The organism is Kitasatospora sp. NBC_01560, from assembly GCF_045208415.1.
Lineage (GTDB): Bacteria > Actinomycetota > Actinomycetes > Streptomycetales > Streptomycetaceae > Kitasatospora.
This window is the reverse complement of the sequence record NZ_CP109364.1, coordinates 3,716,716-3,830,739: the sequence shown is the minus strand read 5'-3', so window position 1 is coordinate 3,830,739 and position 114,024 is coordinate 3,716,716. Positions and strand designations below refer to the sequence as shown.

93 protein-coding genes, 3 rRNA genes and 2 pseudogenes (2 of these 98 cut by a window edge) are annotated in these 114,024 nt (G+C 72.9%); 58 read left to right on the top strand and 40 right to left on the bottom strand.

The genetic code is table 11. The features are described 5' to 3' along the window. On the bottom strand, positions 1 to 87 hold the beginning of the coding sequence (locus OH807_RS16430) for a gamma-glutamylcyclotransferase (protein ID WP_406199220.1). The gene continues 351 nt to the left of window position 1, outside the view; 87 of the gene's 438 nt are visible here — the first part of the coding sequence; the start codon lies at positions 85 to 87; its stop codon lies off the left edge, out of view. 77 nt (positions 88 to 164) lie between these two features. Between OH807_RS16430 and OH807_RS16425 the strand changes: the two genes are divergently transcribed. Next, a complete protein-coding gene (locus OH807_RS16425) occupies positions 165 to 1,619 on the top strand; it encodes an NAD(P)H-quinone dehydrogenase (RefSeq protein WP_406199218.1) in 1,455 nt (484 codons plus the stop codon). 236 nt (positions 1,620 to 1,855) lie between these two features. Continuing rightward, positions 1,856 to 2,818 (top strand): DeoR/GlpR family DNA-binding transcription regulator, encoded by a 963-nt coding sequence (locus OH807_RS16420; protein WP_406211019.1) that lies wholly within the window; start codon positions 1,856 to 1,858, stop codon positions 2,816 to 2,818. Positions 2,819 to 2,918: 100 nt separating this feature from the next. Here OH807_RS16420 and OH807_RS16415 read toward each other — a convergent pair whose 3' ends face one another. The 6 genes from OH807_RS16415 to OH807_RS16390 form a co-directional block, all read right to left on the bottom strand. Beyond that, on the bottom strand, positions 2,919 to 4,694 hold the full coding sequence (locus OH807_RS16415; protein ID WP_406199216.1) for an acetyl/propionyl/methylcrotonyl-CoA carboxylase subunit alpha: 1,776 nt from the start codon (positions 4,692 to 4,694) through the stop codon (positions 2,919 to 2,921). 220 nt (positions 4,695 to 4,914) lie between these two features. Then, on the bottom strand, positions 4,915 to 5,652 hold the full coding sequence (locus tag OH807_RS16410; RefSeq protein ID WP_406199214.1) for a hypothetical protein: 738 nt from the start codon (positions 5,650 to 5,652) through the stop codon (positions 4,915 to 4,917). A 223-nt stretch (positions 5,653 to 5,875) separates the two neighbouring features. Further along, positions 5,876 to 6,475, bottom strand: a complete 600-nt coding sequence (locus tag OH807_RS16405) for a nucleoside triphosphate pyrophosphatase (protein WP_406199212.1) — start codon at positions 6,473 to 6,475, stop codon at positions 5,876 to 5,878. A gap of 43 nt (positions 6,476 to 6,518) precedes the next feature. Continuing rightward, a complete protein-coding gene (mmpB, locus tag OH807_RS16400) occupies positions 6,519 to 6,644 on the bottom strand; it encodes a morphogenic membrane protein MmpB (protein WP_406199210.1) in 126 nt (41 codons plus the stop codon). 152 nt (positions 6,645 to 6,796) lie between these two features. Next, positions 6,797 to 7,015 carry an acyl-CoA carboxylase epsilon subunit gene (locus tag OH807_RS16395; protein WP_406199207.1) on the bottom strand — a complete coding sequence of 73 codons (219 nt, stop codon included), beginning with the start codon at positions 7,013 to 7,015 and terminating at the stop codon, positions 6,797 to 6,799. Between the two features lie 41 nt (positions 7,016 to 7,056). Continuing rightward, positions 7,057 to 8,649, bottom strand: coding sequence for an acyl-CoA carboxylase subunit beta (locus tag OH807_RS16390; protein ID WP_406199205.1), 1,593 nt, complete (start codon positions 8,647 to 8,649; stop codon positions 7,057 to 7,059). Positions 8,650 to 8,903: 254 nt separating this feature from the next. Between OH807_RS16390 and OH807_RS16385 the strand changes: the two genes are divergently transcribed. From OH807_RS16385 to OH807_RS16370, 4 genes and pseudogenes are all read left to right on the top strand, one after another. Beyond that, positions 8,904 to 9,794, top strand: coding sequence for a biotin--[acetyl-CoA-carboxylase] ligase (locus OH807_RS16385; protein ID WP_406199203.1), 891 nt, complete (start codon positions 8,904 to 8,906; stop codon positions 9,792 to 9,794). 169 nt (positions 9,795 to 9,963) lie between these two features. Beyond that, positions 9,964 to 11,082, top strand: coding sequence for an adenylate/guanylate cyclase domain-containing protein (locus OH807_RS16380; protein WP_406199200.1), 1,119 nt, complete (start codon positions 9,964 to 9,966; stop codon positions 11,080 to 11,082). A gap of 379 nt (positions 11,083 to 11,461) precedes the next feature. Beyond that, a pseudogene (locus OH807_RS16375) lies at positions 11,462 to 12,598 on the top strand (diguanylate cyclase domain-containing protein); the annotation flags it as partial. Positions 12,599 to 13,403: 805 nt separating this feature from the next. Continuing rightward, the gene (locus OH807_RS16370; RefSeq protein WP_406199198.1) at positions 13,404 to 13,748 is read left to right on the top strand and encodes a hypothetical protein; all 345 of its coding nucleotides are present in this window, start codon (positions 13,404 to 13,406) and stop codon (positions 13,746 to 13,748) included. A 110-nt stretch (positions 13,749 to 13,858) separates the two neighbouring features. Here the strand turns inward: OH807_RS16370 and OH807_RS16365 are convergent, their stop codons facing one another. Together OH807_RS16365 and OH807_RS16360 are read right to left on the bottom strand one after the other, a co-directional pair. Then, a complete protein-coding gene (locus tag OH807_RS16365; RefSeq protein ID WP_406199196.1) occupies positions 13,859 to 14,473 on the bottom strand; it encodes a TetR/AcrR family transcriptional regulator in 615 nt (204 codons plus the stop codon). A gap of 92 nt (positions 14,474 to 14,565) precedes the next feature. Beyond that, on the bottom strand, positions 14,566 to 15,411 hold the full coding sequence (locus OH807_RS16360) for an alpha/beta fold hydrolase (protein WP_406199194.1): 846 nt from the start codon (positions 15,409 to 15,411) through the stop codon (positions 14,566 to 14,568). 136 nt (positions 15,412 to 15,547) lie between these two features. Here OH807_RS16360 and OH807_RS16355 point away from each other — a divergent pair, with 136 nt between their 5' ends. After that, entirely contained in the window at positions 15,548 to 16,030 is a 483-nt protein-coding gene (locus OH807_RS16355) for a MarR family transcriptional regulator (RefSeq protein WP_406199192.1), read from the top strand. A 111-nt stretch (positions 16,031 to 16,141) separates the two neighbouring features. Here the strand turns inward: OH807_RS16355 and fdhD are convergent, their stop codons facing one another. Then, positions 16,142 to 16,972, bottom strand: a complete 831-nt coding sequence (gene fdhD / locus OH807_RS16350; protein ID WP_406199190.1) for a formate dehydrogenase accessory sulfurtransferase FdhD — start codon at positions 16,970 to 16,972, stop codon at positions 16,142 to 16,144. Between the two features lie 157 nt (positions 16,973 to 17,129). Between fdhD and hutH the strand changes: the two genes are divergently transcribed. Further along, positions 17,130 to 18,707, top strand: coding sequence for a histidine ammonia-lyase (gene hutH / locus OH807_RS16345; RefSeq protein ID WP_406211017.1), 1,578 nt, complete (start codon positions 17,130 to 17,132; stop codon positions 18,705 to 18,707). 46 nt (positions 18,708 to 18,753) lie between these two features. Here the strand turns inward: hutH and OH807_RS16340 are convergent, their stop codons facing one another. Then, entirely contained in the window at positions 18,754 to 19,176 is a 423-nt protein-coding gene (locus tag OH807_RS16340) for a hypothetical protein (protein ID WP_406199188.1), read from the bottom strand. Between the two features lie 220 nt (positions 19,177 to 19,396). On the opposite strand from OH807_RS16340, the gene OH807_RS16335 reads away from it, so the two are divergent. After that, positions 19,397 to 20,266, top strand: a complete 870-nt coding sequence (locus OH807_RS16335; protein ID WP_406199186.1) for a MurR/RpiR family transcriptional regulator — start codon at positions 19,397 to 19,399, stop codon at positions 20,264 to 20,266. A 90-nt stretch (positions 20,267 to 20,356) separates the two neighbouring features. Next, positions 20,357 to 20,677, top strand: a complete 321-nt coding sequence (locus OH807_RS16330; protein WP_406199184.1) for a hypothetical protein — start codon at positions 20,357 to 20,359, stop codon at positions 20,675 to 20,677. A gap of 7 nt (positions 20,678 to 20,684) precedes the next feature. Here OH807_RS16330 and OH807_RS16325 read toward each other — a convergent pair whose 3' ends face one another. Continuing rightward, positions 20,685 to 21,257 (bottom strand): Uma2 family endonuclease, encoded by a 573-nt coding sequence (locus tag OH807_RS16325; RefSeq protein WP_406199182.1) that lies wholly within the window; start codon positions 21,255 to 21,257, stop codon positions 20,685 to 20,687. Positions 21,258 to 21,438: 181 nt separating this feature from the next. Between OH807_RS16325 and hutU the strand changes: the two genes are divergently transcribed. From hutU to hutI, 4 genes are all read left to right on the top strand, one after another. Next, positions 21,439 to 23,106, top strand: a complete 1,668-nt coding sequence (hutU, locus tag OH807_RS16320) for a urocanate hydratase (RefSeq protein ID WP_406199179.1) — start codon at positions 21,439 to 21,441, stop codon at positions 23,104 to 23,106. A gap of 17 nt (positions 23,107 to 23,123) precedes the next feature. Then, on the top strand, positions 23,124 to 24,326 hold the full coding sequence (locus OH807_RS16315) for an allantoate amidohydrolase (protein WP_406211015.1): 1,203 nt from the start codon (positions 23,124 to 23,126) through the stop codon (positions 24,324 to 24,326). Further along, the gene (locus tag OH807_RS16310) at positions 24,317 to 25,693 is read left to right on the top strand and encodes a formimidoylglutamate deiminase (RefSeq protein ID WP_406199177.1); all 1,377 of its coding nucleotides are present in this window, start codon (positions 24,317 to 24,319) and stop codon (positions 25,691 to 25,693) included. Before OH807_RS16315 ends, OH807_RS16310 begins: the two co-directional genes overlap by 10 nt. A gap of 147 nt (positions 25,694 to 25,840) precedes the next feature. Next, the gene (hutI, locus tag OH807_RS16305) at positions 25,841 to 27,034 is read left to right on the top strand and encodes an imidazolonepropionase (protein ID WP_406199174.1); all 1,194 of its coding nucleotides are present in this window, start codon (positions 25,841 to 25,843) and stop codon (positions 27,032 to 27,034) included. 99 nt (positions 27,035 to 27,133) lie between these two features. Here hutI and OH807_RS16300 read toward each other — a convergent pair whose 3' ends face one another. Both OH807_RS16300 and OH807_RS16295 read right to left on the bottom strand, forming a co-directional pair. Further along, positions 27,134 to 29,236 (bottom strand): prolyl oligopeptidase family serine peptidase, encoded by a 2,103-nt coding sequence (locus OH807_RS16300; RefSeq protein ID WP_406199171.1) that lies wholly within the window; start codon positions 29,234 to 29,236, stop codon positions 27,134 to 27,136. 176 nt (positions 29,237 to 29,412) lie between these two features. Beyond that, the gene (locus OH807_RS16295) at positions 29,413 to 30,921 is read right to left on the bottom strand and encodes a peptide MFS transporter (RefSeq protein WP_406199169.1); all 1,509 of its coding nucleotides are present in this window, start codon (positions 30,919 to 30,921) and stop codon (positions 29,413 to 29,415) included. 329 nt (positions 30,922 to 31,250) lie between these two features. Between OH807_RS16295 and OH807_RS16290 the strand changes: the two genes are divergently transcribed. Both OH807_RS16290 and OH807_RS16285 read left to right on the top strand, forming a co-directional pair. Next, positions 31,251 to 31,925 carry a response regulator transcription factor gene (locus tag OH807_RS16290; RefSeq protein ID WP_030290974.1) on the top strand — a complete coding sequence of 225 codons (675 nt, stop codon included), beginning with the start codon at positions 31,251 to 31,253 and terminating at the stop codon, positions 31,923 to 31,925. 57 nt (positions 31,926 to 31,982) lie between these two features. Next, positions 31,983 to 33,230 carry an ATP-binding protein gene (locus OH807_RS16285; protein WP_406199166.1) on the top strand — a complete coding sequence of 416 codons (1,248 nt, stop codon included), beginning with the start codon at positions 31,983 to 31,985 and terminating at the stop codon, positions 33,228 to 33,230. A gap of 106 nt (positions 33,231 to 33,336) precedes the next feature. On the opposite strand, the gene OH807_RS16280 is transcribed toward OH807_RS16285, so the two are convergent. Together OH807_RS16280 and OH807_RS16275 are read right to left on the bottom strand one after the other, a co-directional pair. Beyond that, positions 33,337 to 34,032 carry an ester cyclase gene (locus tag OH807_RS16280; RefSeq protein WP_406199164.1) on the bottom strand — a complete coding sequence of 232 codons (696 nt, stop codon included), beginning with the start codon at positions 34,030 to 34,032 and terminating at the stop codon, positions 33,337 to 33,339. Positions 34,033 to 34,136: 104 nt separating this feature from the next. Beyond that, the gene (locus OH807_RS16275) at positions 34,137 to 34,730 is read right to left on the bottom strand and encodes a GtrA family protein (protein ID WP_406199162.1); all 594 of its coding nucleotides are present in this window, start codon (positions 34,728 to 34,730) and stop codon (positions 34,137 to 34,139) included. Between the two features lie 268 nt (positions 34,731 to 34,998). Here OH807_RS16275 and OH807_RS16270 point away from each other — a divergent pair, with 268 nt between their 5' ends. The 5 genes from OH807_RS16270 to OH807_RS16250 all read left to right on the top strand — a co-directional run bounded on the left by OH807_RS16270 (position 34,999) and on the right by OH807_RS16250 (position 40,111). Then, positions 34,999 to 36,117, top strand: a complete 1,119-nt coding sequence (locus OH807_RS16270; RefSeq protein WP_406211013.1) for a 5-(carboxyamino)imidazole ribonucleotide synthase — start codon at positions 34,999 to 35,001, stop codon at positions 36,115 to 36,117. Next, entirely contained in the window at positions 36,114 to 36,650 is a 537-nt protein-coding gene (purE, locus tag OH807_RS16265; RefSeq protein ID WP_406199159.1) for a 5-(carboxyamino)imidazole ribonucleotide mutase, read from the top strand. The genes OH807_RS16270 and purE overlap by 4 nt, the downstream gene beginning before the upstream one ends. A gap of 23 nt (positions 36,651 to 36,673) precedes the next feature. Next, on the top strand, positions 36,674 to 37,894 hold the full coding sequence (locus tag OH807_RS16260) for a dipeptidase (protein ID WP_406199157.1): 1,221 nt from the start codon (positions 36,674 to 36,676) through the stop codon (positions 37,892 to 37,894). A 104-nt stretch (positions 37,895 to 37,998) separates the two neighbouring features. Next, positions 37,999 to 38,418, top strand: coding sequence for a CoA-binding protein (locus OH807_RS16255; protein WP_406199154.1), 420 nt, complete (start codon positions 37,999 to 38,001; stop codon positions 38,416 to 38,418). A gap of 202 nt (positions 38,419 to 38,620) precedes the next feature. Then, a complete protein-coding gene (locus OH807_RS16250) occupies positions 38,621 to 40,111 on the top strand; it encodes a glycoside hydrolase (RefSeq protein WP_406199152.1) in 1,491 nt (496 codons plus the stop codon). 45 nt (positions 40,112 to 40,156) lie between these two features. Here the strand turns inward: OH807_RS16250 and OH807_RS16245 are convergent, their stop codons facing one another. Further along, positions 40,157 to 41,494, bottom strand: coding sequence for a UDP-glucose dehydrogenase family protein (locus tag OH807_RS16245; RefSeq protein WP_406199150.1), 1,338 nt, complete (start codon positions 41,492 to 41,494; stop codon positions 40,157 to 40,159). Positions 41,495 to 41,728: 234 nt separating this feature from the next. Between OH807_RS16245 and OH807_RS16240 the strand changes: the two genes are divergently transcribed. Both OH807_RS16240 and OH807_RS16235 read left to right on the top strand, forming a co-directional pair. Next, positions 41,729 to 42,997 carry an LCP family protein gene (locus tag OH807_RS16240; protein ID WP_406199147.1) on the top strand — a complete coding sequence of 423 codons (1,269 nt, stop codon included), beginning with the start codon at positions 41,729 to 41,731 and terminating at the stop codon, positions 42,995 to 42,997. Positions 42,998 to 43,085: 88 nt separating this feature from the next. Beyond that, the gene (locus OH807_RS16235) at positions 43,086 to 44,252 is read left to right on the top strand and encodes an acyl-CoA dehydrogenase family protein (RefSeq protein ID WP_406199145.1); all 1,167 of its coding nucleotides are present in this window, start codon (positions 43,086 to 43,088) and stop codon (positions 44,250 to 44,252) included. 135 nt (positions 44,253 to 44,387) lie between these two features. Here the strand turns inward: OH807_RS16235 and OH807_RS16230 are convergent, their stop codons facing one another. Continuing rightward, positions 44,388 to 44,939: a LysR family transcriptional regulator gene (locus OH807_RS16230; RefSeq protein ID WP_406199143.1), complete on the bottom strand. Its 552-nt coding sequence runs from the start codon at positions 44,937 to 44,939 to the stop codon at positions 44,388 to 44,390. A 108-nt stretch (positions 44,940 to 45,047) separates the two neighbouring features. Here OH807_RS16230 and OH807_RS16225 point away from each other — a divergent pair, with 108 nt between their 5' ends. From OH807_RS16225 to OH807_RS16215, 3 genes are all read left to right on the top strand, one after another. Beyond that, positions 45,048 to 45,179 carry a hypothetical protein gene (locus OH807_RS16225; protein ID WP_406199141.1) on the top strand — a complete coding sequence of 44 codons (132 nt, stop codon included), beginning with the start codon at positions 45,048 to 45,050 and terminating at the stop codon, positions 45,177 to 45,179. A gap of 198 nt (positions 45,180 to 45,377) precedes the next feature. Further along, entirely contained in the window at positions 45,378 to 46,601 is a 1,224-nt protein-coding gene (locus tag OH807_RS16220; protein WP_406199139.1) for a beta-ketoacyl-[acyl-carrier-protein] synthase family protein, read from the top strand. Between the two features lie 63 nt (positions 46,602 to 46,664). Then, a complete protein-coding gene (locus OH807_RS16215; RefSeq protein WP_406199136.1) occupies positions 46,665 to 47,150 on the top strand; it encodes a GNAT family N-acetyltransferase in 486 nt (161 codons plus the stop codon). Positions 47,151 to 47,315: 165 nt separating this feature from the next. Here the strand turns inward: OH807_RS16215 and OH807_RS16210 are convergent, their stop codons facing one another. Then, positions 47,316 to 47,918 carry an NAD(P)H-dependent oxidoreductase gene (locus OH807_RS16210; protein ID WP_406199134.1) on the bottom strand — a complete coding sequence of 201 codons (603 nt, stop codon included), beginning with the start codon at positions 47,916 to 47,918 and terminating at the stop codon, positions 47,316 to 47,318. A 94-nt stretch (positions 47,919 to 48,012) separates the two neighbouring features. Here OH807_RS16210 and OH807_RS16205 point away from each other — a divergent pair, with 94 nt between their 5' ends. From OH807_RS16205 to OH807_RS16195, 3 genes are all read left to right on the top strand, one after another. Continuing rightward, positions 48,013 to 48,660, top strand: a complete 648-nt coding sequence (locus tag OH807_RS16205; protein ID WP_406199132.1) for a class I SAM-dependent DNA methyltransferase — start codon at positions 48,013 to 48,015, stop codon at positions 48,658 to 48,660. A 186-nt stretch (positions 48,661 to 48,846) separates the two neighbouring features. Beyond that, complete coding sequence (locus tag OH807_RS16200; protein WP_406199130.1) at positions 48,847 to 49,341, top strand: peptidylprolyl isomerase; 495 nt, start codon at positions 48,847 to 48,849, stop codon at positions 49,339 to 49,341. A gap of 253 nt (positions 49,342 to 49,594) precedes the next feature. Beyond that, positions 49,595 to 50,296, top strand: coding sequence for a hypothetical protein (locus OH807_RS16195; protein ID WP_406199128.1), 702 nt, complete (start codon positions 49,595 to 49,597; stop codon positions 50,294 to 50,296). A gap of 190 nt (positions 50,297 to 50,486) precedes the next feature. On the opposite strand, the gene OH807_RS16190 is transcribed toward OH807_RS16195, so the two are convergent. Next, the gene (locus OH807_RS16190) at positions 50,487 to 51,599 is read right to left on the bottom strand and encodes an LCP family protein (protein ID WP_406199126.1); all 1,113 of its coding nucleotides are present in this window, start codon (positions 51,597 to 51,599) and stop codon (positions 50,487 to 50,489) included. A gap of 546 nt (positions 51,600 to 52,145) precedes the next feature. On the opposite strand from OH807_RS16190, the gene OH807_RS16185 reads away from it, so the two are divergent. From OH807_RS16185 to OH807_RS16170, 4 genes are all read left to right on the top strand, one after another. Further along, a complete protein-coding gene (locus tag OH807_RS16185) occupies positions 52,146 to 52,232 on the top strand; it encodes a putative leader peptide (RefSeq protein ID WP_406211011.1) in 87 nt (28 codons plus the stop codon). A gap of 136 nt (positions 52,233 to 52,368) precedes the next feature. Next, on the top strand, positions 52,369 to 52,923 hold the full coding sequence (ssuE, locus tag OH807_RS16180; protein ID WP_406199123.1) for an NADPH-dependent FMN reductase: 555 nt from the start codon (positions 52,369 to 52,371) through the stop codon (positions 52,921 to 52,923). Between the two features lie 319 nt (positions 52,924 to 53,242). Continuing rightward, the gene (locus OH807_RS16175) at positions 53,243 to 54,031 is read left to right on the top strand and encodes an ABC transporter ATP-binding protein (protein WP_406199121.1); all 789 of its coding nucleotides are present in this window, start codon (positions 53,243 to 53,245) and stop codon (positions 54,029 to 54,031) included. A 19-nt stretch (positions 54,032 to 54,050) separates the two neighbouring features. Beyond that, complete coding sequence (locus OH807_RS16170) at positions 54,051 to 56,624, top strand: ABC transporter permease (protein WP_406199119.1); 2,574 nt, start codon at positions 54,051 to 54,053, stop codon at positions 56,622 to 56,624. 126 nt (positions 56,625 to 56,750) lie between these two features. Here OH807_RS16170 and OH807_RS16165 read toward each other — a convergent pair whose 3' ends face one another. Further along, entirely contained in the window at positions 56,751 to 58,298 is a 1,548-nt protein-coding gene (locus OH807_RS16165) for an LCP family protein (RefSeq protein WP_406199117.1), read from the bottom strand. A 163-nt stretch (positions 58,299 to 58,461) separates the two neighbouring features. On the opposite strand from OH807_RS16165, the gene OH807_RS16160 reads away from it, so the two are divergent. Next, entirely contained in the window at positions 58,462 to 59,502 is a 1,041-nt protein-coding gene (locus OH807_RS16160; protein WP_406199115.1) for a glycosyltransferase family 2 protein, read from the top strand. Positions 59,503 to 59,599: 97 nt separating this feature from the next. Beyond that, complete coding sequence (locus OH807_RS16155) at positions 59,600 to 60,217, top strand: acyltransferase (RefSeq protein ID WP_406199112.1); 618 nt, start codon at positions 59,600 to 59,602, stop codon at positions 60,215 to 60,217. A 47-nt stretch (positions 60,218 to 60,264) separates the two neighbouring features. Here OH807_RS16155 and OH807_RS16150 read toward each other — a convergent pair whose 3' ends face one another. The 3 genes from OH807_RS16150 to OH807_RS16140 all read right to left on the bottom strand — a co-directional run bounded on the left by OH807_RS16150 (position 60,265) and on the right by OH807_RS16140 (position 64,302). Next, on the bottom strand, positions 60,265 to 61,920 hold the full coding sequence (locus OH807_RS16150) for an LCP family protein (RefSeq protein ID WP_406199109.1): 1,656 nt from the start codon (positions 61,918 to 61,920) through the stop codon (positions 60,265 to 60,267). Between the two features lie 213 nt (positions 61,921 to 62,133). Continuing rightward, positions 62,134 to 63,474: an LCP family protein gene (locus OH807_RS16145; RefSeq protein WP_406199106.1), complete on the bottom strand. Its 1,341-nt coding sequence runs from the start codon at positions 63,472 to 63,474 to the stop codon at positions 62,134 to 62,136. A gap of 36 nt (positions 63,475 to 63,510) precedes the next feature. Then, entirely contained in the window at positions 63,511 to 64,302 is a 792-nt protein-coding gene (locus tag OH807_RS16140) for a TIGR03089 family protein (protein WP_406199103.1), read from the bottom strand. 103 nt (positions 64,303 to 64,405) lie between these two features. Here OH807_RS16140 and OH807_RS16135 point away from each other — a divergent pair, with 103 nt between their 5' ends. Next, entirely contained in the window at positions 64,406 to 65,551 is a 1,146-nt protein-coding gene (locus OH807_RS16135) for a peptidoglycan recognition protein (protein ID WP_406199100.1), read from the top strand. Positions 65,552 to 65,587: 36 nt separating this feature from the next. Here OH807_RS16135 and OH807_RS16130 read toward each other — a convergent pair whose 3' ends face one another. Continuing rightward, the gene (locus OH807_RS16130; protein WP_406199097.1) at positions 65,588 to 66,079 is read right to left on the bottom strand and encodes an SgcJ/EcaC family oxidoreductase; all 492 of its coding nucleotides are present in this window, start codon (positions 66,077 to 66,079) and stop codon (positions 65,588 to 65,590) included. A 6-nt stretch (positions 66,080 to 66,085) separates the two neighbouring features. Here OH807_RS16130 and OH807_RS16125 point away from each other — a divergent pair, with 6 nt between their 5' ends. Continuing rightward, complete coding sequence (locus tag OH807_RS16125) at positions 66,086 to 67,069, top strand: DNA-3-methyladenine glycosylase family protein (protein WP_406199095.1); 984 nt, start codon at positions 66,086 to 66,088, stop codon at positions 67,067 to 67,069. A gap of 22 nt (positions 67,070 to 67,091) precedes the next feature. Here the strand turns inward: OH807_RS16125 and OH807_RS16120 are convergent, their stop codons facing one another. From OH807_RS16120 to OH807_RS16110, 3 genes are all read right to left on the bottom strand, one after another. Continuing rightward, positions 67,092 to 68,393: a coenzyme F420-0:L-glutamate ligase gene (locus OH807_RS16120; RefSeq protein WP_406199092.1), complete on the bottom strand. Its 1,302-nt coding sequence runs from the start codon at positions 68,391 to 68,393 to the stop codon at positions 67,092 to 67,094. Further along, a complete protein-coding gene (cofD, locus tag OH807_RS16115; protein ID WP_406199090.1) occupies positions 68,390 to 69,400 on the bottom strand; it encodes a 2-phospho-L-lactate transferase in 1,011 nt (336 codons plus the stop codon). The genes OH807_RS16120 and cofD overlap by 4 nt, the downstream gene beginning before the upstream one ends. Before the next feature lie 69 nt (positions 69,401 to 69,469). Next, positions 69,470 to 70,105: a cysteine dioxygenase gene (locus OH807_RS16110; protein WP_406199088.1), complete on the bottom strand. Its 636-nt coding sequence runs from the start codon at positions 70,103 to 70,105 to the stop codon at positions 69,470 to 69,472. Positions 70,106 to 70,716: 611 nt separating this feature from the next. Between OH807_RS16110 and OH807_RS16105 the strand changes: the two genes are divergently transcribed. The 3 genes from OH807_RS16105 (at position 70,717) to OH807_RS16095 (ending at position 76,822) form a co-directional block, all read left to right on the top strand. After that, positions 70,717 to 70,989, top strand: a complete 273-nt coding sequence (locus OH807_RS16105) for a WhiB family transcriptional regulator (RefSeq protein ID WP_148644569.1) — start codon at positions 70,717 to 70,719, stop codon at positions 70,987 to 70,989. Between the two features lie 238 nt (positions 70,990 to 71,227). Then, entirely contained in the window at positions 71,228 to 75,127 is a 3,900-nt protein-coding gene (locus tag OH807_RS16100) for a glycosyltransferase (protein ID WP_406199085.1), read from the top strand. Between the two features lie 6 nt (positions 75,128 to 75,133). Continuing rightward, entirely contained in the window at positions 75,134 to 76,822 is a 1,689-nt protein-coding gene (locus OH807_RS16095) for a DUF5719 family protein (protein WP_406199083.1), read from the top strand. Positions 76,823 to 76,924: 102 nt separating this feature from the next. On the opposite strand, the gene OH807_RS16090 is transcribed toward OH807_RS16095, so the two are convergent. After that, positions 76,925 to 77,377: a metallopeptidase family protein gene (locus OH807_RS16090; protein WP_406199081.1), complete on the bottom strand. Its 453-nt coding sequence runs from the start codon at positions 77,375 to 77,377 to the stop codon at positions 76,925 to 76,927. Between the two features lie 163 nt (positions 77,378 to 77,540). On the opposite strand from OH807_RS16090, the gene OH807_RS16085 reads away from it, so the two are divergent. From OH807_RS16085 to ahcY, 6 genes are all read left to right on the top strand, one after another. Beyond that, positions 77,541 to 77,906: a DUF3499 domain-containing protein gene (locus OH807_RS16085; RefSeq protein ID WP_360192635.1), complete on the top strand. Its 366-nt coding sequence runs from the start codon at positions 77,541 to 77,543 to the stop codon at positions 77,904 to 77,906. 114 nt (positions 77,907 to 78,020) lie between these two features. Beyond that, positions 78,021 to 79,454, top strand: a complete 1,434-nt coding sequence (locus OH807_RS16080) for a phosphomannomutase/phosphoglucomutase (RefSeq protein ID WP_406199079.1) — start codon at positions 78,021 to 78,023, stop codon at positions 79,452 to 79,454. A gap of 101 nt (positions 79,455 to 79,555) precedes the next feature. Beyond that, positions 79,556 to 79,738, top strand: coding sequence for a Trm112 family protein (locus OH807_RS16075; protein ID WP_406199076.1), 183 nt, complete (start codon positions 79,556 to 79,558; stop codon positions 79,736 to 79,738). A 157-nt stretch (positions 79,739 to 79,895) separates the two neighbouring features. After that, entirely contained in the window at positions 79,896 to 81,179 is a 1,284-nt protein-coding gene (locus tag OH807_RS16070; protein WP_406199074.1) for an SIS domain-containing protein, read from the top strand. Between the two features lie 87 nt (positions 81,180 to 81,266). After that, complete coding sequence (locus tag OH807_RS16065; RefSeq protein WP_406199071.1) at positions 81,267 to 82,241, top strand: cation diffusion facilitator family transporter; 975 nt, start codon at positions 81,267 to 81,269, stop codon at positions 82,239 to 82,241. A gap of 350 nt (positions 82,242 to 82,591) precedes the next feature. Next, positions 82,592 to 84,040, top strand: a complete 1,449-nt coding sequence (gene ahcY / locus OH807_RS16060; RefSeq protein ID WP_406199069.1) for an adenosylhomocysteinase — start codon at positions 82,592 to 82,594, stop codon at positions 84,038 to 84,040. Between the two features lie 61 nt (positions 84,041 to 84,101). Here the strand turns inward: ahcY and OH807_RS16055 are convergent, their stop codons facing one another. Beyond that, entirely contained in the window at positions 84,102 to 85,133 is a 1,032-nt protein-coding gene (locus OH807_RS16055; RefSeq protein WP_406199067.1) for a hypothetical protein, read from the bottom strand. Next, a complete protein-coding gene (locus OH807_RS16050) occupies positions 85,130 to 85,645 on the bottom strand; it encodes a SigE family RNA polymerase sigma factor (protein WP_406199065.1) in 516 nt (171 codons plus the stop codon). Before OH807_RS16050 ends, OH807_RS16055 begins: the two co-directional genes overlap by 4 nt. A 120-nt stretch (positions 85,646 to 85,765) precedes the next feature. Here OH807_RS16050 and OH807_RS16045 point away from each other — a divergent pair, with 120 nt between their 5' ends. Continuing rightward, the gene (locus OH807_RS16045) at positions 85,766 to 86,401 is read left to right on the top strand and encodes a hypothetical protein (RefSeq protein ID WP_406199062.1); all 636 of its coding nucleotides are present in this window, start codon (positions 85,766 to 85,768) and stop codon (positions 86,399 to 86,401) included. Between the two features lie 59 nt (positions 86,402 to 86,460). Here the strand turns inward: OH807_RS16045 and OH807_RS16040 are convergent, their stop codons facing one another. Further along, positions 86,461 to 87,402 carry an RDD family protein gene (locus OH807_RS16040; RefSeq protein WP_406199060.1) on the bottom strand — a complete coding sequence of 314 codons (942 nt, stop codon included), beginning with the start codon at positions 87,400 to 87,402 and terminating at the stop codon, positions 86,461 to 86,463. Positions 87,403 to 87,697: 295 nt separating this feature from the next. Here OH807_RS16040 and OH807_RS16035 point away from each other — a divergent pair, with 295 nt between their 5' ends. The 5 genes and pseudogenes from OH807_RS16035 to OH807_RS16015 all read left to right on the top strand — a co-directional run. Next, positions 87,698 to 88,702: a stage II sporulation protein M gene (locus OH807_RS16035; protein ID WP_406199057.1), complete on the top strand. Its 1,005-nt coding sequence runs from the start codon at positions 87,698 to 87,700 to the stop codon at positions 88,700 to 88,702. A gap of 591 nt (positions 88,703 to 89,293) precedes the next feature. Then, positions 89,294 to 90,816, top strand: a 16S ribosomal RNA gene (locus tag OH807_RS16030). A 284-nt stretch (positions 90,817 to 91,100) separates the two neighbouring features. Then, positions 91,101 to 94,222, top strand: a 23S ribosomal RNA gene (locus OH807_RS16025). 85 nt (positions 94,223 to 94,307) lie between these two features. After that, positions 94,308 to 94,424: ribosomal RNA gene (gene rrf / locus OH807_RS16020) — 5S ribosomal RNA — on the top strand. Together the 16S, 23S and 5S rRNA genes form the textbook arrangement of a ribosomal RNA operon. 251 nt (positions 94,425 to 94,675) lie before the next feature. After that, positions 94,676 to 95,614 (top strand): annotated as a pseudogene (locus OH807_RS16015) (EamA family transporter); the annotation flags it as partial. Between the two features lie 54 nt (positions 95,615 to 95,668). Here the strand turns inward: OH807_RS16015 and OH807_RS16010 are convergent. The 5 genes from OH807_RS16010 to OH807_RS15990 form a co-directional block, all read right to left on the bottom strand. Continuing rightward, positions 95,669 to 96,979 carry a DUF58 domain-containing protein gene (locus OH807_RS16010; protein WP_406199054.1) on the bottom strand — a complete coding sequence of 437 codons (1,311 nt, stop codon included), beginning with the start codon at positions 96,977 to 96,979 and terminating at the stop codon, positions 95,669 to 95,671. 37 nt (positions 96,980 to 97,016) lie between these two features. Continuing rightward, the gene (locus tag OH807_RS16005; protein ID WP_406211009.1) at positions 97,017 to 97,946 is read right to left on the bottom strand and encodes an AAA family ATPase; all 930 of its coding nucleotides are present in this window, start codon (positions 97,944 to 97,946) and stop codon (positions 97,017 to 97,019) included. A gap of 101 nt (positions 97,947 to 98,047) precedes the next feature. After that, positions 98,048 to 99,319 carry a DUF4350 domain-containing protein gene (locus OH807_RS16000; RefSeq protein WP_406199052.1) on the bottom strand — a complete coding sequence of 424 codons (1,272 nt, stop codon included), beginning with the start codon at positions 99,317 to 99,319 and terminating at the stop codon, positions 98,048 to 98,050. Next, positions 99,316 to 99,963, bottom strand: a complete 648-nt coding sequence (locus tag OH807_RS15995; RefSeq protein WP_406199051.1) for a DUF4129 domain-containing protein — start codon at positions 99,961 to 99,963, stop codon at positions 99,316 to 99,318. The genes OH807_RS16000 and OH807_RS15995 overlap by 4 nt, the downstream gene beginning before the upstream one ends. A gap of 29 nt (positions 99,964 to 99,992) precedes the next feature. Then, entirely contained in the window at positions 99,993 to 101,183 is a 1,191-nt protein-coding gene (locus tag OH807_RS15990; protein WP_406199049.1) for a hypothetical protein, read from the bottom strand. 286 nt (positions 101,184 to 101,469) lie between these two features. On the opposite strand from OH807_RS15990, the gene mtrA reads away from it, so the two are divergent. The 3 genes from mtrA to OH807_RS15975 are packed head-to-tail and all read left to right on the top strand — an operon-like array spanning position 101,470 to position 106,160. Then, positions 101,470 to 102,147, top strand: a complete 678-nt coding sequence (gene mtrA, locus OH807_RS15985) for an MtrAB system response regulator MtrA (protein ID WP_030061806.1) — start codon at positions 101,470 to 101,472, stop codon at positions 102,145 to 102,147. 58 nt (positions 102,148 to 102,205) lie between these two features. Next, positions 102,206 to 104,296 carry an MtrAB system histidine kinase MtrB gene (gene mtrB / locus OH807_RS15980; protein WP_406199047.1) on the top strand — a complete coding sequence of 697 codons (2,091 nt, stop codon included), beginning with the start codon at positions 102,206 to 102,208 and terminating at the stop codon, positions 104,294 to 104,296. Further along, on the top strand, positions 104,271 to 106,160 hold the full coding sequence (locus OH807_RS15975; RefSeq protein WP_406199045.1) for an LpqB family beta-propeller domain-containing protein: 1,890 nt from the start codon (positions 104,271 to 104,273) through the stop codon (positions 106,158 to 106,160). Before mtrB ends, OH807_RS15975 begins: the two co-directional genes overlap by 26 nt. On the opposite strand, the gene OH807_RS15970 is transcribed toward OH807_RS15975, so the two are convergent. Further along, complete coding sequence (locus tag OH807_RS15970) at positions 106,148 to 106,906, bottom strand: ComF family protein (RefSeq protein ID WP_406199043.1); 759 nt, start codon at positions 106,904 to 106,906, stop codon at positions 106,148 to 106,150. The two genes, OH807_RS15975 and OH807_RS15970, sit on opposite strands and share 13 nt — an antisense overlap. A gap of 368 nt (positions 106,907 to 107,274) precedes the next feature. On the opposite strand from OH807_RS15970, the gene hpf reads away from it, so the two are divergent. Together hpf and OH807_RS15960 are read left to right on the top strand one after the other, a co-directional pair. After that, on the top strand, positions 107,275 to 107,967 hold the full coding sequence (gene hpf, locus OH807_RS15965) for a ribosome hibernation-promoting factor, HPF/YfiA family (protein WP_406199041.1): 693 nt from the start codon (positions 107,275 to 107,277) through the stop codon (positions 107,965 to 107,967). A gap of 264 nt (positions 107,968 to 108,231) precedes the next feature. Beyond that, complete coding sequence (locus tag OH807_RS15960; protein ID WP_406199039.1) at positions 108,232 to 108,990, top strand: response regulator; 759 nt, start codon at positions 108,232 to 108,234, stop codon at positions 108,988 to 108,990. A gap of 119 nt (positions 108,991 to 109,109) precedes the next feature. Here the strand turns inward: OH807_RS15960 and OH807_RS15955 are convergent, their stop codons facing one another. Both OH807_RS15955 and OH807_RS15950 read right to left on the bottom strand, forming a co-directional pair. Continuing rightward, a complete protein-coding gene (locus tag OH807_RS15955; RefSeq protein WP_406199037.1) occupies positions 109,110 to 110,303 on the bottom strand; it encodes a winged helix-turn-helix domain-containing protein in 1,194 nt (397 codons plus the stop codon). A gap of 180 nt (positions 110,304 to 110,483) precedes the next feature. Then, positions 110,484 to 111,068, bottom strand: coding sequence for a GNAT family N-acetyltransferase (locus OH807_RS15950; protein ID WP_406199034.1), 585 nt, complete (start codon positions 111,066 to 111,068; stop codon positions 110,484 to 110,486). A gap of 251 nt (positions 111,069 to 111,319) precedes the next feature. Between OH807_RS15950 and secA the strand changes: the two genes are divergently transcribed. After that, a protein-coding gene (gene secA / locus OH807_RS15945) for a preprotein translocase subunit SecA (RefSeq protein WP_406199032.1) crosses the window boundary here: on the top strand, positions 111,320 to 114,024 show its 5' portion. It continues 58 nt past the right edge of the window; the window shows 2,705 of its 2,763 coding nt (coding positions 1-2,705); its start codon is at positions 111,320 to 111,322; the stop codon falls past the right edge of the window.

Sequence of the window (114,024 nt, the reverse complement as noted above, 5' to 3'; positions counted from 1 at the left end):
CCCCGTCCCGCGGTGGGGGGAGTGCGGTGCGCGGCGGGTCATCTGCCGGGCATCGAGGTTGGTGGCATACGCGGCGTAAAGGGGCATGGGGGAAGACTACGGCGACTGGGGGATCGCACAGAAGCCCCGACCCCGGCGTGGCAGTGCTCCCGGCGTACGGGACAATGGGGGACGTGACTCGGATCGTGATCATCGGTGGCGGACCCGGCGGCTACGAGGCGGCGCTCGTCGCCGCCCAGCTCGGCGCGGAGGTGACCGTCGTCGACCGCGACGGTCTGGGTGGATCGGCGGTGCTCACGGACTGCGTTCCGTCGAAGACCCTGATCGCGACCGCGGAGGTGATGACCACCTTCGACAGCTCGTACGAGGAGCTGGGCATCATCGTCGCCGACGACACCCCTCCGCTGGAACAGCAGGCCAGAGTGGTCGGTGTGGACCTCGGCAAGGTCAACCGGCGCGTGAAGCGGCTCGCCATCGCGCAGTCCCACGACATCACCCAGTCGGTGACCCGCGCGGGCGTCACCGTGCTCCGCGGCCGGGGCCGGCTCGGCACCGGCGGGCAGGCCGTGGACGGCTCCCGCGAGGTGCTGGTGGACGCGCCGGACGGCAGCGTCCAGTCGCTGCGCGCCGACGCGGTGCTGATCGCCACCGGCGCGCACCCGCGCGAGCTGCCGGACGCCCAGCCGGACGGCGAGCGGATCCTGACCTGGACCCAGGTGTACGACCTGGAGGAGCTGCCGCGCGAACTGGTCGTGGTCGGGTCCGGCGTCACCGGCGCCGAGTTCGCCGGCGCGTACCAGGCGCTCGGCTCCAAGGTCACCCTGGTCTCCAGCCGCGACCGGGTGCTGCCGGGCGAGGATCCGGACGCCGCCGAGGTGCTGGAGGAGGTCTTCCGCCGCCGCGGCATGAACGTGATGGGCCGCAGCCGGGCCGAGACGGTCAAGCGGGCGGGCGACCACGTCGAGGTGACGCTCTCCGACGGCACGGTGGTCAAGGGCACGCACTGCCTGATGGCGGTCGGCTCGATCCCGAACACCGCGGAGATGGGCCTGGAGGAGGCCGGGGTCAAGCTCAACGACTGGGGCCAGATCCAGGTCGACCGGGTCTCCCGCACCAGCGCCCCCGGCGTGTACGCGGCCGGCGACTGCACCGGCGTCTTCATGCTCGCCTCGGTGGCGGCCATGCAGGGCCGGATCGCGATGTACCACGCGCTCGGCGACGCGGTGCAGCCGCTGAACCTCAAGACGGTGGCCTCCAACGTCTTCACCGACCCGGAGATCGCCACCGTCGGCTACACCGCGGCCGACGTGGAGTGCGGCAAGATGGACGCGGTCGAGGTCAAGCTGCCGCTGCGCGGCAACCCGCGGGCGAAGATGCAGGGCATCCGGGACGGCTTCGTGAAGCTGTTCTGCCGCCCGGGCACCGGCATCGTGGTCGGCGGCGTGGTGGTCGCCCCGCGCGCCAGCGAGCTGATCCACCCGATCGCGCTCGCGGTGGACGCCAATCTGACGGTCGAACAGGTGGCCAGCGCCTTCACCGTCTACCCGTCGGTCTCCGGCTCGACCGCCGAGGCCGCCCGCCAGCTGCACATCCGCAAGCGGGCCGAGGGCGAAAACTGAGCACCTGACGCGAAGTTGGGGGCGGCTGCCGATGGGCGGCCGCCCTTCGCGCATCCGGGGGAGTCACCCGGACGGCGGGCGCAGTTCCGGATTGCTGACGGCGCGTATTGTACGGTCACGCGCCGCTCGTGCGTGAGCAATTCCGGCTACCAGCTGCAAACGCCTGAAAGCAGACGGTCACGCGGGTTACCGTCGGTTCTGTGTTTGCAGCAGAACGTCGCCAGTTGATCCTCGAAATGGTGCGCGCCAACGGAGCTGTGTCGCTCCGTGAACTGGCCCGCGTCGTCCAGACCTCCGAAGTGACCGTGCGTCGAGACGTACGGGCGCTGGAGGCAGAAGGGCTCCTCGACCGCCGGCACGGCGGCGCGGTGCTCCCCGGCGGCTTCAGCCGCGAACCCGGCTACCCGCAGAAGACCCACCTCTCCGCGGCCGAGAAGAGCGCCATCGCCGATCTCGCCGCGGGCCTGGTGGAGGAGGGCGACGCCGTCGTGGTCGGCGCCGGTACCACCACCCAGGAGCTGGCCCGCAGACTGGCCCGGGTGCCCGGGCTGACGGTGGTCACCAACTCGCTGCTGGTGGCCCAGGCGCTGGCGCACGCCAACCGGGTGGAGGTGGTGATGACGGGCGGCACCCTGCGCGGCTCCAACTACGCCCTGGTGGGCAGCGGGGCCGAGCAGTCGCTGCACGGGCTGCGGGTCTCCAAGGCGTTCATCTCCGGCAGCGGGCTGACGGCCGAACGCGGCCTGTCGACCACGAACATGCTCTCCGCGAGCGTGGACCGGGCTCTGGTGCAGTCGGCTGCCGAGGTCATCGTCCTCGCCGACCACACCAAGCTCGGCGCGGACACCATGTTCCAGACCGTGCCGACCGAGACCATCACCCGGCTGGTCACCGACGAGCACGCCACCTCCGACGACGCCACCGCGCGCGAGCTCGACGCGCTCGCCGACTGCGGGGTGCAGATCGACCTCGCGCCGCTCGGCGCCGCCCCCGCCGGGGACGCCCCGGTGCACGGCACCGGCAGCGGCCCGGTGCACCAGACCCAGCCCGGCCCGCTGCCGCGCCGCGCCGGCCCGCCGCCCGGCGGCGCCCCGCTGCCCGGTCAGCGCCGCCCGGGGGCGCACGGCGGCCCCGCGGGCCCCGGCGGGCCGCTGCCGGTCCGGCTGGCCGAGCTGGGCGCCGTGCCGCGGACCCGGTAGCCCCCCGGCCGCCCCCGGAAACGGAACCGGTCCGCACACCCCGGAGGGCGTGCGGACCGGTCCGGCGGCGGGATGTGCCCGGGGCCCCTCCCGCGCCGCGTCAGTCCTTGATCTCGCAGAGGGCCGCGCCGCTGGAGACGCTGGCGCCGACCTCGGCCTTGAGGCCGACCACGGTGCCCGCCTTGTGCGCGTTCAGCGGCTGCTCCATCTTCATCGCCTCCAGGACGACGATCAGCTCGCCCTCGGCGACGACCTGGCCCTCCTCGACGGCGACCTTGACGATGGTGCCCTGCATCGGCGAGGCCAGCGTGTCACCGCTGACCGCCGAGCCGGCCTTCTTGGCGCCGACCCGGCGCTTGGCCTTCGCGGCACCGGCCGCGCCCGCCGCCGGAGCGGCCGGGACGCCCAGCGAGGACGGCAGCGAGACCTCGATCCGCTTGCCACCGACCTCGACCACGACGGTCTCCCGGCCCTCGGCCTCCTCGCCCTCACCGGCCGCGCCGGCGAACGGCGGGATGGTGTTGTCGAAGTCGGTCTCGATCCACCGGGTGAAGACCGTGAACGGCCCGTCGCCGCCGTGCACCTCGGGCGCGAACGCCGGGTCGGTGACGACCGCCTGGTGGAACGGGATGGCGGTCGCCATGCCCTCGACCTTGAACTCGGCCAGCGCGCGGCGGGCCCGCTCCAGGGCCTGCTTGCGGCTGGTGCCGCTGACGATCAGCTTGGCCAGCAGGGAGTCCCAGGCCGGGCCGATGACCGAGCCGGTCTCCACGCCCGAGTCCAGCCGGACACCCGGGCCGGACGGCGGGGCGAACAGCGTGACGGTGCCCGGCGCGGGCAGGAAGCCGCGGCCCGGGTCCTCGCCGTTGATGCGGAACTCGAAGGAGTGACCCCGCACCTCCGGGTCGTCGTAGCCCAGCTCCTCGCCGTCGGCGATCCGGAACATCTCGCGGACCAGGTCGATCCCGGTGACCTCCTCGGAGACTGGGTGCTCGACCTGCAGACGGGTGTTGACCTCCAGGAAGGAGATCAGACCGTCCTGGGAGACCAGGAACTCGCACGTCCCGGCGCCGACGTAGCCGGCCTCCTTCAGGATGGCCTTGGACGCGCGGTACAGCTCGGCGTTCTGCTCGGCGGTCAGGAACGGCGCGGGCGCCTCCTCGACCAGCTTCTGGTGCCGGCGCTGCAGCGAGCAGTCACGGGTCGAGACGACCACCACGTTGCCGTGCTGGTCGGCCAGACACTGGGTCTCCACGTGCCGCGGGTTGTCCAGGTACTGCTCGACGAAGCACTCGCCGCGACCGAAGGCGGCGACCGCCTCGCGGACCGCGGACTCGTACAGCTCCGGGATCTCCTCCAGCGTGCGGGCGACCTTCAGGCCGCGTCCGCCGCCGCCGAACGCCGCCTTGATGGCGACCGGCAGGCCGTGTTCCCGTGCGAAGACGACGACCTCGTCGGCGCCCGAGACCGGGTCCGGCGTACCGGCCACCAGCGGGGCACCGGCGCGCTGCGCCACGTGCCGGGCGGTGACCTTGTCACCGAGGTCGCGGATGGCCTGCGGCGGCGGGCCGATCCAGGTCAAGCCGGCGTCGATGACGGCCTGGGCGAACTCCGCGTTCTCCGACAGGAAGCCGTAGCCGGGGTGAACGGCGTCGGCACCCGAGTCGGCTGCGGCCTTCAGCACCTTCGCGATGTCGAGGTAGCTGGTGCCGGGGGTGTCGCCGCCCAGCGCGTAAGCCTCGTCGGCCGCGCGGACGTGCAGCGCATCCCGGTCCGGCTCGGCGTAGACGGCGACGCTGGCAATACCGGCGTCCGAGCAGGCCCGGGCGACGCGGACGGCGATTTCTCCGCGGTTGGCGATGAGCACCTTGCGCACTGTGGCTCCCTTCTTGAACCTGGTCGAGTTTATGGATTTCTGGGCGGTACCGGCGAGTAGCCCCAGGTTGTGAACTATCCCACACGGAGGGTGATGCGTTCGGCGGGTCTTTCCGCGGCCCGGCCGGGGTCTTCCCAGGTGGCGGTGGTCGTCGCCGTCGCGGGCCGCCCTCCCGGGCGGTGACCCGGCGGCCACGAGGACGCGGTGGCTTTGGCCACACTCAAGCGGAGGGGGCCGGGGAGACCGCCCTTTCGAGTGCCTGCGCGGTGACGTCGGCGGCGAGCTCGACCACGTCCGGGCCGTACGCCCCGGGGTTGACGATCTTGAGGATCAGGGCGAAAGTGCCGTCCTCGCCGTACCGGCGGGCGAGCCGGCGGTGGTGGGCGACGAGGTAGCGGACGGCGGCGTGGTTGGCGATCCCGGTCTGGCCGGAGACCAGGAAGACCGGGCGCCCGCCCGCGGGGGTGGCGAGCCGGGCCAGCAGCGCGTACACCTCGGTGTCCCAGTCGACGGTGAACGACCGGTCGCCGGCCACGATGACGTTGCTCGGCCCGTCGGCCCCGCTGGTGACCGTCACCCCGGGCAGCCCCCAGGCCAGGTGGGCGGCCATGCGTTCGTTGCTGCTGGGGCCGCCGAAGCAGAACTCGGTCTTGGCGCCCAGGCCGCGGTGGACGGCGTCGTGCGCGACCAGCTCGGTCTGCGCGCCGCACTCCTTGACCAGCGCGGCCAGCTCCATCAGCGCGTAGGCGTCGCGCCGGGTGACCGTCCGGGCGTGTGAGCCGACCCCGACGCTGCGGTTCACCACGATCAGGCACTCGCTGCCGGCCGGCAGGCCGAAGAACGAGCGGACCCGCTCCAGCCGCCTCCTGCGGCGCAGGTTCTGCGCGAGCCAGCCGAGCGCGGCACTGATCGCGCTCGCCACCAGCCCCAGCAGCACGTTGAGCAGACTGTCGGTCATCCGCCCCGCCTCCTCCCCGTCGGACCGGCGGTCAGCCTAGCCGGGGTGTCCGGCCGCAGCCATGGACGGTCTCCACAGCCGCTCCCGGTGCACATCGGGTGACCTGCACAACGGCCGGACGGCCGGGGGGTGATACGGCGCTGCGGGCGACCGCCCCGACGGGGCGCAGTAGTTCGGGTGCGGAGGGGGTGGGGCCGGCCAGGGGCGACCGGGCCCGGAGCCGTCAGGCCCAGAGGTCGGTGATCCGCACGCCGAGGCCGGCCAGCAGCGAGCGCAGCAGCGGCAGCGAGAGGCCGATGACGTTGCCCGGGTCGCCGTCGATGCCGTCGACGAACGGCGCCGACCGGCCGTCCAGGGTGAACGCCCCGGCCACGTGCAGCGGTTCGCCGGAGGCGATGTAGGCGGCCACCTCGGCGTCGTCCGGGGTGCCGAACCGGACGGTGGTGGAGGCGGTGGCCGAGGCCTGCTCGCCGGTGACGGTGTCGATCACGCAGTGGCCGGTGCGCAGCACGCCCGCGCGGCCGCGCATCGACTGCCAGCGGGCCAGCGCCTCGGCGGCGTCGGCGGGCTTGCCGAGGGCCAGGCCGTCCAGCTCCAGCACCGAGTCGCAGCCGATCACCAGCTCGCCGCCGGTGAGTTCGGCGGCGACGGCCTTGGCCTTGGCCTCGGCCAGGACGAGGGCCAGTTCGGCGGGGGTGGCGGCGGTGATCGCGTCCTCGTCGACGCCACTGACCACCACGCGCGGGTCGAGGCCCGCCTGGCGCAGCAGCCCGAGGCGGGCGGGGGAGGCGGAGGCGAGGACGAGGGTGCGGCGGTCGGTCATGCCCACCAGGGTAGGGCGTCGCGGGGGTGCCCCGGGCGGCCGTTCAGAGCATCAGCAGAACGGCGATCAGCAGGAGCGCGGCGGCGAGCACGTGACCGGCACGGCGCAGCTTCTCCTGCGCCCGCCGGGCCTCGGGGGAGGGCTCGTCGCGAGGGTCTGACCAGAGCACCTCTCCAGGGTGCGCCGGGGCGGCCGGGGACGCCTGAGTATCCGTACTCAGCTTTCGGGGCAATCCGGGCGCACCGCGGCCACCGGGCCGCGGGAGCGCGGAGTGGGAGGCCGGACGAGCCGGCCTCCCACTCCGTCGCGGTCGGGCGAGCCCTAGGCCCAGCCCGAGGTGCGCCAGACGTTGACGCCGGGGCGCGGGGCGCCGCGCAGCCGGCGGGAGCGGTCGTTCCAGGGGGAGTCCGGGCCGGCACCGGCACGGCGCGCCGCCTCGGCGGCGGCCTGTGCGGCGGCGGCCCGGGCCTGGACCACCGCCAGGACGGTGGCCAGCTCCTCGGGGGTGGGCTGCCCGTGCAGCACGTGGATCGGGGCCATGGCTCTATCCTCTCGCGCCGGCCGAGGTGGGGTGAGGGCGCTCACAGCGGGATGTTGCCGTGCTTCTTCGGCGGCAGCACCTCGCGCTTGCCGCGCAGCGCCCGCAGGCCGCGGACGATGTGCCGGCGGGTCTCGCTCGGCGCGATGACGGCGTCCACGTAGCCGCGCTCGGCGGCCAGGTACGGGTTGAGCAGGGTGTCCTCGTACTCGGCGACCAGCTCGGCCCGGCGGGCGTCGACGTCCTGGCCGGCCGCGGCGGCCTCGGCCAGCTCGCGGCGGTAGACGATGTTGGCCGCGCCCTGCGCGCCCATCACCGCGATCTGCGCGGTCGGCCAGGCCAGGTTGAGGTCGGCGCCCAGGTGCTTGGAGCCCATCACGTCGTAGGCGCCGCCGAAGGCCTTTCGGGTGATCACGGTGATCAGCGGGACGGTCGCCTCGGCGTAGGCGTAGATCAGCTTGGCGCCGCGGCGGATGATGCCGTCCCACTCCTGCTCGGTGCCGGGCAGGAAGCCGGGCACGTCCACGAAGGTCAGCACCGGGATGTTGAAGGAGTCGCAGGTCCGGATGAACCGGGCGGCCTTCTCGCTGGCGGCGATGTCCAGGCAGCCGGCCAGGTCCATCGGCTGGCTGCCGACGATGCCGACCGGGTGGCCCTCGACCCGGCCGAAGCCGGTGATGATGTTGCCCGCGTAGAGCGGCTGGGTCTCCAGGAACTCGCCGTCGTCCAGGATGTGCTCGATCACCGTGTGCATGTCGTACGGCTGGTTCGCCGAGTCCGGCACCAGGGTGTCGAGTTCGAGGTCCTCGTCGGTGACGGTGAGGTCCGCCTCCTCCGGGTAGGACGGCGGGTCGGAGAGGTTGTTGGAGGGCAGGTACGAGAGCAGGCTCTTGACGTACTCGACCGCCTCCTTCTCGTCCGTGGCCAGGTAGTGCGCGTTGCCGGACTTGGTGTTGTGGGTGCGCGCGCCGCCCAGCTCCTCCATGCCGACGTCCTCACCGGTGACGGTCTTGATCACGTCGGGCCCGGTGATGAACATGTGCGAGGTCCGGTCGGCCATCACCACGAAGTCGGTGATCGCCGGGGAGTAGACCGCGCCGCCCGCGCAGGGGCCCATGATCAGCGAGATCTGCGGGATCACCCCGGAGGCGTGCACGTTGCGGCGGAAGATCTCGCCGTACAGGCCGAGCGAGACCACGCCCTCCTGGATCCGCGCGCCGCCGGAGTCGTTGATGCCGACGACCGGGCAGCCGGTCTTCAGCGCGAAGTCCATCACCTTGACGATCTTCTCGCCGAACACCTCGCCGAGCGAGCCGCCGAAGACGGTGAAGTCCTGGGCGAAGACGGCCACCTGGCGGCCGTCCACGGTGCCGTAGCCGGTGACCACGCCGTCGCCGTACGGGCGGGTCTTCTCCTGCCCGAAGTTGGTCGAACGGTGCCGGGCGAACTCGTCGAACTCCACGAAGGAGTCCGCGTCCAGCAGCTCGGCCACCCGCTCACGGGCGGTCAGCTTGCCCTTGGCGTGTTGCTTCTCCACGGCCTTGGCGGAGCCGGAGTGCACCGCCTCGTCGATCCTGCGTCGCAGGTCGGCGAGTTTTCCGGCGGTGGTGTGGGGGTCGTGCGAGGCCTCGGTCATCCGGCTGGGTCTCCCTGATCCATGGGCCGCGACCTGTGTCGGTGGTGCGGGGTCGGGATGGGACCCGCGCCTGAGGGCAGGGCGGCACAACGAACTACCGTTGAGTAGCGTATCCAGCGCGGAGGGTTTGCCGTTATGGCCAGCGACACAGTGTGTTAACGCGCGTTCTGCGGGACGATGAGGCGGCCTACGGCCACCCGGGTGCGGCGCGGCCCGGCGGGCGGGAGCCCGCCACCGGACCCTAGGCTCGGCCCATGACATCGGAGACTCCCCGCCGCAGTGGACTTCGCGGCTTCGGCCATGCCGGGCCGTCGCCCTGGACCGATCTGGACCGGCCGCCGCTGGACGCCGCCGGGCTGCGCCGGGACCTGGTGCTGCCGGGCGGGCTCTGGACCTCGCTGGACGTCGTCACCGAGACCGGCTCCACCAACAGCGACCTGGCCGCGCGGGCCCGGGAGGGCGCCGCGCAGGGTGCGGTGCTGGTCGCCGAGGAGCAGAACGCCGGGCGCGGGCGGCTGGAGCGGCGGTGGACGGCGCCGGCCCGCTCGGGGCTGTTCCTCTCGCTCCTGCTTCGCCCGGACGAGGTACCCGTCGAACGGTACGGCTGGTTGCCGATCCTGGTCGGCGTCGCCGCGGCCGGCACCCTGAGCCGGGTCGCCGGGACGGAGGTGGGCCTCAAGTGGCCGAACGACCTCCAGACCGAGATCGACGGTACCGAGCGCAAGCTCGGCGGCATCCTCACCGAGCTGAGCGGCGGCGCGGTGGTGGCCGGACTGGGCATCAACGTGTCGCTCCGGGCGGACGAGCTGCCCGTCCCCGCCGCCGCCTCGCTGGCCCTGGCCGGCGCCACCGTCACCGACCGGGCGACCCTGCTGCGCGCCCTGCTGCGCGACTTCGCCGTGCTCTACACGGAGTGGACGGCCGCCGCCGGCGACCCGCACGCCAGCGGCCTGCTCCCCGCGTACGCGGACCGCTGCACCACCCTCGGCCGGGAGGTCAGGGTCCAGCTGCCCGGCGACCGCGAGCTGCGCGGCGAGGCCGTGGCGATCGACGGCGACGGCCGGCTGGTGGTCCGCACCCCCGACGGAAACCGGCAGCCGGTCGGCGCGGGCGATGTCGTCCACGTACGCCCCGAGCCGCACTGAGCGGCAGTCTTCACCTCCCTTTGACCCGGGCGGATGCCCCGGATCGCGGGATTCCGTGCGAATATTCAACCCGGCAGCAGTGTGAGGCGCGCCACTGCCTGCCGGGTGGCGGGCGCGCCCGGACAGGCGGGACACGAGGCAAGTGCGGCAACCGCACGGGGACGGACCGGTGGCAGAGGACGACAGCAGCGGCGAAACGGCGGGCACCCACGACCAGACGGTCGCGCTCGACCTGGAACGCCTGATCCTGGACGCGCCGCGCCGCTACACCCCGTACCAGGCCGCGCGCGCCGCCGACGTCCCGATGGAACTGGCCACCCGCTTCTGGCGCGCCATGGGGTTCCCGGACATCGGGCAGTCCCGGGCGCTCACCGACGGCGACGTGATCGCGCTGCGCCGGCTGGCCGGCCTGGTGGAGTCGGGGCTGCTCAGCGAGTCGATGGCGATCCAGGTCGCGCGGTCCACCGGGCAGACCACCGCCCGGCTGGCCGGCTGGCAGATGGACACCTTCCTGGAGAACCTCACCCAGTCCGTCGAACCCGGCCTGACCCGTGCCGAGGTGGCCTACCCGCTGGTCGAGCTGCTGCTCCCGGAGCTGGAGCAGTTCCTCGTCTACGTCTGGCGCCGGCAGCTGGCCGCCGTCACCGGCCGGGTGGTCCAGGCCGCCGAGGACACCGAGATCACCAGCGGCCGGCTCGCCGTCGGCTTCGCCGATCTGGTCGGCTTCACCCGGCTCTCCCGCCGACTGGAGGAGGAGGAGCTCGGCGAGCTGGTCGAGACCTTCGAGAACACCTGCTCCGACCTGATCGCGGGCCAGGGCGGCCGGGTGATCAAGACCCTCGGCGACGAGATCCTCTACGTCTCCGAGGACCCGTCGACCGCCGCCGAGATCGCGCTCAGCCTGATCGAGGCACTCGCCGAGGACGACAGCATCCCGGCGCTGCGGGTCGGCATGGCCTTCGGCACCGTCACCTCGCGGATGGGCGACGTCTTCGGCACCACCGTCAATCTGGCGAGCCGGCTCACCTCGATCGCGCCCAAGGACGCGGTGCTGATCGACGGCGAGTTCGCCGCGGCGCTGGAGCAGAACGGCAGCGTCGCCCCGGCCGACGCGGACGGGCCGGGCCTGGCCGAGGCGCTGTCGGCCGCCGCCGGCCTGCCCGCCGCGGGCCCGGCCGGGCCGGATGCCGGCCACCGGTTCAATCTGCAGCCGATGTGGCGCCGCCCGGTGCGCGGGCTCGGACTGGTCGAGCCCTGGCTGCTCTCCCGGCGGCTGCGCACGTCCTAGCGCGGTCGCCGCCGGTCGCTGCGGGTCGCTGCGTGGTCGTGGGCGGGGCGGTCGGTCGGGGGTGCGGGGCTCCGGAGTGGCCGAACGGTTGAAACCCGTACGGTTCCGTTGATCATTCCCGGCAAACGGGGCATAACCGAGCGAAGTCGCCATAGTCTTGGTGCAAGCGGCCGGACGGGTGCAGCCGGGTGAGGCTTCTCGACCGGTGCGGGCTCCGGCCGGGCCCGTCACGGGGGCGGGCCGGACCGAGCACAGGGAGCGAGGCGAGCCGGTGGGCAGCGAGGCGATCACGACGGACCGCGGCTGCGACTGCGACCAGGAGGAGCCGGCCGCCGCCCCCGACCTGCGGCTGAAGTCCGTGGTCGGGCTCGCCCAGGACATGGCGGGCGCGCTCACCCCGCTGGAGGCCGTCCGGGCGGCCGCCGTCCGCGCCACCGAGGCGCTCGGCGCCACCATGGCGGCGGTCTCGGTCTGGGACCGCGAGTCCGGCCGGCTCCGGGTGCTGGTCAACCACGGTGAGCTGGCGCCGGGCGAGGAGGAGCTGCCGGAGGACGAGTCCTACCCGGTGGCCGACTTCCCCGAGATCGTCACCTACTTGGAGGAGCGCTGGACCACCGGCCGCCTCCCGCGCGCCTGGCTACAGAGTGCGGAGGACTCCGAGCCGCACGCCGGACACCTGCACCCCACCGCCGGCGCGTACTGCCAGGAGCGCGCCGCGGCGCTGCGCCGGCGCGGCCGGGCCTGCTGCGTGGTCGCGCCGATCGTGCTGCACGGCCAGGCCTGGGGCGAGCTCTACCTGGCCCGGACGGTCGGGCTGCCCGAGTTCACCGAGGCCGACGCCGACTACGCCACCCTGCTCGCGGCCCAGATCTCGGCCGGCCTCGCCCAGACCGAGCGGCTGGCCGACCTGCGCAAGCTCGCCTTCTCCGACCCGCTCACCGGCCTGGCCAACCGGCGGGCGGTGGACGCCCGGCTGGAGGGTGCGCTGGAGGCGCACAACCGGGACAACACCGTCGTCTCGCTGGTGGTCTGCGACGTCAACGGCCTCAAGCGGGTCAACGACCAGCTCGGCCACGAGATGGGCGACCGGCTGCTGGAGCGCTTCGCCCACCAGCTGTCCCTGGCCGCCGCCAAGCTGCCCGGCTCGCTCGCCGCCCGGCTCGGCGGTGACGAGTTCTGCCTGCTGGTCGAGGGCCAGAAGGCGGACGAGGTGGTCGCCGTCGCCGAGGAACTCTGCGCCCGGGCCCTCGCGCTCGCCGAGGGGGAGGGGGTCGCCTGCGGGGTCGCCTCCACGGGGGACTCGATCGGCCCGGTCACCACCGCCGACCGGCTGTTCCGGCTGGCCGACGCCGCCCAGTACCGGGCCAAGGCCGCCCGCTCGGCCCACCCGGTGGTCGCCGGGCGCAGCCACGGGCCCGGCTTCTCGCCCGATCCGACCGTGCTGCTCGCCGACGCCGCCGACCCGCACCACCGGGCCGACGGCCGCGGCCGTGGCGGCGGCCGGGCCGGCTCCGGCGACCGGCGGCGGTTCCGGGGCGCCGCGCACAGCGCCGACCCGGGCCAGCTGCTCACCGCGGTGCTCGCCGCGCTGGACCAGCACGGCACGACGCGCTCCGTCCACCCCGCCGACACCATCGGCAAGCTCGCCGTCGTCGCGGAGACCTCGGCCCGGCTGCTGGACGCGGTCGGCTGGTGGGTCTCGTACGTCCCGCCGGGCTCGCAGCTGATGCGGACGGCCCAGCACGCCGTCTACCGGATGACCAGCGGGCCCAGCAGCTCCCGGGCGGAGACCCAGCGGGCCCAGATCGAGGCCCCGGACGCCGTCTTCGACCTGCGCCACTACCCGATGACCCGGACGGCCGTGTACGGCGGGGCGTTCGCGCTGCGGGCCGGGGCGGCCGGCAACGATCCGGCCGAGGAGGCCATGCTGGTGGTCTCCGGTTACCGCGGCATGGTGGCGGCGGGCGGCCAGAACGCGGCCGGCGGCTGGCTGGTCGAGCTGTTCGCCGACGACGCCACCCTCCCGCTCGGCCAGGCCGCCTGTGCGATGCGCGCGCTGGTGGCGGTGGCGCTGTCCGGCCCGGCCTCGCCGCCCTCGGGCTGACGGCGCGCCGGGGCCGGCGTCACCCGCCCGGCGTTCCCCCGGCAGCCGTGCGGCGGCCGTGCGGCGCCCGGGTTGTGCAGATTCGGTGACCGGTCTGTTCCGAGCGGGTCGCGGTCCGGTTCGGAGCGGTCCGGAGGGCTGGGCGGGGGAGGCCGGGCGTGGGATGGTGTCCGCCGTCGGTGGGCCATCGGGGCCGGCCGGATCGGGGGTTCACACCATGCGTGCTCGGCTGACGAGCCTTGTCCTGGCCGCGACGCTCGCCTTCGGCGGCGCCGCGCTCGCCGCCGCCCCGGCCGCGCAGGCCGCACCGCGCGCCGCCGCGGTGGGCACCGTCGCGGTCGCCGCCGCCGCTCCGGCCGTGGCGCCCGCCGCCGCTGCGTCGGCCGACCGGCACGACACCACCCAACTGGCCGCGTCCAAGGACAAGGCGAAGAAAAAGAAGAAGAAGAGCTCCTTCGGCAAGCTCATCGGCCTGGTCATCGGCGCCGTGGTGGTGCTCGTGATCATCGCGGTGATCATCGCGGTGATCGTGATGCTCCTCCGCCGCCGCAACCGCAGCTGACCCGCGCGGCGACCGCGGCCGGCCTTTGCCGGAGACCTTCGCCGGAGACCTTCGCCGGACCCTTTCGCCGGAGCCGGAGCCGGAGCCGGAGGCCTTCGCCGGAGCCGCGGCTAGCTGCCGCCCTCCGGGGCGCCGAGCGCGCGCAGGGCCGCCGTCACGAGGCGGTCCGCGTACGCGTGGTCGAGCGCTCCGAGGCCGTGCAGCCAGCGGTAGTACATCGGGCCGTAGAGCAGCTCGACCCCGAGGTCGAGGTCGGCGTCCTCGGCGAGCTGCCCGGCCGTGCGGGCGCTGCGCAGCCGGTCGCGGGTGGCCGCGAGCAACTGGTCCAGCATCCGCTCGCGGTACTCGCGGAGCAGTGCGGGGTCGGTGAGGACCTCGGCGGCGAGCGCGCGGCCGGTGCGGTCGAAGGCCGGATCGGTGAGCTGGTCGACGGTGGGGCGCAGGACGGCCCGCAGGTCGGCGGCGAGGTCGCCGGTGTCCGGGAGGGCGAGGCTGCCGCCGGAGGCCTGCTGGTCGGCGGCCAGGAAGGCGTCGAAGACCACCGCGCCCTTGGAGGGCCACCAGCGGTAGATGGTCTGCTTGCCGACGCCGGCCCGGGCGGCGATCTTCTCGATGGTGAGCTTGGCGAAGCCGAGCTCGGCGACCAGCTCGGCGGCGGCGGTCAGGATCGCGGTGCGGCTCTGCTCGCTGCGGCGGCCGGGGTCGGGTGCGGGGTGACGGGACATGGCGCCATCGTACCCGCACAGCGAGACGGTGCGTATCGTCTTGGGTGAATGGTGCGGCCGCCCGGCTGTCGCGCCGTCGGTGAGGCCGGGGCTCAGCCGGTCCGGAGCGCCGCGGTCAGCACCTCGTCGAGCCGGGCCGCGAAGGCCCGGGGGTGCGTCAGGTTGCCGTTGTGGCCGCCGGGGAGGCGGGTGAGGGCGGTGCCGAGCCGCCCGGCCAGCTCCTCGGCGCAGCGGTAGCTGTACACCGTCGGGTCGGTGGTCAGGCCGACGGCGGGCACCACCCGGGTCGGACCGGTGGCGAGCGCGTCGGCCTCGGCCGGGCCGAGGGTGCTGCGGCGCACGGTGGTCAGGTCGTGGGTGAGGAAGGCGGTGAAGTTGGCCGCGCGCTCCGGGCCGAACGGTTCCGGGCGGACTTCGGACTCGCGCTCCTGGCGGGCCGGGTCGATCCCGGTGATCGCCATCACCCCGCCCAGTGCGGCCCGCCAGCCGTCCCGGTGGAACACCTGCTGGATCCCGGCCAGCGCGCCCAGCGTCGCGGCGCACTCCCCGGCCGGCAGCAGCCGCGGCGCGGCCGGCTCGTGGGCGACCAGCGTGCTCAGCTGCCCCGGGTGGTCGTGGGCCAGCTGGAGCCCGATCAGCGCGCCGAAGCTGCAGCCGAGCATCAGGGCGGGCCGGTCGGTGAGGGCGGCGAGCAGCCGGTGGGCGTCGTCGGCGTGCTCCTGGACGGTCGGGGCGCTGCCGGGCCGGTCGAGGGGGCTGCGGGACAGCCCCCGCCGGTCGTACGTCACCACGGTGTACCGGTCGGCCAGTCGGGCCACCAGGTCGGCGCCGCGGTCGGCGTCGCCCTCGCCGCTCTGGGCGATCAGCAGGACCGGGCCGCTGCCCCGGACCTGGTGGTGGATGCGGGCGCCGGCGGTGTCGAGCAGTGCGGTGGTCATGGTGGGTCCCCTCCCCGGGCGGCCGGGCGGCCGCCGTCGGCTCCAACGGTAGAGCATCGCTTTCGATGCATCAATAGAGATGCATCGAGATCGATGGATAATTTTCGATACATCTCTTCTGATGTACCTTGGCCCCATGAACGGAGTCGAACTGCTGCTGCTCGGCCGGACGTTGGCGAAGATCGGCGAGGAGGCCGTCCCGGCGACGGCGGACGGCGAGCGTGCCCGCGGGGTCAAGTCGGTCGTCGTGGTGATGAGCGACGTCTACGCGCACCCGGGCAGCGCCGTCGGCGAGATCGCCGCCCGGACCGGCCTGCCGCAGAGTCAGGTGTCCGCGGCCGTCGCGCGGCTGCGCGAGGTCGGTTCGATCGTCACCGAGGCCGACCCCCGGGACCGCCGCCGGCTGCTCGCCCGGCGGGCGCCCGAGATCTCCGCCCGCCGGGCCCAGGTGGCCGCCGCGCCGGTCGACGAGGCGCTGGCCCGGGCGCTCGGCACGGACGACCCGGCGGAGCTGGCCGAGGTGCTGGCGGCGCTGGAGGTGCTGGCCCGGCGGCTCACGCCCGCCTCGCTGCGGAGGCTGCGGGCGGAGGCGGCCGACGGGCCCACGGCCGGTCGGTGACCCGGGCGGTACCGCGGCCGGTCGGTGACCCGGGCGGCACTGCGGCCGGTCGGTGCGCCGCGCGGTACCGCGGCCGGTCGGTACTGCGGTCGCTCGGTGTACTGCGCGGGCCTACGGCCGGTCGGCGATCCGGTCCGCCCGGGTGTACACGTTGGCGCCCTCGCCGCGCAGGAAGCCGACCAGGGTCAGGCCCAGCTCCTCGGCGAGCTCGACCGCCAGCGAGGACGGCGCCGAGACGGCCGCCAGCAGCGGGACGCCGGCCAGCGCCGCCTTCTGGGTGAGCTCGAACGACGCCCGGCCGCTGACCAGCAGGACGTGCCCGGTGAGCGGCAGCAGGCCCGCCCGCAGTGCCCAGCCGACCACCTTGTCCACCGCGTTGTGCCGGCCGACGTCCTCGCGGGCGCAGAGCAGTTCGCCGGTCGTGCCGTCGAAGAGGCCGGCCGCGTGCAGGCCGCCGGTGGACTCGAAGGTGCGCTGGGCGGCCCGGAGCCGGTCCGGCAGCCCGTACAGCAGCGCGGGCGGGACGGTCAGCGGGTCGTCCGCGACGGGGTGGCGGACGTGGGTGCGGACGGCGTCGACGGTGTCCCGGCCGCAGAGGCCGCAGGCGCTGGTGGTGAGCAGGTTGCGATGGGCGGAGAGCGGGACGGTGCCGGCGCCGCGCAGGGTCGCGTCGACCACGTTGTACGTGTTGGCGCCCGCCTCGTCCGTCCCGGCGCAGTAGCGCAGCGCCGCGAGCCCGTCGGCCGCGTGCACCAGGCCCTCGCCGACCAGGAAGCCGGCCACCAGGTCGAAGTCCGCGCCCGGGGTGCGCATGGTCACCGTGAGCGGCTCGCCGCCGAGCCGGATCTCCAGCGGCTCCTCCGCCGCCAGGGCGTCCGGCCGCGTGCTGCGCGCGTCGCCCCGCAGCCGCACCACCCGTCGTCGCGCCGTCGCCCGCGTCATCGCCCCGCCACCTCCACGCTGTCCGTCACCTCCACAGCGTGCGCCACCGGGCGGGGTAACCGAAAATCCTGCTGACGGGTGTCGGAGTTCGCGGCGGCCGAATGGCTCCGGACGGTTGTCATATCTCCATTCACCTGATGTGATGGTGTATATGGATATGCACAGTGCTGCGGCCCCCCACGCGCCGCTCGTCCAGGTCGGCAAGGCCGACGTCAGCGCCGAGGACGTGCTGGCCGTCGCCCGTGGCAACGCCCGGATCGAGATCGGTCCCGACGCGCTCGCCGAGATGGCGGCCGCGCGTGCCCGGATCGAGGCCCTCGCGGCCGAGCCCCGCCCCGTCTACGGCGTCTCGACCGGCTTCGGCGCGCTCGCCGTCCGCCACATCAGCCCGGAGCTCCGCGCCCAGCTGCAGCGCTCGCTGGTGCGCTCGCACGCCGCCGGCATGGGCCCGGCCGTCGAGCGCGAGGTCGTCCGCGCGCTGATGTTCCTGCGGATGAAGACGCTGGCCTCCGGCCGGACCGGGGTGCGCCCGCTGGTCGCGCAGACCATGGCGGACGTCCTCAACGCCGGCATCACCCCGGTCGTCCGGGAGTTCGGCTCGCTCGGCTGCTCCGGGGACCTCGCGCCGCTCTCGCACTGCGCCCTGGTGCTGATGGGCGAGGGCGTGGCCACCGGCCCCGACGGCGTCGAGAAGCCCGCCGGCGAGCTGCTCGCCGCGGCCGGCATCGAGCCGGTCGAGCTGCTGGAGAAGGAGGGCCTGGCCCTCATCAACGGCACCGACGGCATGCTCGGCATGCTCGTGATGGCCGTCTCCGACCTCCAGCGCCTGTTCACCACCGCCGACATCACCGCCGCGATGACGCTGGAGGCACTGCTCGGCACCGACAAGGTGCTCGCCCCCGAGCTGCACGCCCCGATCCGCCCGCACCCCGGCCAGGCGCTCGCCGCCGCCAACATGCTGGCCGTCCTCAAGGGCTCCGGCCTCACCGGCCACCACCAGGACGACGCGCCGCGCGTCCAGGACGCCTACTCGATCCGCTGCGCCCCGCAGGTGGCCGGCGCCGGCCGCGACACGCTGGCCCACGCCGCGCTGGTCGCCTCCCGCGAGCTCGCGGCCTCGGTCGACAACCCGGTGGTCCTGCCGGACGGCCGCGTCGAGTCCAACGGCAACTTCCACGGTGCCCCGGTCGCGTACGTGCTGGACTTCCTCGCCATCGCCGCCGCCGACCTCGGCTCGATCTCCGAGCGCCGCACCGACCGGCTGCTCGACAAGGCCCGCTCGCACGGCCTGCCGGCCTTCCTGGCCGACGACCCGGGCGTGGACTCCGGCCTGATGATCGCCCAGTACACCCAGGCCGCGCTGGTCAGCGAGAACAAGCGGCTCGCGGTGCCGGCCTCGGTCGACTCGATCCCGTCCTCCGCGATGCAGGAGGACCACGTCTCGATGGGCTGGTCCGCGGCCCGCAAGCTGCGCCAGGCGGTCGACAACCTCGGCCGGATCCTCGCCGTCGAGCTGACTGCCGCCTCCCGCGCGCTGGAGATCCGCGCGCAGGCCGACGGTGGCGGCACGGTGGCTCCGGCCAGCGCCGCCGCCATGGCCGTCGCCCGGGAGGCCGGGGTCGGCGGCGCCGGCCGTGACCGCTTCCTCTCGCCGGACCTGGAGGCCGCCGCGGCGCTGGTCGCCTCCGGCGCGCTGGTGCACGCGGTCGAGCAGGTCACCGGGCCGCTGGCCTGACGACGCGGTGTCGCGGAGGCGGCCGGGCTCCCGGGTTCGTCCGCCCCTAGTCCCAGTCGCCCCGCGACGACTCGGCCCGCTGCTGCTCGCGCCGCTCGCCCAGCACGGCGGCGAAGTTGACCCCGACGATGCCGACCCAGCAGACCAGCAGCCCCATGAACCTGCTGAAGCCGTTGCCGCCGTCGGACGCGATGGCGGTCAGCGGGATGCCGAGAACCAGCGAGGCCAGCGGCAGCTTCGAGGTGGAGCGCCCGAACCGGCGCCGGCGCAGGTGCTCGGCCGGCCCGTGGCCGTCCAGCCGCTCGGCCACCCGGCGCTCCACCCTGGCGTCGAGGCGGGCGTCCAGCCGGGCGTCGAGCTTGGCCAGGAACGAGTCGACCAGCTCCGACTCGTACTCCTTGCCCAGCTCCTTGCGGGCCTGCAGGGTGGCGTCGAGGTCGCGCCGCATTTCGTCCTGACGAGTGTCCATGGCGACAGCTTGGTGCCCCGAGACGTCCGCGGTCCACCGGCGGGCGCGGTATTCCGGGCCGGATCAGGGGGAAATCAGGGTCACCCCGAGGCGCACCGGGGCCGGGTCCGACCCGGCGGGACGTCTCGCCGGGTGTCCCGGCGTACGAGACGTCTTTGCCAGCCGGGGCATGCTGCTGCACAGTCGTCGTCCGAACAGCTCGCACCCGGAGGTACCGCTGATGACCGCCATCGACGACCACGGCACGGTCGGCCCCTCCGCCCGGCTGCTCCAGCTCTTCGAGGGCCACCGGCTCACCCCCACCCAGCGCCGGATCGCCCACTCGCTGGTCCGGCACGCCACCGAGGCGCCGTTCCTCTCCAGCGTGGAGGTCGCCGAACTCGCCGGGGTCAGCCAGCCCTCCGTCACCCGCTTCGCGGTGGCGCTCGGCTACGACGGCTACCCGGCGCTGCGCAAGCAGCTGCGCGAGCTGGGCGCCGGTGAGCCGTCCGCCGCGGAGACGCCGGCCGACGCCGTCCGCAACGAGCACCAGCAGGCCGTCCTCGCCGAGATCGAGCACCTGCGCCTGCTCGCCGAGCTCCTCGCCGACCCCGAGCCGATCACCCGCGCGGCCCGGCTGCTCGCCGCCTCCCGCCCGCTGCCCGTCCTGGGCCTGCGGGCCGCCTCGGCGCAGGCGCGCGGCTTCGCCTACTTCGCCTCCAAGGTGCACCCGGACATCCGGCTGCTCGACGAGGGCGGCAGCATGCTCGCCGACCGGATCGAACAGGCCGCCGCGGCCGGCGCCGGCGCCCTGCTCTGCTTCGCGCTACCGCGCTATCCGCGCGAGCTGATGGACGCTCTGGCCGTCGCCCGGGAGTGCGGGTTGACCGTCCTCACCGTCGCCGACAGCGCCTTCGCGCCGGTCGCCAAGCTCTCCGACCTGATGCTGCCGGCCGCCGTCGGCACCGGCCTGGTCTTCGACACCGCCTGCGCGCCGATGATGCTCGGCCGGGTGCTGCTGCAGACCATGTGCGACGAACTCCCGGGCGCCGAGGCCCGGTTGGAGGCGATCGAGCAGGCCGCGACGGCACGCGGGCTCTTCCTGGAGTAGACCGGGCCCCCGGCGGCCGGGGCCTGCGGTGGCTCCGGCCGGGAATAGGCGGCACAAACCCGGGCATCTTCAGAGGTAGGGGGTGCCGCCATGCGCGTGATCCACGAGATGAAGTTCGTCGGCCGGCTCGCCTCCGGCGCCGACGAATGGTCCTGCCCCGCCTGCGGACGCCGCGTCACGCTGCGCCGCCTGCCCGGCCCCGAACTCATCGTCCTCGACCCGGGTGACGAGAGCGCCGTGCACGTCGGCGTGATCGAGCCCGATGCCCGGGCGGCCGCCGCCGCCACCGAACAGTACGGCCTGGGCCCCGTCCAGGAGATCCCCCGCCCGCCCCGCCCGGCCGCGCCGGACGACGACGACCGCCGCTGGCTCGCCGAGATCGGCATCGACTGGGACGGCGAGGCGGCCTGAGGCCCGGTCAGCCCTTCCGGGCGTACAGCGGCAGCCCGGCGGTGTCCAGCTCCGCCGGCAGTGGTGCGCCGAGCGGCACGGGCTCCCCGTACGTGCCGTGCAGTACGCCCCGGTAGGCGCCGTCGCGCGGATGGGTGTACAGGGTCCAGACGCCCGTGCGGGGGTCGATCGAGAGCAGCACCGGCACGCCGGCGATCGCGTACCACTCGGCCTTGGCGGCGATGCCGCCGGCGCGTTCCGTACTGGAGATGACCTCCACGGCCAGGGCGACGTCGTGCGGGTCGGCCAGCCAGTCGTCGTCGTCCTCCCAGTCGGTGGGGAGGACGACCAGGTCGGGCGTGGCGTAGTCGTCCGCGTTGTCGGGCATGGCGACGGAGGACACCTCGAAGGCGGCGAGCCCGCTCGGCAGCCGCGACTCCAGCCGGATCCTCAGCCGCCGGACGGTTCCCGCGTGCTTGCCGCGAGGGGTGGGGGACACCACCAGGGTGCCTCCGATGATCTGGACCCGGAGGCCGGTGCTCCGCTCGATCTCCTCCGCCGCGTCCCGGAGTCTGCCCGGTCGCACGCTGATGGCCGTCATCGTGTCCTCCGCTACTCGGGGCTGGGCCGAGTGGCTGGTGTTCGCCGCGTTCAGGGTAGCGCTCGGGGGCCGCCCGGGCCGGGGCTGATCGGATGTGGTCGGGGTCTGGTCGGAAGCTGGATGTTTGGATATATTCAGTTGTAAGAAGTCTGAATGGATTCATCCGTAGGGAGGCCCGGACATGGTGCAGCAGACGAGCGGACCGCGTGAGGTACGTGCGGCGCGCGGGACGGGGCTGACGGCCCAGGGGTGGCAGCAGGAGGCCGCCCTGCGGATGCTGATGAACAACCTCGACCCCGAGGTGGCCGAGCACCCGTCGAAGCTCGTCGTCTACGGCGGCACCGGCAAGGCGGCCCGCGACTGGCGCTCCTTCGACGCCATGGTGCGGACGCTGGAGGGGCTGAAGCAGGACGAGACCATGCTGGTCCAGTCCGGCCGGCCGGTCGGCGTCATGCAGACCCACGAGTGGGCGCCGCGCGTCCTGATCGCCAACTCCAACCTCGTCGGCGACTGGGCCAACTGGGAGGAGTTCCGCCGGCTGGAGAGCCTCGGGCTCACCATGTACGGCCAGATGACCGCCGGGTCGTGGATCTACATCGGCACCCAGGGCATCCTCCAGGGCACCTACGAGACCTTCGCCGCCGTCGCCAACAAGCGCTTCAACGGCACCCTGGCCGGGACGATCACCCTCACCGCCGGCCTCGGCGGGATGGGCGGCGCCCAGCCGCTGGCCGTCACCATGAACGGTGGCGTGGCGATCTGTATCGACTGCGACCCGTCGCGGATCTCCCGCCGGATCGAGCACCGCTACCTCGACGTCGAGGCCAAGAACCTCGCGCACGCGCTGGAGCTGGCCACCGAGGCCCGCGACAAGAAGCAGCCGCTCTCCATCGGCCTGCTGGGCAACGCCGCCGACCTGTTCCCGCAGCTGCTGGCGATGGACGCGCCGATCGACATCGTCACCGACCAGACCAGCGCCCACGACCCGCTGAGCTACCTGCCGGTCGGCGTCGCCTTCGACGACATGGCGACCTACGCGGCCGAGAAGCCGGCCGAGTTCACCCAGCGCTCGCGCGAGTCGATGGCCAAGCACGTCGAGGCGATGGTCGGCTTCATGGACGCCGGCGCCGAGGTCTTCGACTACGGCAACTCGATCCGCGGCGAGGCCCAGCTGGCCGGCTACGACCGCGCCTTCGCCTTCCCCGGCTTCGTCCCGGCGTACATCCGCCCGCTGTTCTGCGAGGGCAAGGGCCCGTTCCGCTGGGCCGCGCTCTCCGGTGACCCGCAGGACATCGCCAAGACCGACAAGGCCGTGCTCGACCTCTTCCCGGAGAACGAGTCCCTGCACCGCTGGATCAAGATGGCCCAGGAGAAGGTGCACTTCCAGGGCCTCCCGGCGCGGATCTGCTGGCTCGGCTACGGCGAGCGCGACAAGGCCGGCGAGCGCTTCAACGACATGGTCGCCTCCGGCGAGCTGTCCGCGCCGATCGTCATCGGCCGCGACCACCTGGACTGCGGATCCGTCGCCTCCCCGTACCGGGAGACCGAGGCGATGCTGGACGGCTCCGACGCGATCGCCGACTGGCCGCTGCTCAACGCCATGGTCAACGTCGCCTCCGGCGCGTCCTGGGTCTCCATCCACCACGGCGGCGGCGTCGGCATCGGCCGCTCGATCCACGCCGGCCAGGTCACGGTGGCCGACGGCACCCCGCTCGCCGGCGAGAAGATCCGCCGGGTCCTCACCAACGACCCGGGCATGGGCGTCATCCGGCACGTCGACGCCGGCTACGACCGGGCCGACGAGGTCGCCGCCGAGCGCGGTGTGCGCATCCCGATGGGTGAGCTGTGACCGACAGCTTCGAACGGATGTGGGCGGAGCTGCTCCCGGTGGGCCGCTCCGCCTCCTCCGGCGGCTACCGGCGCTTCGCCTGGGACTCCGCCGACGCCGAGTGCCGGGCCTGGTTCGAGGAGCAGGCCCGCTCCCGCGGCCTCGACTACGAACTGGACCGCAACGGCAACCAGTGGGCCTGGCTGGGCGACCCGGCCGCGGGCGGCGCCGTCGTCACCGGCTCGCACCTGGACTCCGTCCCGGACGGCGGCGCCTACGACGGCCCGCTCGGCGTGGTCTCCTCCTTCGCCGCCCTGGACGAGCTGCGCTCGCGCGGCGCCGAACTCCGCAAGCCGCTGGCGATCGTCAACTTCGGTGACGAGGAGGGCGCCCGGTTCGGCGTCGCCTGCATCGGCTCCCGGCTCACCGCGGGAGTCCTCGACAAGGAGGCCGCGTACGAGCTGCGCGACGCCGACGGCGTCCGGCTGCCCGACGCGATGGAGAAGGCCGGCTACGACCCGGCGGCGATCGGCGCCGACGGCGACCGGCTGGCCCGGATCGGCGCGTTCGTCGAACTGCACGTCGAGCAGGGCCGGTACCTCACCGAGGACCGGCCGGTCGGCGTGGCCAGCGCGATCTGGCCGCACGGCCGCTGGCGGTTCGACTTCCATGGCGAGGCCAACCACGCCGGCACCACCCGGATCGAGGACCGCCGCGACCCGATGCTGACCTACGCCAACACCGTGCTCGCCGCGCGGAAGAAGGCGAAGCTCGCGGGCGCCCTGGCCACCTTCGGCAAGGTCGCCGTCGAGCCCAACGGCACCAACGCGATCGCCTCGCTGGTCCGCGGCTGGCTGGACTCCCGCGCCGCCGACGAGGAGACCCTCGCCGCACTGATCGGGGAGATCGAGCGGGCCGCGGCCGAGCGGGCCGAGCGCGACGGCGTCCGGGTCGAGCTGACCCGCGAGTCCTACACCCCGGTGGTGGACTTCGACGGCCCGCTGCGCGACCGCCTGGCCCGGCGCCTCGGCCGGGACGGGGCCCCCGGCGGGGTGCCCGTCCTGCCCACCGGGGCGGGACACGACGCCGGAATCCTGGCATCGGCCGTCCCGACCGCCATGCTGTTCGTACGGAACCCGAGCGGCGTCTCGCACTCCCCGGCGGAGCACGCCGAGACGGCCGACTGCCTGGCCGGAGTGGCCGCCCTCGCCGACGTACTGGAGGACCTGGCATGTCAGTAGGCCGTGCCGGAGACGCGCGAACGACGACTTTCTGGGCGCAGTACGCCTGGCTGCCGCACGCCAACGGTCCGGTGGTCGAGCAGGACGTCCTGATCGCCACCGGCCCGGGCGGCCGGATCACCGCGGTGACGCCGGACAGCGGGCCCTGCCCGCCCGGCGCCGTCCGGCTGGAGGGGCTGCTGCTGCCGGGCCAGGCCAACGCGCACTCGCACGCGTTCCACCGGGCGCTGCGCGGCAACGTCCAGGTCGGCTCCGGCACCTTCTGGACGTGGCGCGACACCATGTACCGGTTCGCCGGCGCCCTCGACCCGGACAGCTACCTGGCGCTCGCCACCGCCGTCTACGCCGAGATGGCGCTCGCCGGGATCACCGCGGTGGGGGAGTTCCACTACCTGCACCACGCGCCCGGCGGCGTCCGGTACGACGACCCCAACGCGATGGGCGAGGCGCTGATCGAGGCCGCCGCCCGGGCCGGCATCCGGATCACGCTGCTGGACACCTGCTACCTCTCCTCCGGCTTCGGTGCCGAGCCCACCAAGCCGCAGCGCCGCTTCAGCGACGGCGACGCCGACGCCTGGGCCGAGCGGGTCGAGGCGCTCAAGCCGCGCGAGCACGCCCGGATCGGCGCCGCGATCCACTCCGTCCGGGCCGTCCCCGCCGACCAGCTCGGCACCGTCGCGCAGTGGACGGCGACGCGCAACGCGCCGCTGCACGTCCACCTCTCCGAGCAGACCGCCGAGAACGACGCCTGCCTCAACGCGCACGGCGTCACCCCGACCCGGCTGCTCGCCGACCACGGCGCCCTCGGCCCGCGCACCTCCGCGGTGCACGCCACCCACCTGACGGAGGAGGACATCAAGCTCCTCACCGACTCCTCCACCACCATCTGCATGTGCCCCACCACCGAACGGGACCTCGCGGACGGCATCGGCCCGGCCCGGCAGCTGGCCTCGGGCGGCTGCGCCGTCACCCTCGGCAGTGACAGCCACGCCGTCCTCGACCCGTTCGAGGAGGCGCGCGCGCTGGAGCTGAACGAGCGGCTGCGCACCCGCACCCGCGGCCACTGGACGGCGAACTCGCTGCTCCGGGCCGGCACCGAGGACGGGCACGCCTCGCTCGGCTGGCCGGAGGCCGGGCGGATCGAGGCCGGCTCCCTGGCCGACTTCACCGTGATCGCCCTGGACTCGGTGCGCACGGCGGGCCCGCCCGCCCGGCTGGGCGCCGAGACCGCGGTGTTCGCGGCCTCCGCCGCGGACGTGCGGCACCTGGTGGTCGGCGGCCGGCACATCGTCCGGGACGGGGTGCACCAGCTGGTGCCGGACGTCCCGGGTGCGCTGCGGTCCTCGATCGCCGCGCTGAGCTGCTGAGCCGCTGTGCCGCTGAGCTGCTGAGCTGCTGAGCAGCCGAGCCGCTGAGCAGCCGGGCCGCCGCGAGTGAGCGAGTACCCGCCGACTCCCGGGGGCGGGGCGAGGGTCGAACCCGCCCCGCCCCCGCCCATTCCCGAAAGGCCTGACGTGAGTACCCCGAAGACCGAGGGCGCCCCGAGCACCCTGATCACCGGCATCGGCAGCCTGGTCACCAACGACCCCGCGCACGGGACGGGGCCGCTCGGCCTGCTGACCGACGCGGCCGTGGTGGTGGACGGCGGCACGATCGCCTGGGTCGGTCCGGCGGCCGAGGCGCCCGCCGCCGACGAGCGGTTCGACGCGGCCGGCCGGGCGCTGCTGCCGGGCTACGTCGACTCGCACGCCCACCTGGTGTTCGCGGGCGACCGCACCGCCGAGTTCAACGCCCGGATGTCCGGCCAGTCGTACACCGCCGGCGGCATCCGGACCACGGTGGCCGCCACCCGGGCCGCGAGCGACGCCGAGCTGGACGCCAACCTGGCCCGCTTCGTCCGCGAGGCGCTGCGCCAGGGCACCACCTCGATCGAGTGCAAGTCCGGCTACGGGCTGACCGTCGTGGACGAGGCCCGCGCGCTGCGGATCGCCTCCTCGTACACCCCGGAGACCACCTACCTGGGCGCCCACGTCGTCGCCCCCGAGTACGCGGACGACCCGGCCGGGTACGTCGACCTGGTCACCGGCGACATGCTGGACGCCTGCGCCCCGTACGCCCGCTGGGTCGACGTGTTCTGCGAGAACGGCGCCTTCGACGGGGACCAGGCGCGGGCGATCCTGACCGCCGGGATCGAGCGGGGCCTCACCCCCCGGGTGCACGCCAACCAGCTCTCCTACGGGCCGGGCGTGCAGCTCGCCGTCGAGCTGGGGGCGGCCTCCGCCGACCACTGCACCCACCTGACCGACGAGGACGTGGCCGCCCTGGCCGGTTCGGCCACGGTGGCCACCCTGCTCCCGGGCGCGGAGTTCTCCACCCGGGCCGCGTACCCGGACGCCCGGCGGCTGCTCGACGCGGGCGCGGTGGTCGCGCTCTCCACCGACTGCAACCCCGGATCCAGCTTCACCAGCTCGATGGCGTTCTGCCTCGCGGTCGCGGTGCGGGAGATGGGGATGACGCCGGACGAGGCGGTCTGGGCGGCCACCGCGGGCGGCGCGCAGGCGCTGCGGCGGACGGACGTCGGCTCCGTCCGGGTGGGGGACCGCGCGGACCTCCAGCTCCTGGAGGCGCCCTCGCACGTCCACCTGGCCTACCGGCCGGGCGTGCCGCTGACGGCGGCGGTCTGGCGCGCCGGCGTCCGGGAGGTCTGAGCACCGCCCGCGCCCCTGCACCCCACCGGTACCCCCTCCCGCACCCCCCGTCGCCCGTCGCCCGTCGCCCGGCGCGACGGGGGGTGCGGGCTTCGGCGCTCAGCCGAGGCCGAGCGAGCGCCGCAGGAAGTCGAGCTGGTGGTGGTGGAGGTTCTCCGCCACCGCCTCGTCGGAGGGCGTGTGGGTGGTGCCGCTGAGCGGCAGCACCTCGTGCGGGCGTCCGGCAGCCAGCAGCGCGGCGGAGAGCCGCAGGGCGTGCACCGGGAACACGTTGTCGTCCGCGAGGCCGTGGACCAGCAGCAGCGGGCGGCGCAGTGCGGGCGCGTCGGCGATCAACGAGCAGGCGTCGTAGCGCTCCGGGTGCTCGTCGGGGTGGCCGAGGAACCGTTCCTGCCAGTGCGTGTCGTACAGCCGCTGGTCGGTGGGGGCGGCCCCGGCCACGGCGGCGTGGAAGACGTCCGGGCGCCGCAGGACGCCGAGCGCGGCGAGGTAGCCGCCGTAGGACCAGCCGCGGATCGCGACCCGGTCGAGGTCCAGCAGCCCGGGCCGCAGGCGGGCGGCCTCGTGCAGGCCGTCGACCTGGTCCGCCAGGGCCGGCGTGGCCTTGTCGCCGAAGACCTCCTTGTCCCAGCGCGGCCCGCGTCCCGGGGTGCCCCGGCCGTCCACGGCCAGGACGGCGAAGCCCTGCTCGGCGAACCACTGCGAGACGAGGGTCCACCAGGCGCCGCCGGTGGTGACCTTCTGCATCGCGGGGCCGCCGTACGGGTCGAGCAGGACGGGCAGCGGGCCGCCCCCGGGGCGGTGGCCGGCGGGCAGGAAGAGCGCGGCGCGCAGATCGCGCGGGCCGAGCCGGAGCAGTTCGGGCCGTGCGGCGAGGACGGGCCGCTGCGCGTACGAGACCACCGGGAGCGGCGGACCGTCCTCGCGCAGGACGGTCGTCCGGCCGGCCGGGGCGCCGTCGAGCCGGGTGGTGAGGACGAGCGTGCCGGCGCGCCGCACACCGGTGTGGAGGCCCGGCCCGTCGCTCAGCCGGCGGGCGCCGGTGGCCGGTTCGTACAGCCAGAGGTGGGTCTCGGTGGGCTCGTCGGTGGCGGTGAACAGCACCTGCTCGCCGTCCGTCCCGAGCACCGCGCGCAGCTGCAGCCCGGCCGGGGTGACGGGCTTGCCGTCGACGGTGAGGTGCCGGGTGTCGCCGTGGTCGGCGGAGTCGACCAGCGCGCCGCCGGCGGTGCGGGCCGGCAGGCCGGGGACCAGCTCGACCCAGTGCTCGTCGGTCTGCTCGGCCAGGGCCCGGGTGCTGCCGTCCGGGGCGATCGCCAGGGTGCGGACGCTGCGCTGGTCGCGGCTCTGCACGGCGGCGTACGGGCCGTGGCCGTCCCAGCCGGCGGCGGTCAGGTACTCGTGGCCGGCCCGGTCCCAGCGGACCTCGGTGCGGCCGCCGGCGCCGGTGGGCCCGGGGGCGGCGTCGAGCAGCCAGAGCGAGACGTCGGCGTTGGCCGTCCCGGCCAGCGGGTAGCGGATCGCCCGCGGCCGCTGCCGGGGCTCGGCCGGGTCGGCGAGGTGGAGGCGGCTCAGCGCCCGGTTGTCGACGCGGGCGGCGAGCACGGCGGTGCCGTCCGGGGACCACCAGTGGCCGCGGGTGCGGTACATCGACTCGGCGGCGACGTGGTCGGCGATCCCGTACGTCACCTCCTCCTGCTCGGGTTCGGCGAGCGCCCGGTCGCCGCCGCCGTCCGCCCCGACCACGCGCAGGGCGCCGTCGCCGACGTAGGCGACCAGGCGGCCGGACGGGTCGAGGCGCGGGTCGTACACCGGGGAGGCGGTCGGGACGGGGCGGACGGTGCCGTCGGTGGTGTCGGCGAGCCAGAGGGCGCCGCCGAGGGTGAAGGCGGCGAGCCGGCCCGGGGCGTCGGTGGTGAAGGCGGTGATGCCGCTGGTCAGGACCCTGGCCCGCTCGCGGCGGATCCGCTCGGCCTCGGGGAGTTCATCGTCGCCCGCACCGAGCGAGGCCGGATCGACCAGCAGCCGCTCCCGGCCGGTGGCGGTGTCGAGGGCCCAGAGGCAGGACAGCGGGTCGTCGCCGGCGCGGCTGCGCAGGAACAGCACCGTCCGGCCGTCGGCCGAGACGGCCGGCTGGGCGGGGGCACCCAGGGTGAAGCGCCTGGTGCGGGCGAGCTGGCGGGGGAGCGAGTCGGTCGGCATCCCGACACCCTCGCACGGCGCGCCGCCGGCCCGTCGGGAAATACCGCCCGGCCGGGAAGGCGGCCGGGAAGCGGCCGGGAAGCGGCCGGGAAGGCGGGTGGGAACGCCACCGGGGCCGGTGCGGATCTCAGGAATCCGCACCGGCCCCGGTGGCCGGTTCTGCCAGGGGCAGGACGTCAGTGCACGTCGCCCATCAGCCGGACGACCTTCTTGCGGTACATCCACAGCGCCACACCGGCGAGTATCGCCAGCACGCCCTGGACCGCGAAGTACCCGGTGGAGCCGACCACCTTGTCGCCGAGGACAAGCTGGGAGATGGCCGCGACGCAGTCACCGGCGGTGACGGCGAGGAACCAGACACCCATCATCTGGCTGGCGTACTTCGTGGGGGCCAGCTTGGTGGTGACGGAGAGGCCGACCGGGGAGAGGGTGAGCTCACCGACGGTCTGGACCAGGTAGACCAGGGCCAGCCAGAGCGGGGTGACCTTGGTGCCGCCCGAGGCGGCCGCCATCGCCAGCATCATGACGAGGAAGGACGCGCCGATCATCAGCAGACCGAAGGCGAACTTCACGGTGGTGCTGGGGTTCTTGGCCCGGCGGGACAGGGCCACCCAGAGCCAGGCGAAGACCGGGGCCAGCGCCATGATGTACAGCGGGTTCAGCGACTGGAACCACGTCGACGGGAAGTTGAAGCCGAACAGCTTCGACGCGGTGTTCTCGTCCGCGAAGATGCTCAGCGTCGAGCCGGACTGGTCGTAGATCATCCAGAAGACGGCGGCGGCGACGAAGAACCAGATGTAGCCGCTCATCCGGGACTGCTCGGTCTCGTCGAGGTCCTTGTCGCGCTTCACCTTGGCGAAGACGAAGACCGGGATCGCGATGCCCGCGATCGACAGCGGCCAGATCGCCCAGTTGATGGTGAAGTGGCCGGTCAGGGCGACGACCGCGTAGAAGACGGCGGCGACGGCCAGCCAGAGGCCGGCCTTCTTGAAGATCACGCTCTTCTCGGCGGGCGAGATCGGCGAGGTCACCACGTCGCTCTTGGCGCTGAGGTGGCGGGTGCCGAGGAGGAACTGGGTCAGGCCGAGCGCCATGCCGATACCGGCCAGGGCGAAGCCGAGGTGCCAGTTCACGCTCTGGCCGACGGTGCCGATGATCAGCGGGGCGGCGAAGGCACCGAGGTTGATGCCCATGTAGAAGATGGTGAAGCCACCGTCCCGGCGCGGGTCGTTCGGCCCGTCGTAGAGGTGCCCGACCATCGTCGAGATGTTGGCCTTGAGGAGACCCGAGCCGACCGCGATGAACGCGAGGCCGACGAAGAACGACACGCTCGCCGGCACGGCCAGCAGGAAGTGGCCGATCATGATGATCGAGCCGCCGACGGCGACGGTCTTGCGCGCGCCGAGGAAGCGGTCCGCGATCCAGCCGCCCGGCAGGGCGAGCAGGTAGACCATGGCCGTGTACACGCTGTACACGGCGGCGGCGACAGCCGCCTTCATGCCGAGCCCGCCCTCCGCGATGGAGGCCGTCATGTAGAGCACCAGCAGGGCACGCATGCCGTAGTAGCTGAAGCGCTCCCACATCTCGCTCATGAAGAGGGTGGCGAGGCCCCGGGGGTGCCCGAGGAAGGTCTTGCCGCTGGGAGAGACCGGCTGAACGCCGGGCTCCAGGGTCGTAGACGCCATGTGTAGTGGTTCCTTGCCTGACAGCGTCCGCCAAGGGGGGTGGCGGCGGACGTGGACCAAACCACTGTACGTGGCGATATTTGGCGGCATCGGCTGACAAAACCCGCCAATTAGGTATGGCGATGGCAAAGTTTGCCGCCGATCTGATCGGCATATCCATGGTAGAGCCGGATATGTTCCTTCAGATGCAAGAGTCGGGAGTGGAATATTCGCCGAACGGGCGGTTGTGATGGGCCCGTTGACCGGTGATCGCGCTCCGTATAACGATCACGCTCTGTGAACTACCTCACAGCGTCGGCGGACATACCCCGGCGGACTACCATCACCACATGACCTGTGTGCTGCTCGCCGAGGACGACCCGGCGATCTCCGAACCGCTCGCCCGGGCCCTGCGACGCGAGGGCTATGAGGTGCTCGTCCGCGAGGACGGTCCGACCGCACTGGCCGCCGGACTCACCGAGGAGGTCGACCTCGTCGTCCTCGACCTCGGCCTGCCCGAGATGGACGGCCTGGAGGTCTGCCGCCGCCTGCGCGCCGACGGCAAGAGCTGCCCCGTGCTGGTGCTCACCGCCCGCGCCGACGAGGTGGACACGGTGGTCGGCCTGGACGCCGGAGCCGACGACTACGTCACCAAGCCCTTCCGTCTCGCCGAACTGCTGGCCCGTGTCCGGGCCCTGCTCCGCCGCGGCAACGTCGACCAGCTCACCACCGGCGCGCACGGGGTGAAGATCGACATCGAGTCGCACCGGGCCTGGCTCGGCGAGGAGGAGCTCACCCTCTCCGCCAAGGAGTTCGAGCTGCTGCGGGTGCTCGTCCGGGACGCCGGCCGGGTGGTGACCCGCGAGGAGATCATGCGCCAGGTCTGGGACACCACCTGGTGGACCTCGACCAAGACCCTCGACATGCACATCTCCTGGCTGCGCAAGAAGCTCGGCGACGACGCGGCCAACCCGCGCTACATCGCCACCGTGCGCGGGGTGGGCTTCCGCTTCGAGAAGAATTAGCCCCCGAAAGGGTCCGCGACCGGACCCGGGGTTCGCACCACCACGGGGAGCAGCAGCTTGAAACGCCGGATGATCAACTCGCTGCTCGGCGTCGTCCTCGTGGTGGTCGTGGTGTTCTGCGTCCCCCTCGCCCTGGTGGAGAAGCGCACCATCGTCAACGCGGCCCAGGACCGGGTGGACGCCGCCGCCGTCCGGGTCCTGGCCCTGGTGGAGAACCGGCTCGCCGCGGGCGAGCCGGTCACCGGCGACAAGTTCGCCAACCAGGTCACCGACGGCCAGTACGTCGAGGTGGACATCCCCGGCAAGGAGCCCGTCTCCAGCGGCGCGCGGCCCGCCGGGAACCACCTGCTGAAGGCCGTCGAACAGGGCGCCAGCGGCGAGACCGTCACCGTCGAGCAGTCCCGGGCGGCCGTCGACCGCGAGATCGCCAACATGCTGCTGCTGCTCGGCGTGGTCGCCCTGCTCGCCGTCCAGGCCGCCGTCGCCCTCGCCGTCTGGCAGGCCAAACGGCTCGCCCGCCCGCTCACCGACCTCGCCGAGACCGCCGAACGGCTCGGCTCCGGCGACCCCCGGCCGCGCGACCGCCGCTACGGGGTGCCCGAACTGGACCGGGTCGCCGAGGTGCTGGACGTCAGCGCCGAACGGATCGCCCGGATGCTCACCGCCGAGCGGCGGCTCGCCGCCGACGCCTCCCACCAGCTGCGCACGCCGCTCACCGCGCTGTCCATGCGGCTGGAGGAGATCACCGCACTCGCCGAGGAGCCGGACACCGTCAAGGAGGAGGCGACCATCGCCCTCCAGCAGGTCGAACGACTCACCGACGTCGTCCAGCGACTGCTGACCACGCAGCGTGACCCCCGCAGCCCCACCGCCGTCGCCTTCGACCTCGACGAGGTCGTCAAGCAGCAGGTGGAGGAGTGGGGCCCGTCGCTGCGCGGCACCGGCCGGGTGCTCCAGGTGGAGGGCCTGCGCGGGGTCACCGCGGTCGGCACCCCGGGCACGGTCGCCCAGGTGCTGGCCACCCTGATCGAGAACTCGCTGATGCACGGCGCCGGGACGATCACCCTGCGGGTGCGGCCGTCCGGGACGTCGGTGGTCGCCGAGGTGCAGGACCAGGGCGCCGGGGTGCCGCCGGAACTGGGCAACCGGGTCTTCGAGCGCGCGGTCAGCGGCCGCAACTCGACCGGCATCGGCCTGGCCGTCGCCCGCGACCTCGCGGAGGCGGACGGCGGGCGGCTGGAGCTGCTCTCACTGAAGCCGGCGGTGTTCGCGCTCTTCCTGGGACGAAGTCACAGGGACGACTAGCGCAGCCTGGGACGAAGTCACAGGGACGACTAGCGCAGCCTGGGACGAAGTCACAGGGACGACTGGCGCAGCCCCGGTGCGGGTGGCAGTTGTCGGGGGCCGGCCGTCAGGAGCCGGGCATCATGCCGAGCTGGCGCATCAGGCCCATGACGTCCCACTGCCACCAGCCTTCCTTGATCATGCCGTCCGCGAAGCGGAAGGTCGTCGTCCCGCGTCCGACGACCGACTTGCCGGTGGACGGCATGCCCATGAAGTCGGCCTTCTGCGTGGCGTGCCACGTCCACCGGGTGGCGACCTCGTCGCCCTCGGCGATCTGGCTCTCGATCTCGAAGGTGAAGTCGAAGGCGCCCACGTAGCCGCCGCAGCGCTCCTTGAACGCCGCCGTGCCCATCGCGTCGCCCTCGCTCGCGAAGTCGTGGTCGCAGTAGTCGGCGGCCATCAGTTCGTCGATCACATCGAGGTTGCCCCGGGAGACCTCGCCGAGCAGGCGGGTGGCGGTGGCCTTGTTGAACTGCGCGTCCCGCACCACGTCCAGGTCGGTGAAGGTCGGCGGCTCCTCGCAGAGCGCCACCATCTCCCGGAAGATCCGGTCGGTCTCGGGCAGGTGGGAGTTCTGCATGGCCTCCTCGTACGAGGCGAACTCCACGATCTCCACGACGTGCTTGCTGTCGGCGCGGTTGGTGGTGACCATCGCGTGGCCGGCCGTCCGCCGGCCCCTGGTCTGTTCGGCCCAGGTGTCCATGAGCCGGTTGAGGTCGTCCAACCGGTCGGTCTTGCACTCGATGATCTGGACGAACGTCATGGCGAGCCTCCTGAGGACCCCCCGGTGCCTCGATCGTCCGCCGTCCGTGCTCGCCCTCGGTAACCACTGTCCTCTCGCGGACCGGGGCACGGCAAGCGGGGCCGCTACTCGGCCTTGGCGTACCGGATCTCCTGGGCGGCCAGCAGCAGCTCGGCCTGGGTGACCAGGGCGGCCTCGGGCTCCGACCCGGCCTCCGCCGGGGTCGCCGGCTGCGGTTCGGCCGCCGGCTGCGAATCGGCCCCGACCGTCGGCTCGGGGAGCGCGGTGAAGACCCACGTCCGGTACGAGACGAAGCGGAACACCGTGGCCACCGCGAGGCCGGCCACCTTGGCGGCGAGCTGCTCGAAGTGCGAGTCCAGGCCCAGGACGTAGACCGAGAAGCCCAGCACCCCGGTCTCGATCAGCATGCCGGCGCCGCTGAACAGCAGGAAGAGGGTGATCTCGCGCTTGCGGGAGGCGGCGTCGCGGTCCCGGTAGAGCCAGTACCGGTAGCCGAGGTAGTTGGTGGTGATGGCGATCAGGGTCGCGGCGATGTTGGAGCGCAGCGAGGCCAGGTGGAAGCCGTTGAGGCAGATCCAGAAGACCGCGAAGTTGACCACCACGCCGCTGAGGCCGACGACGGCGAACTTCACCACTTCGCCCGACATCCCGCGCAGTCTCTGCGCCAGCGAGGGGTTCGACGCTGCGGTCGTCGCCATACCGGGCTGCCTCCATGTACCTGCGGACGAGGGGGCCCGGAGCGGGATGCTCGGTCGGCCCTTGAGCCCTGCGTGCACGCACATGATCTGACCACGCGTACCAGGACCTAGCGGTCCAGGCTACCCGGTTCCGCCGATCGGCTCAGCCCCGCGGACCTCGTCCCCCCTGGGACGCCGTCCGGGGCGGAGCGGTTCCACGGCCCCCCACCGGCCCGGATATCCTGGCGGGGTGACTTCCCCGGGCAATGCGAATTTTCCAGTGGTGGGCATGATCGGCGGCGGGCAGTTGGCCCGCATGGCACACCAGGCGGGCATCCCGCTCGGGGTCAGGTTCAAACTCCTCGCCGACACGCCCCAGGACTCCGCCGCACAGGTGGTGTCCGACGTCGTCCTCGGTGACTACCGCGACCTCGACACGCTGCGCCGCTTCGCGGCCGGCTGCGACGTGATCACCTTCGACCACGAGCACGTGCCCACCGAGCACCTGCGGGCCCTCCAGGCCGACGGCGTGGCCGTCCGGCCCGGCCCGGACGCGCTCGTCAACGCCCAGGACAAGGGCGTGATGCGGGCGAAGCTCGACTCCATCGGCGTGCCGTGCCCCCGGCACCGGATCGTCGCCGACCCGGCCGACGTGACCGCCTTCGCGAACGAGGGCGACGGCTACCCGGTGGTGCTGAAGACCGTCCGCGGCGGCTACGACGGCAAGGGCGTCTGGGTCGTCGGCGACGAGCAGCAGGCGCAGGCGCCGTTCCTGGCCGGCGTCCCCGTACTGGCCGAGGAGAAGGTCGACTTCGTCCGCGAGCTGGCCGCCAACGTGGTGCGCTCGCCCAGCGGCCAGGCCGTCGCCTACCCGGTGGTCGAGAGCCTCCAGGAGAACGGCGTCTGCGCCGAGGTCACCGCCCCGGCGCCGGACCTCGACCCGGCCCTGTCCGACGAGGCCCAGCAGCTGGCCCTGCGGATCGCCGGCGAGCTGGACATCACCGGCCACCTCGCGGTCGAGCTGTTCCAGACCCGGGACGGCCGGATCCTGGTCAACGAGCTGGCCATGCGGCCGCACAACTCCGGGCACTGGAGCCAGGACGGCGCCGTCACCTCGCAGTTCGAGAACCACCTGCGGGCCGTGCTGGACCTGCCGCTCGGCGACCCCCGGCCGCGTGCCCGGTGGACCGTCATGGTGAACGTCCTCGGCGGCGACTACCCGGACATGTACCACGCCTTCCTGCACTGCATGGCCCGTGACCCGGGCCTGAAGATCCACATGTACGGGAAGGACGTGAAGCCCGGCCGCAAGGTCGGTCACGTCAACGTCTTCGGGGACGACCTCGACGACGTCCGCGAGCGCGCCCGCCACGCGGCCGCCTACCTGCGAGGAACGATCACCGAATGACCTCCTCTTCCCACGGCCCGCTCGTCGGCATCGTGATGGGTTCGGACTCCGACTGGCCGGTCATGGAGGCCGCGGCCCAGGCCCTGGACGAGTTCGAGATCCCCTACGAGGTGGACGTCGTCTCCGCGCACCGGATGCCGCGCGAGATGGTCGCCTACGGCGAGAGCGCCCACACGCGCGGCCTGAAGGCGATCATCGCGGGCGCTGGCGGTGCGGCCCACCTGCCGGGCATGCTCGCCTCGGTCACCCCGCTGCCGGTCATCGGCGTGCCGGTGCCGCTGCGCTACCTGGACGGCATGGACAGCCTGCTGTCGATCGTCCAGATGCCGGCCGGTGTGCCGGTGGCCACCGTCTCGGTGGCGGGTGCCCGGAACGCGGGCCTGCTGGCGGTGCGGATGCTGGCCGCGTTCGACCCGGAGCTCACCGAGCGGATGACCGACTTCCAGGCCGAGCTGAACAGCCAGGCCACCGAGAAGGGCAAGAAGCTTCGGGCCAAGGTGGCGGGTTCCTCCTCCTTCGGCTTCGGAAAGTAGTCCTGTCGGATACAACAGCTCGTATGACCTCTGAGCTGCTGGATCCCTCCGCCACCCCCGCCGGCCTGCTGGAGCGCGCCCGGGCCGTCCTGCGCGACGCCCCCGTCGTGGACGGGCACAACGACCTCCCCTGGGCGATGCGCGAGCAGGCCGGCTACGACCTCGACGCGCTCGACCTGGCCGCCGACCAGCGCGACCGCCTGCACACCGACCTCGCCCGCCTCGCCGCGGGCGGGGTCGGCGCGCAGTTCTGGTCCGTCTACGTCCCCACGCGGCTGGCCGGCGACCACGCGGTGAGCGCCACCCTGGAGCAGATCGACTTCGTCCGGGCCCTGACCGGGCGGTTCCCCGACCGGCTCCGCCTCGCCACCACCGCCGAGGACATGGAGGCCGCCCGCGCCGAGGGCCGGATCGCCTCCCTGATGGGCGCCGAGGGCGGACACTCCATCGACTGCTCGCTGGCCACCCTGCGCGCCCTGTACGAGCTCGGCGTCCGATACATGACGCTCACGCACAACGACAACACCCCGTGGGCCGACTCCGCCACCGACAAGCCCGCGGCCGGCGGCCTGACCCGGTTCGGCGAGGAGGTCGTCCGGGAGATGAACCGGCTCGGCATGCTGGTCGACCTCTCGCACGTCTCCGCCGACACCATGCGGGACGCCCTGCGGGTCAGCGAGGCGCCGGTGCTGTTCTCGCACTCCTCCGCGCGCGCCGTCTGCGACCACCCGCGCAACGTCCCGGACGACGTGCTCGCCCGGCTGGCGGCCAACGGCGGGGTGGCGATGGCCACCTTCGTGCCCAAGTTCATCCTGCCCGCGGCCATCGAGTGGACGGCCGCCGCCGACGAGAACATGCGCGCCCACGGCTTCGACCACCTCGACACCACCCCGGCCGCGATGGCCTGCCAGCGGGCCTTCGAGGAGTCCTCCCCGCGCCCGGTCGCCACCCCGGCGACCGTCGCCGACCACCTCGACCACATGCGCGAGGTGGCCGGCATCGACCACATCGGGATCGGCGGCGACTTCGACGGCACCGCCTTCCTCCCGGCCGGGCTGGACGACGTGGCCGGCTACCCCAACCTGATCGCCGAACTGCTCCACCGCGGCTGGTCGGAGGCCGACCTCTCCAAGCTGACCTGGCACAACGCCGTCCGCGTCCTGCGCGACGCGGAGGCCGTCGCCCGCGACCTCCGGGCCACCCGCCGCCCGTCCATCGCCACCCTGGCCGGGCTGGACGGCTGAGCCCGTCCGTTCACGCCGCCGGGGCGGGCCGGCTCAGCGCCGGGAATGGCCGGCCGGCCCGGCGCGCTGGGAGTGGTGAGTCCGCGGCTGCGAGGAGGCAGGGCATGTACGGCGACCCGGAGACGGTGCGCAGGATCCTTACCGAGCTGGGCGACACCTGGGCCGTCGTCGGCCTCTCGTCCAACCGGAGCCGCGCCGCGTTCGGCGTGGCCGAGGTGCTGCAGCGCTACGGGAAGCGGATCGTGCCCGTGCACCCGAAGGCCGGGACGGTCCACGGCGAGAAGGGGTACGCGGCGCTGTCGGACATCCCGTTCGAGGTCGACGTGGTCGACACCTTCGTCCGATCCGAGCTCGCCGGCGCGGTGGCCGACGAGGCCGTGGCCGTCGGGGCCCGGGCCGTCTGGTTCCAGCTCGGTGTGGTGGACGAGGCCGCGTACGACCGGGCGCGCGCGGCCGGTCTCGCGATGGTGATGGACAAGTGCCCCGCCATCGAGATCCCGCGGCTCGGGGGCCGGCCGGCCTAGGGCTTGTCCGACAAGCCTGGAGCTCGGGTGGAGGGGCCCGTCGGTCGACCCTGACCGGCGGGCCCCTCCGTCGTGCCCGGAAGCGCAGCCGGAAAGTGCTTGCGGTGCCGCGGGGGGCTTTCGCTAGGCTCCGAGCGGCACCGACCGGTGCACGAATCATTTCGCGCGCCGGTGCGTCGGGCGTGCTGCTCAGGGGGGTTTGATGGAGCGTCGTACAGTGCTGCGCGGTCTGGCCGGGGTGCCGCTGGGGGCGATGGCCGTGGTGTCCGCGGCCGGCCGGGCCGGGGCGGCGGACTACAACGTGGTGGTCGACCCGGCGCCCGGGTGGGGCGCCGCCACGTGGGAGGGGTGGGGCACCAGCCTGGGCTGGTGGGCGAACCAGCTCGGCCCCCGCGAGGACCTGGCCGACCTGTTCTTCACCCGGAAGACGGTGGCCTTCCGCGGCGAGCAGGTCCCCGGCCTGGGGATGAACATCGTCCGCTACTGCGCCGGGGCGTCGGGGACGAACGTCGTCGAGGGCCGGCGCATGGTGCGGCAGAACGAACAGCTCGACGGCTTCAAGCAGATCGAGGGCTTCCAGCGCGACTGGTACTCGGCGGACCCGTACTCGGCGAGCTTCGACTGGACCGCGGACGCCAACCAGCGCGCCGTCCTGCAACTGGCCAAGGCCCGGGGCGCCGACACCTTCGAGCTGTTCGCCAACTCGCCCCAGTGGTGGATGCTGAAGAACGACGACCCGACCGGTGCCGCGGACGGCAGCTGCAACCTCCAGGACGGCAACTTCGGCCGGCACGCGGCCTACCTGGCGACCGTCGCCCGCTACGCGCACGACCACTGGGGCATCGACTTCGCGTCGGTGCAGCCGATGAACGAGCCGGGCATGGGGTGGGGGGCGCCGGGCGTCAGCCGGGGGCAGGAGGGCTGCTCCTACTCCCAGGAGCAGCAGGCCGAGCTGATCCGGCTCACCCGCGCCCAGCTCGACGCCCGGGACCTGTCCGGGACGATCGTCACCGGCCTCGACGAGTACGCGTACAGCTGGGCGGCGAACACCTGGACCAGCCCGGCCTTCGACGCGGCCACCCGTGCCGCGGTCGGGCGGGTCAGCGTCCACGGCTACGAGTTCTACGAGGACCGCGACGCGCTGTACCGGGTCGTGGCGGCCGACGGCAAGAAGATCTGGCAGTCCGAGTACGGCGATGATGACCCGGGCGGCCTGGTCCTCGCCCGGAACCTCAACTGGGACATCCGCTGGCTCCGCGCGTCGGCCTGGCTGGTCTGGCAGATCCTCGACTGGCACACCTACGGGCCGATCACGCTCACCGGCGGCGTGCTCGGCGCCGTCAACCCCAAGTACTACGTGCTCGCCCAGTACATGCGGCACATCCGCCCCGGCATGCGGATCGTCGACTCCGGCCACCCCGACGCGGTCGCGGCGTACGACGACGCCAACCACAAGCTGGTCGTCGTCGCGGTGAACCACGGGCCCGGCCAGTGGATCAACTTCGACCTCTCCAGGTTCGGGCAGCCCGGCCGCGACGGGGCCCTGGTCCGGCGCTGGGTCACGGGCACGCTCCCCGAGAGCGGTGAGCACTACCGGCAGTACGAGGACACCTACCTGCACGGCAGCCGCTTCTGGACGGAGTGCGGCGCCGACACCGTGCAGACCTTCGAGATCGAGGACGTGCACCTGTAGCCGCAGGACGCCCCGGCCGGGCCCGCCCGGCCGGGGAACCGCGGGTCAGCTGGGGCGGCCGAGGGCCCGGTACGTCCAGCCGGCCGCGCGCCAGGCGTCGGCGTTCAGGGCGTTCCGGCCGTCCAACAGGCGGCGCTCGGCGACCACCGCGCCCAGCTCGGCCGGGTCGAGGGCGCGGAACTCCTGCCACTCGGTCAGGTGCAGCACCACGTGCGCGCCCTCGGCGGCCTCCAGCGGGGACTCGGCGTAGGCCAGGCCCGGGAACATCTTGCGGGCGTTGTCCATCGCCTTCGGGTCGTACACCGTGACCTGGGCGCCCTGGAGCTGGATCTGGGCGGCCACGTTCAGCGCGGGGGAGTCCCGGATGTCGTCCGAGTTCGGCTTGAAGGCGGCGCCGAGCACGGCCACCCGGCGGCCGAGGAAGCCGCCGCCGCACTGCTCACGGGCCAGGTCGACCATCCGGGAGCGGCGGCGCATGTTGATCGAGTCGACCTCGCGCAGGAAGGTCAGCGCCTGGTCGGCCCCGAGCTCGCCGGCCCGGGCCATGAACGCGCGGATGTCCTTGGGCAGGCAGCCGCCGCCGAAGCCGATACCGGCGTTCAGGAACTTGCGGCCGATCCGCTCGTCGTGGCCGAGCGCGTCGGCGAGCATCGTGACGTCCGCACCGGCCGCCTCGCAGACCTCCGACATCGCGTTGATGAACGAGATCTTGGTGGCCAGGAAGGAGTTGGCGGCGGCCTTGACCAGCTCGGCGGTGGCGTAGTCGGTGACCACGAACGGCACCCCGGCCGCGATCGGGTCCGCGTACACCTCGCGCAGCAGCTGCTCGGCGCGCTCGCTGCGGGCGCCGACCACGATCCGGTCCGGCCGCAGGGTGTCCTGGACGGCGAAGCCCTCGCGGAGGAACTCCGGGTTCCAGGCGAGTTCGGCGCCCTCGCCGACCGGCGCCAGCGCGGCCAGCCGCTCGGCCAGCCGGTTCGCCGAGCCGACCGGGACGGTGGACTTTCCGACCACCAGCACCGGGCGGGTCAGGTGCGGGGCGAGCGCGTCGATCGCCGCGTCCACGTACGACATGTCGGCGGCGAACTCGCCCTTGCGCTGCGGGGTGTTGACGCAGACGAAGTGCACGTCGCCGAACTCGGCGGCCTCCTGGGCGGAGCTGGTGAAGCGCAGCCGGCCGGTCGAACCCTCGTGGCCAGCCACGTGCTTGAGCAGCAGCTCGGACAGGCCCGGCTCGTACATCGGGACCCGGCCGGCGGTCAGCGTGGCGATCTTCTCCGGATCGATGTCCAGGCCCAGCACCTCGAAGCCGAACTCCGCCATGGCGGCGGCGTGGGTGGCGCCGAGATAGCCGGTGCCGATCACGGAGATGCGGAGGGTCACGGGTTCCCCTTTGCGGGTTCGGCCTGGACGGATCTGGATGGACCTGGACGGACCGGGACGGACATGAGGTGCGACCCCTGATGCTAGCCGCCCCCACCGGCCCGGCCCAGGCCGTCCCGGGAGGACGGGGGTCCCGGCCACGGGACGGGCGGTTTCCGGGCAGGATGCGGGGCGGAGGTGCGCGAACCCGCCACAACTCCCGCACGGCGGTGTGACCGGCGGCACAATGCGCGCATGGATCCGAAGCCCGAGGGTGCGGACGGTGCGGGGCGAACCGGGAGCGCGGACGCGGCCGGGCCCCCTGGGCCCGAACCGGAGCAGGACCCGGAGCAGGACCCGGAGCAGGAACCGGAACAGGAGTCGGATCCCGCACAGGAGCCGGAGCCGGAGCAGCGGCCGGAGCCGTCGGGGCTGAGCCTCTTCGGGCCGCGCCCGGACGGCGCGGGCCCGTCCGGGCCCGCCGCCGAGCCGCCGGCCCGCCGCCGCCGCACCCGCCGCGTCCTGCTCTGGACGCTCGCCGTCCTGCTGGTGCTCGCCGGTGGCGCCGGTGGCGCGCTCTACCTGGTGGCCGAGCACTACGCCTCGTCCGTCACCAGGATCCCGAACGCCTTCCCCGCCGTGCCGGAGTCGGCGCAGCCGCAGCCCGTTCCGGCCGGCGGGCTCAACCTCCTGCTGGTCGGCCTGGACGCCCGCTCGGACGTCCCCACCACCGGGAGCAGCGCCCGGGCGCCGGTCTGGCAGGCCGGCGCGGCCCGCAGCGACACGATGATGCTGCTGCACCTCTCCGACGACCGCCGGAGCGCCTCCCTGGTCTCGCTGGCCCGCGATACCTGGGTGTCCGTCCCCGGCCACGGCGAGGCCAAGCTGAACGCCGCGTACTCCTGGGGCGGCCCGGCACTGATGACCGAGACCGTGCAGAACCTCACCGGCATCCGGATCGACCACCTCGCCGTGGTCGACTGGAACGGCTTCCGCGCCCTCACCGACGCCGTCGGCGGGGTGGACATCACCGTCCCGCGCACCATTGAGGCGGTCGGCGAGGCCCGGGCCTGGGAGGCGGGCACCCATTACATGGACGGCGCGCAGGCGTTGCTCTACGTCCGCGAGCGGTACGGGCTGCCCGGCGGCGACCTCGACCGCACCAAGCGGCAGCAGAACTTCCTCCGCGCGCTGATGCTCCGGATCATGGACTCGGGCACGCTGACCAGCCCGTCCCGGCTGGGAGGCCTGCTGCAGTCGGTCGGTGAGGTGGTCAGCGTCGACGACCGGCTCTCCAACAGCGGTCTCTACGAACTCGCCTGGGGCCTGCGCTCGCTGCGCCCGGACGACGTCCGGTTCATGAACGCGCCGTTCGGCGGCTTCGACACCCGGGACGGGCAGAGCGTCGTGCTGCTGGACGAGCGCCCGGCCGCACAGCTCTGGGAGGCGATGCGCAACGACCGGATGCCGCAGTACTTCCAGGAGCACCGGGCGGGCGACACCCTCGGGACGGACGTCGACTGAACCTAGGCAGCCGCAGGTCGGAGCCCTAGGATCTACTTAACGGTAGCTAACTACTTCACTCCTTCATCACGCGAACGAGGCAGGAATCATGGCGGGCAGCGCAGGGGCGGCGGACTTCGATCTCTTCCGGATCTCCGAGGAGCACGGGATGCTCCGTGAGGCGGTGCGTTCGCTGTCCGAGGCGAAGATCGCTCCGTTCGCGGCGGAGGTGGACGAGCAGGGGCGGTTCCCGCAGGAGGCGTTGGACGCGTTGCAGGGCAATGACCTGCATGCGGTGCATGTGCCGGAGGAGTTCGGTGGTGCGGGGGCGGATGCGCTGGCGACGGTGATCGTGATCGAGGAGGTGGCGCGGGTGTGCGCCTCGTCGTCGTTGATCCCGGCGGTGAACAAGCTGGGTTCGCTGCCGGTGCAGTTGTCGGGGTCGCAGGAGTTGAAGGCGAAGTACCTGGGGGCGTTGGCGCGGGGTGAGGGGATGTTCTCGTACTGCCTGTCGGAGCCGGAGGCGGGTTCGGACGCGGCGGGGATGCGGACCCGGGCGGTGCGGGACGGGGACTTCTGGGTGCTGAACGGTGTGAAGCGCTGGATCACCAATGCGGGGGTGTCGGAGTTCTACACGGTGATGGCGGTGACGGATCCGGAGCTGCGGTCGAAGGGGATCTCGGCGTTCGTGGTGGAGAAGGGCGATGCGGGGGTGTCGTTCGGTGCGCCGGAGCGGAAGTTGGGGATCAAGGGGTCGCCGACGCGTGAGGTGTATTTCGACAATGTGCGGATTCCGGCGGACCGGATGATCGGTGCGGAGGGGACGGGGTTCGCGACGGCGATGCGGACGTTGGACCACACGCGGGTGACGATCGCGGCGCAGGCGTTGGGGATCGCGCAGGGGGCGTTGGACTATGCGAAGGGGTATGTGCGGGAGCGCAAGCAGTTCGGTAGGCCGATCGGTGATTTCCAGGGTGTGCAGTTCATGTTGGCGGACATGGCGATGAAGTTGGAGGCGGCGCGTCAGCTGACGTATGCGGCGGCGGCGAAGTCGCAGCGTGGGGACGGGGATCTGACGTTCTTCGGGGCGGCGGCGAAGTGCTACGCGTCGGATGCGGCGATGGAGATCACGACGGATGCGGTGCAGTTGCTGGGTGGGTACGGGTACACGCGGGACTATCCGGTGGAGCGGATGATGCGGGACGCGAAGATCACGCAGATCTACGAGGGCACCAACCAGATCCAGCGCATCGTGATGGCCCGCAACCTGCCGTAACGGCACGCCCGCAACGGGCCGCGAGCCGCCACGGACCGCTCGCTGCCACGGCGCCCGCACGACCGCCCCCGGCCACGACGGAACCCCCGTCGCCGCCGGGGGCGGTCCGCCGTCCGGCCGCCGTCCGGCCGCCGTTCAGCCGGCCGGCTCGCGCACCACCGCGGCGAAGCCGTCGACCGGCGGACTGCCGCCGCCCGTCGGCCAGGCGAGGGCGACCTTCAGCGGCTCGACGTCGGTCAGTGGCACCCAGACGAAGGCGACGTCCACCCGGCCGTCGCGCACCGCCTCGGCCTCCTGGCCCCAGTCGAAACGCTTCGGCTCGACCCGCACACCCGGGTGCCGGCGGGCGAACTCGGCGCGTGCCCGGGTGGTCAACTCGCCTGCGCCGCTGGCCTCGAAGCCGACCCGCAGCACCCCGCTCGCGGCCCGCCGGTGCCGCTCGGCGGCGGCGGTGATCCGCTCCGCCTGCACGACGGTGCGGCGGGCCTCGGAGAGTACGTCGAGCCCGGCCGCGGTGGCGGTGACCCCGCCGGAGTGGCGGTCGAAGAGGCGGATGCCCAGTTCGGTCTCCAGCCTGCGCAGGGCGTAGGAGAGGGCGGGCCGGCTCACGTACAGGCGGGTGGCGGCCCGGCCGAGGTTGCCCTCGTCGGCGATCGCGATCAGGTAGTGCAGCTGGCGCAGCTCCATCCGGCGATCATAAAGCGGCTCTATCGACCGGCCGGGGTTCTGTCTTGGACGCCCCGGGAGCCGGGCTGACATAAAGGAGTGCGTCAACCACCCAGTCCTGTTCACGACTTGCGGAGGCACCCGCTGCGGCTCGCCCTCGGGAGCGACGCCGTCGACGCGATCACCGGTCACCTGGACGCCGCGGGGAAGGAGCTGCGGGACTGGGAGGCGGTCGGCCGTGGGACCGACTTCGACGCCTGACCGGCCCGGCTGATCCGGCAGGCCTGGCCGACTGGAGGGATCCTCCAAGCCTCCGGCGCCAGAATCGGTTGGCTGACACACCTGATCCGCTGTCACTGTGCTGGCAGAGTGAGGGGTGAGGCGGCAGCTCCCCGTGCCCATCCGGCGGGGTGAGTTGTGCCCATCTCACAATTTCCCTCACAGTCAGGGGTCTGTTCGATGAGTGTCGACGACAGTGGCGTGCTGGTCACCGGCCTGGGGGCGACGACGCCGCTCGGCGGGGACGTCGCCTCGACCTGGGCCGGGATGCTGGCCGGCGAGTCGGGGATCCGCCCGATCGAGGAGGACTGGGCGGCCGGGCTGCCGGTCCGGATCGCCGGGCGGCTGAAGGTCGAGCCGTCCGAGGTGCTGGACCGGGTGCAGGCCCGCCGGATGGACCGCTGCCAGCAGGTGGCGCTGGTCGCCGCCCGGCAGGCCTGGGCCGACGCGGGGGCTCCCGGGGTGGACCCGGAGCGGCTGGCCGTGGTGATCGGCACCGGCACCGGCGGCGCGCTCACCCTGCTCGGCCAGGACGACGTGCTGGAGGCGTCCGGGGTGCGCAAGGTCTCCCCGCACACCGTGCCGATGCTGATGGCGAACGGTCCGGCGGCCTGGGTCTCCATCGAGCTGGGCGCGCGGGCCGGGGCGCACACCCCGGTGAGCGCCTGCGCCTCCGGGGCCGAGGCGATCGCGATGGGCCTCGACCTGATCCGGCTCGGCCGGGCCGACGTGGTGGTGGCGGGCGGCGCCGAGGCCTGCATCTGCCCGCTGCCGCTGGCCGGGTTCGCCCAGGCGCGGGCGCACTCGACCCGGAACGACGAGCCCGGGCGGGCGTCGCGGCCGTTCGACGTCGACCGGGACGGCTTCGTGATCGGCGAGGGCTCGGTGGTCGTGGTGCTGGAGCGTGCCGGGTTCGCCGCCGCGCGGTCGGCCCGGGCGTACGCCACCCTGGCGGGCGCGGCGGTGACCTCGGACGCGTTCCACATCACGGCGGCCGCGGCCGAGGGCCAGGTCCGGGCGATGCGCCGGGCGGTGGCCGGGGCCGGCCTCGCCCCGCGGGACATCGACCTGGTCCACGCGCACGCCACGTCGACGCCGCTGGGCGACCTGGTGGAGGCCGGGTCGGTCACCGAGGCGATCGGCCCGCACCCTGCCGTGACCGCCACCAAGTCGATGACGGGCCACCTGTTCGGGGCGGCCGGTGCGGTCGGGGCGCTGGCCGCCGTCCTGGCGCTGCGCGACGGGGTGGTGCCGGCCACCCGCAATCTGGAGAACCTCGATCCGGCGGTCGGGCTGGACGTGGTGGTCGGTGCACCGCGGCGCGGCGCGCTGACCGCCGCTCTCACCAACTCGTTCGGCTTCGGTGGCCACAACGCGTCCCTGGTCTTCACGCCGGCACCGTGAACCACCACGCCCCGCGGCCGCGGACAACCGGCCGGCCGGCCGGCGGTGGCTAGGGTCGGCGGTATGTCCACGTCATCGCCGGCCCTGAGGCTGGAACCGGTCACCCCTGCCACCATCGACGCCGCACTCGCCCTGAAGGTCCGGCCGGACCAGGAGCGGCTGGTGTCCCCGGTGGTCAAGTCGCTGGCGGAGGCGTATGCCTTCGGTGACACCGCGTGGCCCCGGCTGATCTTCGACGGTGACCGGCCGGTCGGGTTCGTGATGGCGTTCTTCGACGTCACCTTCTACCCCGACCGCCCCGACGACCGCCCCCGCTCGGGCCTGTGGCGCCTCAACATCGCCGCCGATGCGCAGGGCGGCGGCTACGGCCGGTTCGCGGTCGAGCAGGTCTGCGCGGAGGTCCGCCGCCGCGGGGGCCGCCGGGTGACGGTCAGCTACGTCCCGGGGGAGGGCGGGCCGGCCGGCTTCTACGCCCGCCTCGGCTTCCGTCCCACCGGCGAGCTCAGCGGCGACCAGGAGGTGGCGGAGCTCGACCTGCCGGAGGAGTGACGCCGGTGCCGCACCGATGGGGCTGACACCCGCCGCGCCCGTCGCCGTTGTCGTTGCCGGACAAGCCCTGCACGCCCGCAGCGGCCGGCGCCCCGGGCTGCCGGTCCGGACGGTCACCCCGCCCTGCGGCGTCCACTCCCGCCGGTGCCCGGACTCCGGGCGGCCTCAGCCGAGCAGTGCCGTCGCCTCCTCCCGCGCCTGGCGTAGCCACTGCGCCCGGGTGGCGTCCGTCGAGTCCGTGACCGTCCGGAAGACCACCCGCCGTACGTCGTCCACGCCGACGTACGGCAGGACGCAGGCCGCCCAGATCTGCTGCAGAGGGTCCCCGAACTCCTCGTGCTCGCGGGCCTGCGGGGTGTCGGAGGTGTTCAGCACCAGGGCCCGCCCGGCCCGGAGCAGCCCGGCCGGCTCGCCGTCCGCCGTGCCCAGCTTGTACGCCACCCCGGGTGCCAGGACCCGCTGCACCCACCCGGCCAGCACGGCGGGCGGCATGCCCCACCAGTTCGGGTGGATCAGCACCAGCGCGTCCAGGCCGGCCACCTCCGCGCGGTGCAGGGCCAGCTGCCGGTCTCCGGTGCCGTCGGCCTCGGCGACCGTCCCGGTCTCCTCGGCGGTCAGGGCCGGCGGGAACCCCTCCGCGTACAGGTCGTGGGCGAGCACCTCGCAGCCCTGCCCGCGCAGTTCGTCCACCACGGCGTCGAAGAGCGCGTGGTTGAAGCTGCCCGCCCTCGGGTGCGCCAGATAGACGCCGACCCGCTTCGTGTCCATGTCCCGTTCCCCCCTGGTCACTTGTCTCGCAGCGATCCTAGGGTGCGTCCTCGGCGGGCTCCGGCGCCGGGCTCGCCCGGTAGGGTGCCGGACCATGACCGAGCCCGAATTCCTCTCCGCGGCAAGGACGTTCTACGACACCGTCGCCGCCGACTACGCCGATCGCTTCCGTGACGAGGTGGCCGGTAAGCCGCTGGACCGCGCGATGCTGCAGGCCTTCGCCGAGCTGGTGCGGGCGGACGGCGGCGGCCCGGTGGTCGAACTCGGCTGCGGCCCGGGCCGGATGACGGCGTACCTGCACGGGCTGGGCCTGGAGATCTCCGGCCTCGACCTCTCGCCGGGGATGGTCGCGGTGGCCCGGCGGGAGCACCCCGAGCTGAGCTTCGAGGTCGGTTCGCTGCTCGACCTCCCCCAGCGTGACGGGGAGCTGGCGGGAGCGGTGGCCTGGTACTCGATCATCCACACCCCGCCGGAGCACCTGCCGGAGGTCTTCGCCGGGTTCCACCGAGTCCTCGCCCCGGGCGGCCACCTGCTGCTCGCCTTCCAGGCCGGCGACCGGCCGCTCCGCGTCGAGCGGCCGTTCGGCCATCCGGTGGCGCTGGACTTCCGCCGGCAGCAGCCCGACCGCGTCGCCGACCTGGCGGCCGGGGCGGGCCTGGAGGTCACCACCCGGCTGGTCCGCGAAGCCGAGCCGGACGAGACGGCCCCGCAGGCCTTCCTGCTGGCCCGCAAGCCGGGCTGAGGCCACCGGGTCGGCCCCGTGCCCGCCGGCCGGGCCCGTTCGGCCAGGTCGGCGGCCGGAGCCGGGCCCGGCGGGCTCGCGGCGCGCCGCGGAGCGGGCCGGACGCGCCGCGCGGGCCCGACGGTGCGGGGGCCGAAGCGCCGGGGTTGTCGCGCATCGCGCGGTGCGGCATGCCATGATCCCTGCATGGGTTCCAACGTTTACTTCGACATCACCATCAACGACGAGCCGGCCGGCCGGATCGTCTTCACGCTGTTCGACGACGTCGTCCCGAAGACGGCGCAGAACTTCCGTGAGCTGGCCACCGGCGCGCACGGCTTCGGCTACAAGGGCTCGTCCTTCCACCGCGTGATCCCGAACTTCATGCTGCAGGGCGGTGACTTCACCCGCGGCGACGGCACCGGCGGCAAGAGCATCTACGGCGAGAAGTTCGCGGACGAGAACTTCCAGCTCAAGCACACCAAGCCGGGCCAGCTGTCGATGGCCAACGCCGGCCGCAACACCAACGGCTCGCAGTTCTTCATCACCACCATCGTGACCGACTGGCTGGACGGCAAGCACGTCGTCTTCGGCGAGGTCGTCGAGAACCTGGAGCTGGTGAAGAAGATCGAGTCGCTCGGCTCGCAGAGCGGCCGTACCTCGGCGAAGATCACCATCGTCGACTCGGGCATCGTGGAGTAATTCCGCCACCCCTGGTGCACCCGCGGAGCAGGAAGTCGGTCCGGCCGACTCCCTGCTCCGCTGCTTTGTGCCCGGTGCCCGGCGGGCCGCTCCGCGCGGCGGCCGGCGTCGTGCGGGCGCGCAGGGTAGCGCCGCCGGGGCCGCCGCGGAGGCGTTCCCGCCGATTGCGCCGGCCGGCCGGACGGGCCTCCTACGCTGGGCGGACGCGGCCGAGGCCGTGACCGACTCGGCTCTCCGGCAAGGTGGTTCACCCGTGGATCGGTGCAGTGACGGTGGCATCGGCAGTGCCGCGGCAGCCGGCGGCGAGGGCGGCCGGGGCGGCCAGGGGGGTGGGCGTGACGCCGGGGCCGGCGGCGGGGCCGACGCCGAGGTGACGTTCGAGAAGGTGACCGTGCTGTCGTTCCGACCCGCCGGACCGGCGCCGGTGGCCCGCCGGGGGCCCGCGGCGCACGTCGGGGAGCCGGCCGACCCGACGCGGATCCTGGTCCGGATCGCGCGCGAGGGCATGACGGTCAAACGGGTCCCCGGCTACTGGGTGCGGTGGGCGGAGGAGTGCGGACCGGGCGACACCCGGTACCACGCGCGCTGGATCGCGGACGAGGAGTACGTCCGGCCGGACGAGGGCAGCGTCGGCGACGCGCTGAGCGTGAAGGTCGCCGCCTACTGGTCCTGCGACGTCGGCGGCCGTTCGCGGGTGCGGACCAGTGAGTGCGTGGTCGACTTCGGGCCCGGTGAGACCGTCCAGGAGCTCGTGCTGGAACGCCCGGACCCGCAGCGCCCGGCCACCCTCGCCGTCCACCTGGCGGATGCCTGGTGGGCGGACCGCCCGGGCGGCCAGGAGATCTGCTTCGGGTTCGCGGGCGCGGTCGAGGCGGAGGGCGGCGGCGAGGGGGAGTGGATCGAGCGCTCGCCCGAGTGCGTCACCGGCATCCTCCGGGCGGCCGGCCACCCCTGAGGTGCCGGGCCGGGCCGCCCGCCGGGCCCGATCTCGGCCGCGCGGCCGGCACCTCCGTCCCGTACCGGGCGACCGCCTCCTGGGCCGGGCGGCCCAGGAGGCGGTGAGGCAGTGGCGGTCAGCGCGGTGACGAGGGGCGTCCACCCATTGCGCCGGGAGCGTTACGGTGCGTCACGGACGGTCGCGGTGGTCACTTCGTGTCCGGGACGGCGGTGTCGTTCTTGAACGCGTCGAAGACCTGCTTGGCCTTGGTGGGCTCCCACTTGACCGCCGACTCGCCGGTGCTGGTGCGGAAGTCCGGGTTGCCGATCGGCACGGTGATGCTCTTCCCGCCGCCGCCGTTGACGTCCTTCATGGCGAGGAAGAGCGAGCCGAGGTCGGTCAGGCCGGCGTCGTCGTCGACGATCAGCGTGCCGAGGCCGGAGTCCACCAGCGGGTAGAAGGTGAACGGGTTGAGCACGGTGGCCGGCGAGGCGGCCTGCTTGGCCAGTGCGCCGAGGAACTTCTGCTGGTTGCGCATCCGGCCGAGGTCCTGGTCGGCCATCTGGTGCCGCTGGCGGACGAAGGCGAGCGCCTGGGTGCCGGTCAGGCTCTGGCAGCCGGCCTTGAGGTCGAGACCGGAGTCCTTGTCCTTGACGTCCTGGTCGATGCACATGTCCACGCCGCCGACCGAGTCGACGATGCCGACGAAGCCGGCGAAGCCGATCTCGGCGTAGTGGTCGATGCGCAGGCCGGTGTTCAGCTCGACGGTTTGGGCGAGCAGCTTGCCGCCGCCCGCCGCGAAGGCCGAGTTGATCTTCGAGGTGGTGCCCTTGACGGTCTTCCCGTTGTCGCCCGGGTGCTCGGGGATCGGCACCCAGGAGTCGCGCGGGATGCTCATCAGGGTGTTCCCGTTGTCCCCGATGTGCAGCACCATCATCGAGTCGCTGCGCTTGCCGCCCGCGTGGCCGGTGTGCAGGTCCTCCTCCTGCGAGTCGGAGAGGCCGTCACGGCTGTCGGAGCCCACGATCAGCCAGTTGGTGCCCTTGCCGGCGGCGGGGCGGCCCGGGTAGTCGGTGAGCACGTTCTCGTGGTTGAGCTTGGAGTCGGCCCAGAACCAGGTCGAGACGGCGGTGAGCATCATCGCGATCAGGACGCCGAACACCGACCACTTGACGATCCGGCGCCGCGGCCAGCGCGACGGCCCGGCGGCGGAGGGCGGCCGGGTGCCGCCGGGGGCTATCGGCCCGCCCGGGCCGCCCGCGCCGCCGGGACCACCCGGGCCGCCGGCCCCGCCGGGAGCCCCCGGGCCCTGCGTGGGCACCCCGGGCCGGCCGCCCGGCTGCCCGTACGGCTGCGGCTGCCCGTAGCCCTGGCCCGGCCCGTAACCGGGGGCCTGCCCCGGTACCGGCGCGGGGGCCTGCCCCGGTACCGGCGCGGGGGCCTGCCCCTGGCCCGGCCGGCCGTACTCCTGCGGCTGCCGGGGGCGGGGGCGCCGGGCCCGCGCGGGTTCAGCGAAGCCGGCAGCGGCGGTTCGGCCGCCGTCCCGCCCCCGCCGTGCCCGTACGCGCCGCCGCCGCCGTTGCCGCCGCCGTACGGGGTCCCGCCGCCGCCCGGGCGGCCCTCCTGCCACGTGTTCATGTGGGAGAGGATGCCCGACGCCGGGTGCGGTGACTCCCCCCGGGGCCCCTGCCGGGCCCCTTGTAGCAGTTTTGATGCACGTGCCGGAACCTCCCGCCACAAGTTCTCGCGGGGGAGTTCCGGGGGCCGGTTCCGGCGCCCCGCCGGGCCCCCGCCGTCCCACCGGCCGTCCCATCCTTTGTTCACCTGCCGGAACGATCCTTGACCGGCCGGAACGCTGCGTGTTTGCATGACAGGCATGGATCAGCGATGGACCCTCACGCGTCGGCGGCACGTCGACCTTCAGCGTGTGTCCTGTTCGCTCTGTCGTGGCTGACGCGCGCCCGTCGAACCCTCTCCACCCCTCTCTTCCCCGGCTCTGACCCGGCTCCGACCCGGCTTCGCCGCTGCCCGTGCGGCGTGCGCCCCGCTGCCGTAGCGCCGTCCCCGCTTCCTGCCCAGAGGTGAACTCCATGGCCACCGTGCTGTCCGTTTCCGGCTCCCCGTCCGCGACCTCCCGCACCACCCGTCTGCTGCGCCACGTCGATGCGCAGCTCGAATCCCGCGGCCACCGCGTCGTCCCGTTCGAGGTGCGCAACCTCCCCGCGCACGCCCTGCTCTCGGCGGACTTCTCCCACCCCGAGATCGTCGCCGCCCTGGAGCTGTTCGCGCAGGCGGACGGCGTCGTGATCGGCACCCCCGTCTACAAGGCCGCGTACTCGGGCCTGCTCAAGACCCTGCTGGACGTGCTGCCGCAGTACGCGCTGACCGGCAAGGCCGTCCTGCCGCTGGCCACCGGCGGCTCCACCGCGCACGTGCTGGCGGTGGACTACGCGCTGCGCCCGGTGCTCAGCTCGATGGGCGCCGGCCACATCACCCAGGGCTGGTTCGTGCTCGACCGTCACATCACCGTCCGGGAGGACGGCACCACCGTGGTCGAGCGCGAGACGGACGTGCTGCTGACGCCGGTCGTCGACGCGTTCGCGACCGCGCTGGAGCGGCTCGCCACACCCGTGCTGGCGGGCTGACGGGGCGCCGGAGGCGGGTCCGCCCGGGCGGACCCCGAGACGGGCGGCGGCTACCCCTAGGGGGAGGGGTGCCGCTCCCCGTACAACTACGGTTGGGGCGCTTCATACCGGCGGATGACGAGGGATCGCGGCGCCGCTCCTAACGTGGATCACATCCCCACCGGTCCGCAGAGGGCCCGGTTCCATCGGGTCGGTAGCCCGGTCCACCGGAAGGGTGGGGCTGACACCCGGTCGAGAACGGTCCCCTGCACCCTGTCGTGGCACAGGTGTGACCGACGAGGCTGGGGTCAACGGGTGGCCCACTTCTGAGGAGAATCCAGTGACGACGGCAGCAGCAGCCGTGTACGACCCCCAGCTTCCCGGCAGCGCCGGTACCGTCGCCGCGTCGGCGCGGCAGGTGACCAAGGCCTACGGCACCGGCGAGACGAGGGTCACCGCGCTGGACGCGGTGGACGTCGACATCCAGCGCGGCCGGTTCACCGCCATCATGGGCCCCTCGGGTTCGGGCAAGTCGACCCTGATGCACTGCCTGGCCGGCCTGGACACCGTCTCCGAGGGCCGGATCTGGATCGGTGACACCGAGATCACCGGCCTGAAGGACAAGCAGCTCACCAAGCTGCGCCGGGACAAGATCGGTTTCATCTTCCAGGCGTTCAACCTGCTCCCCACCCTGAACGCGCTGGAGAACATCACGCTCCCGATGGACATCGCCGGCCGCAAGCCGGACACCGCCTGGCTGGACCAGGTGGTCGGGACGGTGGGGCTGGCCGACCGGCTCAAGCACCGCCCGACCCAGCTCTCCGGCGGCCAGCAGCAGCGCGTCGCGGTGGCCCGGGCGCTGGCCGCCCGCCCCGAGATCATCTTCGGGGACGAGCCCACCGGCAACCTCGACTCGCGCTCCGGCGCCGAGGTGCTGACCTTCCTGCGCCGCTCGGTCGACGAGCTCGGCCAGACCATCGTCATGGTCACCCACGACCCGGTGGCCGCCGGCTACGCGGACCGCGTGCTCTTCCTCGCCGACGGCGTGATCGTCGACGAGATGCACGCCCCCACCGCCGACTCCGTCCTCGAACGCATGCGCCGTTTCGACGGCAAGCGGACCAGCTGAGCGGGCGGGACACACACTCATGCTGCTCAAGACGTCACTACGGAGCTTCTTCGCCCACAAGGGGCGGATGGCGCTCTCCCTGATCGCGGTCGTCCTGTCGGTCGCCTTCGTCTCCGGCACCCTCGTCTTCTCCAACACCGCCACCAGCACCTTCGACCGGCTGTTCGCCTCGACCGCCTCGGACATCGCGGTCCGGCCCGCCAAGCCCGACCCCGACGAGGAGGACAGGCCGCGCGCCCAGGTGGCCACCGTGCCGGCCGCGACGATCGCGAAGGTCGCCTCGGGTGCCGGGGTGAAGCAGGCCCTGGGCCAGGTCTTCGTCGAGAACGCCGTGCTGGTCGACCCGACCACCAACAAGCAGATCGGCCCGACCGGCGGTGCCCCGACGCTGGCCGGCAACTGGACCGAGACCCCGCGCAACTCGGTCGAGATCACCAGCGGCCACGTGCCGCAGGGCGCCGACCAGATCGTGCTGGACGCCGACACCGCGAAGAAGGCGAAGCTCGGCCTCGGCTCCAAGGTGCGCATCATCACCGTCGCCAACGGCACCCACGACTTCACCCTCGCCGGGATCGCCACCTTCAAGACCACCAACCCGGGTGCGGCGCTGGCCTTCCTGGACACCGCGACGGCCCAGCAGGACCTCCTCGGGAAGGCCGAGTACACCTCGGTCGAGGTCTTCGGCGACGGCAGCCGCTCCAACGAGCAGCTCAAGGCGGACGCGCTCGGCTCGCTGGGCGCCGGCTACGACGTGAAGACCGCGGCCGAGCAGAAGGAGGAGAACAACAAGAGCGTCGGCTCCTTCCTCGACTTCATGAAGTACGCGATGCTCGGCTTCGCCGGCATCTCGCTGCTGGTCGGCGGCTTCCTGATCATCAACACCTTCTCGATGCTCGTCGCCCAGCGCACCCGGGAGATCGGTCTGCTGCGCGCCATCGGCGGCAGCCGCAAGCAGGTGAACCGGTCGGTGCTGGTGGAGGCGCTGATCCTCGGCGTGCTCGGCTCGACGCTCGGCCTCGGTGCCGGCCTCGGCCTGGCGGCCGGGCTCATCCAGCTGATGAACGCCGTCGGCATGCACCTCGACGCGGCCGACCTGCAGATCGGGCTGAACGTCCCGGTCGCCGCCTACACGGTCGGCATCGTGATCACCGTGCTGGCCGCCTGGATCCCGGCCCGCCGGGCCAGCAGGATCGCGCCGATGGCCGCCCTGCGCGACCACGGCACCCCGGCGGAGGCCCGCTCGAACACCGTCCGCACGGTCGTCGGCCTCGTCCTGACCGCCGGCGGCGGCGGCCTGCTGGTGCTCGCCGCGGGTGCCGACAAGGCCGCCACCGGCGGCCAGTTCCTGGGCCTCGGCGTGCTGCTCTCGCTGATCGGCTTCGTCGTGCTCGGCCCGCTGCTGGCCACCACGGTGGTCCGGGTGCTCGGCGCGGGGCTGCCGTCGCTGTTCGGCCCGTCCGGCCGGCTGGCCCAGCGCAACGCGATGCGCAACCCGCGCCGCACCGGCGCCACCGCCGCCGCGCTGATGATCGGGCTGGCCCTGGTGATCGGTGCCACCGTCTTCACCTCCTCGGCGGTGGAGTCCACCAACCAGCAGGTCGACAAGTCGGTCGGCGCCGACTACGTGATCGCCAGCAGCCAGGGCGTCCTCGGGCCGGAGATGGTCGAGGCGGCGCGGAGGACCCCGGGCCTGAAGCACGTCACCGAGCAGAAGGACCTGGGCCGGCTGAAGATCGCGGTGCCGGACGGCCGGACGGTGCGGACGCGTGTCGCCGCCGTCTCGGCGACCTTCACCGACGACTTCCAGCTCCCGGTCAAGTCCGGTACGGCCGACGCGCTGGCCAAGGGGTCGCTGGCGATCGGCGAGGACATGGCCAGGGACTTCGGGCTCAAGGTCGGCGACAGCGTCACGCTCGACTACGGCCAGGGCCGGAGCCAGTCCCTGCCGGTCGGTGTCGTCATGGCCAAGGGCGACTCGCTCTTCAACGGCGCCACCTTCGTGGGGATCGACACCCTGGCCAAGGCGGTCCCGGCGGGCGAGATACCGGCCGACGGCCAGCTCTACGCCAAGGCCGCCGCCGGCGCCGACGTCTCCCGGACGCTCGGCCTGCTGGAGGCCTCGCTGAAGGACTACCCGCAGATCACCGTCCAGGACAAGGCCGGCTACAAGGACCTCGTCCAGCAGCAGATCAACACCCTGCTCTACATGATCTACGGCCTGCTCGGCCTGGCGATCGTGGTGGCGGTGCTCGGTGTGATCAACACCCTGGCGCTCTCCGTGGTGGAGCGGACCCGCGAGATCGGCCTGCTGCGGGCGATCGGGCTCTCCCGCCGCCAGCTGCGCCGGATGATCCGGCTGGAGTCCGTGGTGATCGCCCTGTTCGGTGCGATCCTCGGCACCGGCCTCGGCCTGGCCTGGGGCATCACCGGGCAGCAGGTCCTGAAGGACCAGGGGCTGGCCACGCTGGCCGTCCCGACCGGCACGATCGTCGTGACGCTGGTCGCGTCGGTGGTGATCGGCCTGGTCGCCGCCCTGGTGCCGGCCTTCCGGGCCGGGCGGATGAACGTCCTCGCGGCGATCGCGACGGACTGACCCCCGGTCCGGGGGGATCGGGGGCCGGGCCGGGGGCCCGGGGGACGGGGGGCGGCAGGGGCCGGGTGCGCGACTGCGCCCGGCCCCTGCCGCGTTCCCGCCCGGCGGCGGGGCGGCGGGCACGCCTCAGGGGCAGCTGATGTCCGCCGCCGTCTCGGCCGCCACCGCAGCGGGCGACGCGAACGGCGAAGCGAACGGGGGCGACGGGGGCGACGGGGGCGGGGGCAGGGGCGCCGCGGCCGGGGCGGCGGCCGGGCCCGCCGCCGGGTGGTCGGAGCCCGCGTACACCTGCAGCGTCGGCCCGAGGCCCGGTACGGCCGTCTGCTCCGCCCCCGGCAGTGCGGCCGCCAGCGTCCGGGCGGACTCGGCCCAGCGAGGGTCGTACCGGACCACCGTCCGGCCGGGCGCCGTGCCCGCCGGGGCGTTGGAAGGCGCGCCGGTGGTGGCGAAGCCGGCCCGCCGCAGGTCGGCGTCGACCCGGGCGCCGAGCCCGACGAGCCCGGCGGCGTTGAAGACCTGGACGTGCACCAGGTCCGGCGGCACCGAGGGGGCGGCGGTGGCCGGGGCTGCCGGGGGCGCCGCCACCGGGCCGGCCGTCGCCGTCACGGCCGGGGCGGCACCCGCCGCCGGGGCCGCCGGGGCCGCCGTGCCGTCCCCCAGCGGCCGGCCCGCCCGCACCGCGTCGAACAGTGCCCGCGCCCCGGCCTGGTCCCAGACCACGGTCGAGCCCCACCCGCTCACCTGGTGGTCGACCTGGGCCAGCGGCACGGTGGCGAAGTCCGCCCGGCCCGCCGACAGCTCCTTCAGCCGCCCGGCCAGCGTGAGCAGCTCGTCCGGGGTGAGGTCCTTGTCGGCCTTGACCGAGCCGAGCAGGCTGTCCGTCGCCCGGGCCAGTCGGACCGGGTTGAGCAGGGTGCCGCTGCTGGTCAGCTGGTGCAGCAGCTGGGCGACGAACTTCTGCTGCCGGTGCATCCGGCCCAGGTCGGAGCTGCCGTCCACGTGCCGGGCCCGGACGTACTTGAGCGCCCCCGCGCCGTCCAGCGTGCTGGTGCCGGCCGGCAGGTCGAGGCCGGAGTACTCGTCCTTGAGCGGCTTGGCGGTGCACACCTGCACCCCGCCGACGGCGTCCACGGCGGAGACGAACCCGGCGAAGTTCATCTGGAGGTAGTGGTCGATCCGCAGCCCGGTGTTCTGCTCCACGGTGGCGACGGCGAGTTGCGGCCCGCCCATCCCGTAGGCCGCGTTGATCTTGCCCTTGCCGGCCGGGACCTCCTTGCGGGTGACCTGGTCCCGGTGGGCGGGGATGTCCACGTACGAGTCACGCGGGATGCTGACCACACTGGCGCGGGCCCCGTCGTCGGCGAGCTGGACGATCATCATGGTGTCGGTGCAGTGGCAGGACTCGCCGCCGGCGTGCAGCACCTCCTTGAGCGTCTTCTCCGGGATGCCGTCCCGTTCGTCGGTGCCCACCACCAGGAAGGTGGTGGAGCCGTCGTCGGCCGGCCGGGCCTGGTCGCCGCTGAAGGCGTCCACCCGGTCGATCGAGCCGAGACCGTGCAGGACCGCCCAGCCGCCGCAGGAGGTGGCGAGGACGCCGAAGGCGATGCCGGCGGCCAGTCGCCGGGGCCAGACCCGGTGCCGTTCGGGCAGGACGGAGTGGGGGGAAACGGGCATCTCTCGGATGGTAGGGGCGGCCGTACCGGGCCGGGTGGGGGCGCGCCGGGGGCGGGGAGTACGGTGGGCGCGACCGGCGAAACGTTCCTTCGGTACGAGCTGCGCCCTGCTGCTCAGACCGGGACAAGACGGCGACCCGCCCGCACCGGTACGGTTGGCCCCGATGAACACCAAGGCTGCTGAGGAGCTGCCGGCGGTCTCCGTGATCATGCCGGTGCTCAACGAGGAACGACACCTGCGCACGGCCGTCCGGCACATCCTGGAACAGGACTACGCCGGGCCGATGGAGGTGGTGATCGCCCTCGGTCCGTCCTCCGACCGCACCGCGCAGATCGCCGCCGAACTGACCGCGGAGGACGCGCGGGTCCGGACGGTGGAGAATCCCACCGGTCGCACCCCCGCGGGGCTGAACGCCGCCATCCGCGGCTCCAGCCACCCGATAGTGGTCCGCGTCGACGGTCACGGCCTGCTGACCCCCGGCTACATCACCACGGCGGTCCGGCTGCTCGGCGAGATGGAGGCCGCCAACGTCGGCGGCATCATGCACGCCGAGGGCGAGACCGAGTGGGAGAACGCGGTCGCCGCCGCGATGACCTCCAAGATCGGCGTCGGCAACGCGGCCTTCCACACCGGAGGCCTGGCCGGCCCGGCGGACACCGTCTACCTCGGGGTGTTCCGGCGCGAGGTGCTGGAGAAGCTCGGCGGCTACAACGAGGAGTTCGTCCGCGCCCAGGACTGGGAGCTCAACTACCGGATCCGCCAGGACGGCGGGCTGGTCTGGTTCACCCCGCAGCTGCGGGTCACCTACCGGCCGCGGCCCAGCGTGCGGGCGCTCGCCAAGCAGTACAAGGACTACGGCCGCTGGCGCCGGGTGGTCACCCGGTACCACAAGGGCTCGGTCAACCTCCGCTACCTCGCCCCGCCGGCCGCCTTCCTGGGCGTCACGCTCGGGCTGGTGCTCGGCGCGGCCGTGCACCCCGTCTTCTTCGCCGCGCCCGGGGCCTACCTGCTGGGCATCGTCGGCGGCGCGGTCGTCGAGGGCCGCGGCCTCTCCGGCCGGGCGAAGGCGCTGCTGCCGGTGGCCTTCGCGACCATGCACCTCAGCTGGGGCTTCGGCTTCCTCACCTCGCCGCGCTCACTGGCCCGCCGGGTGATCGCCAGCCGCGCCGCCGCCCCGGCCGACGTGGTGGCCGAGGCCCGCTGACCGCCCCGGCCGCCCGCCGGCCCGCGGCCCGGTCCGATCCGGCCAATCCTCCCGGACCCGCCCTCCGCCCCGCTGCCCGGCACTATCGTCGGGCGCCATGGGGACAGTTGAGGGCGGGTCCGTCGTCGGTGCCCGGGTCGAGCCGAGCGCGGACGTCGACGACCGGGCCGTGCTCGGCGCCCGCACCACCGTCTGGCACCTCGCGCAGGTGCGCGAGGACGCCGTCATCGGCGCGGACTGCATCGTCGGGCGCGGCGCCTACGTCGGTCCGGGCGTGCGGATCGGGGACCGGGTCAAGCTGCAGAACCACGCGCTGGTGTACGAGCCCGCGGTGGTCGAGGACGGGGTGTTCATCGGCCCGGCCGCCGTGCTGACCAACGACCTCTACCCGCGCTCGGTCGACGTCGACGGCAGGCTCAAGCGCGGCGAGGACTGGCAGGCCCGCGGAGTGACGCTCCGCGAGGGCTGTTCCATCGGCGGCCGCGCCGTCCTGGTCGCCGGGGTGACGGTGGGCCGCTGGGCCCTGGTCGCGGCGGGCGCCGTGGTGCACCGGGACGTCCCCGACTTCGCGCTGGTGGCCGGCGTCCCGGCCCGCCGGATCAAGTGGGTCGGCCGGGCCGGCGAGCCGCTGGAGCCGGATGGCCCGGACCATTGGCGCTGCCCGCGCACCGGCGAGGGGTACCGCGAGGCCGACGGCGCGCTGACCCTGCTCTGACGGGCCCGGCTCCGGCGGCCCGGCCTTCCCAGGCCTTTCCGGCCCGGCTACTTCGCGCAGACGTCGGTGTCGTCCGCCTGGACGCGCTGGAGGTCCTTGGGGGCCTCGGTCGGCGCCGCGCCCGGGGCCGCCGGCGCGGCCAGGACGTCCTTGCCCAGCACCAGGACCAGCCCGTCCTTGGCGCCCGCCTTCGGGTCCTCCCGCACGGCGTCGGCCGGCAGGCCGAGGGCGGTGGCCAGCGCGCCCGCCTCGTCGGCGCTCCCGGCCGGGTAGCTGACCGAAGTGGTCGGCGTGGCGGCCGCGTTGGCGGCGGTCGCGGCCTTGGCGAAGCCCTTCGCGCGGAGCTTGTCGACGGCCTGCTGTGCCTGCCCGGGCGTTCCGCTGCCGTTGCGCACCGTCACCCGGGTGTCCTTGGTGTCCACGGCGGGTGCGGTGGCCGTCGGTGCGGGGGCGGCGGCCGCCGGGTCACTGGTCCCGGGCGAGGCGGGCGCGGGGGCGGCCGGGGCCTCGGTCAGCGAGCGGTCGCCGGCGACCAGCGAGAACACCTGCCCGGCGTCCGGCTGCTTGAGCACCAGCCGGTTCTCGTCCTTCGGGTCGTCCAGCACCGGCGCGGTGGTGAAGGTGATGTTCTTGGTGTCGACCTTGCTGACGTCCAGCGCGAGGTCCTTCAGCTTGTCGACGCTGCCGATCCCGTCGTCCACCGTGAGCGCCTTGGTGGCGGCGTCGGCGAGCTTCCACAGCTTGGTCGGGCTGGTCAGGGTGTCACTGCTCTTGATCGAGCGGATCATCGAGCTGATGAACTGCTGCTGCAGCGGGATCCGGGTGAGGTCCCCGCCCAGGCCGACGGCGTGCCGGGTGCGGACGAAGGCGAGTGCCTCGTCGCCCTGGACGACGTGCCGGCCCTTGGTCATCTTCAGGTGCGAGTCCGGGTCGTTGATGTCCTTGGCCGCGCACACCTCGACGCCGCCGACGGCGGTGGAGAGCGTCTTCACGGCGTCGAAGTTGACCATCACGAAATGGTCGACCCGGATGCCCGTCATCTTCTCGACGGTCTTCCAGGTGCAGCCCGGGTCGCGGCCCTCCTGGCCGAGGCTTTCGTTGAACATCGCCCGCGCGGAACCGGGGATCTTCTTTCCGGCGGTCGTCTCGCAGTCCGGGATCGGCACCATCAGGTCGCGCGGGATGCTGACCACGGTCGCATTGGTGCGGTCCTTGGCGACGTGGAAGAGCAGGGTGGTGTCGGCGTGCCCGGTGCTGCCCTCGTCGCCGTACTCGCGGCCCAGGCCCTCCCGGCTGTCGGTGCCGATGACCAGGATGTTCAGCGCGTCCCCGGCCGCCTTCGGCCGCTCCGCCTCGCTGCCCAGCTGCACCTTGACGGCGGTGATGTTGCTGTTGAAGTGCTGGTAGGCGTAGTACGCGCCGCCGCAGCCGGCCACCAGGACCAGCGCGCCGACCCCGGCCGTCCACTTCAGCGCCCGGCGCCGGCGGGTCCGCCGGGTCGCGCCCCGGCGCCGGTGGCCGGCCCGGCCCCCGCCGTGGCCGGCGCCGGCGGCGGCCGGTGCGGCGGCGGGTGCGGGTGCCGGTGCGGCATCCCGGCGGCGCTGCGCCGGGATGCCCGCCGTCGGATCGAGCCGGTACTGCCCGGTGTCCGGGTCGAGCACCCACTGGTCGGCGGGGTCGACCTCCTGGCTGTCCTGCTGCACGGGGTTCCCTCCCTCCGACCGGTCCATCGGCCGGTGCGAATGCGGCGCACCGACCCGGACACACTAGACGAGTCGGGTGAGGGAATTGTTCCTGATGTGATCTCCGCCATGTTCGGAAACGGCAATTCCCCAGGTAATCGAAGGCCTGGGAATTCCCCGGGAAAGCCTGTGCGGATGATGATCCTTGCACGAAAGAGTGACGCTGACCTGCGGTCAATGCATGGCGCAGGCATCGACGTCGGCGGTGCGCCCCTCGAAGGAGGGCGGTTCGGTCGAGGAGGGTGACGCTCCGGCGGCCCGGTCCGCTCCGGCGCCCGTGGACGGGCCCGCGGTGGGCCCCGCGGTGGGGGCCGCGGTGGGGGCCGGGGACACCCCCGGACCCGGTTTCGCGGCCGCCGTCGCGGTCGGCCGGGGCCCGGTGCCCGCTCCGGTGCTCGTCCCCGAGCCCGGCCCGCCCGGCCCCGGTGGACGGACGGCCACCGGCCGGTCGTCGCGGAGCGCCGTGAACAGCTGCGTGGTCTGGGGCTGCACGAACTCGTCCCGGTCCGAGTCGAACCGGTACGGGCGCCGCGGCGCGGTCAGGAAGACCACGTTCGCGGACGGGATGCCGCGCAGGTCCTGCGTCAGGTCGTAGAGCGCGCCCAGCGAGGAGAGCCCGCCGTCGGCCTTCACCGAGGAGGTGGCCGCGTCCAGCAGTGGCCAGAGCCGGGTCGGGTTCAGCAGCACGCCCTGCGACTGCACCTTGCGGATCAGCGCGGCCAGGAACTGCTGCTGGCGCCCCATCCGCTGGGTGTCGCTGCCGTCGCCGAGGGTCTCCCGGGCCCGCACGTAGCCGAGCGCCTGCTCGCCGTGCAGGGTCTGCCGGCCGGCCGGGAGGTCCAGTTTGGCGTCCTTGTCGTGGATCGCCTGCGGGACGCAGACCTCGACCCCGCCGACGGCGTCCACCATGGCCTTGAAGCCGGTGAAGTCCAGGATCACGTAGTGGTCGACCCGGATGCCGCTCAGCTGCTCGACCGTCCGGATCGAGCAGGCCGGGCCGCCGGTCTCGAACGCGGCGTTGAACTGCAGCAGCGCGGACCGGCTCCGGGTGCCGTCGGGCTTCTCGCAGGCCGGGACGGTGACCATGACGTCGCGGGGGATGGAGACGGCCGTCGCGTGCCGGCGGTCCGCGGACACGTGCAGCAGGATCGTGGTGTCCGAGCGCTGGCCGCCCACCTCCCCGTACGAGGCGTTGGCGCCGGTCCGGTCGTCGCTGCCGATCAGCAGGATGTTCTCGGCGCCCTTGGCCCCGGCGGTGCGGCTGGGCCGTTCGGCCTCCAGTCGGGCCAGCAGCCGGTCGGTGGCGGAGTCGGTCTGGATGTTGCCGTCGAGCTTGCGGTAGGCGATCCAGAGCAGCGTGCCGCAGGCGACCAGCAGGAAGGCGAGGGCGCCGGCGGTGATCATCAGCCATCGCCGGCGCCGCCGCCGGGGTGCGGGCGGGGAGTCCGGGTCCGCGGGGGCGTCCCCGGGAGGGGGGTTGTCGGTCGGGGGGTGCTCGGTGTCGTCCTCGGCCATGGCGGGGATACCTACCCGCCGGGCCGGAGCCGGGGGTTACCCGAGGCGCAGTGTCACCCGTTCGGATTCGGTCCGCTTCTCCCACTGTTCGGCGCCCAGGCCGTCCGAGTTGCGGCAGAGCACCACCGAGGCGCCGGCCGCGAGCGGCGCCAGCAGACCGGCCTCCAGGCCCGTCCAGTCGTCGAAGGACAGGGTGGAGAGCACCCGGTCGCCCGGCTCGATGCCGAGTCGGGCCGCGCCCTCCCGGGCCAGTCGCACGGTCTGGTCGCCGGTCAGCTTCAGCGGCAGGCCGTCCACAACGGTCTCCAGCGCGGGCGCGTCCGGGGTGACGGGGGAGTAGGGCGCGAACCGGTCGCCCTGGCCGGGCACCTCGGCGGCGTAGTCGAGGAACCCGTCCGGGCGCTGGGGGAAGCGCCCGCCCAGCGGGCGCAGCGCGAGGGCCACTCGCTCGCCCTCGCACGCCTGGGCGGCCGCCAGGCCGTCAGGGCCGCTGACGACCAGGTCGGCGTCGGCGGGCTCGCCGCCGGGCACCGCCGCCACCCCGACCGACCAGCAGGCCAGCAGCCAGACGGCGCTCTGCCAGTGGGCGGGCAGCAGCAGCGCGGCCCGGTCGCCCGGCCCGGCGTTCAGCTCGTCCTGGAGGAGGTTGGCGGTCTTGGCCACCCAGTTGTCGAACGTCCGGGCCGAGAGCTCCACCCGTTCGCCGGTGGCGTCGTCGTAGAAGGTGACCAGTGGAGCCGCGGGGTCGACCGAAGGGGTGCCACCTCGCAGGTATGCGTGCAGCAGCTCGACGGGGGTGTGGGCATCGGCAGCGAAAGGCGCATTCATGGTGCGCCCCAGCCTAAGGCCTTCGGGCGGGCGACCGGGAGGGGTGCCGGACGCGGGTGAACTGGCGTGGCGTCAGAAGCTGTTTGTCGCCAATATCCTTTTTATGCGTATCTCACTTCTTGCCGGTGCCGCCGCGGGCTGCGCCGCCGTCCTGTTCCTCCAGCCACTGGCCGTCGGTGCCGTCGCCGATCCGTCACCGACCCGGCGCACCTCGGCCGGTGACGGCTCGGTGACGGCCCTGCCACTGGGCCACACCGAGCACGGCTTCACACCGCGCGCCACCAAGCCCTTCTCACTCGTCGGGGTCAGCTGGGACGATCCACGGGGCTCGCTGGACGGCGGCTCGGTCCGGGTCCGGACCCGCAGCATCGCCACCGGTACGTGGGGCGAGTGGCGCCACCTGGACGTCGACGGCGAGGACGCGCCCGACGAGCGGGACGGCCGGGACGGTGCACGGGGTGCCTCGGCGCCGCTCTGGACCGGCCCCAGCGACGGTGTGGCGATCGAGGTCACCCCCGGTCCGCGCGGACTGCCCGCCGGGCTGCGGGCCGAGCTGGTCGACCCCGGTCACGGTGCCACCGCCGCACCCACCGTCCCGCGCACCCTTCCGGCCGACGCGTCACCCGGCCGGCGGGCCGACCACGAGGCACCTCGGCCGGGCATCGTCACCCGGGCGGGCTGGGGCGCCGACGAGTCGCTGCGCGACCCGGGCTTCGTCTACACCGGGCCGGTCCGGGCGGTCTTCGTGCACCACACCGCCACCGCCACCGACTACGCGTGCAGCGACGCGCCGCAGATGATCCGGGCGATCTACCAGTACCACGTACAGAGCAACGGCTGGCGGGACATCGGCTACAACTTCCTGGTCGACCGCTGCGGCACCGTCTACGAGGGCCGGGCCGGCGGGGTCGACCAGCCGGTGTTCGGCGCGCACACCCTCGGCTTCAACACCGACAGCGCGGGAGTCGCCGCGCTCGGCACCTTCACCTCGGACAGCCCGGAGCAGGCCCTGGTCGACGGCGTGAGCAAGATCGCCGCCTGGAAGCTCGGCCTCACCGGCCAGGACGCCGGTGGCAGCACCGACCTGACGTCCGGCTCCTCGCAGAGCCGCTACCCGAAGGGGACGGTCGTCTCGTTCGACACCGTCTCCGGCCACCGGGACGCCTTCAACACGGACTGCCCCGGAGGCGCCCTCTACGGCCGCCTCGGCGACATCCGCTCCTGGGCGGCCCACCTCCAGGGGCGCTGACCGCGCCCTCGTGTCCCCACTGCACAGGCCCTGGCACTACACAGGCCCCGGCCCGCGCCCGACCAGCGCCCGGAGCTCCGCGGCGAGCGCCCGCGCGAGGTCCGGCCGCCGGTCGTAGCGGGCCGGGGTGTTCTGCAGCAGCGCGATCCGCCACCCGGCGCCCGCGTTGACGGCGATCACCGTCTGCAGTGCGTCGAGCGCCGGGTCGGGGGTCTCCGCGTCGTCGGGCACCAGCCCGGCGATCGCGTCCAGCTGCGCCACCCCCGGCCCGAGCGCCCGCACCCGGCGCACCTTGGCGACGTACTCGGGCGTGGCGTGGTCCGTGAAGATCCGCCCCAGTTCGGCCGCGATCACCGACCGCCCGCTGTACCGGGTGCCGTCGAGGCCGATCACCTCCCCGTCCTCGGCGAACGGTCCGGCGTAGGCCGATCCGTCCTGCAGGTTCCAGCCGTCCAGCGCCCGGTGGTAGAGCGCGCGGACGGCGTGCTCGTCCTCGGGGGACAGCTGCGGCAGCCGCGTATCGTTCATACCCCCATGGTCGACGAAGGCGGTGGAGCCGGACAGCGGAGGAGCGGCACGGTGGCGACGGGCGAGGCTGCGACCGGGCCGGCGGCGGTGCGCCGCTGGCAGCCGGGCTTCCCGTTGGACGTGGCCCGGACGCTGTTGCCGCTGCGCCGGGGCCCGGCCGATCCGGCCTACCGGACGACCGGGGACGGCGCGGTCTGGCGGGCCTCCCGGACGCCGGCCGGCATCGGCACCCTGCGGGTGCTCGCCCGCCCGGCCGAGGGCACCGTCGAGGCGGACGCCTGGGGCCCGGGCGCCGCCTGGCTGCTGGACCGGCTGCCGGCCCTGCTCGGCGCGCAGGACGACCCGGCCGGCCTGGTCCTGCCACCGGGCCCGCTGCGGGAGGCGCAGCGGCGGGCGGCCGGGGTGCGGCTCACCCGGACCGGGCTGGTCCTGGAGTCACTGGTGCCGGCGATCCTGGAGCAGAAGGTCACCACCGACGAGGCGTACCGCGCCTGGCGGACCCTGCTGCGCGACTTCGGCACCCCGGCCCCCGGCCCGGCCGAGGGCATGCGGGTGGCGCCGTCGGCCCGGGAGTGGTCGCTCGTGCCGAGCTGGGAGTGGCACCGCGCGGGGGTGGATCCGAAGCGCGCCGCGACCGTCCAGCGCGTCGTCCGGCTGGCTCCCCGGCTGGAGGAGGCCTCCGCGATGGAGCACACCGAGGCCTTCGCCCGGCTGACCGCCGTGCCGGGTGTCGGCGTCTGGACGGCCGCCGAGACCCTCCAGCGCAGCAACGGAGACCCGGACGCCGTCTCGGTCGGCGACTACCACCTGCCCAACCTGGTCGGCTGGGCGCTGGCCGGCCGACCGCGCAGCGACGACGCGCAGATGCTGGCCCTCCTGGAGCCCTTCCGCCCGCACCGCCACCGGCTCTGCCGCCTGCTGATGTCCACCGGCACCCACGCCCCCCGCTACGGTCCCCGCCTCACCCCCAACGACCACCGGCACCGGTGACGCGAGCCGGTTGAAGTGATGCCTAGCGGACCTCGACGAAGGCGTCGGCGCTGCGCTCGGGCCGTTCGCGCGGGGGTTCGGCGGGGCGGCCGACGGCGACGGCGCCCATCGGGTCCCAGTGGGCGGGCAGGTCGAGGGCGGCGCGGACGGTGTCGCGGCAGAACATGGTGGAGGAGACCCACGCGGAGCCGTAGCCCTCGCCGGTGAGGGCGACCAGCAGGTTCTGCACGGCGGCGCCGACGGCGACGGTGAACATCTCGCGTTCGGCGGTGGCGCGGCGCTCGTCGGGGTAGTCGTGCGAGCCGTCCATCACCAGGCAGGGGACGACCAGGTAGGGCGCGGCGCGCAGGACGTCGCCGCGCGCCGTCCGGCGGGCGATCTTCGCGTCGTCCCAGCCGTCGAGCTCGCGCAGGTCGCGCTGCCAGGCGGCGAGCATCGCGTCCAGCAGCTTCGTCCTCGCCCCGGGCGACTCCAGCAGTACGAAGCGCCACGGCGTGGTGTGGTGCGGGGCGGGCGCGGTGACCGCGGCGGCGACGGCGCGGCGGACGGCGCCGGGGTCGACGGGGTCGGGGCCGAAGGCGCGGACGGTGCGCCGCAGGGTGACGGCCTGCCGCAGGGCCTCGGAGGTGCCGAGCCGGAACATGTCGTCGGCGGCGGCGCGGATCAGCGGCCGGGTGCCGTCGCCGTCCTCGGCGGTGACGAGGTGGCCGAGGCCGCGGACCACGGCGACCGGGGTGCCGGTGGCCTTGCCCTTGACCAGGTCGGCGGCGGCCGCGAGTTCGTCGGCGGTGGCGGTGACGGTGAGCGCCAGTTCGTTGCCGTGCGAGTCGGTGCGGCCCCGGTGGTCCTCCAGGACGGGCAGCCCGGCGGCGCCGATGGCGACGTCGGTGAGCCCGTTGCGCCAGGGCCGGCCGAAGGTGTCGGTGACGACGACGGCGAGCCGGCGCCCGGTGAGCTGCTGGAGGCGGGCGCGCAGGGCGCGCGCCGAGGCGTCCGGGTCCTCGGGCAGCAGCAGCACGGTGCCGGGGGCGGTGTTGGAGGCGTCGACGCCGGCGGCGGCCATCACCAGGCCGTTGCGGTTCTCGACGATCCGGGCGGGGCCGCGCCGGGCGACCACGCGGACGGTCTCGGCGTCGATCGCGGCCTCGCGGTCGGCGGCGTGCAGCAGCCGGCCCTCGGCCTTGCTGACGATCTTCGAGGTGACGAGCAGGATGTCGCCGTCCTCGTAGCCGCCGGCCTTGGCGATCAGCCCGGCGAGGTCGGCCCCGGCGTCGATCTCCGGCAGCCCGCCGACCGGCAGGACGTGCAGAGCGGCCGGGTTCACGCCCGGACCTGCTCGGCGAGCGCCAGGGCGGCCCGGGCCATCTCGGCGGTGGCGGCGACGTCGGTCATCAGCAGCGGGACGGCCCGGCAGGCGATCCCGCCGGCCTCGACGACGGCGACGGCGGCCTCGTCGGCGGTGTCCACCAGCCAGCCGTCCAGCAGGCCCGCGCGGTGCTCACCGCCGCCCCCGCCCGCGCCGCCGCGCCGCGCGGCCCGGCTCCCGTAGTCCAGCGCGACGGCCTCCGCGGTCGCCTCGACGCCGACGGCGGCGAGCACCTTGTCGGCCATGCCGCGCACCGGCGCCCCGCCGATGATCGGGGAGAGCCCGACCACCGGTGCGGGGGCCGCGGCGACCGCGGCCCGGATGCCGGGGACGGCGAGGATGGTGCCGATCGAGACGACCGGGTTGGACGGCGGGAAGAGGATCACGTCGGCGGCGGCGATGGCCTCCAGCACCCCGGGTGCGGGCTCGGCGGTCTCCGCGCCGACCGGGACGATCGCCTCGGCGTCGACGGCGGCGTGCAGCTTGACCCAGTACTCCTGGAAGTGGATCGCCCGGGTGCCGGCCTCGTCGGTGATCCGCACGTGCGTCTCGACCCGGTCGTCGCTCATCGGCAGCAGCCGGACGCCCGGCTGCCAGCGCACGCAGAGCGCCTCGGTGACCTGGCTGAGGGTGTAGCCGGCGGTGAGCATCTGGCTGCGGACGAGGTGGGTGGCGAAGTCGCGGTCGCCGAGGCCGAACCACTCGGGCCCGACACCGTACTCCTTCATCTCGGCCTTGATCGACCAGGTCTCGTCGGTCCGGCCCCAGCCCTGTTCCTCGTGGATGCCCCCGCCGAGGGTGTACATGACGGTGTCGAGGTCGGGGCAGACCTTCAGCCCGAAGAGGTGGATGTCGTCACCGGTGTTGCCGATGACGGTGATCTCGTCCTCCGGACCGATGGCCTCCCGGAGTCCGCGCAGGAAACGCGCTCCGCCGATCCCGCCTGCCAGTGCCACGATGCGCATGCGCCCATCCTGCCACGGCCCGACAGGTCGTCAGCCCGACCGTCGACCGACCGTCGCCGCTGCCCGTGGTCAGTGGGCCTCGGCCTGCTCCTGCGGGTGCTGCTCGGGGACGACGGTGCCGCCGTACTGGTTCATCTCGGTCAGGCCCGGCGTGTAGAGGTGGATGGAGACGGCGGGCCCCAGGGTGGCGTTGACCACCTCGTGGAGGTAGCCGGAGGAGAACACCCGCTGCCCGCCGGGGCGCAGGGTGCGCGCTCCTTCACCGGCGTGCGTGAGGGAGCGCTCGACGAGCTCGCCCTCGACGACGGTCATGACGCCGGAGGAGACGCCGTGGTCGTGGAAGCCGCTGCTCTGCCCGGGCAGCCAGCTGAGCAGCCAGACCTCGTAGCCGGGGCCGGTCTCCAGCCGCGCGTACCAGCGGGTGAGTGCGTCGTAGCGGACCAGCGGCTCCCAGCGGGCCCGGTCGGCGGCGATCTCGCGGACCAGCTGGGCGTAGCCGGCCACGGTGGTGGGGTGGCTGGGCAGGTCGGTGCGGGCCAGGTGCGGGAAGGCGAGCGGGTCGCCGGCGATGGAGACATCGCTGAGGCCGTCGGCCCAGGGGTGCCCGGGGCCGGTGGTGACGGGGGGAGTGGTGGTCGGCGCGAGGTCGCGGCGGGCGAGCTTGCTGCGGTCGCGGTTCCGCTTGCGGAGGCGGGTCATTCGCACGGGGTCGTCCTCGGTGTACGGCTGGTTCGTCAGGGATCAGCCGGATCCGGGGATGTCCTGGGGCGGGAAGTCCGCGGGCGGCCTCTGTGCTTCCTGGGCGGCGCGCGGTGGGACGCGTGCGCCTAGATACAGCAGGAACAGAGGCGACAACAAGAGTTCACGGCACGGCGGAGCGTGGAACCGCTCCGGGGGCTGGCGAACTCTGACATGAGGGAAAGGAGACCGCATCCGTGGGGCCGGTGTCAACCCAGGAGTCGGGGCAATCGGGCGGGATAGGTCATGAACTACCCGATGGAGTGATAAATCACCCTCTATGTTTCGATGGGAAGATCGCCGGGAAGGCAGCCCGATGACCGGCCTGTGACGGTGACTGCATGTCACGCGGCCGATGGTTGCGGACGGTTCGACGGTTTCCGGTCGGTAAGTCCGATGTGTCCGGTTATGTACACTATTCGTAACGGCTTGGTGCCGAGGAGTGAATCCCGGCCCCAATACCAGAGCTCGGCTTGACTGGGCCAGAGTGACGCAACTGTAATTTCACTCGTGTCGTCAGCCGCACGAGGCAACGGCAACCACGGGGACGCCAAATAGGGGCAGAGGAGGCGCGCCACATGAGCGAGCTCTTTGAGCTGTTGATCGGTGACGGCATCGAGGAGGAGGAAGAGGAACTCGGTTGGCAGGAGCGCGCACTGTGCGCCCAGACCGACCCCGAGTCCTTCTTCCCGGAGAAGGGCGGCTCCACCCGCGAGGCCAAGAAGGTCTGCCTCGCCTGCGAGGTCCGCTCCGAGTGCCTGGAGTACGCCCTCGCCAACGACGAGCGGTTCGGCATCTGGGGCGGTCTCTCCGAGCGCGAGCGCCGGCGCCTCAAGAAGAGCGCGGTCTGAGCCGGTCGGCCCCTGGCCCCGCCGACCCTCCGACAACCACACAGCAGTACGGGCGCCTCACCGCCGCGGTGGGGCGCTTTCGTGTTCCCGGGCCCCGGCGTGCCGTTCCCGGGCCGCTCGTCCACAGCCTCTCCACGGACACCGCGGACAAAGCCGCCATCCGGAGCCGTTAGTGTGGTGCGCCATCCGGTTGCCGTTCACCGGCTGTGTCCACCGAGAACTGGGGCCCGCGCACTCGATGACCGTCTACAGCCACCAGAGCGGCTTCACCGCTGCCAGGCCGCCCGCCTATCCGCGCCACCTGGTCACCGCGGTGATCGTCTCGCACGACGGTGCCCGCTGGCTGCCGCAGGCCCTGGCCGGCCTGCTGGGCCAGGACCGCCAGGTCCAGCGGGTGCTCGCCGTCGACACCGGCTCCACCGACAACTCCCCGCAGTTGCTCGCCGACACCCTCGCCGACTGGCTGCCCGAGAGCGGCCCGATCGTGCTCGGCCGCCGGGCCGGCTTCGGCACCGCGGTCGGCGAGGCGGTCTTCAACAGCCCGCCGCTGCGCCCGGAGGACCTCCCCTACCGGCTCGACCCCTCCGGGTACGACCCGGTCACCGGCGGCTGGGACGACTTCGGCGACCCGCTCGGCCACGAGGACGACCTCGGCCGCGGCGGCCCGCGCGAGACCCGGCCGGTCGAGTGGCTCTGGCTGCTGCACGACGACTGCGAACCGCAGAGCGACGCGCTGCGCCGGCTCCTCCAGGTCGCCGACTCCACCCCCAGCGCCGCCGTCGTCGGCCCCAAGCTGCGCAGCTGGTACGACCGCCGCCAGCTGCTGGAGGTCGGCGTCACCATCGCGCGCTCCGGCCGCCGCTGGACGGGCCTCGACCGCCGCGAGCAGGACCAGGGCCAGCACGACCAGGTCCGCCCGGTGCTCGCCGTCTCCACCGCCGGCATGCTGGTGCGCCGCGACGTCTTCGAGGAGCTCGGCGGCTTCGACCGGGCGCTGCCGCTGATGCGCGACGACACCGACTTCTGCTGGCGGGTCAACGCCGCCGGCCACCGCGTCGTGGTCGCCCCCGACGCCGTGCTGCGGCACGCCGAGGCGGCCAGCCGTGAGCGCCGCGCCATCGACTGCGGCCCCTCCCACCCGCACCGGCTCGACAAGGCCGGCGCCGTCTACACGCTGCTCGCCAACTCCAAGGGCGCGCTCTTCCCCTACGTCCTGCTCCGGCTGGTGCTCGGCACCCTGCTGCGGGTCGTCACCAACCTGCTCGGCAAGGACCCGAAACAGGCCTTCGACGAACTCGCCGGCCTGGGGCACGAACTGGTCCGGCTACCCAGGCTGCTGGCCGCCCGCAAACGCCGGGCCCGGACCAGGGCCGCCGACGCGCTGGACGACCGCACGCTCTTCCCCGCGCCCGGCGCCACGGCCCGGCTCGCCGCCGAGGGCGTCATCGGCTCCCTCGGCATAGGGGGCGCCGACGACGCCGGGGCCGGCCGGCACGGCTCGGTCGAGGCCGGCCCGGGGGACGAGGACTCCGAGGACCTCGTCGTCGAGCAGTTCACCCTGCTCAAGAAGCTGGCCCGGCGCCCCGCGCCGGTGCTCTTCGCCGCGCTGCTGGTCTTCGCCCTGGCCGCCTGCCGCGGCCTGTTCGGCAGCGGCGACCTCTTCGGCGGCGCCCTGCTGCCCGCCACCGGCGGCGCCGGCGGCCTCTGGGCCATGTACGCGGACGCCTGGCACCCCGTCGGCACCGGCTCCGCCTCCGCCGCACCGCCGTACCTCGGCGTGCTGTCGGTGCTCTCCTGGATGCTGTTCGACCACGCCGACCTCGCGGTCACCCTGCTGGTCGTCCTCGCGGTGCCGCTCGCCGCCGTCAGCGCCTACCTGGTCTCCCGGCCGCTGATCGACTCCAAGCTGGTCCGCGCCTGGGCCAGCGCCACCTACGCGCTGCTGCCCGCCGCCACCGGCGCGCTCGCCCAGGGCCGGATCGGCACCGCCGTCCTGGCCGTGCTGCTGCCGCCGCTGGCCCGCGCGGCCGCGATCAGCGCCGGCCTCGGCATCCGCGCCGAGAGCGCCGCCAAGGGCGCCCGGCCCGGCTGGCGCCCGGTCTGGATGACCGTCCTGCTGCTCACCCTGGCCACCGCCTTCGTCCCGCTCGCCTGGGCGCTGGCGCTGCCGCTCTGCCTGGCCATGCTGGCCGCCGCCGTGGTGCGGGGCGGGGCGTTCGGCTCCGGCGGGGCGGCGCTGCGCCTGCTCGGCCTGCGCGTCCTGGTGATCCTCGCGGTGCCGGTGCTGGTGCTCGCGCCCTGGTCGCTGCAGGTGCTCACGCACCCGCAGCGGCTGCTGCTGGAGGCCGGCCTGCCCGGTCTGCACGGCGGCGGGGCGAGCGCGTTCGGGCTGCTGCTGGTCAACCCCGGTGGTGCCGGGGTGCCGCCGGTCTGGCTCTCGGCGGGCGTGGTGCTCGCCGCGCTGGCCGCACTGCTGCGCGCCGACCGCCGCCGCGCGGTGCTCGCCGCCTGGGGCGCCGCCGGCGCCGGCATGGTCTTCGCGGTCGCGGTGGCCGGCACCACGGTGACCCCCGCCTCCGGCGGCCCGGCCGTGCCCGCCTGGGCCGGCCCGGCCTCGCTGCTGGCGGGCATCGCCCTGCTGGCCGCCGCCGCGATCGGCGCCGACGGCGCCAACGCCCGCGTCGCCGGCATCGCCTTCGGCTGGCGCCAGCCGGTCGCCGCCCTGGTGGTGGCGGCCGCGGTGCTGGCCCCGCTGGGTACCGGTGTCTGGTGGGCCGTCACCGGCGCCGACGGTCCGCTGCACCGCGGCAGCGCCGCCCAGGTGCCCGCGTTCATCGCCGAGCAGGCCGGTACCAGTGACCGGTCCCGCACCCTGGTCGTCACCGGGGACCCGAAGGGCGGCTCGGTCCAGTACACCCTGGTGCGCGGCGCCGGCCTGACGCTCGGCCAGGCCGAGTCCACCGTCGACCCGGCGACCGGCACCACCGAGGGCCTGAACAAGGTCGTCGGCAGTCTGCTCGCCGGCTCCGGAGCCGACCAGGCCGGTGCACTGTCCGGCTACGGCATCGCCTACGTGCTGGTCGACAAGGCGGCGATCGCCGCCTTCAAGGACGTCCTGGACACCACCCCCGGCCTGGTCAAGGCCAACCAGGACGGCGGGGCCGCGCTCTGGCAGGTCACCGGCGCCCCGGCGACCCGTGCGCTGATCACCGCCCCGGGCGCCGCCCCGGTGGTGGTCCCGTCCGGCGAGCGCGACCTCGCCACCACCGTCCCGGCCGGCCCCGACGGCCGGGTGCTCCGCCTCGCCGAGCCCGCCGCCGCCGAGTGGAAGGCGACCCTGGACGGCACCGCGCTGCCGTCCACCACCGTCGACGGCTGGGCGCAGGGCTTCAAGCTCCCGGCCGGCGGCGGCAAGCTCGTCGTCACCCGGGACGGCAGCCTGCTGCACACCGGCTGGATCTGGGCGCAGTTCCTGCTCGGCCTGACCATCCTGGTGCTGGCCCTGCCCGGCCGCCGCAGCCACAAGGACGACGACCTGCCCGAGGAGGTGGTCGCCGCCGCCGCGCTGGCCGCCGCCGCCCAGGCGCAGGCGCCCGCCCCCGGCAGCCGCCGGGCCCGCCGGATGGCCGAACGCGAGGGCGGCGAGGCCGCGGACGGCGACGGCGAGAGCGGGGTGTACGACGGCCGGCCGGGCGCGATCCCGGCCCAGCCCGCCGGCGAACCGCAGGCCGAGGCGGTCCGCGCGGCCGCCGCCGTCCAGGACGCCGAGCCGTACGCCGACCCGTACCAGGGCTACCAGCAGGCCGACCCGTACAGCTACGACCCTTCCCCGGCCTTCGGCCGGGGGTACGCCCAGCCCGCGCAGCAGCCGGCGGCCGCGCCGTACGGCGGCGGCCAGGGCTACGGCCCGGACGGCTACCCGCAGCAGGGTTACCCGCAACAGGGCGGCGGCCAGGGCTACGAGCAGTACCCGCAGGACCAGCAGTACGGCTACGACCCGTACCAGCAGGACGGGCAGCAGCCGTGGGAGGCCAGCCCGCCGCAGGGCGAGGGCTACTACGACCCGAACGACCCGAACGACCCCAACAACCCCCATGGGCCGGGTCGGTACCCGCACCACCACGGATCGGGGAGCTGACCCGCGATGAAGAAGCCCGCGTTCAAGAAGAAGCCGCAGGCCCCGGCCGGCACCGCGCCGGCGGAGGGCAGCGCCGGCTTCTCCGCCGGCGCCGCCCGGACCGGCGGAGGGACCAGGACCACCCAGTCGCTGCTGGCCGCCGCCGCCGTGCTCGCGGTGGTGTTCGGCGTCGCCCAGCTGCGACCGCCGGCCGCACCGGCCGGCGCCGGCCACGGCGGCACCGCCACCACGGCGCAGGTCGAGCGGACGGCCGCGGTCTGCCCGCAGCCGCTCCAGGGGCTGACCGGCTCGACCAGCCTCACCGCGTACGCCCCGCCCGGCGGCGCGGCCGGGGCCGACGCGGCGCCCGCCGGCAGCGGCTGGATCGCCGACGCGGCCGCCCCCGCCACCCCGCCGACCGCCGCCCCCTCGGCGGCGCCCTCCACGCCCGCGGCCCCGGCACCGTCGGCCGCCGGCACGCCGGCGCCCGACAAGGGCGCCGCACCCGCCGACGCCCGGCTGACGGCGACCAAGCCCGGCACGCCCGTCACCGGCCCGGCCGCGAACGGCGACACCGCGCCCGGCACCGGGGCGGTCGCCACCGGCGCCCTGGCGCCCGGCTTCACCGTCACCCAGACCACCACCGTCACCGAGCAGCGCGGGAGCGGCCTGTCCGGCATCACCTGCACCCCGGCCGGCACCAGCTTCTGGTTCGCCGGGGCCAGCACCGCCGGTGACCGCACGGACTACGTCAGCCTGGTGAACACCGAGTCCACCGCCGCCGTCGTCGACATCAAGCTGTACGGCGACAAGGGCCTGATCGACAACGATGCCGCCAACGGCATCTCCGTCGCCCCCGGCAGCTCCCAGTCCGTCCTGCTGCCGACCATCAGCAAGGGCCAGGTCACCGACCTCGCCGTGCACGTGGTCGTCCGCACCGGCCGGGTCGGCGCCGCCCTGCACGCCGCCGACGGCGCCAAGGGCGCCGACTGGGTGCCCGCCTCCGCCGACCCGGCGCCCACCCAGGTGATCCCCGGCCTGCCGGCCGACACCGCCGGCGCCCGCCTGGTGGTCTGGGCCCCGCCGGAGGACGACGCGGACCTGAAGATCGAGCTCTCCGGCAAGAACGGCTGGTTCGTCCCGGCCGGCAACGAGTCCATCCACATCAAGGCCGGCCAGGTGGCCGCTGTCGACCTCGGCAAGGTCACCCGCGACGAGGTGGCCGGCCTGCGGCTGTCGCCCAGCGACGACAAGCACCCCACCCCCGTGGTGGCCGGCCTGCGGGTCGACCGCGCCGGGCAGAACGGCAAGTCCGACGCGGCCTGGCTGACCGGTACCGTCCCGGTCGGCGCCCGCGCCACGGTGGCCGACAACCGGGGCGGCGGCGCGGCCACGCTGTTCCTCACCTCCGCCGGGGAGGCCGCGACCGTGAAGGTCACCGCCTCGGCCGGGACGGGCGGCGGCACGCCGGTCAGCAAGGAGGTCCAGCTCCCGGCCGGCGGCACGGTCGCCCTCCCGGCGCCCGAGCCGGGCGGTCTCAACGGCAGCTTCGCGCTGACCGTGGAGACCGTCTCCGGCGGCCCGGTGGTGGCCGCCCGGATGCTGGCCCTCCCGGTCAAGGACGTCCCGATGTTCACCGTCCAGGCGCTGCGCGACGACCGCAGCACCGTCAAGGTCCCGCAGGCCGCCCAGAACCCGGGCGTCGTGCTGCGCTGACCCGCCGACGACGAGGGGCGGTACCCGGAGACCTCCGGGTACCGCCCCTCATGCGTGCTTGCGCGCGGGCCCGCGGCGGCGGGCCGTCGCGCGCCGTCGCCGTCAGTCCTCGTCGTACCGCGGGTCGATGGCGTCCGGGGACAGCCCCAGCAGCTCCGCCACCTGCTCGATCAGGATCTCGTGCACCAGCGCCGCGCGGTCCTCCCGTGACTTCGCCCGGATCTCCACCGGCCGCCGGTAGACCACGATCTGGCTCTTCCGCCCCTGCTGCCCCGGCGACACCCGGCCCAGCGGCACCCCGCCGTCCGCGTCCGGGCCCTGGGCCTCGTGCAGCGGCACCTCCTGGACGGCGAACTCCACCTCGATCAGCTGCGGCCAGCGCCGCTCCAGCCGCTCCACCGACTCGCGCACGTAGTCGTCGAACAACTCGGAGCGGGTGAGCGAGATCGGCACCTGGGGAGGCGCCAGCGGGCCGCGCAGGCCCCTGCCGTGCCGGTCGCGGTGCCGGGGGCGGCGTGAAGGTCCCGTCGATGACTGCGGTGCAGAGCTGTCCATATCACTGCCGAGGGTAGTCCTTGGACGGTCGGAAGTGGACCACCCCGGCACCGAATCGCCAGGGGTGGCGGATGCACGGACGGGCGCACGGGCCGCGACACGGCACACCCTCCGGGCAGGCGGTCTTCGCTCCCCGGCGAGGAGTGCTGTACCGTCCACCCTCGTGAGCTCTGTACGTCGTTGTTCGCGGACCGCGTGCGGCCGACCGGCCGTCGCAACGCTGACGTACGTCTACGCGGACTCCACCGCCGTCCTCGGCCCGCTCGCGACCTACGCCGAGCCGCACTGCTACGACCTGTGCGCCGAGCACGCCGAGCGCCTCACCGCCCCGCGCGGCTGGGAGGTCGTCCGGCTCGCCGCCGAGGCCGGCCCGCTCCGCCGCAGCAGCGACGACCTCGAAGCGCTCGCCAACGCCGTCCGCGAGGCCGCCCGCCCGCAGACCCCGCGTCAGGGCCGGGGCCCCGAGGGCGAGTCCACCGAGGCCGGCCGCCGCGGCCACCTGCGCGTGCTGCGCTCGCCCGACAACTGAGCCCCGGTCCGGCCCGCCCCCACCCCCCGCCGCGGACCGCCCGCCCGCCGCCTCCCGGTACGCTGCCCCCCTGTCCGGGTACCGACAGGTGCCGTCCTCGGACGTATCGTGACCATGGGCGACCAGCCCGCCGATCAGACAGAGAACCAGGGTGGAGCCGCAGTGCGCGACCTCAAGCAGCTCGTGAAGGCGTACGACGTACGAGGCGTGGTCCCGGACCAGTGGGACGAGAGCCTTGCGCGCGCCTTCGGCGCCGCGTTCGTCCAGGTCACCGAAGCGACCGCGATCGTGGTCGGCCACGACATGCGGCCCTCCTCCCCGTCCCTGAGCCGGGCCTTCGCCGAGGGTGCCGCGGCCTACGGCGCCGACGTGGTCGAGATCGGCCTCTGCTCGACCGACCAGCTGTACTACGCCAGCGGCAAGCTCGACCTGCCCGGCGCGATGTTCACCGCCAGCCACAACCCGGCCGAGTACAACGGCATCAAGCTCTGCCGCGCCGGTGCCGCCCCGGTCGGCCAGGACACCGGCCTCGCCGAGATCCGCGAGCTGGTCGAGTCCTGGACCGCCGAGGACGACACCGTCACCGTCCCCGTGCGCGACGTCAAGCCGGGTGCGCTCTCCGCGCAGGAGACCCTGCGCGGCTACGCCGACCACCTGCTGGGCCTGGTCGACCTCACCGCGATCCGCCCGCTCAAGGTCGTCGTCGACGCGGGCAACGGCATGGGCGGCCACACCGTGCCGACCGTCTTCGACGGCCTGCCGCTCGACCTCGTGCCGATGTACTTCGAGCTGGACGGCACCTTCCCCAACCACGAGGCCAACCCGCTCGACCCGAAGAACCTGGTCGACCTCCAGGCCAAGGTCCGCGAGGTCGGCGCCGACCTCGGCCTCGCCTTCGACGGCGACGCCGACCGCTGCTTCGTCGTCGACGAGCGCGGCGAGCCGGTCTCGCCGTCCGCGATCACCGCGCTGGTCGCCGTCCGGGAGATCGCCCGGGCCCGGGCGGCCGGCGAGGCCGAGCCGACCGTCATCCACAACCTGATCACCTCCTGGACCGTCCCCGAGGTGGTCGTCGAGCTCGGCGGCAAGCCGGTCCGCACCCGGGTCGGCCACTCCTTCATCAAGCAGGAGATGGCCGTCACCGACGCCGTCTTCGGCGGCGAGCACTCCGCGCACTACTACTTCCGCGACTTCTGGCGCGCCGACACCGGCATGCTCGCCGCCCTGCACGTGCTGGCCGCCCTCGGCGGACAGCAGGAGACCCTCTCCGCGCTCACCGCCGAGTACGACCGCTACGCCGCCTCCGGCGAGATCAACAGCACCGTCGCCGACCAGGCCGACCGCTCCGCCGCCGTCCGCGCCGCCTACGCCGGCCAGGAGGGCACCACGGTGGACGAGCTGGACGGCCTCACCGTGGCGGGCCCGGACTGGTGGTTCAACCTGCGCGCCTCCAACACCGAGCCGCTGCTGCGCCTGAACGTCGAGGCCAAGGACCCGGCGCGGATGGCCGAGCTGCGCGACGGCGTCCTCGCCATCGTCCGCGCCTGACGCACGCCCGTTGTGCCCCGGCCGGTAGGGTTTCCTACCGGCCGGGGCACCGCCGTGCCACCCCTGAGACCCCTGCCACCCGAACCTGGGAGCCGAACACCATGAAGCTCGAATCCTTCCTGCTGGAGATCCTGGTCTGCCCGCAGTGCCGGGCCGCGCTCACCGAGGGCGGCAGCGAGGACCAGCCCGAGCTGATCTGCACCGGCGAGAGCTGCGGCCTCGCCTACCCCGTCCGGGACGGCATTCCGGTGCTGCTGGTGGACGAGGCCCGCCGCCCGGCCTGATCCTTGGGGGCGGATCCCGTCCCCGCGGATCCGCCCGGCCCCGCCGTCCGGCCCGCTCGGCCCGTCCGGCCCACTCGCCCCGCCCGCAGTCCCGCAGCCCCGCAAGTCCTCTGCCCCGCAGCCCTCAGCGCCCAGCCAGCAGCCGGAGGCCCGCCGCATGCTCGACGACACCCTGCTCGACGACCCGGCCGCCCTCCGGCGCGCCGACCACGACCGGGCCCTGCTCGCCCTCGCGGGCGCCGGCGCCCGGGTCCGTACCGCGCTGCGCCTCGCCGACGCCGCCGGCGTCGACCGGCTGCGGCCCGACGGCCGCCCGCGCTCGGTCCTGGTCGCCGGACACGGCAGCGCCCTGACGGCGGGTGAGATGCTCGCCGCCCTGGCCGGCACCTCCACGCTGGTCACCCCGCTGTCGCCGGCCGACGTCGCCGCCGTCCCGCGCACCGACCGGTCCGTCGCGCCGCCCGTCTTCACCGACGGGCTCGGCTGGCAGCTCCCCGGCTGGGCCGGACCGCTCGACCTGCTGGTGATCAGCTCCGCGAACGGCGGTGAGCAGGGCCTGATCGCGCTCGCCGAACAGGCCTACGCCCGCGGCTGCGCCATCGTGGTCACCGCACCGGCCGGCAGCCCGCTGGCCGGAGCGGCCCTCCAGGTGCGGGCGCTGCCCCTGCCGTACGTGCCGCCGAACCTGCCCGACGACGGCACGCCGCCGGCCGGCCCGGCCACCGAGCCCGACCTGCCCGCCGAGGACCCGGCCGCGCTCTGGGCCCACCTCGCCCCGCTCCTCGCGCTCTGCCAGAAGCTCGGCGTCACCCAGCTGCCGTACGACGCGCCGGCCGCCACCGCGGACCTGCTGGACGCGACCGCCGTCCGCTGCCGGCCGGACGCCGCCGCGTACACCAATCCGGCCAAGAGCCTGGCCGCCCGGCTGGCCGGCACCGTCCCGCTGCTCTGGGCCGAGGGCCCGGTGGCGGGGGCGGCGGCCACCCGGTTCGCGGCCCAGCTCGCGGACCGCGCCGGCCGCCCGGCGCTCGCCGGCCTGCTGCCGCAGGTGCTGACCGCGCACCGGGGCATGTTCACCGGGCAGCTCGGTGCCGGTGCCGACCCCGACGACTTCTTCCGCGACCGGGTCGACGAGCCCGACCCGCTGCACCTCCAGGTGCTGCTGCTGCGGCACGCCCCGGCGGCCCCCGGGGCCGGCCGCCCGGGCGAGCGGCCGGCCGGGCCGGAGGCGGAGGAGGAGGGCCCGGCCGAGGTACCGGCCGACGACGAGAGCCCCCGCGGCTTCGGCGTCAGCCGTGCCCACCGGCTGGCCACCGGCCACGACGTCCGGCTCACCGAGTACGCCAGCGCCCGGCCCGACCCGCTGCACGCACTGGCCGACCTGGTGGCGCTGACCGACTTCGCCGCCGTCTACCTCGGGCTCGCGGCCGCGCAGTCCTGAGCCCGGGGGCGGCGGCCCGGTACCGTATGCGCTCGACAACGACTGAGCGCGGGCTGTACGGCCCCCGGCGGAGGGACCATCCCGAGCATGAGCACCGAAGGCGGTACCAAGGCCCTGGTCGCGGCCCTGTCCGCGAACCTGGGCATCGCGGTCGGCAAATTCGTGGCCTTCGCGTTCTCCGGCTCGTCCTCGATGCTGGCCGAGGGCGTCCACTCGCTGGCCGACTCCGGCAACCAGGTGCTGCTGCTGATCGGCGGCAAGCGCTCGCAGCGCCGGGCCACCCCCGAGCACCCGTTCGGCTACGGGCGCGAGCGCTACATCTACGCCTTCCTGGTCTCCATCGTGCTGTTCAGCGTCGGTGGCATGTTCGCCCTCTACGAGGGCTACGAGAAGGTCGCCCACCCGCACGAGCTGGACAACTGGTACTGGCCGATCGGCGTGCTCGTGCTGGCCATCGGTCTGGAGGCGTGGTCCTTCTTCACCGCCTACCGCGAGGCTCTCAAGGACAAGGGCGGGCACGGCTGGCCCGCCTACATCCGCCGGGCCAAGGCACCGGAGCTGCCGGTCGTCCTGCTGGAGGACACCGGCGCGCTGATCGGCCTCGTCCTCGCGCTGCTGGGCGTCGGGCTGACCGCGATCACCGGGAACGGCGTCTGGGACGGCATCGGCACCCTGTCGATCGGCGCGCTGCTGATCGCCATCGCGGTCGTGCTGGTACTGGAGACGAGGTCTCTGCTGATCGGCGAGTCCGCCCACCCCGAGGTGGTGGCCGAGATCCGCGACGCCCTGGTGGACCACGACACCGTCGCCCGCGTCATCCACATGCGGACCCTGCACCTCGGCCCCGAGGAGCTGCTGGTCGCCGCCAAGATCGCGGTCAACGCGGAGGACACCGCCACCCAGGTGGCCGAGGCGATCGACGCCGCCGAGGTGCGGGTGCGCCGCGCCGTCCCGATCGCCCGGGTCATCTACCTGGAGCCCGACATCTACAGCGCCGACAAGGAGGCCGCGGGCGACGACCCGTACGCCACGCCCGGCGGGCCGGTGCCGGGCGCGCACTGACCCGTCCGCGGGCACCTTCCGGCGGCACCTTCCGGCGGCGCCGGCCGGGCCGCGGGCCGCGGCCGAAATCGGTCGTAGCGCGCCGGACCCCGGGGCCGCCGGTGTAGATTCGTCATCAGTGCCAGAACGTCGCTGCTGATGGCGGTCGATCGGTGGTCCGCACCCGGGAGGGCGCGCACCGGTCGAGGGAGAGAGGTCCTCCGACGGTTTGTGCCGAGCAGCGGGGAGCCCGTCCGCACCGTGGACCGGGACGCCCCGGGCGTTGCCGCGCACCCGTGCGGCCGCGTCGTGCTGCGACGCACCCGAGGACCTTGGCCGTGCCCCACCCCCCATCCGCGAGGAGCAGACGCATGTCGACCGACATCACCGGTGACTTCAAGGTTGCCGACCTTTCCCTGGCGCCGTTCGGGCGCAAGGAGATCCAGCTGGCCGAGCACGAGATGCCGGGCCTGATGTCCATCCGTGCCGAGTACGCGGCGTCGCAGCCGCTGGCCGGTGCCCGGATCACCGGTTCGCTGCACATGACCGTGCAGACGGCGGTGCTGATCGAGACCCTGACGGCTCTCGGCGCCGAGGTCCGCTGGTGCTCGTGCAACATCTTCTCGACCCAGGACCACGCGGCCGCGGCGATCGCGGTCGGCCCGGAGGGCACCGCGGAGAACCCGCAGGGTGTGCCGGTGTTCGCCTGGAAGGGCGAGACGCTGGAGGAGTACTGGTGGTGCACCGAGCAGGCGCTGACCTGGCCGGACGGTCGGACGCCGAACATGATCCTGGACGACGGCGGTGACGCGACGCTGCTGATCCACAAGGGCGTCGAGTTCGAGAAGGCCGGTGCCGCGCCGGACCCGTCGACCGCGGACAACGACGAGTTCCGGATCATCCTGGAGCTGCTGAACCGCACGCTGGTCGAGACGCCGAACAAGTGGACCGAGGTCGCGGCCACGATCAAGGGCGTGACGGAGGAGACCACGACGGGTGTCCACCGTCTGTACGAGATGCACCGGGACGGTCAGCTGCTGTTCCCGGCGATCAACGTCAACGACTCGGTCACCAAGTCGAAGTTCGACAACAAGTACGGCTGCCGTCACTCGCTGATCGACGGGATCAACCGGGCCACCGACGTGCTGATCGGCGGCAAGGTCGCGGTCGTCGCCGGCTACGGCGACGTGGGCAAGGGCTGCGCGGAGTCGCTGCGCGGCCAGGGTGCCCGCGTGATCGTCACGGAGATCGACCCGATCTGCGCGCTGCAGGCGGCGATGGACGGGTACCAGGTCGCGACGCTGGAGGATGTCGTCGAGTCGGCGGACATCTTCATCACGACGACGGGCAACAAGGACATCATCATGGCCTCGCACATGGCCCGGATGAAGCACCAGGCGATCGTCGGGAACATCGGTCACTTCGACAACGAGATCGACATGGCCGGGCTGGCGCAGCTGCCGGGTGTGGTGAAGACCGAGGTGAAGCCGCAGGTCCACGAGTGGCGCAAGGCGGACGGTCGCACGATCATCGTGCTGTCCGAGGGGCGTCTGCTGAACCTGGGCAACGCGACGGGTCACCCGTCGTTCGTGATGTCGAACTCGTTCGCGAACCAGACGATCGCGCAGATCGAGCTGTTCACGAAGACCGAGCAGTACCCGATCGGTGTGTACGTGCTGCCGAAGCACCTGGACGAGAAGGTCGCCCGGCTGCACCTGGACGCGCTGGGCGTGAAGCTGACGACGCTCAGCAAGGACCAGGCCGACTACATCGGTGTCCCGGTCGAGGGCCCGTACAAGGCCGACCAGTACCGGTACTGATCGCCCGACGCGTACGCCGGTGGCCGGCACCCCGCACCCGGGGTGCCGGCCACCGGCACGTTCACCCCACCACGTCGGTCGTCCAGGTGCTCTCGTCCACACCCGTGACGTGCACCAGGCCGAGCAGACCCGGCAGGTCCCCGAGCCGGTCGAGTGCCGCAGGGGTGTCGCGCCCGGGAGACTTGGACGCGCAGATCCGGAGCCCCTGCTCGACCCGGCAGACCGGTGAGACCAGGAAGAGCTCCGCCTCCGGCCCCAGATCGAGCTCCGGGGTCACCGTCACCTTGGCCTGCTTGCCCCCGATGTCGAACAGGGCCTCGGCGATCCAGGGGCGGGCCGTGCCGGTGCGCCGGGTCAGCGAGACGTCGGTCGGCCGGAAGGACTCCGGAAGCCCGGCGAACCGGAACGGCAATGGGACGTCCCGCTGCCCGAACGTGGCGCCGGCCGCGACCCGGAGCAGAATCTCCTCCGAGCGGTCGGACTGCTGTCCGCCGTAGGCCGAGATCTGTGCCCACCGGCCGGACGACGTCAGCCAGCGGAGCAGTCGGCCCCCGCTCTCGTAGCCCTTCCGGTCGAGCCAGTAGGCCGCTCGCCCGCCGACGGCGGGAGCCTCGGTCCGCACCTCGGGCCGGCCCGGCGTCAGGTCGAGCGCCGGTTCGGGGCCGGCGGGGAAGAGCGAGAGCCTGATCGACGGGAGGGAGATGCCCTCGCCGCCGGCGGTGGCCGCGAAGCCGTACTGGCCCGCCTGGTAGCCGACGCCGTTCACCCACGAGGGCAACCAGCCGAACCCGACCTCGGTGGTCAGCGGATCGGCTCCGGCAAGGAGCGTGGCGGTGGGCGTGGGCGAGGAGGTGGCGACAGGCTCCGACGCCGGCGGCAGGGAGGCACCGCCCCCGTCCGGCCGGAGCGCCAGGGTGCCGGTGACCAGTGCCGCCGTCACCGCCGCCACCACCCCGACCGCCGCGGCCCGGCGGCGGCGCAGCCGGGCCCGGCCCCGGGCGACGGACCGGCCGGCGTCGAAACCGGGCGGTGGTGCGGGTTCATCGGCGAGGGCGACGAGGCGGTCGGTCAGTTCACGGTGCTCGATGCTCATCGGGATGTCCTCTCGGCATTGACCGCAGCGGTGGCGAGCCCGCTGCGCAGGCTCGCCACCGCACGGGAACTCTGACTCTTGACGTTGCCGGCCGAGCACCCCAGCGCCTCGGCGGCCTGATCGACCGTCAGGTCGCAGTAGTAGCGGAGCACCACGGTGGCCCGCTGGCGCGGTGGCAGCGCGGCCAGTGCCCGGCGCAGATCGAGCGAGGCGTCGAGATCGACGCACACGGACGCGATGTCCGGCGCGGAACCGGTGCGGCTGGTGCGGCGCCACCACGGTGACCGCTGTTCGGCCAGGAACGTGTTCACCAGCACCCTGCGGGCGTAGCCGTCCACGTTCTCCACCCGGCTGATCCGCGACCAGTGCACGTAGAGCTTGGTGATGGTCTCCTGGACCAGGTCGTCTGCCCGGTGCCAGTCCCCGCACAGCAGATAGGCGACCTTGCGCAGCCAGTTGCTCCTGGATGCCACGTACTCGGTGAACTCCTCGTCGCGTGCCTGTTTCGCCATCCCCGCCCCCTTTCCCTCGAACCGGCGGCGCGGTGCGCGCCGCCTTCCCCCCTCTGATGCGGGTGACCGGTCGTACGTTGCATGCGGGACGGCCGTGATCGTCCACGTAGGCTTTCGGGCATGCCCAACGGCCGGTACTCGCTCCACGACACCCATGACCACGTGCTGCTCGGCGAGGAGCGCTTCAGCTGCGCGCCCGGCCCGGCCGGCTGGCGCTACGTCTCCAAGACGTACGGCCCCGAGGGCCAGGTGCTCGGCACGGTCGACCTGACCCTGGACTCGCGGGCCCGGCCGCTGCGGGCGGAGCTCCGCGGGGGTGGCTGGCAGGTCCGCGGCGGGGCCGTCGACGGGGTGGCCTGGGTGCGGACCGACGCGGCCGACCCGGGCGGGGAGCACACCGTGGAGGGGCACGACCGGGCCCACGGCTTCGCCGGACGCTCGCCGGCCTTCCTGGTCGCCACCGCGCGGTTGCTGCGACTGCGGGAGGGGGCGAGCGCGAAGGTGCGGCTGGTGGCCTTCACCGAACCGGTGCTGGCGCCCCGCACGTTCGACCAGGGCTGGCTGCTGGAGGCGGTGGAGACGCACGCCACGGACTCCGGGCCGCTGCTGGTGGAGCGGTACCAGGTGGCGGATCTGGAGACCGGCGAGCAGCAGGTGGTGCACCTGGCCGGGGACGTGGTGCTGGCCGCGGCGGGGGTCGAGCTGGAGGAGCTGGAGTCGCCGCCGAACGCCTGGCCGGTGGAGTTCGGAGGCTAGGTGACGGCCGGAGTGGGGTGGAGCGGGGCAGTGTCCGGTCCCGGTCGTGCGGCCTGGCGTCAGGCGGGCGGGGCGAAACCGGTGCCGGGGTGCTGCTGCGGTGCGGGAGCCGGCGCGGGGGCCGTCGTCGGCGCGGCGGGAGCGGGTGCCGGGGGTGCGGTGGTCGGTGCTGCCTGTGCTGCCGGGTAGTGCGCCGCCGGGGTGACCGGGTGGGGGTACGACTGCTGCTGGAGGACGTGGCTCTGGGCCCGGGTCCACTCGCGCCGCTGGCGCTCGGTCAGCACCGCCCCGAGGTAGGCCGCCGGGTGCAGCCCGTACGGGACGGGGTGGCCGGTGCGGGCCGCGAGGTCCTCGGCGAGCCGGGCGGACATCTGGTGCGCCACGGCCGGGTCGAGCTGGCCGATCCGGCCGAGCAGCTGCCGGACGGCCAGCCAGAGCGGCTCGGGCACGGCGGAGAGGTCCAGTGCCACCAGCTCGCCCCCGATCGCCTGCAGCAGCTGCGGGTGCACCGGCGGCAGCGCGGTGGCGGCGCCGCTGCCGCCCGGCACGCGCTCGCGGACCACGAGAGTCCCCGCGAAGATGTCGCCCAGCCGCTTGCCGTCCGTGGACACCGCGGAGGTGACCGCCGCCGGCACCCCGCTCAGCACGATGAGCTCGAAGAAGCCGATCAGGCCGCGCACCAGCGCGTGCCGGAACCGCACCGGACCACCGTCGACGCGTACCACTCGCAGGCCGAGGGCGGCCTTGCCGAGCGAACGGCCCCGGGTGAAGGTCTCGACCATCACGGGCACGGCCACCAGGAAGAAGACCATGAGCCCGAGCATGAGCGCGGCGAGCGCGGCGGAGTCGAGGTCGACCAGGGCGACGCTCAGCGTCAACGAGACCACCACGAGCGCGGCCACCTCCACGGCCAGGTCCAGCGCGACCGCCAGTGCCCGGCTCGGAAGCTTCGCCGTGCGCAGGCCGAGGACGACCGCCTCGCCCGTCACCAGGTCGCTCAAGACACCCGTCCGTTCCCGTCGGTGGTTCGTGGTCCGCGCCACGTGGCCGCGGCACGCCGGATGCGGCACGCCGGTCGCACGTCGCGGGGAGGGAGCACCGGTCGGATCGGCCCCCACGATCCCGTGATCTGCAGTCGTCAACATACGGGGCCGCGCGGTCGCTCGGGAAGGGAGGTCCCGGGCCGCCGGGGAAAGCAGGTCCCGGCCGTCCGGGGGCGTGCTCTCCCTGGCATGCTGGGCCCACTTGTCCGCACCCGCCTGCCCGCGCGCCCCGCGCCGACCATGGAGCTGCCGAATGGACCTGGACGTCTTCGTCGCCACCCACCAGGGGGAGTGGGCACGGCTGGACGCCCTCGCCCGGACCCGCCGGCTCAGTGGTGAGGAGGCGGACGAACTGGTCACCCTCTACCAGCGCGTGACCGGTCATCTGGCCAAGGTCCAGGCCGCCGCACCCGACCCCACCCTGGAGGGCCGGCTCACCAGCCTCGTCTCCCGCGCGCGCGACGCGGTCACCGGCAGCCGCAGCAGCGGCTGGCGGGACGTCGCGCGCTACTACACGGTGAGCTTCCCGGCCGCGCTCTACCGCTCCCGCCGCTGGTGGCTGCCGGTCGCGGTGCTCTCACTGCTCGGTACCGTCCTGGTCGCCTGGTGGGTGGCGACCCATCCGGAGGTCAGGAACAGCCTTGCCACGCCGGAGACGATCCGCGAGATGACCAGGCCGGGCGGTGACTACGAGGCCTACTACTCGGACCGCCCCGCCGGCTCGTTCGCGGCCCAGGTCTGGACGAACAACGCCTGGATCGCGGTGCAGTGCCTGCTCTACGGCGTCGCGCTCGGGATCCCCGTGCTCATGGTGCTCTGGAGCAACGTCCTCAACCTCGGCCTCGGGGTGGGTCTGATGGCCTCCGCCGGGCGGCTCGACATCTTCCTCGGCCTGCTCATCCCGCACGGCCTGCTGGAGCTGACCGCCGTCTTCGTGGCCGGCGGCCTCGGCCTGCGCCTCGGCTGGACGGTCATCGACCCCGGCCCGCGCACCCGGGGGACCGCCCTCGCGGAACAGGGCCGTTCCATCATCGGCATGGCCATCGGCCTCGCGACGGTGCTGGCGGTGTCCGGGGTACTGGAGGCGTTCGTGACCCCGTCCGGCCTGCCCACCTGGGCCCGGATCTCGATCGGCGTGCTGGCCGAGGTCGCGTTTCTCCTCTACGCACTCGTCCTGGGGCGAAAGGCTGCCGCCGACGGCGAGACCGGGGATCTGGATGCCGCCGACCGGGCGGACCTCCAGCCCGTCGCGGCCTGAGCCGATGTCATCCACACGCCTCTGACCTGGTACTCTTCTCGCATCCCGACCAAACCATTGACGTGGTGGGGGCGGGCTAGTAGGTTTGAACGGTTGGGACAGGTTGGACAACGACCCGTCCCGGGCGTTAGTGTCTACGACAACGCCAGATCGAGGCGAGTGTGTTTCACGAAATACACACCCTCCGACGAGGTAAAACCCCCGGAACTGAGCACAACGAAAGCTTTGATAAGCTTTCGAGCGAAGTGAAGGAAATCCCCCCAGCGGGAATTCAGAGAAACAAAGCGCCGGTAAGAACGGCCGCGAGGATCTGATAAGCTGGAAACACGAAAGAACGAAGCGCCCGGAGGGCCGGTGTGAAAGCCGCCTGAAGGAAGTGTCCGTTCCTTGAGAACTCAACAGCGTGCCAAAAGTCAACGCCAGATATGTTGACATCCCCGGCCTCGATCATTTGATCGGGGTTGGAGATTCCTTTTGAAGTAAAACACTAGCGAGGACGCAGTGCGCGGGGCCGCCCTATTCCGGTGGTTGCCGTGCCGCTCGACGCGAGTGCAGCTCGACCGCTTTTCATTAAGCACTGTCGAGAAGACATTCACGGAGAGTTTGATCCTGGCTCAGGACGAACGCTGGCGGCGTGCTTAACACATGCAAGTCGAACGGTGAAGCCCTTCGGGGTGGATCAGTGGCGAACGGGTGAGTAACACGTGGGCAATCTGCCCTGCACTCTGGGACAAGCCCTGGAAACGGGGTCTAATACCGGATATGACCACGGTCCGCATGGACTGTGGTGTAAAGCTCCGGCGGTGCAGGATGAGCCCGCGGCCTATCAGCTTGTTGGTGGGGTAATGGCCTACCAAGGCGACGACGGGTAGCCGGCCTGAGAGGGCGACCGGCCACACTGGGACTGAGACACGGCCCAGACTCCTACGGGAGGCAGCAGTGGGGAATATTGCACAATGGGCGAAAGCCTGATGCAGCGACGCCGCGTGAGGGATGACGGCCTTCGGGTTGTAAACCTCTTTCAGCAGGGAAGAAGCGCAAGTGACGGTACCTGCAGAAGAAGCACCGGCTAACTACGTGCCAGCAGCCGCGGTAATACGTAGGGTGCGAGCGTTGTCCGGAATTATTGGGCGTAAAGAGCTCGTAGGCGGCCTGTCGCGTCGGATGTGAAAGCCCGGGGCTTAACCCCGGGTCTGCATTCGATACGGGCAGGCTAGAGTGTGGTAGGGGAGATCGGAATTCCTGGTGTAGCGGTGAAATGCGCAGATATCAGGAGGAACACCGGTGGCGAAGGCGGATCTCTGGGCCATTACTGACGCTGAGGAGCGAAAGCGTGGGGAGCGAACAGGATTAGATACCCTGGTAGTCCACGCCGTAAACGTTGGGAACTAGGTGTTGGCGACATTCCACGTCGTCGGTGCCGCAGCTAACGCATTAAGTTCCCCGCCTGGGGAGTACGGCCGCAAGGCTAAAACTCAAAGGAATTGACGGGGGCCCGCACAAGCAGCGGAGCATGTGGCTTAATTCGACGCAACGCGAAGAACCTTACCAAGGCTTGACATATGCCGGAAACGGCCAGAGATGGTCGCCCCCTTGTGGTCGGTATACAGGTGGTGCATGGTTGTCGTCAGCTCGTGTCGTGAGATGTTGGGTTAAGTCCCGCAACGAGCGCAACCCTTGTTCTGTGTTGCCAGCATGCCTTTCGGGGTGATGGGGACTCACAGGAGACTGCCGGGGTCAACTCGGAGGAAGGTGGGGACGACGTCAAATCATCATGCCCCTTATGTCTTGGGCTGCACACGTGCTACAATGGTCGGTACAAAGGGCTGCGATGCCGCGAGGCGGAGCGAATCCCAAAAGCCGGCCTCAGTTCGGATTGGGGTCTGCAACTCGACCCCATGAAGTTGGAGTTGCTAGTAATCGCAGATCAGCATGCTGCGGTGAATACGTTCCCGGGCCTTGTACACACCGCCCGTCACGTCACGAAAGTCGGTAACACCCGAAGCCGGTGGCCTAACCCGTAAGGGGAGGAGCCGTCGAAGGTGGGACCAGCGATTGGGACGAAGTCGTAACAAGGTAGCCGTACCGGAAGGTGCGGCTGGATCACCTCCTTTCTAAGGAGCACATGGCCGCTTGCAGGCGAATGTTCTGCACGGTCGCTCATGGGTGGAACGTTGACTATTCGGCACAGGAAGAGATCGGTTCACAAGTACTGCCTTCGGGCGTGGAACGTGGGTTCGGGATTGACTGTGTCGGGCACGTTGTTGGGTCCTGAGGGAACGGCCGTATGGTCGTTGCTTCAGAGATGCCGGTCTCACTTGAGGCAGCCCGTTTCGGGTTGTTGATGGTGGGTGACTGGTCGTTGTTTGAGAACTGCACAGTGGACGCGAGCATCTGTGGCCAAGTTTTTAAGGGCGCACGGTGGATGCCTTGGCACCAGGAACCGATGAAGGACGTGGGAGGCCACGATAGTCCCCGGGGAGCCGTCAACCAGGCTTTGATCCGGGGGTTTCCGAATGGGGAAACCCGGCAGTCGTCATGGGCTGTCACCCATACCTGAACACATAGGGTATGTGGAGGGAACGCGGGGAAGTGAAACATCTCAGTACCCGCAGGAAGAGAAAACAACCGTGATTCCGGGAGTAGTGGCGAGCGAAACCGGATGAGGCTAAACCATCAGCGTGTGAGACCCGGCAGGGGTTGCGCTGGTGGGGTCGTGGGATTTTTCTTGATCGGTCTGCCGGCCGGTCGACGAGTCAGAAACCGTATGGGTAGTCGAAGGACATGCGAAAGGTCCGGCGTAGAGGGTAAGACCCCCGTAGACGAAATCTGTACGGCTCGTTTGAGAAACTCCCAAGTAGCACGGGGCCCGAGAAATCCCGTGTGAATCTGGCGGGACCACCCGCTAAGCCTAAATATTCCCTGGTGACCGATAGCGGATAGTACCGTGAGGGAATGGTGAAAAGTACCGCGGGAGCGGAGTGAAATAGTACCTGAAACCGTGTGCCTACAAGCCGTGGGAGCGTCGGACATGCAGCTTGCTGTGTGTCTCGTGACTGCGTGCCTTTTGAAGAATGAGCCTGCGAGTTTGCGGTGTGTAGCGAGGTTAACCCGTGTGGGGTAGCCGTAGCGAAAGCGAGTCCGAATAGGGCGTTTCAGTTGCATGCCCAAGACCCGAAGCGGAGTGATCTAGCCATGGGCAGGTTGAAGCGGAGGTAAGACTTCGTGGAGGACCGAACCCACCAGGGTTGAAAACCTGGGGGATGACCTGTGGTTAGGGGTGAAAGGCCAATCAAACTCCGTGATAGCTGGTTCTCCCCGAAATGCATTTAGGTGCAGCGTCACGTGTTTCTTGCCGGAGGTAGAGCACTGGATAGGCGATGGGCCTCACCGGGTTACTGACCTTAGCCAAACTCCGAATGCCGGTAAGTGAGAGCGTGGCAGTGAGACTGTGGGGGATAAGCTCCATGGTCGAGAGGGAAACAGCCCAGAACACCGACTAAGGTCCCTAAGCGTGTGCTAAGTGGGAAAGGATGTGGAGTCGCAGAGACAACCAGGAGGTTGGCTTAGAAGCAGCCACCCTTGAAAGAGTGCGTAATAGCTCACTGGTCAAGTGATTCCGCGCCGACAATGTAGCGGGGCTCAAGCACATCACCGAAGTCGTGTCATTGCAGCATATAGGGCCAACGCCTGCTGTGATGGGTAGGGGAGCGTCGTGTGCCGGGTGAAGCGGCGGTGGAAACCAGTCGTGGACGGTACACGAGTGAGAATGCAGGCATGAGTAGCGATACAAGAGTGAGAAACTCTTGCGCCGATTGACCAAGGGTTCCTGGGTCAAGCTGATCTGCCCAGGGTAAGTCGGGACCTAAGGCGAGGCCGACAGGCGTAGTCGATGGACAACGGGTTGATATTCCCGTACCCGCTTTGAAGCGCCAACGCTGAACCAGGTGATGCTAAGGCCGTGAAGCCGGCCCGGAGTCTTCGGACAAAGGGACGTGGTGGAGCCGCCGGACCAAGTCTGTATTAGGTGAGCGATGGGGTGACGCAGGAAGGTAGTCCAGCCCGGGCGGTGGTTGTCCCGGGGTAAGGGTGTAGGGCGTTGTGTAGGCAAATCCGCACAACAATAGCCTGAGACCTGATGCCGAGCCGATTGTGGTGAAGTGGATGATCCTATGCTGTCGAGAAAAGCCTCTAGCGAGTTTCATGGCGGCCCGTACCCCAAACCGACTCAGGTGGTCAGGTAGAGAATACCGAGGCGTTCGGGTGAACTATGGTTAAGGAACTCGGCAAAATGCCCCCGTAACTTCGGGAGAAGGGGGGCCATTCCTGGTGACGAGTCTTGCACTCCGAGCTGGGGGTGGCCGCAGAGACCAGCGAGAAGCGACTGTTTACTAAAAACACAGGTCCGTGCGAAGCCGTAAGGCGATGTATACGGACTGACGCCTGCCCGGTGCTGGAACGTTAAGGGGACCGGTTAGCTCTGATTCGTCGGGGCGAAGCTGAGAACTTAAGCGCCAGTAAACGGCGGTGGTAACTATAACCATCCTAAGGTAGCGAAATTCCTTGTCGGGTAAGTTCCGACCTGCACGAATGGCGTAACGACTTCTCGACTGTCTCAACCATAGGCCCGGTGAAATTGCATTACGAGTAAAGATGCTCGTTTCGCGCAGCAGGACGGAAAGACCCCGGGACCTTTACTATAGCTTGATATTGGTGTTCGGTTCGGCTTGTGTAGGATAGGTGGGAGACTTTGAAGCAGCAACGCCAGTTGTTGTGGAGTCGTCGTTGAAATACCACTCTGGTCGTGCTGGATGTCTAACCTGGGTCCGTGATCCGGATCAGGGACAGTGTCTGGTGGGTAGTTTAACTGGGGCGGTTGCCTCCTAAAGAGTAACGGAGGCGCCCAAAGGTTCCCTCAGCCTGGTTGGCAATCAGGTGTTGAGTGTAAGTGCACAAGGGAGCTTGACTGTGAGACTGACGGGTCGAGCAGGGACGAAAGTCGGGACTAGTGATCCGGCGGTGGCTTGTGGAAGCGCCGTCGCTCAACGGATAAAAGGTACCCCGGGGATAACAGGCTGATCTTCCCCAAGAGTCCATATCGACGGGATGGTTTGGCACCTCGATGTCGGCTCGTCGCATCCTGGGGCTGGAGTAGGTCCCAAGGGTTGGGCTGTTCGCCCATTAAAGCGGTACGCGAGCTGGGTTTAGAACGTCGTGAGACAGTTCGGTCCCTATCCGCTGTGCGCGTAGGAGTGTTGAGAAGGGCTGTCCCTAGTACGAGAGGACCGGGACGGACGAACCTCTGGTGTGCCAGTTGTCCTGCCAAGGGCATGGCTGGTTGGCTACGTTCGGGAGGGATAACCGCTGAAAGCATCTAAGCGGGAAGCCTGCTTCGAGATGAGCACTCCCACCTCCTTGAGAGGGTAAGGCTCCCAGTAGACGACTGGGTTGATAGGCCGGATATGGAAGCCCTGTAAGGGGTGGAGTTGACCGGTACTAATAGGCCGAGGGCTTGTCCTCAGTTGCTCGCGTCCACTGTGTTGTTCTGAAACAACGACCCCCATGCCAGGTCACGGTATGGGTGCGGTGATAAGTTTCATAGTGTTTCGGTGGTCATAGCGTGAGGGAAACGCCCGGTTACATTCCGAACCCGGAAGCTAAGCCTCACAGCGCCGATGGTACTGCAGGGGGGACCCTGTGGGAGAGTAGGACGCCGCCGAACAATCATTCCAGAAAGACCCCCTCCGGATTCCGGAGGGGGTCTTTCTGCGTTGTGCGCCAGGTACGATCGCCGGGTGAGTACGTACTGGCACGTCGTCCTGCCACCGCTCTGCGCCTGACCGGGCGCAGACGCTGACGGTTCCCCCCGCAGTCCCCGCCGGCCGCTGGGCCGGCCAGGGGCCCCCGTCGTGCGCCCGTTTCGAATCCAGTCCCTCTTGACTCATTCGACGACGCATTCGACGACGGAAGACCATGACTGTGCCGAACCGTACTTCTCCTGATTCTCCAGTCCGCCAGGCCCCGGCCCCGACCTCGGCCGTCCGGCGGGCGGCCGTCCGGGCCGGGCTGCTCGGCGGGCCCGTGCCGATCCTGGTCGCGGCCGTGCTCTGGGGCACGACCGGGACCGCCGGCTCGATGGCACCCGCCGGGGCGCCCCCGGCGGCCATCGGCTGTGCGGGCCTCGTTCTGGGTGGCCTGCTGCTGTTCCTGACCTCCCGTGAGGCCCGTTCGCTGCCCCGGGAGTGCGCCCCGGCCGAGCGTCGGCTGATCGTGCTGGGAGCGGTGGCCGTGGCGGGGTACCCGGTGACCTTCTACCCGGCGGTGGGACGGGCCGGCGTCGCCGTGGCCACGGTGATCGCGTTGGGAAGTGCTCCGGTGTTCGCCGGGTTGCTGTCCTGGATCGCCGGCGACGGGCGGCCGACCGCACGGTGGGCCGGCGCCACCGCGGCCGCCGTCCTGGGGTGCGTCCTGCTCGTGCTCGGTCCCGAACTCGCCGGTGCCGCAACGACCGTGGACCTCACCGGTGTCGTGCTGGCCGCCGCGGCGGGGCTGTCCTACGCGGCGTACTCCCTGATCGGGGGCCGGCTCATCACCCGCGGCGGGCACCCGTCCGGCGCGGTGATGGGGGCGTTGTTCGGTGCCGCCGCGCTGCTCGTGCTGCCGGTGGTGATCCTCACCGGCCCGCACTGGCTCGGCACCCCGCGCGGCGCGGCGGTCGCCCTGTACCTGGCGCTGTTCACCGTGCACTTGGCCTACCGGCTCTTCGGGCACGGGCTGCGGCGCACGGCCGTGTCGGTGGCGACGACGCTGACCCTGGCCGAGCCTGCCGTGGCCGCCGTCCTGGGCGTCACGGTCGTCGGTGAGCGCCTGCCGGCCGTCTCCTGGTGCGGACTGGCGGTCCTTGCAGCGGGCCTGGCCCTGCTTGCCGTGCCCGGTGCGGGCCGGAACGGCACCGTCCGGGGCGGGTCAGAGCCGGCCGGCGGCCTTGAGGGCGAGGTACGTGTCGGCGAGGGCCGGGGCGACCGAGGCGGGCGGGGCGTCGAGGACGGTGATGCCCGCGCGGGTGAGCCGGTCGGCGGTGAGTCTGCGGTCGGCGCGGGTCTGCTCGGCGGCGGCCGCGCCGTACACGGCCTCCACCGTGCCGCGGCCGGCGGCCAGTTCGTCGAGGTGCGGGTCGGAGACGGAGGCGAGGACGACCTCGTGGCGCTTGGTGAGCAGCGGCAGCAGCGGCAGCAGGCCGTCCTCGACGGGTGCGGCGTCGAGCCCGGTGAGCAGGACGATCAGTGAGCGGTGCGGGGCCATCTTGAGGGCGGTGGCGACCAGCGAGCGCATGTCGGTCTCGTAGAGCGCGGGTTCGAGCACGGCCATCGCGTTGGTGAAGGCCGGCAGGATCTCGTTGGGGGAGCGGCCGGCCACCGAGACGCGCTTGCGCAGGTCGTGGGCGAGCAGGTCGACCCGGTCACCGGCCTTGGTGGCGAGCGCGGTGAGCAGCAGTGCGGCGTCGAGCGAGGCGTCCAGGCGGGGGGCGTCACCGACCCGCCCGGCGGAGGTGCGGCCGGTGTCCAGGACGAGGAGGATGTGGCGGTCGCGCTCGGGCCGCCAGGTGCGGACGGCGACGGTGTGCCGACGGGCGCTGGCGCGCCAGTCGATGGAGCGGATGTCGTCGCCGGGCAGGTACTCGCGCAGGGAGTCGAACTCGGTGCCCTGGCCGCGGGTCAGGACGGACGTCCGGCCGTCGAGTTCGCGCAGCCGGGCGAGCCGGGAGGGCAGGTGCTTGCGGCTGTTGAACGGGGGCAGGGCGCGGACGGTCCAGGGGGCGAGGTGCGAGCCCTGACGGCCGGCCAGGCCGAGCGGGCCGAACGAACGGATCGTCACCTTGTGCGCGTGGTGGTCGCCGCGGCGGGTCGGGGTGAGCACGGTGGTGACGCGGCGTCGCTCGTGGCCGGGGACGCGCAGGGTGTGCCGGGAGCCGGCGGTCGCCGTGCCGGGCCGCCAGGCGGACGGGGCCCAGGCGTCCCTGACGAGGGCCCGGAGCGGGCGGCCGGCCGGGTTGGTGACGCTCAGTTCGACGGAGGCGGGTTCGCCGAGCCGGACGGTGGTGTCGCCGCCCCGGGTGATCCGCAGGCTGCGGACCGGGGCGGCGAGCACCAGATCGACCGTGACGGCGAGCAGGACCGCGCCGGTGACGGCGGCGATGCCGGTCCAGGAGGGCAGGAGCAGGCCCACGACGAGCGCGCCGAGTGCGGCGAGCAGGGCGGTTCGCCCGGTGAGGGCCATGCGGTGCGCTCCTTCGGGAACGGGGCGGTGGAGGCGGTCAGCGGGGGGCGGGCGTCTGGGCCAGGACGGCCTGGATGACCGAGTCCGCGGTGACGCCCTCCATCTCGGCCTCGGCGCGCAGCGCGACGCGGTGCCGCAGGGTGGGCAGGGCCAGCGCCTTGACGTCGTCTGGGGTGACGTAGTCGCGGCCGGCCAGCCAGGCCCAGGCGCGGGAGGCGGCGAGCAGGGCGGTGGCGCCACGGGGGGAGACGCCGATGGAGAGCGACGGGGACTGCCGGGTGGCCCGGCAGAGGTCGACGATGTAGGCGAGCACCTCGGGCGAGACGGTGAGCTTGGCGATCTGCCCGCGGGCGGCCGCGATGTGCTCGGGGCCGGCCACCGGGCGGACGCCGGCGGCGGCGAGGTCGCGCGGGTCGAAGCCGGAGGCGTGCCTGGCCAGGACCTGGTACTCCTGGTCGCGGTCGGGCAGCGGCAGGACGAGCTTGAGCAGGAAGCGGTCGAGCTGGGCCTCGGGCAGCGGGTAGGTGCCCTCGTACTCGACCGGGTTCTGCGTCGCGGCGACGAGGAACGGGACGGGCAGGGCGCGCGGCTCGCCGTCGACGGTGACCTGGTGCTCCTCCATGGCCTCCAGCAGGGCGGCCTGGGTCTTCGGCGGCGTCCGGTTGATCTCGTCGGCGAGCAGCAGGTTGGTGAAGACGGGGCCGGGCTGGAAGGAGAACTCGGCGGTGCGGGCGTCGTAGACCAGCGAGCCGGTGACGTCGCCGGGCATCAGGTCGGGGGTGAACTGGATGCGCTTGGTACCGAGGCTGAGCGCGGTGGAGAGGGTACGGATCAGCAGGGTCTTCGCGACGCCGGGGACGCCCTCCAGGAGCACGTGGCCGCCGCAGAGCAGGGCGACGACGAGGCCGGTCACGGCCGCGTCCTGGCCGACCACGGCCTTGGCGATCTCGGCGCGCAGGGCGGTCAGCGCCTGGCGCGGGTCGGTGTCGCCGCCGGGGGCGGCCGTGGCACCGGGGGTGGCGGTCGCCGGGCCGGGGGTGATGCGGAGCTGGGCGGTGGCCTGTTCGGTCACGGCTTCCGTACCTGCCTTTCGAGGGCGTCGAGGTCGTCGGCGAGCCGCAGCAGCGCGGCGTCGTCGGTCGGGGGCGGGCCGTACAGGAGGGCCCGTACGTCCCCGGCGGGCGGCTCGGGGAGGCGGTCGGCGATCGCCGCGCAGAGCGCGGTGGGGTCGGGTGCACCGGCGTGGAGCGGGACGCCCAGGGCCGGCGCGAGGCGGTGGGCGGTGGCGCGGCGCAGGGCGTCGGCGGCGCGGCCGTGGGCCTTGGCCCGCCGGTAGAGGCGGGCCCGGCCCTCGGTGGTCTCGGCGGCGCGGACGACCACGGGCAGGTTCTCGCTGATGACGGGGCCGAGCCGGCGGGCGCGCCAGAACGCGGTGAGCAGTACGGCGGCGGCGAGCTGGTACGCGGCCCAGCGCCAGCCGTCCGGGACGAAGTCGGTGACCTGGTGGTGGCCGGAGCCCTCGGCGAGCGGGGCGGAGTAGTCGGGCAGCACCCAGGTGAGGGTGGGCCGGGAGCCGAGCAGGCCGAGGGCCAGCGAGGCGTTGCCGTCCTTCTTGACGAGTTCGTTGCGCAGGAAGTCGCCGCTGCCGAGGACGACGGCCTCGGTGCCCTTGCCGGTCGGCGCGGTCACCAGGGGGTAGCCGGTGCCGCGCGGGTAGCAGCCCTCGCCGCGGCTGCCGGCGGTGTAGAGCACCCCGCCGAGGTGGGCGCTGCCGGCCCGGACGGCCTCGGCCAGCCCGCACTTCGGGTCGGTGCTGCGGACCGAGGCGTAGGCCGGGCCGGTCTCCTCGGCGAAGCGGACGCCGGGCACCAGGGCGGCGAGGGCGTCCGGGCCGGGCGCGACCAGGACGAGCCGGGTGTGCCCGGCGGCGGCGAGGGCCCGGAGCTGGTCGTGGCCGAGCAGGTCGGGCTCGGGCACCACGACGGTGTCGTTGCCGCCGGTGCGGGCCGGGAGGTCGGTGGTGACGTCGACCCGGAGGCCCTCGCGCTGGAGCAGGGCGATCACGGCGTGGCTGCCGGACGGGTCGTAGGAGCGCGGGTCGAGCGGCGGGTAACGGCGGTCCTGGTTGAGGCCGGCCAGCAGGGCGGCGGAGAGCAGGACGACGGCGGCGGTGAGCAGGTACCACCGGGAGCGGTGCCAGAGGCTGCGGCCGGTGGGGGCGAGGCTGCTCGGGCTGACCCGGGGCGGCGGTCCGGGCGGTCCGGGCGGACCGCCGGGCGCTGCGGCGTCCTGGGGGCCCGGGACGGTGTCCGGGGTGGCGCCGGGGACGGTGCTGGTCATGCCGTTCCTCCCGGGGCCGCGGCGAGGGCCGGGCGGGCGCGTTCGAGGGCCTGGTCGAGGTCACGGAGCAGCTGGTAGGCACCCTGGTCGGCGGTGCGCTCGCCGTACGCGATGTCGTCGAAGGTGCGGGCGGCCGTGCCGAGGTCGGCGGCGTGCGCGGGCAGCACCCGGCCGGCCTCGGCGGCCGCCTCGTCGGCGGTGCGGCCGGGGCGGGTGTCGAGCAGGGTGCGCTCCTCCAGGGCCCGGACGATGGCGCGCATCTGCTCGCGGACGGCGTCGGCCCACTGCCCGGCGGCGGCGTGCCGTTCGGCCTCGGAGCGGTGCTCGGCGGCGCTGCGCGGTCCGGCGGTGCCGAAGACGCCGACGGTGGTGGCGGCGGCCCGTCCGGGGGCGCCGAGACGCCACCAGAGGGCGGCGCCGATCACGGCGGCGACCACCAGGAACAGGATCAGCCCGGTGGTGCCGGTGGCGCCGTCACCGCCGATGGCGTTGAGCGCGTCGTCGATCCGGTCCATGAACCAGTTGTAGATCCGCTCCTGGAGGCTCGGGTCGTGCCGGTGGTAGTCGGCGTTGAGCAGCTCGTCCCGGACGGCCTCGCGGGCCGGGTCGCGTGGAACGGTGACCGGGGCCCCGCCCGAGGCCACCGCCCTCTCCCCCCAGTTCGGCATCCGGTTCAGAGCCTCGCCGCGTTCGGGCTCCGGCCGTCCCAGCCGGCGCCGCCGTACTCGGGCAGGCCGGCGGCGCGGGCCAGCTCGATGTCCAGCGCCTCGCGGCGGATCCGCTGGTCGACGTAGAGCAGGACGCCGATGGTGGCGGTGAAGGGGATCGTGACGGTGGAGGAGAGCACACCGGCGATCGCGTTGAAGATCAGCGTGATGGCGGGAAGCGTGGCCGCGGTCTCGCCGGAGCCGATCTGGTCGGAGATCTCGTTGAAGCCGAGGACCAGGCCCACGACGGTGAACGGGACGCTGATGATCCCGGCGACGATGCCGGCCAGCACCTGGCTGAGGATGTTGATGCCGAAGATCCGCCACCAGGAGCCGCGGACCAGCCGGCGGGAGCGGGAGAGCGCGGTCAGGATGCCCTGCTTCTCCAGCATCAGGGCGGGCGCGGCCAGGCTCAGCTGGATCCAGATCCAGAACGCGACCGGGATGCTGAGCAGGCCGACGACGACCAACAGGGCGGCGATGACGGGCTCGTCCGCGCCGGACAGCAGGTAGCCGATCAGCGGGGCGAAGCCGAGCAGCACGATGCCGGCGCCGATCAGGCCGGTCAGCAGGGTCAGGCCGACCAGCTGGAGCAGCCGGGGGCGGGCGTCGCGCCAGGCGTCGCGGACGCTGGCGGCCTGGCCGAGGATGGCGCGGCTGACGACCATGGTGAGCAGCGCCGCGGCGACCACGCCGAGCAGCAGCGCCACGGGCAGGCTGATCAGCGCGGAGACGACCGGGGTGAACTCGCCGGTGTCGCCGTTGACGGCGAACTGGGCGGTGAGGACGGCCCCCTGCTGGACGACGGCGACGCCGAGGGAGAGCCCGAGCGTCGCGCGCCAGTGCTTGCGGATGGTGGAGACGGCGCCGTCCAGCATCTCGCCGAGGCCGAGCGGGCGCAGCGGGATGATGCCGGGCTTGGGGCTGACCGGGACGCCCCAGCCGTACGGGCCGGGCTGCCCGTGCGGGCCGCCCGGCTGCGGGCCGCCGTACTGGGGGCCGCCGTGGCCGGTGCCCCAGGCCGGGGGCGCGGTGGGCGCGCCCTGGGGTGGTGCCGACTGCCCGGGCACGGCGGCGGGTGCGTCGGCCGGGGGCCGGGCCTCGTCGCGGGGCTGCTCGGACGAGCTGGGCGAGGCCCAGCCCGGAGTGTCGGTCATCACTGCTCCTCGGAGGGGCGTCAGGGGGTGCGGGCCGGGTGGATCTTCACCCGCGCGCAGCGCCCATCGTGCCATGGTGGTCGGACGGGCCCCAGGGGTATCCGGTTGCTGAACGACAACGGGGGCCCGCCCTGCGCCCGCCCGGCGGCGCCGGGGGCACCCGGACCGCTCCGGGCAAGGACATTCGTCCGGTATGGCCGGAATTCGCCGTGCCGGGACTTGGCCGTTCTGGCGCAAAGGGACTGCTGTGCGGCAGGTCACAATCCGGTAATGAGAGGATGGAAGCATGAAGGGACGTGTCCTCGTCGTTGATGACGACTCCGCACTGGCCGAGATGCTCGGCATTGTGCTGCGTGGTGAGGGTTTTGAGCCGTTTTTCGTCGCGGATGGGGACAAGGCACTAGCCGCGTTCCGGGAGACCAAGCCCGACCTGGTCCTGCTCGACCTGATGCTGCCGGGGCGGGACGGTATCGACGTCTGCCGGCAGATCCGGGCGGAGTCCGGTATTCCGATCGTCATGCTGACCGCCAAGACGGACACCGTGGACGTCGTGGTCGGCCTGGAGTCCGGGGCCGACGACTACGTCACCAAGCCGTTCAAACCGAAGGAGCTGGTGGCCCGGGTACGAGCCCGACTGCGCCGTGCCGAGGAGCCGACGCCCGAGCAGCTGACCATCGGCGATCTGGTGATCGACGTGGCCGGCCACTCCGTGAAGCGGGACGGCCGGGGCATCCCGCTGACCCCGCTGGAGTTCGACCTGCTCGTCGCGCTGGCCCGCAAGCCCTGGCAGGTCTTCACCCGTGAGGTGCTGCTGGAGCAGGTCTGGGGGTACCGCCACGCCGCGGACACCCGACTGGTCAACGTGCACGTCCAGCGTCTCCGGTCCAAGATCGAGAAGGACCCGGAGCGCCCCGAGATCGTGGTGACCGTCCGTGGCGTCGGCTACAAGGCCGGGCCCAGCTGACGTGATGTACCAGGCTGACGAGACCCCGTCGGGTTCCTCGACCGACGGGGGCGGTGCCGTGCGCGGGGACGTACTGAGCTCCACCACCCGCAACCGCCGCCGGCGCCGGCTCACGGCGCTGGTCGCGCCGGTGGTCCGTCAGCTGCGCCGGCCGCTGCGCCGGCTGGTCGCGCTCTACCGCCGCTCGATCCAGCTGCGGGTGGTCGCGGCCACCCTGATGCTGTCCGTCGTCGTGGTGCTGGTGCTGGGTGTGGTCGTGGTGGCGCAGGTCCGCAACGGCCTGCTGAACACCAAGAAGGACTCGGCGCGCAGCCAGGCCAGGGCCGGCTTCCAGACCGAGCTGAAGAAGATCGACGAGGCGAAGGACCTGCGCCTCAAGGTCGGCTCGACCGCCGACCCGACCACCGAGGAGCTCGGCAACTGGCTGCTCAAGCAGGTCGGGGACCTCGCCGCCAGCGGGCAGAGCGTCTACTCGGTGATCGCCATGCTCCCGCACGGGCAGCCGGTCGCACCGCAGAACACCGGCCTCGGGCCGCGCTACTCCGGTGACATCCTGCCGCTCAGCATCCCCGAGACGCTGCGCGCCAAGGTGTCCGAGGAGGCGGGCATCTTCGACCAGCCGACCCTGATCCACCGCGGCCCGGACGGCAGCGGCGGCACCGAGCCCGGCCTGGCCATCGGCATGCAGTTCACCGGGCCCACCAACGCCCCGTACCAGCTGTACTACGTCTTCTCCTTCGGCCAGGAGACCGACACCCTCGGCCTGATCACCGGCACGCTGGCCACCGCCGGCGTCTTCGTGGTGATCATGATGGGCGGCATCGCCTGGCTGGTGGTGCGCCAGGTGGTGACGCCGGTCCGGATGGCCGCCGGGATCTCCGAGCGGCTCGCCGCCGGGCACCTGGAGGAGCGGATGAAGGTCACCGGGACGGACGACATCGCCCGACTCGGTGAATCGTTCAACCGGATGGCCAACGCCCTGCAGGCGCAGATCCGCCAGCTGGAGGAGCTCTCCCGGGTCCAGCGGCGGTTCGTCTCGGACGTCTCGCACGAGCTGCGCACCCCGCTGACCACGGTGCGGATGGCCGCGGACCTGATCTACGACAGCCGCGAGGACCTCGACCCGATGGCGGCCCGCTCGGCCGAGCTGCTCCAGGGCCAGCTGGACCGCTTCGAGTCGCTGCTCGCCGACCTGCTGGAGATCAGCCGGTTCGACGCGGGCGCGGCGATCCTGGACGCCGAGCCGGTCGACCTGCGCGAGATCGTCGGCCGGGTGATCGAGGCGGCCGACCCGCTGGCCCAGGCCAAGGGCAGTGCCGTGGTCGTCCGCGGCGACGGCGAACCGGTGGTGGCCGAGGTCGACTCCCGCCGGATCGAGCGCATCCTGCGCAACCTGGTGGTCAACGCGCTGGAGCACGGCGAGGGCCGCGACGTGGTCGTCCGGCTCGGCTCGGCCGACGGCGCGGTCGCGGTCGGTGTCCGCGACTACGGCATCGGGCTCAAGCCCGGCGAGGCGTCCCGGGTGTTCCACCGCTTCTGGCGGGCCGACCCGTCCCGGGTGCGCACCACCGGCGGCACCGGGCTCGGCCTCTCCATCGCGGTCGAGGACGCGCACCTGCACGGCGGCTGGCTCCAGGCCTGGGGCGAGCCCGGCGGCGGCTCGCACTTCCGGCTCACCCTGCCGCGCACCCGCGGCGGCGAGATCAGCCGGGCACCGTTCCGGCTGGAGCCGGAGGACTCCCGGAACAACCGCGGCCTCGGCTCCTACGGGACGCCGTACCGGCGGGCGATCCGCCCGGTCGGCGCCACCGCGCTGACCGCCACCGACGACCCGGCCGTGCCGGAGACCCCGGACACCCCCGGCAGCGGCTTCGGCAGCGGGCTGGGCGGCGTGCTGAGCATCGGCCCGGGGCTCGGCAGCCGCCGGCTGCCGGAGGGCCCGCGGACCGACCCCTCGGACGTGCGGACCGCCGGTGCCGGGTACGGTGCCACCGGAGCCCAGGTCATGGTGGACCCGACGCCGGGACGGCCGTCGGTGGCACAGCGGACGACGGAGCCGGACCTCACCGGTCCGGCACAGGCCCTGCACGGCGCGGGCGGGACGGACACGGAGGGGTCGCAGCGTGCGAAGGACGAGCAGCAGGACTGATCCGCGGCTGGTCGCGGTGGCCGGTGCGGTGCTGGGCGGCCTGCTCGCGAGCGGCTGCGCGGCGATGCCGGACTCCGGCGGCATCGGCAGGGTCGAGCTGTCCCAGGGCTCCCCGGACAAGAACGTCCCGGTCCGGGTGTTCCCGGTGGAACCCTCCAAGGGGGCCAGGCCGGACGAGCTGCTGATCGGGTTCCTGGACGCGCTGACCGCGGACGAGAGCTACGAGACCGCGCGCAAGTACCTGACCGAGGAGGCCGGGCAGCACTGGAACCCGGAGGCGGGCATCCAGGTGCTCGCGTCCAACCCCTACCCGCGGACCAACCAGAGCGTGACGGACACCGACACCTCGGTCTCGTTCCAGGTGCCGGGCAAGGTCGTCGCCAAGGTGGACGACAAGCACGCCTACACCTTCTCGGGCGGGCAGCTGGACGTCGACCTCCCGTTCACGTTCGTCCGGGAGAAGGGCGGTGAGTGGCGGATCGCCAACCTGCCCGACGGGCTGATCATCAACCAGACCAACTTCCGCAACAGCTTCCGCCAGGTGGACCGCTTCTTCTACGCGCTGCAGGACCCGTCGGCGGCCCGCACCGCGGTGACCGGCGCGGCCGCGCTCGGCCCGCAGGAGGTGCTGATCGCCGATCCCATCTACCTGCGGCGCCGAATAGACCCGCTGACCGCGGCCGCCAAGGCCGTCGTCGCCGGTCCGTCCGACTGGCTGTCGCCGGTGGCCCGGACGGCGTTCCCGGGCGGCACCGTCGTCGACCGGGTCACCGTCGACGAGGCCCGCACCGCGCACGTGGTGCTGAACGGCGTCGACCTCAGCGGGGCGATCGCCTGCCGGCAGATGGCCACCCAGCTCCTCTACACCCTCGCCGACCAGGGCAAGGGACAGGTCGAGCGGATCGAGCTGAAGGGCCCGCGCGGCAGCGGCTGCCAGCTCGGGCGCGCCGAGGCCTCCACCACCGGGCCCAGCGCGCTGGCCGGCGCGGTCGCCGACAAGCAGTACTTCCAGCGGGCCGACGACGGCGTCCTCATGGAGGCCCGGGACACCGACGGCACGCCCGTCCGCGGCCCGCTCGGCCGGCCGCAGCCGAACAAGCAGCCGCCGCTCAGCGCGATCGCGGTGGCCCGGGACGGCGAACGCGCCGCGGCGATCAGCGGCAACGGCCACCAGCTCTTCTCGGTGGGGCTCTCGGACAGCGGACAGGCGATGCCCGAGCCGGTGCTCACCACCCAGGCCCGGCCCGGCGAGCGGGCCGAGGACGCACTCGCCTCCCCCAGCTGGGACGGCCGCGGCGACCTCTGGGTGGTCGACCGCGACCCGCAGAACCGGCGGGTGCTGATGGTCCGCGGCGGCAAGTCCTACCCGGTGCCGGTCGAGGGCCTGGACGGCCGGACCGTGCAGGACCTCAAGATCTCCTCCGACGGCGTCCGGATCGCCCTGGTGCTCAAGGACGCCTCCGGTGCCCGCTCGCTCTGGCTCGGCCTGGTGCTGCACAGCGGCGCGAAGGAGACGCCCACCGCGGAGATCACCGGCCTGCGCCGGGTCGCGCCGCTGCTCACCGACATCGCCTCGGTGTCCTGGGCGGAGGCCGACCAGCTGCTGGTGCTGGGCAAGGAGAACGGGCGGCTGCAGCAGCTGCACTACATCAGCACCGACGGCTCGCAGAGCAGTGACGCCCCGCTCCAGGGTGGCGAGGGGATGTACTCGGCCGAGGCCTCGGAGTTCAGCGGGGAGACCGCGACGCAGGTGCCGCCGGTGCTCGCGCGGCAGGCCGACGGCAAGATCTACCGGCTGGTGAACAACCAGTGGCGGGAGGTCAACCCGAGCCTGCGGGCGGCGGGCTTCTTCTACCCGGGCTGACCCGGGCGGCCCCCCGGAGCCCCGGGGGCGGGCCGGTGCGGGACGGCGGCCGCGACGGTGGCGGCCCCCTTCGGCGGGAGACCGGCGGCGGCGAGCGCCCGGGCCGCCTCGGCGAGGGTGGCGCCGGTGGTGACCAGATCGTCCACCAGGACCGGTTGACGGCCGCTCAGCCGCCCGCCCGCGCGCGGCAGCAGGGTCAGCGCGCCGTGCAGGTTCCGCCGGCGCTCGGGGGCGGTGAGACCGGCCTGGTCGGCGACCGGCCGGGTGTGCCGCAGCACCGGCGCGGCCCGGGCGTCCAGCCCCGCCCGGCGCAGCGCCCGGGCGGCGGCGCCGGCCAGCCGGAGCGTCGGGTCGTGACCGCGGGCGCGGACGGCGGCGCGGGTGGAGGGCATCGGGACCAGCAGCAGCGGCGCCGACCCGGCGTGCGGCCCGAGCGAGGAGCGCACGGCCAGGGCGAGCGCTTCGCCGAGCGGGCCGGCCAGCCGCAGTGCGCCGCGCTCCTTGTGCGCCAGCAGCAACTGCCGGACCGGGCCCGCGTACGCGGCGGCGGCGTGCACCCAGGGCAGGGCGGTGGGCCCCGGTGCGGCGGTGGACAGTGCGCTCCGGCAGGACGGGCAGAGCTGGGTGTGTCCGGCCCCGCAGCCGACGCACCCGGCCGGCAGCAGAACGTCCAGCAGGCCGACCAGTGCGTGACCGAACGGCCCTTGGGAAGGCTGTGGCCGGGCGGGTTCTGGGGAGGGTGGCACGGCTGCTCCTGGCGGCTTCAGGCACGGAGAGTGAGCAAAGAATGCGCCGTACGGGGGGTGTTGTCCAGGCATTTGCCCATGTTTCACTCACTGGAGGGTAGACAGGGTGCAACAGCTTGACCGCCGGCCCACAGCATCCCGTCATACCCGCTCTCCCGCCTGGGGAGGCGAAAACCCCGTGTGAGGTGTTCGATAAGGCTCCAGGGGGTTTCAACCGTCCCTGGTGGGGAGGAAGTGAGGTGAGGGCCAGTCGTTTCCACCGCTCGCGGTGGGACGGGGGGCCGGCAGTGGATTGGCTGGTCCGGCTGGGTCTCAGCCCGATCCGGTAGCACCCGGATCGGCGTCAGCACGAGGGATCGGAGTTCTGCGTGGACATCGTCGTCAAGGGCCGCAAGACCGAGGTGCCCAAGAGGTTCCGCGAGCACGTGGCCGAGAAGCTGGAGAAGGTCCAGAAGTTCGACGGCAAGGTGATCAGCCTCGACGTCGAGGTGTCCAAGGAGCACAACCCGCGTCAGGCCGACCGGTCCGAGCGGGTGGAGATCACTCTCCGTACCCGTGGCCCGGTGATCCGGGCCGAGGCCGCCGCCGGTGACCCGTACGCGGCTCTCGACCTGGCTTCGGCGAAGCTCGACGCACAGCTGCGCAAGTCCGCAGACCGGCGCCGGGTGCACAAGGGCGGCAACGGCCGCACTCCCATCAGCGTCGCCGAGGCGACCGCGGCCCTCGCCGCGCTGCCCGAGACGACGCAGCCGGAGGGCGCGACCAACGGGGCCGTCCGCAAGACCATGATGGGATCCCTGGAAGTGGAGGGCGAAGGCCCGCTGGTGGTCCGGGAGAAGACCCACCCGGCCGCCCCCATGGCGCTGGACCAGGCACTCTACGAGATGGAACTGGTCGGCCACGACTTCTACCTGTTCGTGGAGAAGGACAGCGGCCTGCCGAGCGTCGTCTACCGCCGGCACGGTTACAACTACGGCGTCATCCACCTGAAGGCCGACGGCTCGTCCGCGGCGGGTGGCGGCGCAGGCGGTGCGTTCGGCGGGTCCGGCGACGAGGACTGACCGTCCGACAAGTGTGCGAGAGGTGACCCCGGTGGCTGTGCTGCCGGGGTCACCGGCGTTCCGGGGTGGCACCGGGGCGGCATCGGGGCGGCATCGGCGTGGCATTGCGCCCGGGCCGTCCCGGCGCTGCCCCGGTCGGGCTTGCGGGGCCACCGCGGAGCCCGAGGTCACCCGGTGCGAACGCCCCGGCGCCGGAGGGTGACCGCAGGACACCGCGGCCGTGGAATGATTGGCGCACGACGACCGGCGACGGGGGAGGAGCGGATGGGGGATCACTTCGGGCTGGGGCCCGCTGCGCGGCCGGTCACGGGGGTGGCGCCGGGGCGGAGGGAGGAGCCCGAGTACGCCCCGCACCGGAGTGAACCGATCCGGGTCCTGGTGGTGGACGACCATGCGCTGTTCCGCCGCGGGCTGGAGATCGTGCTCGCGGAGGAGGAGGACATCAAGGTCATCGGCGAGGCGGGGGACGGCGCCGAGGCCGTGCTGAAGGCCGCCGACCTGCTGCCCGACATCATCCTGATGGACGTCCGGATGCCGCGCCGCAGTGGGATCGAGGCCTGCACCGCGATCAAGGACGTGGTGCCCAGCACCAAGATCATCATGCTGACGATAAGCGACGAGGAAGCCGACCTCTACGAGGCGATCAAGGCCGGTGCCACCGGCTACCTGCTCAAGGAGATCTCCACCGACGAGGTCGCCACCGCGATCCGCGCGGTCGCCGACGGGCAGTCACAGATCAGCCCGTCGATGGCGTCCAAGCTGCTCACCGAGTTCAAGTCGATGATCCAGCGCCGCTCCGACGACCGGGACCTGGTGCCCGCACCCCGGCTGACCGACCGGGAGTTGGAGGTGCTGAAGCTGGTGGCCACCGGGATGAACAACCGGGAGATCGCCAAGGAGCTGTTCATCAGCGAGAACACCGTGAAGAACCACGTGCGCAACATCCTGGAGAAGCTGCAGCTGCACTCCCGGATGGAGGCCGTGGTCTACGCGATGCGGGAGAAGATCCTCGAAATAGGGTGACGCCCGCCGCGCCGTCCCGGCCACCGGGCGGCGCGCGGCCGCACGGGACCCGTCCGGCCGGGGGCGCCCCGGGTGTTCCGGGTGTTCAGGGTGGCGGCCGGGACGGCCGGACGGGGGGTTCAGCCGCCGAGCAGCCGCTCCAGGGCCGGGCGCAGGGCCTCGTCCTGCAGGGCCTCGACCCGCACGTTCTCGCAGCCCACCCACTCGGCCGCCGAGCGCAGGGCGGTCGCCAGCGCCTCGACGTGCCGGGCGGAGTCCAGCGAGACCTGACGGGCCACCAGGGTCCGTCCCTCCCGGGCCGGATCGACCCGGCCGACCAGCTGCCCGCCGGCCAGCAGCGGCATCGCGAAGTAGCCGTGCACCCGCTTGTGCTTGGGCGTGTAGGCCTCCAGCCGGTGGGCCATCCCGAAGATCCGCTCGGTGCGGGCCCGGTCCCAGATCAGCGAGTCGAACGGGGAGAGCAGCGTCGTCCGGTGGCGGCCGCGCGGCGGGCCGGCGAGCGCGGCCGGATCGGCCCAGGCGGCGGCGGGGGAGCCGGCCGGCCCCCAGCCCGCGACCTCGACCGGGACGAGACCGGAGTCGGCGAGGACGGCGTCCAGCTGGTCGGCGCGGAGACGGTGGTAGTCGAGCAGGTCGGCCCGGGTGGCCACGCCGAGTGCGGCGCCGGACTGCGCGACCAGGGTGCGCAGGCACTCCTCGTCGGTCGGCTCCGGCTCGAACAGCTCGGCGGGGACGGCCTGTTCGGCCAGCGAGTAGAGCCGCTTCCAGCCCTGGCGTGCGGTGCAGACCACGTCGCCGAAGGCCAGCGCCCGCTCCACCGCGATCTTGGTGTCGGACCAGTCCCACCAGTCGGCCGTCCGCTTGGCACCGCCCAGGCCGGAGGAGGTGAGCGGGCCCTCGGCGCGCAGCCGGTCCAGCACCGACCGGTAGGTGGCCTCGTCGGCCTGCTTGCCCCAGACGTGGGCGCGCTCGCGGTAGCGCCGGCGGCGGAACGCGAACAGCGGCCACTCCTCGATCGGCAGGATGCAGGCCGCGTGCGACCAGTACTCGAAGCTCGCCCCCGAACCCCAGTAGGCGGCCTCGACGGCCGGGCGGCCGACCGCGCCGAGCCGGGCGTACGGGATCAGCTCGTGGGAGCGGGCCAGTACCGAGATGGTGTCGAGCTGGACGGCGCCCAGGTGCCGCAGCACGCCACGCACCCCGCCCCGGCGGTCCGGCGCGCCGAGCAGGCCCTGGGCGCGCAGGGCGATCCGGCGGGCTTCGTCGGCGCCGAGGGTGGTGACGGGTGCCGGGGCGGGAGTCGAGGCGGTCATGCCGGCGAGCGTAGACCGGGGCACTGACAACGCGGGTGCGCGCGGGGGCGGGTGGGTGCGGCCCCGGGCGGGTACGTGCCCGCCCGGCCGCCCGCCCGGACGGCTGCGCGGGGACGGCCCCGGGCGGGCGGCTGCGGAGAGGGTGCTGCGGGGTGGGGCACTCGGCCGGTCCGGGCGGAGTCAGCCCGCGAGGTCGGTGGCGAGCAGCCCGCCGATCCAGGTGTCGCGGTACTCGCCGCGCTGCTCGGCGAACGACCGCAGGGTGCCCTCGAAGCGGAAACCGACCCGCTCGGCCACGGCGCGTGAACCCTCGTTCCCCACGTAGGCCACCCACTCCAGGCGTCGCAGACCCAGCTCGGTGAGCCCGTGGCGGGCCACCGCGCGGGCGGCCTCGGCGGTGTACCCGCGGCCGCGGTACTCCTTCGTCGCCCACCACCCGATCTCGGCGGCGCCCGGCCGCCCGGGGCAGCGGACGAGGCCCTGGGTGCCCACCAGGGCCCCGGTCGCCCGCTCGATCACGCACCAGACGAGGTTCTCGCCGGTGCGCCGGCCGTTGACGGCCAGGTCCTTGACGAAGTACTCCGCGTCCTCGCGCCGGTACGGGACGGGTACCACCGTCCAGCGCTGGATCTCGGCCTCCTGGCAGGCCTCGTGGATCGCGTCCACGTCGGACTCCCGCGGGGGCCGGAGGAGCAGCCGCTCGGTGCAGAGGGTGCCGGGCTCGGGGGTTTCGGTGCTTTCCGGGGTTCCGGGCAAAGCTGTCATGCACGGATTGTTCCGTGCAGGGAGGAACACGAGCATCCGAATAACCGGCGGAACTGCCCAATCGGCCGGTGTGCTGACCGTTTTGCCCCGGTGGGCGATGCTATCGGGTCATGTGCTCGCACGAGTGACACGGGAATAGCGTGCTGACGCACCTCCCGGGGTGTTGGACTCCTCGCATACGATGGCCCGTGCGGTGGGGTGGACCCCCCGTGCAGTCGTCCAGTGCCAATACAGGCAAGGAGCCCGCTCTAGTGTCCGTCTTCGACAAGATCCTGCGCGCCGGCGAAGGCAAGATCCTTCGCAAGCTGCAGCGGATTGCTGCCCAGGTCAACTCCATCGAAGAGGACTTCGTCAACCTCACCGACGCCGAGCTGCGTGCGCTGACCGACGAGTACAAGCAGCGACTCGCCGACGGCGAGACCCTGGACGACATCCTCCCCGAGGCGTTCGCCACGATCCGTGAGGCGGCCAAGCGCGTCCTCGGGCAGCGGCACTACGACGTCCAGATCATGGGTGGCGCCGCCCTGCACCTCGGCTACGTCGCCGAGATGCGCACCGGTGAGGGCAAGACGCTGGTCGGCACCCTGCCCACGTACCTCAACGCGCTGACCGGCAAGGGCGTGCACCTGATCACCGTCAACGACTACCTCGCCGAGCGCGACTCGGAGTGGATGGGCCGGGTGCACCGCTTCCTCGGCCTCGAAGTCGGCGTGATCCTGGGCAACATGACGCCCGCCGAGCGCAAGCGCCAGTACGCGATGGACATCACGTACGGCACCAACAACGAGTTCGGCTTCGACTACCTGCGCGACAACATGGCCTGGTCGCAGGACGAACTCGTCCAGCGCGGCCACAACTTCGCGGTCGTCGACGAGGTCGACTCGATCCTCATCGACGAGGCCCGCACCCCGCTGATCATCTCCGGCCCGGCCGACCAGGCGACCAAGTGGTACGCCGACTTCGCCAAGCTGGTGCAGCGCCTGAAGATCGACCGCGACTACGAGGTCGACGAGAAGAAGCGCACCGTCGGCGTGCTGGAGGAGGGCGTCGCCCGGGTCGAGGACTACCTCGGCATCGACAACCTCTACGAGTCCGTGAACACGCCGCTTGTCGGGTTCCTGAACAACGCCATCAAGGCGAAGGAGCTCTACAAGAACGACAAGGACTACGTCGTGATGAACGGCGAGGTCATGATCGTCGACGAGCACACCGGCCGCATCCTGGCCGGTCGCCGCTACAACGAGGGCATGCACCAGGCGATCGAGGCCAAGGAGGGGGTGGAGGTCCAGAACGAGAACCAGACGCTGGCCACCATCACCCTGCAGAACTTCTTCCGCCTCTACGACAAGCTTTCCGGCATGACCGGTACCGGCACCACCGAGGCCGCCGAGTTCCACCAGATCTACAAGCTCGGCGTGGTGCCGATCCCGACCAACAAGAACCCGCTGCGCATCGACCAGCCCGACCTGATCTACAAGTCGGAGCCGGCCAAGTTCGCCGCCGTGGTCGAGGACATCGCCGAGAAGCACGAGAAGGGCCAGCCGGTGCTGGTCGGCACCGTGTCGGTGGAGAAGTCCGAGTACCTGTCGCAGGAGCTGCGCAAGCGCGGTATCCCGCACGAGGTGCTGAACGCCAAGCACCACGAGCGCGAGGCGCAGATCGTCGCCCAGGCGGGCCGCAAGGGCGCCGTGACCGTCGCCACCAACATGGCCGGCCGCGGTACCGACATCATGCTCGGCGGCAACTCCGACCACCTCGCGGCGGCCGAGCTGGCGCAGCGAGGGGTCACCCCGACCGAGACGCCCGAGGAGTACGAGGCCGAGTTCCCGGCCGCGCTGGAGAAGGCCAAGGCGTCCGTCAAGGCGGAGCAGGACGAGGTCAAGGAGGCCGGCGGCCTCTACGTCCTCGGCACCGAGCGGCACGAGTCCCGCCGGATCGACAACCAGCTGCGCGGCCGCTCCGGCCGTCAGGGCGACCCGGGCGAGTCCCGCTTCTACCTGTCGCTCGGCGACGACCTGATGCGCCTGTTCAAGGCCGGCATGGTCGAGCGCGTGCTCTCGATGGCCAACGTGCCCGAGGACGTGCCGATCGAGTCGAAGATGGTCACCCGCGCCATCGCCTCCGCGCAGACCCAGGTCGAGCAGCAGAACTTCGAGATCCGCAAGAACGTCCTCAAGTACGACGAGGTGCTGAACCGCCAGCGCGAGGTCATCTACGGCGAGCGCCGCCGCGTGCTGGAGGGCGAGGACCTGCAGGAGCAGGTCGGCCACTTCATGGACGACACCGTCGAGGCCTACGTCAAGGCGGCCACCGGCGAGGGCTTCGAGGACGACTGGGACCTCGACAAGCTCTGGACCGCGCTGAAGCAGCTCTACCCGGTGACGCTGGAGCTGGAGCAGCTGGAGGAGGAGGCCGGCGGCACCGCCGGTCTGACCCCGGAGTTCCTCACCAAGGCCGTCCAGGAGGACATCCAGGGGCAGTACGGCGCCCGTGAGGACCAGCTCGGCGCGGAGATCATGCGCGAGCTGGAGCGCCGGGTCGTCCTCTCGGTGCTGGACCGCCGCTGGCGCGAGCACCTCTACGAGATGGACTACCTCCAGGAGGGCATCGGCCTGCGGGCCATGGCGCAGCGCGACCCGCTGATCGAGTACCAGCGCGAGGGCTTCGACATGTTCACCGCGATGATGGAGGGCATCAAGGAGGAGTCCGTCGGCTACCTGTTCAACCTGGAGGTCCAGGTCGAGCAGCAGGTCGAGGAGGTGCCGGTCGAGGACGCCCAGGTGGTGCTCGACAAGCTGGAGAAGGACGCCGCCCGCCCGGAGATCAAGGCCAAGGGCCTGGAGGCCCCCAAGCCGCAGCGCCTGCACTACACGGCGCCCTCGGACGAGGTCGGCGGCGGTGTGGTCGAGGGCGACTTCGACGACTTCGCGCCGGAGGACGAGGGCGACGGGCTGAC

Bases quoted from the DNA above. Each gene is read 5' to 3' on its own strand.
- OH807_RS16425 (WP_406199218.1), top strand. From the start codon at position 165: ATGGGGGACGTGACTCGGATCGTGATCATCGGTGGCGGACCCGGCGGC.
- OH807_RS16420 (WP_406211019.1), top strand. From the start codon at position 1,856: ATGGTGCGCGCCAACGGAGCTGTGTCGCTCCGTGAACTGGCCCGCGTC.
- OH807_RS16410 (WP_406199214.1), bottom strand. From the start codon at position 5,652: ATGACCGACAGTCTGCTCAACGTGCTGCTGGGGCTGGTGGCGAGCGCG.
- OH807_RS16405 (WP_406199212.1), bottom strand. From the start codon at position 6,475: ATGACCGACCGCCGCACCCTCGTCCTCGCCTCCGCCTCCCCCGCCCGC.
- OH807_RS16395 (WP_406199207.1), bottom strand. From the start codon at position 7,015: ATGGCCCCGATCCACGTGCTGCACGGGCAGCCCACCCCCGAGGAGCTG.
- OH807_RS16390 (WP_406199205.1), bottom strand. From the start codon at position 8,649: ATGACCGAGGCCTCGCACGACCCCCACACCACCGCCGGAAAACTCGCC.
- OH807_RS16385 (WP_406199203.1), top strand. From the start codon at position 8,904: ATGACATCGGAGACTCCCCGCCGCAGTGGACTTCGCGGCTTCGGCCAT.
- OH807_RS16370 (WP_406199198.1), top strand. From the start codon at position 13,404: ATGCGTGCTCGGCTGACGAGCCTTGTCCTGGCCGCGACGCTCGCCTTC.
- OH807_RS16365 (WP_406199196.1), bottom strand. From the start codon at position 14,473: ATGTCCCGTCACCCCGCACCCGACCCCGGCCGCCGCAGCGAGCAGAGC.
- OH807_RS16360 (WP_406199194.1), bottom strand. From the start codon at position 15,411: ATGACCACCGCACTGCTCGACACCGCCGGCGCCCGCATCCACCACCAG.
- OH807_RS16355 (WP_406199192.1), top strand. From the start codon at position 15,548: ATGAACGGAGTCGAACTGCTGCTGCTCGGCCGGACGTTGGCGAAGATC.
- fdhD (WP_406199190.1), bottom strand. From the start codon at position 16,972: ATGACGCGGGCGACGGCGCGACGACGGGTGGTGCGGCTGCGGGGCGAC.
- hutH (WP_406211017.1), top strand. From the start codon at position 17,130: ATGCACAGTGCTGCGGCCCCCCACGCGCCGCTCGTCCAGGTCGGCAAG.
- OH807_RS16340 (WP_406199188.1), bottom strand. From the start codon at position 19,176: ATGGACACTCGTCAGGACGAAATGCGGCGCGACCTCGACGCCACCCTG.
- OH807_RS16335 (WP_406199186.1), top strand. From the start codon at position 19,397: ATGACCGCCATCGACGACCACGGCACGGTCGGCCCCTCCGCCCGGCTG.
- OH807_RS16330 (WP_406199184.1), top strand. From the start codon at position 20,357: ATGCGCGTGATCCACGAGATGAAGTTCGTCGGCCGGCTCGCCTCCGGC.
- OH807_RS16325 (WP_406199182.1), bottom strand. From the start codon at position 21,257: ATGACGGCCATCAGCGTGCGACCGGGCAGACTCCGGGACGCGGCGGAG.
- hutU (WP_406199179.1), top strand. From the start codon at position 21,439: ATGGTGCAGCAGACGAGCGGACCGCGTGAGGTACGTGCGGCGCGCGGG.
- OH807_RS16315 (WP_406211015.1), top strand. From the start codon at position 23,124: ATGTGGGCGGAGCTGCTCCCGGTGGGCCGCTCCGCCTCCTCCGGCGGC.
- OH807_RS16310 (WP_406199177.1), top strand. From the start codon at position 24,317: ATGTCAGTAGGCCGTGCCGGAGACGCGCGAACGACGACTTTCTGGGCG.
- OH807_RS16300 (WP_406199171.1), bottom strand. From the start codon at position 29,236: ATGCCGACCGACTCGCTCCCCCGCCAGCTCGCCCGCACCAGGCGCTTC.
- OH807_RS16295 (WP_406199169.1), bottom strand. From the start codon at position 30,921: ATGGCGTCTACGACCCTGGAGCCCGGCGTTCAGCCGGTCTCTCCCAGC.
- OH807_RS16290 (WP_030290974.1), top strand. From the start codon at position 31,251: ATGACCTGTGTGCTGCTCGCCGAGGACGACCCGGCGATCTCCGAACCG.
- OH807_RS16280 (WP_406199164.1), bottom strand. From the start codon at position 34,032: ATGACGTTCGTCCAGATCATCGAGTGCAAGACCGACCGGTTGGACGAC.
- OH807_RS16275 (WP_406199162.1), bottom strand. From the start codon at position 34,730: ATGGCGACGACCGCAGCGTCGAACCCCTCGCTGGCGCAGAGACTGCGC.
- OH807_RS16270 (WP_406211013.1), top strand. From the start codon at position 34,999: ATGATCGGCGGCGGGCAGTTGGCCCGCATGGCACACCAGGCGGGCATC.
- purE (WP_406199159.1), top strand. From the start codon at position 36,114: ATGACCTCCTCTTCCCACGGCCCGCTCGTCGGCATCGTGATGGGTTCG.
- OH807_RS16260 (WP_406199157.1), top strand. From the start codon at position 36,674: ATGACCTCTGAGCTGCTGGATCCCTCCGCCACCCCCGCCGGCCTGCTG.
- OH807_RS16255 (WP_406199154.1), top strand. From the start codon at position 37,999: ATGTACGGCGACCCGGAGACGGTGCGCAGGATCCTTACCGAGCTGGGC.
- OH807_RS16250 (WP_406199152.1), top strand. From the start codon at position 38,621: ATGGAGCGTCGTACAGTGCTGCGCGGTCTGGCCGGGGTGCCGCTGGGG.
- OH807_RS16240 (WP_406199147.1), top strand. From the start codon at position 41,729: ATGGATCCGAAGCCCGAGGGTGCGGACGGTGCGGGGCGAACCGGGAGC.
- OH807_RS16235 (WP_406199145.1), top strand. From the start codon at position 43,086: ATGGCGGGCAGCGCAGGGGCGGCGGACTTCGATCTCTTCCGGATCTCC.
- OH807_RS16230 (WP_406199143.1), bottom strand. From the start codon at position 44,939: ATGGAGCTGCGCCAGCTGCACTACCTGATCGCGATCGCCGACGAGGGC.
- OH807_RS16220 (WP_406199139.1), top strand. From the start codon at position 45,378: ATGAGTGTCGACGACAGTGGCGTGCTGGTCACCGGCCTGGGGGCGACG.
- OH807_RS16215 (WP_406199136.1), top strand. From the start codon at position 46,665: ATGTCCACGTCATCGCCGGCCCTGAGGCTGGAACCGGTCACCCCTGCC.
- OH807_RS16210 (WP_406199134.1), bottom strand. From the start codon at position 47,918: ATGGACACGAAGCGGGTCGGCGTCTATCTGGCGCACCCGAGGGCGGGC.
- OH807_RS16205 (WP_406199132.1), top strand. From the start codon at position 48,013: ATGACCGAGCCCGAATTCCTCTCCGCGGCAAGGACGTTCTACGACACC.
- OH807_RS16200 (WP_406199130.1), top strand. From the start codon at position 48,847: ATGGGTTCCAACGTTTACTTCGACATCACCATCAACGACGAGCCGGCC.
- OH807_RS16185 (WP_406211011.1), top strand. From the start codon at position 52,146: ATGACAGGCATGGATCAGCGATGGACCCTCACGCGTCGGCGGCACGTC.
- ssuE (WP_406199123.1), top strand. From the start codon at position 52,369: ATGGCCACCGTGCTGTCCGTTTCCGGCTCCCCGTCCGCGACCTCCCGC.
- OH807_RS16170 (WP_406199119.1), top strand. From the start codon at position 54,051: ATGCTGCTCAAGACGTCACTACGGAGCTTCTTCGCCCACAAGGGGCGG.
- OH807_RS16165 (WP_406199117.1), bottom strand. From the start codon at position 58,298: ATGCCCGTTTCCCCCCACTCCGTCCTGCCCGAACGGCACCGGGTCTGG.
- OH807_RS16160 (WP_406199115.1), top strand. From the start codon at position 58,462: ATGAACACCAAGGCTGCTGAGGAGCTGCCGGCGGTCTCCGTGATCATG.
- OH807_RS16155 (WP_406199112.1), top strand. From the start codon at position 59,600: ATGGGGACAGTTGAGGGCGGGTCCGTCGTCGGTGCCCGGGTCGAGCCG.
- OH807_RS16145 (WP_406199106.1), bottom strand. From the start codon at position 63,474: ATGGCCGAGGACGACACCGAGCACCCCCCGACCGACAACCCCCCTCCC.
- OH807_RS16140 (WP_406199103.1), bottom strand. From the start codon at position 64,302: ATGAATGCGCCTTTCGCTGCCGATGCCCACACCCCCGTCGAGCTGCTG.
- OH807_RS16135 (WP_406199100.1), top strand. From the start codon at position 64,406: ATGCGTATCTCACTTCTTGCCGGTGCCGCCGCGGGCTGCGCCGCCGTC.
- OH807_RS16130 (WP_406199097.1), bottom strand. From the start codon at position 66,079: ATGAACGATACGCGGCTGCCGCAGCTGTCCCCCGAGGACGAGCACGCC.
- OH807_RS16125 (WP_406199095.1), top strand. From the start codon at position 66,086: ATGGTCGACGAAGGCGGTGGAGCCGGACAGCGGAGGAGCGGCACGGTG.
- cofD (WP_406199090.1), bottom strand. From the start codon at position 69,400: ATGCGCATCGTGGCACTGGCAGGCGGGATCGGCGGAGCGCGTTTCCTG.
- OH807_RS16105 (WP_148644569.1), top strand. From the start codon at position 70,717: ATGAGCGAGCTCTTTGAGCTGTTGATCGGTGACGGCATCGAGGAGGAG.
- OH807_RS16100 (WP_406199085.1), top strand. From the start codon at position 71,228: ATGACCGTCTACAGCCACCAGAGCGGCTTCACCGCTGCCAGGCCGCCC.
- OH807_RS16095 (WP_406199083.1), top strand. From the start codon at position 75,134: ATGAAGAAGCCCGCGTTCAAGAAGAAGCCGCAGGCCCCGGCCGGCACC.
- OH807_RS16090 (WP_406199081.1), bottom strand. From the start codon at position 77,377: ATGGACAGCTCTGCACCGCAGTCATCGACGGGACCTTCACGCCGCCCC.
- OH807_RS16080 (WP_406199079.1), top strand. From the start codon at position 78,021: ATGGGCGACCAGCCCGCCGATCAGACAGAGAACCAGGGTGGAGCCGCA.
- OH807_RS16075 (WP_406199076.1), top strand. From the start codon at position 79,556: ATGAAGCTCGAATCCTTCCTGCTGGAGATCCTGGTCTGCCCGCAGTGC.
- OH807_RS16070 (WP_406199074.1), top strand. From the start codon at position 79,896: ATGCTCGACGACACCCTGCTCGACGACCCGGCCGCCCTCCGGCGCGCC.
- OH807_RS16065 (WP_406199071.1), top strand. From the start codon at position 81,267: ATGAGCACCGAAGGCGGTACCAAGGCCCTGGTCGCGGCCCTGTCCGCG.
- ahcY (WP_406199069.1), top strand. From the start codon at position 82,592: ATGTCGACCGACATCACCGGTGACTTCAAGGTTGCCGACCTTTCCCTG.
- OH807_RS16055 (WP_406199067.1), bottom strand. From the start codon at position 85,133: ATGAGCATCGAGCACCGTGAACTGACCGACCGCCTCGTCGCCCTCGCC.
- OH807_RS16050 (WP_406199065.1), bottom strand. From the start codon at position 85,645: ATGGCGAAACAGGCACGCGACGAGGAGTTCACCGAGTACGTGGCATCC.
- OH807_RS16045 (WP_406199062.1), top strand. From the start codon at position 85,766: ATGCCCAACGGCCGGTACTCGCTCCACGACACCCATGACCACGTGCTG.
- OH807_RS16035 (WP_406199057.1), top strand. From the start codon at position 87,698: ATGGACCTGGACGTCTTCGTCGCCACCCACCAGGGGGAGTGGGCACGG.
- OH807_RS16010 (WP_406199054.1), bottom strand. From the start codon at position 96,979: ATGGCCCTCACCGGGCGAACCGCCCTGCTCGCCGCACTCGGCGCGCTC.
- OH807_RS16000 (WP_406199052.1), bottom strand. From the start codon at position 99,319: ATGACCAGCACCGTCCCCGGCGCCACCCCGGACACCGTCCCGGGCCCC.
- OH807_RS15990 (WP_406199049.1), bottom strand. From the start codon at position 101,183: ATGACCGACACTCCGGGCTGGGCCTCGCCCAGCTCGTCCGAGCAGCCC.
- mtrA (WP_030061806.1), top strand. From the start codon at position 101,470: ATGAAGGGACGTGTCCTCGTCGTTGATGACGACTCCGCACTGGCCGAG.
- OH807_RS15960 (WP_406199039.1), top strand. From the start codon at position 108,232: ATGGGGGATCACTTCGGGCTGGGGCCCGCTGCGCGGCCGGTCACGGGG.
- OH807_RS15955 (WP_406199037.1), bottom strand. From the start codon at position 110,303: ATGACCGCCTCGACTCCCGCCCCGGCACCCGTCACCACCCTCGGCGCC.
- OH807_RS15950 (WP_406199034.1), bottom strand. From the start codon at position 111,068: ATGACAGCTTTGCCCGGAACCCCGGAAAGCACCGAAACCCCCGAGCCC.